The organism is Streptomyces sp. NPDC005963 (genome assembly GCF_040638655.1).
In the GTDB taxonomy this organism is placed as follows: domain Bacteria; phylum Actinomycetota; class Actinomycetes; order Streptomycetales; family Streptomycetaceae; genus Streptomyces.
The window spans coordinates 1-113,804 of record NZ_JBEXVD010000010.1 but is presented as its reverse complement, the minus strand read 5'-3'; the positions used below and the strand labels follow the sequence as shown (position 1 = coordinate 113,804).

Annotated in this window: 102 protein-coding genes, 1 rRNA gene, 3 pseudogenes and 1 riboswitch (1 of these 107 running past the window's edge); of the genes and pseudogenes, 49 read left to right on the top strand and 57 right to left on the bottom strand. The window is 69.2% G+C overall.

From position 1 onward, the window contains the following. The 5 genes in view from ABZ348_RS16480 to ABZ348_RS16460 are tightly spaced (at most 56 nt apart) and all read left to right on the top strand, a layout consistent with a single transcriptional unit that may run on beyond the window. A protein-coding gene (locus ABZ348_RS16480) for an activator-dependent family glycosyltransferase (RefSeq protein ID WP_358933527.1) crosses the window boundary here: on the top strand, positions 1-871 show its 3' portion. It extends 446 nt beyond the left edge of the window; only the last 871 of its 1,317 coding nucleotides appear in the window; the start codon falls outside the window, past its left edge; it ends in the stop codon at positions 869-871. After that, the gene (gene rfbC / locus ABZ348_RS16475) at positions 871-1,488 is read left to right on the top strand and encodes a dTDP-4-dehydrorhamnose 3,5-epimerase (RefSeq protein ID WP_358933703.1); all 618 of its coding nucleotides are present in this window, start codon (positions 871-873) and stop codon (positions 1,486-1,488) included. Before ABZ348_RS16480 ends, rfbC begins: the two co-directional genes overlap by 1 nt. Further along, positions 1,485-2,954 (top strand): NDP-hexose 2,3-dehydratase family protein, encoded by a 1,470-nt coding sequence (locus ABZ348_RS16470; protein WP_358933525.1) that lies wholly within the window; start codon positions 1,485-1,487, stop codon positions 2,952-2,954. The genes rfbC and ABZ348_RS16470 overlap by 4 nt, the downstream gene beginning before the upstream one ends. Before the next feature lie 56 nt (positions 2,955-3,010). Then, entirely contained in the window at positions 3,011-4,225 is a 1,215-nt protein-coding gene (locus tag ABZ348_RS16465; protein WP_358933523.1) for a P450-derived glycosyltransferase activator, read from the top strand. Positions 4,226-4,236: 11 nt separating this feature from the next. Next, positions 4,237-5,520: an activator-dependent family glycosyltransferase gene (locus tag ABZ348_RS16460; protein ID WP_358933521.1), complete on the top strand. Its 1,284-nt coding sequence runs from the start codon at positions 4,237-4,239 to the stop codon at positions 5,518-5,520. A 186-nt stretch (positions 5,521-5,706) separates the two neighbouring features. Here ABZ348_RS16460 and ABZ348_RS16455 read toward each other — a convergent pair whose 3' ends face one another. Beyond that, on the bottom strand, positions 5,707-6,111 hold the full coding sequence (locus ABZ348_RS16455; RefSeq protein ID WP_358933519.1) for a type II toxin-antitoxin system PemK/MazF family toxin: 405 nt from the start codon (positions 6,109-6,111) through the stop codon (positions 5,707-5,709). 800 nt (positions 6,112-6,911) lie between these two features. On the opposite strand from ABZ348_RS16455, the gene ABZ348_RS16450 reads away from it, so the two are divergent. The 6 genes from ABZ348_RS16450 (at position 6,912) to ABZ348_RS16425 (ending at position 14,088) form a co-directional block, all read left to right on the top strand. Further along, positions 6,912-7,652: a methyltransferase domain-containing protein gene (locus ABZ348_RS16450; RefSeq protein WP_358933517.1), complete on the top strand. Its 741-nt coding sequence runs from the start codon at positions 6,912-6,914 to the stop codon at positions 7,650-7,652. Then, the gene (locus ABZ348_RS16445) at positions 7,649-9,436 is read left to right on the top strand and encodes a thiamine pyrophosphate-binding protein (RefSeq protein ID WP_358933515.1); all 1,788 of its coding nucleotides are present in this window, start codon (positions 7,649-7,651) and stop codon (positions 9,434-9,436) included. Before ABZ348_RS16450 ends, ABZ348_RS16445 begins: the two co-directional genes overlap by 4 nt. 63 nt (positions 9,437-9,499) lie before the next feature. Next, positions 9,500-10,546, top strand: a complete 1,047-nt coding sequence (locus ABZ348_RS16440; RefSeq protein ID WP_358933513.1) for a saccharopine dehydrogenase — start codon at positions 9,500-9,502, stop codon at positions 10,544-10,546. An 8-nt stretch (positions 10,547-10,554) separates the two neighbouring features. Next, positions 10,555-11,709 (top strand): saccharopine dehydrogenase C-terminal domain-containing protein, encoded by a 1,155-nt coding sequence (locus ABZ348_RS16435; RefSeq protein ID WP_358933511.1) that lies wholly within the window; start codon positions 10,555-10,557, stop codon positions 11,707-11,709. 130 nt (positions 11,710-11,839) lie between these two features. Next, positions 11,840-12,868 (top strand): DMT family transporter, encoded by a 1,029-nt coding sequence (locus tag ABZ348_RS16430; RefSeq protein WP_358933509.1) that lies wholly within the window; start codon positions 11,840-11,842, stop codon positions 12,866-12,868. After that, complete coding sequence (locus ABZ348_RS16425; protein WP_358933507.1) at positions 12,865-14,088, top strand: ATP-grasp domain-containing protein; 1,224 nt, start codon at positions 12,865-12,867, stop codon at positions 14,086-14,088. Before ABZ348_RS16430 ends, ABZ348_RS16425 begins: the two co-directional genes overlap by 4 nt. 62 nt (positions 14,089-14,150) lie before the next feature. Here the strand turns inward: ABZ348_RS16425 and ABZ348_RS16420 are convergent, their stop codons facing one another. The 3 genes from ABZ348_RS16420 to ABZ348_RS16410 form a co-directional block, all read right to left on the bottom strand. Further along, positions 14,151-14,456 (bottom strand): DUF1330 domain-containing protein, encoded by a 306-nt coding sequence (locus ABZ348_RS16420; RefSeq protein ID WP_358933506.1) that lies wholly within the window; start codon positions 14,454-14,456, stop codon positions 14,151-14,153. Positions 14,457-14,593: 137 nt separating this feature from the next. Then, a complete protein-coding gene (locus tag ABZ348_RS16415) occupies positions 14,594-15,901 on the bottom strand; it encodes an activator-dependent family glycosyltransferase (RefSeq protein ID WP_358933504.1) in 1,308 nt (435 codons plus the stop codon). Between the two features lie 80 nt (positions 15,902-15,981). Continuing rightward, entirely contained in the window at positions 15,982-16,818 is an 837-nt protein-coding gene (locus tag ABZ348_RS16410; protein ID WP_358933502.1) for an NAD(P)H-binding protein, read from the bottom strand. A 258-nt stretch (positions 16,819-17,076) separates the two neighbouring features. Here ABZ348_RS16410 and ABZ348_RS16405 point away from each other — a divergent pair, with 258 nt between their 5' ends. Next, the gene (locus ABZ348_RS16405; protein ID WP_358933500.1) at positions 17,077-18,210 is read left to right on the top strand and encodes a nucleotide disphospho-sugar-binding domain-containing protein; all 1,134 of its coding nucleotides are present in this window, start codon (positions 17,077-17,079) and stop codon (positions 18,208-18,210) included. A 215-nt stretch (positions 18,211-18,425) separates the two neighbouring features. Here the strand turns inward: ABZ348_RS16405 and ABZ348_RS16400 are convergent, their stop codons facing one another. From ABZ348_RS16400 to ABZ348_RS16390, 3 genes are read right to left on the bottom strand one after another with little or no spacing between them, the layout of a single operon-like run. Then, the gene (locus tag ABZ348_RS16400) at positions 18,426-18,845 is read right to left on the bottom strand and encodes an ester cyclase (RefSeq protein ID WP_358933499.1); all 420 of its coding nucleotides are present in this window, start codon (positions 18,843-18,845) and stop codon (positions 18,426-18,428) included. 53 nt (positions 18,846-18,898) lie between these two features. Continuing rightward, positions 18,899-19,798, bottom strand: coding sequence for an alpha/beta hydrolase (locus tag ABZ348_RS16395; RefSeq protein ID WP_358933497.1), 900 nt, complete (start codon positions 19,796-19,798; stop codon positions 18,899-18,901). A 52-nt stretch (positions 19,799-19,850) separates the two neighbouring features. Beyond that, the gene (locus tag ABZ348_RS16390) at positions 19,851-20,924 is read right to left on the bottom strand and encodes a methyltransferase (protein WP_358933495.1); all 1,074 of its coding nucleotides are present in this window, start codon (positions 20,922-20,924) and stop codon (positions 19,851-19,853) included. Between the two features lie 225 nt (positions 20,925-21,149). On the opposite strand from ABZ348_RS16390, the gene fabG (ABZ348_RS16385) reads away from it, so the two are divergent. The 4 genes from fabG (ABZ348_RS16385) (at position 21,150) to ABZ348_RS16370 (ending at position 26,748) form a co-directional block, all read left to right on the top strand. After that, positions 21,150-21,935, top strand: coding sequence for a 3-oxoacyl-ACP reductase FabG (gene fabG, locus ABZ348_RS16385; RefSeq protein ID WP_358933493.1), 786 nt, complete (start codon positions 21,150-21,152; stop codon positions 21,933-21,935). A gap of 54 nt (positions 21,936-21,989) precedes the next feature. Further along, on the top strand, positions 21,990-22,937 hold the full coding sequence (locus ABZ348_RS16380; protein ID WP_358933491.1) for an aromatase/cyclase: 948 nt from the start codon (positions 21,990-21,992) through the stop codon (positions 22,935-22,937). 51 nt (positions 22,938-22,988) lie between these two features. Further along, positions 22,989-24,311, top strand: coding sequence for an activator-dependent family glycosyltransferase (locus tag ABZ348_RS16375; RefSeq protein ID WP_358933489.1), 1,323 nt, complete (start codon positions 22,989-22,991; stop codon positions 24,309-24,311). 298 nt (positions 24,312-24,609) lie between these two features. Continuing rightward, entirely contained in the window at positions 24,610-26,748 is a 2,139-nt protein-coding gene (locus ABZ348_RS16370; RefSeq protein WP_358933487.1) for a BTAD domain-containing putative transcriptional regulator, read from the top strand. A gap of 154 nt (positions 26,749-26,902) precedes the next feature. Here ABZ348_RS16370 and ABZ348_RS16365 read toward each other — a convergent pair whose 3' ends face one another. Further along, positions 26,903-28,120, bottom strand: coding sequence for a class I SAM-dependent methyltransferase (locus tag ABZ348_RS16365; protein ID WP_358933485.1), 1,218 nt, complete (start codon positions 28,118-28,120; stop codon positions 26,903-26,905). Positions 28,121-28,279: 159 nt separating this feature from the next. On the opposite strand from ABZ348_RS16365, the gene ABZ348_RS16360 reads away from it, so the two are divergent. Together ABZ348_RS16360 and ABZ348_RS16355 are read left to right on the top strand one after the other, a co-directional pair. Then, positions 28,280-29,011 carry a class I SAM-dependent methyltransferase gene (locus tag ABZ348_RS16360; RefSeq protein WP_358933483.1) on the top strand — a complete coding sequence of 244 codons (732 nt, stop codon included), beginning with the start codon at positions 28,280-28,282 and terminating at the stop codon, positions 29,009-29,011. A 44-nt stretch (positions 29,012-29,055) separates the two neighbouring features. Then, complete coding sequence (locus ABZ348_RS16355) at positions 29,056-29,853, top strand: phytanoyl-CoA dioxygenase family protein (protein WP_358933481.1); 798 nt, start codon at positions 29,056-29,058, stop codon at positions 29,851-29,853. A gap of 67 nt (positions 29,854-29,920) precedes the next feature. On the opposite strand, the gene ABZ348_RS16350 is transcribed toward ABZ348_RS16355, so the two are convergent. The 3 genes from ABZ348_RS16350 to ABZ348_RS16340 are packed head-to-tail and all read right to left on the bottom strand — an operon-like array spanning position 29,921 to position 33,502. Then, a complete protein-coding gene (locus tag ABZ348_RS16350) occupies positions 29,921-31,141 on the bottom strand; it encodes an acyl-CoA dehydrogenase family protein (RefSeq protein WP_358933479.1) in 1,221 nt (406 codons plus the stop codon). Positions 31,142-31,160: 19 nt separating this feature from the next. After that, positions 31,161-31,904, bottom strand: a complete 744-nt coding sequence (locus tag ABZ348_RS16345) for an NAD-dependent epimerase/dehydratase family protein (RefSeq protein WP_358933477.1) — start codon at positions 31,902-31,904, stop codon at positions 31,161-31,163. Beyond that, on the bottom strand, positions 31,904-33,502 hold the full coding sequence (locus tag ABZ348_RS16340; protein ID WP_358933475.1) for an FAD-binding protein: 1,599 nt from the start codon (positions 33,500-33,502) through the stop codon (positions 31,904-31,906). Before ABZ348_RS16340 ends, ABZ348_RS16345 begins: the two co-directional genes overlap by 1 nt. A 176-nt stretch (positions 33,503-33,678) precedes the next feature. On the opposite strand from ABZ348_RS16340, the gene ABZ348_RS16335 reads away from it, so the two are divergent. Further along, the gene (locus ABZ348_RS16335; protein ID WP_358933701.1) at positions 33,679-34,539 is read left to right on the top strand and encodes a methyltransferase domain-containing protein; all 861 of its coding nucleotides are present in this window, start codon (positions 33,679-33,681) and stop codon (positions 34,537-34,539) included. Positions 34,540-34,561: 22 nt separating this feature from the next. Here ABZ348_RS16335 and ABZ348_RS16330 read toward each other — a convergent pair whose 3' ends face one another. The 5 genes from ABZ348_RS16330 to ABZ348_RS16310 are packed head-to-tail and all read right to left on the bottom strand — an operon-like array spanning position 34,562 to position 39,388. Next, positions 34,562-35,563, bottom strand: a complete 1,002-nt coding sequence (locus tag ABZ348_RS16330) for an acyltransferase domain-containing protein (RefSeq protein ID WP_358933473.1) — start codon at positions 35,561-35,563, stop codon at positions 34,562-34,564. 7 nt (positions 35,564-35,570) lie between these two features. Continuing rightward, positions 35,571-36,602, bottom strand: coding sequence for a ketoacyl-ACP synthase III family protein (locus ABZ348_RS16325; RefSeq protein ID WP_358933471.1), 1,032 nt, complete (start codon positions 36,600-36,602; stop codon positions 35,571-35,573). Positions 36,603-36,612: 10 nt separating this feature from the next. After that, positions 36,613-36,906: an acyl carrier protein gene (locus tag ABZ348_RS16320; RefSeq protein WP_358933469.1), complete on the bottom strand. Its 294-nt coding sequence runs from the start codon at positions 36,904-36,906 to the stop codon at positions 36,613-36,615. Further along, positions 36,903-38,120 carry a ketosynthase chain-length factor gene (locus tag ABZ348_RS16315; RefSeq protein ID WP_358933468.1) on the bottom strand — a complete coding sequence of 406 codons (1,218 nt, stop codon included), beginning with the start codon at positions 38,118-38,120 and terminating at the stop codon, positions 36,903-36,905. Before ABZ348_RS16315 ends, ABZ348_RS16320 begins: the two co-directional genes overlap by 4 nt. Then, complete coding sequence (locus ABZ348_RS16310) at positions 38,117-39,388, bottom strand: beta-ketoacyl-[acyl-carrier-protein] synthase family protein (protein ID WP_358933466.1); 1,272 nt, start codon at positions 39,386-39,388, stop codon at positions 38,117-38,119. Before ABZ348_RS16310 ends, ABZ348_RS16315 begins: the two co-directional genes overlap by 4 nt. A 47-nt stretch (positions 39,389-39,435) precedes the next feature. On the opposite strand from ABZ348_RS16310, the gene ABZ348_RS16305 reads away from it, so the two are divergent. Continuing rightward, the gene (locus tag ABZ348_RS16305; RefSeq protein ID WP_358933464.1) at positions 39,436-39,615 is read left to right on the top strand and encodes a hypothetical protein; all 180 of its coding nucleotides are present in this window, start codon (positions 39,436-39,438) and stop codon (positions 39,613-39,615) included. A gap of 32 nt (positions 39,616-39,647) precedes the next feature. Here ABZ348_RS16305 and ABZ348_RS16300 read toward each other — a convergent pair whose 3' ends face one another. Further along, complete coding sequence (locus tag ABZ348_RS16300) at positions 39,648-40,361, bottom strand: DNA alkylation repair protein (protein ID WP_358933462.1); 714 nt, start codon at positions 40,359-40,361, stop codon at positions 39,648-39,650. A 49-nt stretch (positions 40,362-40,410) separates the two neighbouring features. On the opposite strand from ABZ348_RS16300, the gene ABZ348_RS16295 reads away from it, so the two are divergent. Further along, the gene (locus tag ABZ348_RS16295) at positions 40,411-41,115 is read left to right on the top strand and encodes a TVP38/TMEM64 family protein (protein ID WP_358933460.1); all 705 of its coding nucleotides are present in this window, start codon (positions 40,411-40,413) and stop codon (positions 41,113-41,115) included. 200 nt (positions 41,116-41,315) lie between these two features. Continuing rightward, entirely contained in the window at positions 41,316-42,203 is an 888-nt protein-coding gene (locus ABZ348_RS16290) for an undecaprenyl-diphosphate phosphatase (RefSeq protein WP_358933458.1), read from the top strand. 205 nt (positions 42,204-42,408) lie between these two features. Here ABZ348_RS16290 and ABZ348_RS16285 read toward each other — a convergent pair whose 3' ends face one another. Together ABZ348_RS16285 and ABZ348_RS16280 are read right to left on the bottom strand one after the other, a co-directional pair. Next, entirely contained in the window at positions 42,409-43,572 is a 1,164-nt protein-coding gene (locus ABZ348_RS16285; RefSeq protein WP_358933457.1) for a DUF6596 domain-containing protein, read from the bottom strand. A gap of 6 nt (positions 43,573-43,578) precedes the next feature. After that, on the bottom strand, positions 43,579-43,986 hold the full coding sequence (locus ABZ348_RS16280) for a YciI family protein (protein WP_358933455.1): 408 nt from the start codon (positions 43,984-43,986) through the stop codon (positions 43,579-43,581). A 348-nt stretch (positions 43,987-44,334) separates the two neighbouring features. Between ABZ348_RS16280 and ABZ348_RS16275 the strand changes: the two are divergent. The 4 genes and pseudogenes from ABZ348_RS16275 to ABZ348_RS16260 all read left to right on the top strand — a co-directional run. Further along, positions 44,335-44,469, top strand: a pseudogene (locus ABZ348_RS16275) (undecaprenyl-diphosphatase); the annotation flags it as partial. A 52-nt stretch (positions 44,470-44,521) separates the two neighbouring features. Further along, complete coding sequence (locus ABZ348_RS16270) at positions 44,522-44,695, top strand: hypothetical protein (RefSeq protein WP_358933453.1); 174 nt, start codon at positions 44,522-44,524, stop codon at positions 44,693-44,695. 148 nt (positions 44,696-44,843) lie between these two features. Further along, positions 44,844-46,007 (top strand): methyltransferase, encoded by a 1,164-nt coding sequence (locus tag ABZ348_RS16265; RefSeq protein ID WP_358933451.1) that lies wholly within the window; start codon positions 44,844-44,846, stop codon positions 46,005-46,007. Positions 46,008-46,105: 98 nt separating this feature from the next. Continuing rightward, positions 46,106-46,564 (top strand): nuclear transport factor 2 family protein, encoded by a 459-nt coding sequence (locus ABZ348_RS16260; RefSeq protein WP_358933449.1) that lies wholly within the window; start codon positions 46,106-46,108, stop codon positions 46,562-46,564. A 116-nt stretch (positions 46,565-46,680) separates the two neighbouring features. Here ABZ348_RS16260 and ABZ348_RS16255 read toward each other — a convergent pair whose 3' ends face one another. Further along, a complete protein-coding gene (locus ABZ348_RS16255) occupies positions 46,681-46,899 on the bottom strand; it encodes a hypothetical protein (protein ID WP_358933447.1) in 219 nt (72 codons plus the stop codon). Positions 46,900-46,950: 51 nt separating this feature from the next. Between ABZ348_RS16255 and lnt the strand changes: the two genes are divergently transcribed. Next, positions 46,951-48,594, top strand: coding sequence for an apolipoprotein N-acyltransferase (gene lnt / locus ABZ348_RS16250; RefSeq protein ID WP_358933445.1), 1,644 nt, complete (start codon positions 46,951-46,953; stop codon positions 48,592-48,594). Here lnt and ABZ348_RS16245 read toward each other — a convergent pair. Then, entirely contained in the window at positions 48,518-49,423 is a 906-nt protein-coding gene (locus ABZ348_RS16245; RefSeq protein ID WP_358933444.1) for a Gfo/Idh/MocA family oxidoreductase, read from the bottom strand. The genes lnt and ABZ348_RS16245 overlap by 77 nt on opposite strands. Positions 49,424-49,569: 146 nt before the next feature. Further along, positions 49,570-50,781, bottom strand: a complete 1,212-nt coding sequence (locus tag ABZ348_RS16240) for an FAD-dependent monooxygenase (protein WP_358933442.1) — start codon at positions 50,779-50,781, stop codon at positions 49,570-49,572. An 80-nt stretch (positions 50,782-50,861) separates the two neighbouring features. Between ABZ348_RS16240 and ABZ348_RS16235 the strand changes: the two genes are divergently transcribed. Beyond that, on the top strand, positions 50,862-51,458 hold the full coding sequence (locus ABZ348_RS16235) for a TetR family transcriptional regulator (RefSeq protein WP_358933441.1): 597 nt from the start codon (positions 50,862-50,864) through the stop codon (positions 51,456-51,458). 839 nt (positions 51,459-52,297) lie between these two features. Here ABZ348_RS16235 and ABZ348_RS16230 read toward each other — a convergent pair. The 8 genes from ABZ348_RS16230 to ABZ348_RS16195 all read right to left on the bottom strand — a co-directional run bounded on the left by ABZ348_RS16230 (position 52,298) and on the right by ABZ348_RS16195 (position 58,852). After that, complete coding sequence (locus ABZ348_RS16230) at positions 52,298-52,765, bottom strand: hypothetical protein (protein WP_358933439.1); 468 nt, start codon at positions 52,763-52,765, stop codon at positions 52,298-52,300. Between the two features lie 208 nt (positions 52,766-52,973). Continuing rightward, positions 52,974-53,657 carry a uracil-DNA glycosylase gene (locus ABZ348_RS16225; RefSeq protein ID WP_358933435.1) on the bottom strand — a complete coding sequence of 228 codons (684 nt, stop codon included), beginning with the start codon at positions 53,655-53,657 and terminating at the stop codon, positions 52,974-52,976. 225 nt (positions 53,658-53,882) lie between these two features. Beyond that, positions 53,883-55,460: an ABC transporter substrate-binding protein gene (locus ABZ348_RS16220; protein ID WP_358933433.1), complete on the bottom strand. Its 1,578-nt coding sequence runs from the start codon at positions 55,458-55,460 to the stop codon at positions 53,883-53,885. A 118-nt stretch (positions 55,461-55,578) separates the two neighbouring features. Then, positions 55,579-56,373 carry an SDR family oxidoreductase gene (locus tag ABZ348_RS16215; RefSeq protein ID WP_358933431.1) on the bottom strand — a complete coding sequence of 265 codons (795 nt, stop codon included), beginning with the start codon at positions 56,371-56,373 and terminating at the stop codon, positions 55,579-55,581. Positions 56,374-56,388: 15 nt separating this feature from the next. Further along, positions 56,389-57,150, bottom strand: coding sequence for a 3-oxoacyl-ACP reductase FabG (fabG, locus tag ABZ348_RS16210; RefSeq protein ID WP_358933430.1), 762 nt, complete (start codon positions 57,148-57,150; stop codon positions 56,389-56,391). 236 nt (positions 57,151-57,386) lie between these two features. Further along, positions 57,387-57,779, bottom strand: a complete 393-nt coding sequence (locus ABZ348_RS16205) for a DUF3037 domain-containing protein (protein ID WP_358933429.1) — start codon at positions 57,777-57,779, stop codon at positions 57,387-57,389. Continuing rightward, a complete protein-coding gene (locus tag ABZ348_RS16200; protein WP_358933427.1) occupies positions 57,776-58,603 on the bottom strand; it encodes a HipA family kinase in 828 nt (275 codons plus the stop codon). Before ABZ348_RS16200 ends, ABZ348_RS16205 begins: the two co-directional genes overlap by 4 nt. A 117-nt stretch (positions 58,604-58,720) precedes the next feature. Further along, positions 58,721-58,852, bottom strand: a complete 132-nt coding sequence (locus ABZ348_RS16195) for a hypothetical protein (protein ID WP_358933425.1) — start codon at positions 58,850-58,852, stop codon at positions 58,721-58,723. Positions 58,853-58,948: 96 nt separating this feature from the next. On the opposite strand from ABZ348_RS16195, the gene ABZ348_RS16190 reads away from it, so the two are divergent. From ABZ348_RS16190 to ABZ348_RS16175, 4 genes are all read left to right on the top strand, one after another. Beyond that, positions 58,949-59,131 (top strand): hypothetical protein, encoded by a 183-nt coding sequence (locus tag ABZ348_RS16190; RefSeq protein ID WP_358933424.1) that lies wholly within the window; start codon positions 58,949-58,951, stop codon positions 59,129-59,131. Continuing rightward, positions 59,128-59,562 carry a GNAT family N-acetyltransferase gene (locus ABZ348_RS16185; RefSeq protein ID WP_358933422.1) on the top strand — a complete coding sequence of 145 codons (435 nt, stop codon included), beginning with the start codon at positions 59,128-59,130 and terminating at the stop codon, positions 59,560-59,562. Before ABZ348_RS16190 ends, ABZ348_RS16185 begins: the two co-directional genes overlap by 4 nt. Before the next feature lie 261 nt (positions 59,563-59,823). Next, the gene (locus ABZ348_RS16180) at positions 59,824-60,942 is read left to right on the top strand and encodes a helix-turn-helix transcriptional regulator (protein WP_358933420.1); all 1,119 of its coding nucleotides are present in this window, start codon (positions 59,824-59,826) and stop codon (positions 60,940-60,942) included. Between the two features lie 435 nt (positions 60,943-61,377). Further along, entirely contained in the window at positions 61,378-62,079 is a 702-nt protein-coding gene (locus tag ABZ348_RS16175; RefSeq protein ID WP_358933418.1) for a transposase, read from the top strand. Positions 62,080-62,525: 446 nt separating this feature from the next. Here the strand turns inward: ABZ348_RS16175 and ABZ348_RS16170 are convergent, their stop codons facing one another. After that, positions 62,526-63,065, bottom strand: a complete 540-nt coding sequence (locus ABZ348_RS16170; protein WP_358933416.1) for a hypothetical protein — start codon at positions 63,063-63,065, stop codon at positions 62,526-62,528. Between the two features lie 158 nt (positions 63,066-63,223). Between ABZ348_RS16170 and ABZ348_RS16165 the strand changes: the two genes are divergently transcribed. Both ABZ348_RS16165 and ABZ348_RS16160 read left to right on the top strand, forming a co-directional pair. After that, positions 63,224-65,410: a BTAD domain-containing putative transcriptional regulator gene (locus ABZ348_RS16165; protein ID WP_358933414.1), complete on the top strand. Its 2,187-nt coding sequence runs from the start codon at positions 63,224-63,226 to the stop codon at positions 65,408-65,410. A 184-nt stretch (positions 65,411-65,594) separates the two neighbouring features. Continuing rightward, positions 65,595-65,853 (top strand): annotated as a pseudogene (locus tag ABZ348_RS16160) (IS701 family transposase); the annotation flags it as partial. A 541-nt stretch (positions 65,854-66,394) separates the two neighbouring features. On the opposite strand, the gene ABZ348_RS16155 reads toward ABZ348_RS16160, so the two are convergent. Continuing rightward, a complete protein-coding gene (locus ABZ348_RS16155; RefSeq protein WP_358933412.1) occupies positions 66,395-68,458 on the bottom strand; it encodes a protein kinase in 2,064 nt (687 codons plus the stop codon). 859 nt (positions 68,459-69,317) lie between these two features. Here ABZ348_RS16155 and ABZ348_RS16150 point away from each other — a divergent pair. From ABZ348_RS16150 to ABZ348_RS16140, 3 genes are read left to right on the top strand one after another with little or no spacing between them, the layout of a single operon-like run. Beyond that, the gene (locus ABZ348_RS16150; RefSeq protein ID WP_358933410.1) at positions 69,318-70,391 is read left to right on the top strand and encodes an iron ABC transporter substrate-binding protein; all 1,074 of its coding nucleotides are present in this window, start codon (positions 69,318-69,320) and stop codon (positions 70,389-70,391) included. Between the two features lie 23 nt (positions 70,392-70,414). Next, entirely contained in the window at positions 70,415-71,977 is a 1,563-nt protein-coding gene (locus ABZ348_RS16145; RefSeq protein ID WP_358933409.1) for an iron ABC transporter permease, read from the top strand. Continuing rightward, a complete protein-coding gene (locus tag ABZ348_RS16140; protein ID WP_358933407.1) occupies positions 71,974-73,047 on the top strand; it encodes an ABC transporter ATP-binding protein in 1,074 nt (357 codons plus the stop codon). The genes ABZ348_RS16145 and ABZ348_RS16140 overlap by 4 nt, the downstream gene beginning before the upstream one ends. A 179-nt stretch (positions 73,048-73,226) precedes the next feature. Here ABZ348_RS16140 and ABZ348_RS16135 read toward each other — a convergent pair whose 3' ends face one another. The 3 genes from ABZ348_RS16135 to ABZ348_RS16125 form a co-directional block, all read right to left on the bottom strand. After that, complete coding sequence (locus ABZ348_RS16135; protein ID WP_358933405.1) at positions 73,227-73,385, bottom strand: hypothetical protein; 159 nt, start codon at positions 73,383-73,385, stop codon at positions 73,227-73,229. A gap of 111 nt (positions 73,386-73,496) precedes the next feature. Beyond that, positions 73,497-73,727: a hypothetical protein gene (locus ABZ348_RS16130; protein ID WP_358933403.1), complete on the bottom strand. Its 231-nt coding sequence runs from the start codon at positions 73,725-73,727 to the stop codon at positions 73,497-73,499. Between the two features lie 1,193 nt (positions 73,728-74,920). Beyond that, complete coding sequence (locus ABZ348_RS16125; RefSeq protein ID WP_358933401.1) at positions 74,921-75,349, bottom strand: MarR family transcriptional regulator; 429 nt, start codon at positions 75,347-75,349, stop codon at positions 74,921-74,923. A gap of 130 nt (positions 75,350-75,479) precedes the next feature. On the opposite strand from ABZ348_RS16125, the gene ABZ348_RS16120 reads away from it, so the two are divergent. Together ABZ348_RS16120 and ABZ348_RS16115 are read left to right on the top strand one after the other, a co-directional pair. Continuing rightward, entirely contained in the window at positions 75,480-76,355 is an 876-nt protein-coding gene (locus ABZ348_RS16120; protein ID WP_358933399.1) for an MBL fold metallo-hydrolase, read from the top strand. A gap of 288 nt (positions 76,356-76,643) precedes the next feature. Further along, on the top strand, positions 76,644-77,909 hold the full coding sequence (locus ABZ348_RS16115; RefSeq protein WP_358933398.1) for a cytochrome P450: 1,266 nt from the start codon (positions 76,644-76,646) through the stop codon (positions 77,907-77,909). 225 nt (positions 77,910-78,134) lie between these two features. Here ABZ348_RS16115 and ABZ348_RS16110 read toward each other — a convergent pair whose 3' ends face one another. Together ABZ348_RS16110 and ABZ348_RS16105 are read right to left on the bottom strand one after the other, a co-directional pair. Beyond that, positions 78,135-79,349: a cytochrome P450 gene (locus tag ABZ348_RS16110; RefSeq protein WP_358933396.1), complete on the bottom strand. Its 1,215-nt coding sequence runs from the start codon at positions 79,347-79,349 to the stop codon at positions 78,135-78,137. Positions 79,350-79,877: 528 nt separating this feature from the next. Further along, the gene (locus ABZ348_RS16105; RefSeq protein WP_358933394.1) at positions 79,878-80,771 is read right to left on the bottom strand and encodes a hypothetical protein; all 894 of its coding nucleotides are present in this window, start codon (positions 80,769-80,771) and stop codon (positions 79,878-79,880) included. A gap of 106 nt (positions 80,772-80,877) precedes the next feature. On the opposite strand from ABZ348_RS16105, the gene ABZ348_RS16100 reads away from it, so the two are divergent. Both ABZ348_RS16100 and ABZ348_RS16095 read left to right on the top strand, forming a co-directional pair. Continuing rightward, a complete protein-coding gene (locus ABZ348_RS16100; RefSeq protein WP_358933392.1) occupies positions 80,878-83,091 on the top strand; it encodes a prolyl oligopeptidase family serine peptidase in 2,214 nt (737 codons plus the stop codon). Positions 83,092-83,176: 85 nt separating this feature from the next. Further along, positions 83,177-83,620 carry a Rieske (2Fe-2S) protein gene (locus ABZ348_RS16095; protein ID WP_358933390.1) on the top strand — a complete coding sequence of 148 codons (444 nt, stop codon included), beginning with the start codon at positions 83,177-83,179 and terminating at the stop codon, positions 83,618-83,620. 20 nt (positions 83,621-83,640) lie between these two features. Here the strand turns inward: ABZ348_RS16095 and ABZ348_RS16090 are convergent, their stop codons facing one another. Further along, positions 83,641-84,540, bottom strand: a complete 900-nt coding sequence (locus tag ABZ348_RS16090) for a LysR family transcriptional regulator (protein WP_358933388.1) — start codon at positions 84,538-84,540, stop codon at positions 83,641-83,643. A 74-nt stretch (positions 84,541-84,614) separates the two neighbouring features. Between ABZ348_RS16090 and ABZ348_RS16085 the strand changes: the two genes are divergently transcribed. Then, a complete protein-coding gene (locus tag ABZ348_RS16085) occupies positions 84,615-85,718 on the top strand; it encodes a DMT family transporter (protein WP_358933387.1) in 1,104 nt (367 codons plus the stop codon). 114 nt (positions 85,719-85,832) lie between these two features. On the opposite strand, the gene ABZ348_RS16080 is transcribed toward ABZ348_RS16085, so the two are convergent. Continuing rightward, positions 85,833-87,164 (bottom strand): aminotransferase class I/II-fold pyridoxal phosphate-dependent enzyme, encoded by a 1,332-nt coding sequence (locus ABZ348_RS16080; RefSeq protein ID WP_358933386.1) that lies wholly within the window; start codon positions 87,162-87,164, stop codon positions 85,833-85,835. Positions 87,165-87,224: 60 nt separating this feature from the next. Here ABZ348_RS16080 and ABZ348_RS16075 point away from each other — a divergent pair, with 60 nt between their 5' ends. Continuing rightward, a complete protein-coding gene (locus ABZ348_RS16075) occupies positions 87,225-87,881 on the top strand; it encodes a pyridoxamine 5'-phosphate oxidase family protein (RefSeq protein ID WP_358933385.1) in 657 nt (218 codons plus the stop codon). Positions 87,882-87,992: 111 nt separating this feature from the next. On the opposite strand, the gene ABZ348_RS16070 is transcribed toward ABZ348_RS16075, so the two are convergent. The 3 genes from ABZ348_RS16070 to ABZ348_RS16060 all read right to left on the bottom strand — a co-directional run bounded on the left by ABZ348_RS16070 (position 87,993) and on the right by ABZ348_RS16060 (position 90,775). Continuing rightward, positions 87,993-88,928 carry an EamA family transporter gene (locus tag ABZ348_RS16070; protein WP_358933699.1) on the bottom strand — a complete coding sequence of 312 codons (936 nt, stop codon included), beginning with the start codon at positions 88,926-88,928 and terminating at the stop codon, positions 87,993-87,995. A 207-nt stretch (positions 88,929-89,135) separates the two neighbouring features. Further along, positions 89,136-90,158: an EamA family transporter gene (locus tag ABZ348_RS16065; RefSeq protein ID WP_358933384.1), complete on the bottom strand. Its 1,023-nt coding sequence runs from the start codon at positions 90,156-90,158 to the stop codon at positions 89,136-89,138. 74 nt (positions 90,159-90,232) lie between these two features. Next, a complete protein-coding gene (locus ABZ348_RS16060) occupies positions 90,233-90,775 on the bottom strand; it encodes a Clp protease N-terminal domain-containing protein (RefSeq protein ID WP_358933382.1) in 543 nt (180 codons plus the stop codon). A 235-nt stretch (positions 90,776-91,010) separates the two neighbouring features. Here ABZ348_RS16060 and ABZ348_RS16055 point away from each other — a divergent pair, with 235 nt between their 5' ends. Beyond that, positions 91,011-91,205 (top strand): hypothetical protein, encoded by a 195-nt coding sequence (locus ABZ348_RS16055; protein WP_358933380.1) that lies wholly within the window; start codon positions 91,011-91,013, stop codon positions 91,203-91,205. Between the two features lie 181 nt (positions 91,206-91,386). Here ABZ348_RS16055 and ABZ348_RS16050 read toward each other — a convergent pair whose 3' ends face one another. Continuing rightward, entirely contained in the window at positions 91,387-91,992 is a 606-nt protein-coding gene (locus tag ABZ348_RS16050) for a PadR family transcriptional regulator (protein ID WP_358933378.1), read from the bottom strand. 266 nt (positions 91,993-92,258) lie between these two features. Between ABZ348_RS16050 and ABZ348_RS16045 the strand changes: the two genes are divergently transcribed. Beyond that, positions 92,259-93,122: a PhzF family phenazine biosynthesis protein gene (locus ABZ348_RS16045; protein WP_358933376.1), complete on the top strand. Its 864-nt coding sequence runs from the start codon at positions 92,259-92,261 to the stop codon at positions 93,120-93,122. 20 nt (positions 93,123-93,142) lie between these two features. Here the strand turns inward: ABZ348_RS16045 and ABZ348_RS16040 are convergent, their stop codons facing one another. Continuing rightward, positions 93,143-93,895, bottom strand: a complete 753-nt coding sequence (locus ABZ348_RS16040) for a CPBP family intramembrane glutamic endopeptidase (protein ID WP_358933374.1) — start codon at positions 93,893-93,895, stop codon at positions 93,143-93,145. Positions 93,896-94,097: 202 nt separating this feature from the next. Between ABZ348_RS16040 and ABZ348_RS16035 the strand changes: the two genes are divergently transcribed. After that, positions 94,098-96,116: a VWA domain-containing protein gene (locus ABZ348_RS16035; RefSeq protein ID WP_358933372.1), complete on the top strand. Its 2,019-nt coding sequence runs from the start codon at positions 94,098-94,100 to the stop codon at positions 96,114-96,116. Positions 96,117-96,143: 27 nt separating this feature from the next. On the opposite strand, the gene ABZ348_RS16030 is transcribed toward ABZ348_RS16035, so the two are convergent. Then, complete coding sequence (locus ABZ348_RS16030; protein ID WP_358933370.1) at positions 96,144-97,658, bottom strand: glutamate-cysteine ligase family protein; 1,515 nt, start codon at positions 97,656-97,658, stop codon at positions 96,144-96,146. Between the two features lie 513 nt (positions 97,659-98,171). On the opposite strand from ABZ348_RS16030, the gene ABZ348_RS16025 reads away from it, so the two are divergent. Together ABZ348_RS16025 and ABZ348_RS16020 are read left to right on the top strand one after the other, a co-directional pair. Then, entirely contained in the window at positions 98,172-98,759 is a 588-nt protein-coding gene (locus ABZ348_RS16025) for a hypothetical protein (RefSeq protein ID WP_358933368.1), read from the top strand. A 316-nt stretch (positions 98,760-99,075) separates the two neighbouring features. Continuing rightward, the gene (locus ABZ348_RS16020; RefSeq protein ID WP_358933367.1) at positions 99,076-99,267 is read left to right on the top strand and encodes a DUF5999 family protein; all 192 of its coding nucleotides are present in this window, start codon (positions 99,076-99,078) and stop codon (positions 99,265-99,267) included. A gap of 172 nt (positions 99,268-99,439) precedes the next feature. Here the strand turns inward: ABZ348_RS16020 and gcvP are convergent, their stop codons facing one another. Further along, on the bottom strand, positions 99,440-102,325 hold the full coding sequence (gcvP, locus tag ABZ348_RS16015; protein ID WP_358933365.1) for an aminomethyl-transferring glycine dehydrogenase: 2,886 nt from the start codon (positions 102,323-102,325) through the stop codon (positions 99,440-99,442). Positions 102,326-102,504: 179 nt separating this feature from the next. Further along, positions 102,505-102,601, bottom strand: a riboswitch (glycine riboswitch). 123 nt (positions 102,602-102,724) lie between these two features. Between gcvP and ABZ348_RS16010 the strand changes: the two genes are divergently transcribed. Further along, entirely contained in the window at positions 102,725-103,141 is a 417-nt protein-coding gene (locus ABZ348_RS16010) for a PRC-barrel domain-containing protein (protein WP_358933363.1), read from the top strand. Positions 103,142-103,185: 44 nt separating this feature from the next. Here ABZ348_RS16010 and ABZ348_RS16005 read toward each other — a convergent pair. The 11 genes and pseudogenes from ABZ348_RS16005 to rrf all read right to left on the bottom strand — a co-directional run. After that, positions 103,186-104,685: pseudogene (locus ABZ348_RS16005) on the bottom strand (DNA polymerase IV); the annotation flags it as partial. Between the two features lie 73 nt (positions 104,686-104,758). Continuing rightward, complete coding sequence (locus ABZ348_RS16000) at positions 104,759-105,355, bottom strand: MerR family transcriptional regulator (protein WP_358933361.1); 597 nt, start codon at positions 105,353-105,355, stop codon at positions 104,759-104,761. 247 nt (positions 105,356-105,602) lie between these two features. Further along, positions 105,603-106,076: a bifunctional nuclease family protein gene (locus ABZ348_RS15995; RefSeq protein WP_005475662.1), complete on the bottom strand. Its 474-nt coding sequence runs from the start codon at positions 106,074-106,076 to the stop codon at positions 105,603-105,605. A 53-nt stretch (positions 106,077-106,129) separates the two neighbouring features. Continuing rightward, complete coding sequence (locus tag ABZ348_RS15990) at positions 106,130-106,870, bottom strand: MerR family transcriptional regulator (RefSeq protein WP_358933359.1); 741 nt, start codon at positions 106,868-106,870, stop codon at positions 106,130-106,132. A 17-nt stretch (positions 106,871-106,887) separates the two neighbouring features. Next, positions 106,888-107,769: an FHA domain-containing protein gene (locus tag ABZ348_RS15985; RefSeq protein ID WP_358933697.1), complete on the bottom strand. Its 882-nt coding sequence runs from the start codon at positions 107,767-107,769 to the stop codon at positions 106,888-106,890. 148 nt (positions 107,770-107,917) lie between these two features. Continuing rightward, a complete protein-coding gene (locus ABZ348_RS15980) occupies positions 107,918-108,730 on the bottom strand; it encodes a DUF881 domain-containing protein (RefSeq protein ID WP_358933357.1) in 813 nt (270 codons plus the stop codon). Positions 108,731-108,745: 15 nt separating this feature from the next. After that, entirely contained in the window at positions 108,746-109,078 is a 333-nt protein-coding gene (locus ABZ348_RS15975) for a small basic family protein (protein WP_006376801.1), read from the bottom strand. Further along, the gene (locus tag ABZ348_RS15970) at positions 109,075-110,007 is read right to left on the bottom strand and encodes a DUF881 domain-containing protein (protein WP_358933356.1); all 933 of its coding nucleotides are present in this window, start codon (positions 110,005-110,007) and stop codon (positions 109,075-109,077) included. Before ABZ348_RS15970 ends, ABZ348_RS15975 begins: the two co-directional genes overlap by 4 nt. Positions 110,008-110,105: 98 nt before the next feature. Then, positions 110,106-112,601 carry a mannose-1-phosphate guanyltransferase gene (locus ABZ348_RS15965; RefSeq protein WP_358933354.1) on the bottom strand — a complete coding sequence of 832 codons (2,496 nt, stop codon included), beginning with the start codon at positions 112,599-112,601 and terminating at the stop codon, positions 110,106-110,108. A 111-nt stretch (positions 112,602-112,712) separates the two neighbouring features. After that, positions 112,713-113,321 (bottom strand): CDP-alcohol phosphatidyltransferase family protein, encoded by a 609-nt coding sequence (locus ABZ348_RS15960; RefSeq protein ID WP_329015658.1) that lies wholly within the window; start codon positions 113,319-113,321, stop codon positions 112,713-112,715. A 224-nt stretch (positions 113,322-113,545) separates the two neighbouring features. Beyond that, positions 113,546-113,662, bottom strand: a 5S ribosomal RNA gene (gene rrf, locus ABZ348_RS15955). Positions 113,663-113,804: the final 142 nt, after the last annotated feature.

Below are 113,804 nucleotides of genomic sequence, written 5' to 3'. Positions count from 1 at the left end.
GGTCGCCGCCATGGCCACGGGCGCGGCGCACGCCCGGCTGCTGTTCAGCCTCGACCTCATCGGGCGCAGCCACGCGACGTATCGGAGGACGCTCCTGGACCGGCCGGTCCAGGAGCGTCACGACCCGCTGGAGCACTGGCTCAGCCGAACCCTGGAGCGCCACTCCGTGGCGTACTCCGACGAGGCCGTGACGGGGCAGTGGACCATCGACCCCATCCCGGCCTCGATGCGCGGGCCGGTCGGCGGCAACCATGTGCCCGTCCGCTACGTACCGTACGGCGGGGCTTCCTCGATCCCCTCCTGGCTGTACGGGCCGGTGAAACGACCGCGCGTCTGTGTGACGCTCGGACACACCGGACGGGACGTGCTGGGCGATGAACCCGCGCCGGTCGCCGAACTGCTGGAGGCGGTGGCCGACCTCGACATCGAGGTGATCGCCACCCTGAGCGCCTCCCAGCTCCCGCCGGGGGCGCGCGTTCCGGACAACGTCCGGGTGGTGGACCACGTCCCGTTGGACGCCTTGCTGCCGACCTGTGCGGCGGTCGTGCACCACGGTGGCGCGGGCACCTTGCAGACCGCGCAGCTCCATGGTGTACCGCAGATCATCTTTCCGGCCGCCCTGTGGGACGGCGCCGCCAAGCGGAGCCATCTGGAGACCAGCGGCTCGGGACTCGCGGTCCCCGACGACGTACCGCAGACCGCCGACTCTCTGCGCGCGCTGCTGACCCGGGTGCTGGACGATCCGTCGTTCGCCCGTGCCGCGGCCGGGGTGCGCAGGGAGATGCTCGCCATGCCCGTGCCCCGGGACATCGTGCCCACCCTCGAACGTCTGACGGACGAACACCGTTCACAGCCTCATCGGAGCGAATGATGACGATCACCATGCAGTCGCGCGCCCTCAGCGTCGAGGGGGGATTCGAGTTCCAGGCCCGGGTCTTCGGCGATGACCGCGGCATCTTCGTGTCGCCCTATCAGGAGGCTGCTTTCGTCGCGGCCACCGGACACAAGTTGTTCCCGGTCGCCCAGACCAATCACAGCAGGTCGCGCCGTGGTGTGGTGCGCGGACTGCACTACACCGTCACTCCGCCGGGCATGGCCAAGTACGTCTACTGCGCCCGGGGCAGGACCCTCGACATCATCCTGGACATCAGGGTGGGTTCCCCCACGTTCGGCCGCTGGGACAGTGCGCTGCTCGACCAGGAGGACTTCCGGGCGGTGTACCTCCCGGTCGGGATGGCCCACGGCTTCATCGCCCTGGAGGACGACACGGTGGTGTCGTACATGCTCTCCGGCGAGTACGTGCCGGAGAACGAGGCGGCGCTGTCGGTGCTCGATCCGACCCTCGGACTGCCCCTTCCGACGGACGTGGCCCCGATCCTCTCCGAACGCGACCGGGTCGCCCCCACCTTGGAGGAGGCCCGGGCCGCGGGTCTGCTGCCCGACTACCAGACCTGTCTGAAGATCGACCGGGCGCTGAGGTCAGCATGACGGCGCTCACCGCTGCGGGTCGACTGACGGCGGCGGACGGCGGCTTCGAAGACCTGGAAGACCTCGGGGACCTCACCCTGCGGCTCGGCGAGTCGGTACGGGAACGCGGCCGAGGCGGCGGGCCGCTGACCGGATTCCGGCAGTGGTTCGAGGAGTTCGGAGCACGCGCCTACACCCAAGTGCGCCCCGCGCCGCTGGCGGAGTTGGAGGGCTGGCGCCAGGATGCCGACACGGGCAACCTCCACCACCACAGCGGAGGGTTCTTCAGTGTGGAGGGGCTCTCGATCCATCGCCCCCAGGGGCCGGTGCCGTACTGGACGCAGCCGGTCATCCATCAGCCGGAGATCGGTGTGCTGGGCCTGCTGGTGAAGGAGTACGACGGAGTGCTCCGCGCCCTGGTGCAGGCCAAGGTCGAGCCGGGCAATCGCAACGGGCTACAACTCGCCCCCACCGTCCAGGCGACCCGGAGCAACTACCTCCGGGTCCACCAGGGCCGGGCCGTACCGTACTTGGAGTTCTTCCGCGAGCCGTGGCGGCACCGGCAGATAGCCGATGTGCGCCAGTCCGAACAAGGTTCCTGGTTCTACCGCAAGCGGAACCGCAACATGGTGGTGGAGGCGGTCGGGGAGGTTCCACTCCTGGACGGCTTCGTCTGGCTCACCATCGGAGAGATCCAGGAACTGCTGGCCGTCGAGGACACCGTGAACATGGATCTGCGTTCGGTGCTCTCCAGTCTGCCGTTGGCAGGGCCCGGGCTCGACACCGTGCTGCGGTCCGACGGCAGCGGCTTCCGGGGTGCGCTGGTCCGTTCCTGTGCGGCGGCATCGGGCAGTCGGCACTCGACCGGCGAGCTGCTGCACTGGATGACCGAGGTGCGCACCCGGACCGAGGTGACCGCCCGGCTCCAACCACTGGACCGGCTGACGGGCTGGCAGCGCACGTCCGAGCGGATCTCCCACGAGAGCGGTGAGTTCTTCTCGGTCATCGGCGTGGACGTGACCGCGGGCGGCCGGGAAGTGGCGCACTGGTCCCAGCCCATGATCCAGCAGCACGGCCTGGGCGTGATCGCCCTGCTCGTCGCCGACATCGGCGGTGTGCTGCACGCCCTGATGCACGCCCGGGTGGAGCCCGGGTTCCTGGACGTCGTCGAACTCGCACCGACCGTCCAGTGCATCCCCGACAGTCTCGCGGCACTGCCCGCAGCGGCCCGCCCGGAGTTCCTGGACACCGTCCTGTCCGCAGCCCCAGAACAGATCCGGTACGACACGGTGCTGTCGGAGGAGGGCGGACGCTTCTACCACGCACTCAACCGGTACCAGATCGTGGAGGTGGCTCCGACCAAAATCGAGCACCCCGACTATCGCTGGACCGCCGTCCACCAACTCACCGAGCTCCTGCGGCACAGCCACTACCTCAACATCCAGGCGCGCAGTCTGGTGGCGTGTCTGCACAGCCTGCTGGCCTGAGGAAAGGACAGCGAGAGTCGAGAGAAGCTAGAGGGCCCCGGCTTAATTTCGACCGCATGATTTCCACCAAGACCGACAGTGAGCTGGGCTCCCTGCTGATGTCGCTCCGGGGCATGCAGTGGATCTACGGCATCAAGGACGACCCGTACGCCCTGCTGCTGAGGGCCGAGAGCGATGACCCGCACGATCTCGGTCGGCACGCCCGCGCACACGGCGAGGTGATGTGGAGCATGGCCGACGCATGGGTGACCGCGAGCTACGGAACCGCCGCCGCACTGCTGCGGGACCCCCGGTTCGGCGTCCGCTACCCGGTGCCGGCCGACGGATCGGACGGCGAACCGACCTACGAGTGGCAACTCCCGGCCCTGCACAAGGTCCTGCCGCTCGACGAGGTGTACCTGGCACAGGAGCGGGACGAGTACCGGAAGCTAAGCGCACTGGCCCGGACCGCGGTCGGCACCGACTTCGCGGCCGGGGTCGCCGAACGGTGCAAGGAGGTGCTGGGCCGGCAGGACGGTGCGTTCGACTTCATGACCGAGGTCGCGCACCCGGTCGCGGCGACCGCCGTGGCGGCGCTGCTCGGTGTCCCGTCCGCCGAACGGGAGCACTTCGTACAGCTGTGCGTGGACACCGCACCCGCGTTGGACGCGACGGTCTGTCCGCCGCGGACCCCCACGGCCCGGGCGTTGATCACCGCGGTCGAACACGTCGGCGCCCTGCTCGACGCCGCGGGCGAGGGGTCCGGCGCGGACGACCGGGCGGTCGCTGGGCTGTTCGCCGTCGCCGGGGTGCAGATGGCCGCCAACACCGCGGCCCGGACCGTGGCCCTCCTTCTGGACCACCCCGAGTCCTGGGCCCGGGTCCAGCAGGAACCGGGCCGCGCTTCGGACGCCGTCCAGGAGGCGCTGCGCCATTCCCCGCCGGTGCGGATGCTGAAGCTGTTCGCCTACGAGGACGTGGAGCTGGGCGGGCAGCCCATCGAGGCGGGCCACGATGTAGTGGTACTGGTGGAGGCGGCGCAACGCGACCCGGAAGCCTTCCCCGACCCGGATCGCTTCGACCTCGACCGCCCCGCCGGAACTCCGCTGCTGGCCTTCACCGACGAACTCTTCACGGGCCCGCTGGAGCCGTTGGTGAGGCCGCTGGCGACGGCCGTCGTGGCGACCACCGTCGCCCAACTGCCCGCGCTGCGCCGGACGGGCCCCGAACTGCGCCGACTGCGCTCCCCCATGACCGGCGGAGTGCTGCACCTTCCCGTTTCCCCCTGCTGAAGGGTCGAGCCATGCGCGTACTGATGACCTCCTTCGCGGAGCAGAGCCACTTCAGCGGTTCGGTGCCACTGGCCTGGGCGCTGCGGACCGCAGGACACGAGGTGCGGGTCGCCTCACAGCCCGCACTCACTCCCGCCATCACCGGCGCGGGATTGACCGCGGTTCCGGTGGGCGAGGACCCGGCGCTGCACACGGTGCTCGGTGCGGTGGGCGGCCCCATGATGGCCCTGCACGACCGCCCCGACTATCTGGAGAAACGTCACGAGCAGCTCAGTCGGGACTTCCTGATGAGCCATGAGACCGTGATGACCTCGCTCTTCTACTCCTGGATCAACAACGAGTCGATGGTGGACGAGTTGGTGGCCTTCGCCCGCGAGTGGCGGCCCGACCTCGTGATCTGGGAGCCGTTCACCTTCGCCGGGGCGGTGGCGGCACGCGCCAGCGGCGCGGCCCACGCCCGGCTGCTCTCCTTCCCGGACATGTTCATGAGCACGCGTCGACTGCTGCGGGAGCACTGGGAGCAGGGGCCCGGGACGGAACACGACGACGCCCTGGGCGAGTGGTTGACCCTGACGCTGGAGCGCCACGGCTGCTCGTTCGACGAGGAGATCGTCACGGGCCAGTGGTCGATCGACCAGATGCCGCCGAGCGTACGTCTGTCACTGGGGCAACCCCTGGTGCCCATGCGGTACGTCCCGCACAACGGGCAGGTGCCGACCGTGGTTCCGCCGTGGCTGCGGTCGGCTCCCACCCGGCCCCGGATCTGTGTGACGGCGGGCATGACCACCCGCAACACCGGAGCGCCCAGCACCATCCTGGTGGACGACGTCTTCGAGGCGGTCTCCGGACTGGACGCCGAGGTGGTCGCCACGGTGGATCCCGCCGAGCGGGAGCTGATCTCCTCGGTGCCGGACAACGTCCGACTGGTCGACCATGTGCCGCTGGACGTTCTGCTGCCGACCTGCGCGGCGATCGTGCACCACGGCGGCGCCGGTACCTGGGCGACCGCAGCGGCCTGCGGGGTGCCGCAGATCTCGCTGGGTCGGGTGTGGGACGCGGTGTACCGGTCGCAGCGGCTCGCCGAGTTGGGGGCCGGACTGTTCCTGCCGGCGGGCGGGGTGTCGGCGGAGAGCCTGCGTTCCGGCCTGCTGCGGCTGCTGAAGGAGCCGGAGTTCCGGCTTCGCGCACAGGAGTTGCAGGCGGAGGTGAATGCCGCGCCGCACCCCAACGAGGTGGTCGGCGTACTGGAACGACTCACCGCACGGCACCGCAGCCGTACCGCCGCGCCCGCGTGACACGGCACCGGCCGCCGCCCCTCGAGGAGGCGGCGGTCACCGTACGGCTCGTGGCAGATGGTGGCGTTCTTCTACTCGAGCCGTAGATCGTGATCTTGCGGGTAGTGCCCCGGAGGGGTGGATGGGCCACCGTTGACCATCTCGACGAGATCGGCCGGACTGTCAGGGAGGCCCTTCTTTCCGCGGCTACGTGAGCTCGCTGGGACGGAGGGCGTCCCTGATGTCGTTGAGCCTCTCAGCCGTGGCTGGGGTCCACTCCTCCTCCTGTTCACTGAGACGGAGCGCATCCTCAATCGCACTGAGCTTCGCGGAGGACAGGACGCCCGCTTGCCCGATCAGGTCATCCCGGGACAGTGTGGTCAACCAGGTGCACGGGGTGAAGCCCGGATGCGAGAAGCCGAACCGCAGCACGCCTTCGAAGGGCAGTCCTTCCGCAGCTCCCACTGCCACCTCGACTGCCAACCCGCTGATGTCGACGCCAGCCGGCGTGACGACCTGCATCGCCCGAAACCCGTGCGCCTCGTCTCCCGACAGGAGTACGACCGGCCGCCGCTCGTCGAACTCGACCCACCAGACTTCGCCGCGTTGCACATGTCCTCCTGGCCCGGGACTGCGGGCGGACCCCGCACGCTCGCGACCGAAGCACGGAAGTAGTGGAGCCCCGTCTCCGGACGCCTTGGCTGTTTGAGGGACTCTAATCTGCGTCGCCAGGCCGGCCGCCACCACTCTGGCCAACGACGGTCCCGTCCCACCCCCGCCGGCGGGGCGGGGGGTGGGCCGCCTGACGCTTCCGCAGCGTCCTACGTGTGCGTCGTTCGAACCCGCCCGCATATCGACCCGCGCGTCAGCGTCATTGTCGAGGGTGCTCACCCGGGCTTCGAGCCTCCGCCGCGACCCATGTGCCTCTGGATGACGAACTCGCCGAGCTTTACGTTTCCGTGAGAGATCCTTTGGCGGACAATGAACAAGTCTCGGCCCGCTTCTGGCCACATGAGGTCTCTTCTGGCCAGGCGGATTCTCTTCCCTTGACCATGCCGTGAAGGCAATGGCACGCTGATTCCCGCGCTGCTGGATTTCGATCATGATCCAAATTGCGCACAGTTAAGGATTCACGGGGGATCCACGGAACGGCGTCTCGATCACATAATCGATTGAGCGCGCCGAGACTTGTTCTGACCGAAACAAGCGCGCCGCCCCGCCGTTCGAATGGTCAGGGGTTGGGCAGCCCGACGCAGCACGCCGGATATCCGGTGAGGCGCGATTCAGGGGACCCGGTCGCTATCCACAGACAGACATGAAGCGGCTGCGGTGTGCCCCGGCGTGGCCATCCTCTGAGTCCGGGAATTTTTCAGGATCGCACAGTCAGCGTTGCTGCGCACGGAATCTCTTCCGTGCCCGTCAAGCGTGCACATCCATGGGGGAATACAGTGTCAGGTGTCACGGCGAAAAACCACGAGGACCTGGTCGATTTCTATAGGCCGCGCGGTGCGGGCGAGGCGAGCATCTTCGAGATCTGGGAGGACGGCGGCAGCCGTGAGGACTCCGTCACCCCGTCCACCTACTGCCCCGAGTACCGCGACTGGATGAGCGACCGACTGATCGCCGAGCTGGAACGTAACGACGGCGGTCTGCTGAGCCTGGGCTGCGGCAATGCCGCCGTCGAGTTACAGGTGGCACAGAAGGGATTCCGCGTCCTGGCCATCGACGCCATGGAGGACGCCGTCGCGCTGGCCGTCCGGAAGGGGCTCGACGCCCACTGCGCCGACATCTATCAATGGGAGCCGGACGAGCCGTGGTCGGTGATCTATATCGACGGGGTCCTGGGGCACCTCCACGATGAACAGGAGGGTCTGACTCCTGTGCTGCGACGAATACGTTCCTGGCTCAAACCAAGGAAAGGCTCTCGCTCCGGTTGCGCCACTCTCCTCGCATCGAACGACGCGCCGAACGACGGTTCCGCGTACCAGAAGGCACCGAAGGTGAACGGATTCCACTGGCTTTCGGCTGAATACATGCGCCATCAGGCACTGGCCTCGGGGTTCGACCGTGCAGAAACCGACACATTCCGCTATCAGCGGCCGATCTCCGGTGAGCGGATCAGGGCGATCATGAACGGATACGTGGAACATTGAGCACAGCTGTCAGCAGTGAACAGGACGGCACGGCGAAGACCGGCGCAGAGCTCCTGGTCGATGCTCTGGTCCAACACGGTGTGGATACGGTGTTCGGATTTCCGGGAGACACCAGCATCGCGCTCTACGACGTTCTGCTGCGTCGGACGGACGAAATTCGTCATATTTTAGCGCGGGACGAACGACACACGGGATTCATGGCCGATGCCTACACCCGCACCACGCGGAGGATCGGCGTCTGCGAGGCGTCCAGCGGCGCGGGAGCGGTGTATTTGGCAAGCGGAATGGCCGAGGCATTCGCTTCCAGCATTCCCCTGTTGGCCATCACCACGGACAACAGCCGCCGCAGCCACGGGACCGCGGCCATCAGCGAGATCGACCAGCAACAGCTGTTCGCGGCCTGTACGAAGTGGTGCCGCAGCGCGGATCGGGTGGCGGATGTCCCCGCGCTGGTCGCCGAAGCCATCGCTGCCGCCACCCGCGGCCGGCCCGGCCCGGTCGCGCTGATCCTGCCCGAGGACATTCTGGAGGGAACCGGCGAGATATCGGGCGCCCCGACCTCCGGGCCCGCGGCGTCCTCGGTGTCCTCGGCGGGATTCGGCACCATCGCCGTACCGGGCCACCGCCCCCAGGCGTCGACCGATTCGGTGAACCGGGCCGTGGCATGGCTCGGGGCGGCCGAGCGGCCCGTCATCGTGGCGGGAGGCGGAGCCCAGCTGTCCGGGGCCGGCGCGGAACTGGCCCGGCTCGCCGAGCATTCGGCCGTTCCCGTCGCCACATCCATCCACGGCAAGGGTGTCATCGACGAGGCACACCCGTTCGCCCTGGGGGTGGTGGGAGGCAATGGTGCCAGGGACTACACGAACGCCTGGGTGGCGGAGAGCGACCTGGTGCTGTTCGTGGGCACACGGGCTAACGCCACGGACACGCTGAGCTTCACCACACCCGCCCGGAACCATGCGCGCATCCTGCACATCGAAACCGACGACGGCCGCGCCGGGCGCAACTACCCGCACAGCATCGCCCTCGTCGGTGATGCCAGAACCGTCCTCGAACAGCTCCGACAGCAGGTCCCGGCGGCCCCTGAGTCCCTGCGCGCCGAGCGGGCCGCCGAGCTGGCGGCAGCGCGCCGGGAATGGGCCGGGGCCGAGCGGCCCACGGCGTCCCTGCCACCCGGGGTCCTTCCACCACGCGAGATCGTAGGGGCGCTGAGTGACGCCTTCGGACGGGACACGTGGGTCGTGGGGGACGCCGGGACTCCGACCCCCTACCTGTCGTGCTACTGGCAGGCTCCGGGGGACGGGTGGCGGGTGGTCATCCCCCGGGGGCACGGCCCGATGGGCTTCGCCGTCCCCGCCTCGGTCGGCATCGCCGTCGCCCATCCCGGTGAGCGGGTCCTGTGCCTGACGACGGAGAACAGCGTCGCCATGGCGGTGGGTGAGTGGGAGACCGCGAAGCGGCTCAATCTGCCTGTCACCTATGTGGTGCTGGACAACACGTCGATGGCGTGGATCAAGATGATCCAGCACCTGTACGCGGGCGGCCGGTACTTCGCCGTGGACCCCGGGCCGATCGACCCCGTCCAACTCGGTCGCGGTATGGGGCTGGAAGGCGCGCGCGCCCACACCCTGGACGAGTTCGCCGAACTGGCAGCCAAGGCCGCCAGCCGTACAGGCCCCTCGCTCATCCACGCCGCTGTACCCGAGCACATGGACGCGCCGCCGCCCGTTCCGGTCTGGCAGGCCGCCCTCGCCGACGGATCGACGGTCCGGCCCATCCACTGACCCCACTTGCGTCCGACGACAGACACCGACAGCAGAACGACAACTCAGGAGAGGTGCGCTGACATGGCGACCAGCACGGGTATCTGGCTGCGCCGCGAGACCGCCCCGAACGAGCAGCGAACCCCACTCGTCCCCGGGGACGCGGCCGAACTCGTCGCGGGGGGTGTCCGGGTGACCGTGGAGGAGTCCGCCCACCGAGCCTTCCCGGCCGTCGAGTACGAGAGGGCGGGCTGCCGTGTTGTTCCGGGAGACACCTGGCCGGACGCACCGCCGAACGATGTCGTCCTCGGGCTGAAGGAGCCTTCCTTCGCGTCCTCGGCACTGTCCCACCGCCATGTCTTCTTCGGCCATGCCTACAAGGGACAGGACGGCGGACCTGGGCTGCTGGGTCGTTTCACCGCGGGCAAGGGCACACTTCTCGACCTGGAGTACCTGACGGACGATGCGGGCCACAGGGTGGTCGCCTTCGGCTACTGGGCCGGCTATGTGGGCGCGGCGCTCGCTGTGCTTCAGCACCGCGGACAGCTCAAGGCCCCGCTAACCGAGTTGACGCGCCCAGAACTCGACGGACAGCTGCGCGACTCCGCCAACGGGGCGAGGGCCCTGGTCGTCGGGGCGCTCGGCAGATCCGGCCAAGGGGCCCGCGAGGCACTGGCGGTCGCCGGTGTCCCGGCCACCGCGTGGGACATCGCCGAGACCCGCGATCTCGACCGGGACGCCCTGCTGGACCATGACATCCTTATCAACGCCGTCTTCGCCACGGAACCGGGGACGCCGTTTCTGACCGCGGCCGACGTCGCGCGTCCCGGGCGCAGGCTCACGGTCGTCTCCGACGTCACCTGCGATGTGACCTCCGCATGTAACCGACTGCCCATCTATCAGCAGGTGACCGACTGGGCCGAGCCGGTCCGCCGGCTGCATGACGAACCGCCGCTGGACCTGATCTCCATCGACAACCTCCCCTCCTTGCTGCCCAGGGAGTCGAGCGTGGCGTTCTCCCACGGCCTGCTTCCACAGCTGACCGCACTGGTGTCCCGGCGGGCCGCGGTGTGGAGCCGCTGCGAGGAGCACTTCCACCACGCCCTCCGCACGATGACGAGCAACAAGTGAGGACCCCCATGCCCGAGTTGACCACCTCGACGGGACGCGTTCACTGGATCGGCACCGGGATGTCCACCGGCAGCGGCCTGGGCATCGTGTGCGAGGGTGCGGACACCCTCCTGTGGGGCCGTACCACCGCGAAGGCCGAGGGCTGCCTGGCGCGCCTCGGACTCACCGGCAAGGCCACCGGGCGTACGTACAGCCTCCCCGCACTGGCCGGTGAACTCACCGCCGGTGACGTCGTGGTGTCGATGCTTCCGGCGACCGAGCACCCCGCCCTGGCGCAGCTCGCCCTGGAGCGCCGAGCGCATTTCGTGTGTTCCAGCTACACCAGCGAGGCGATCGCGGCGCTCGCCCCGGCCGCCCGGGCGGCCGGGGTGGTCCTGCTCACGGAGATCGGGCTCGACCCGGGGATCGACCACCTCTTCGCCCACGAGTTGGTGCGCAAGGCGCGGCAGCTGACCGGCGACCAGCCCGCCACCGTGCACTTCACTTCGTACTGCGGCAGCAACCCCGCGGTACCCAACGACTTCCGCTACCGGTTCAGCTGGGCGCCCCGAGGGGTGCTCACCGCGCTCCTGACGCCCGCCCGGCTGATCGACGGCGGCACCGAGAGAAGCGTCGCCCGCCCCTGGGAAGCGGTCAGATCGCAGCAGGTCGGCGGCGAGACCTTCGAGGTCTATCCCAACCGGGACAGCGTTCCTTTCGTCGATGCGTACGGCTTTCCTCCGTCATGGAATGTGCAGACCTTCGTCCGGGGAACCTTGCGCCTCGATGGTTGGAGCGAGGCGTGGAAGCCGGTCTTCGACCGGCTGGCCGCCGCCACCGATACGCAGATCACCGAACTCGCCGAAGAGTTGGCGGCGGACCATCCCACCACGGCGGCCGATCACGACCGGGTGGTGATGTCCGTCAAGCTCCAGGTTCGCAGGAACACGGGCGAGACCTGGTCCGGGGAGTACGTGCTCGACGTGACCGGGGACGCGACGGAGAGCGCCACCTCCCGCTTGGTCTCCACTCCGCTGGCCTGCGGCATCCTCGACGTGGCCGCCGGACGTCTGGAGCCGGGCCTGCACCAGGCGACCGCCGATCCACAACGGGTCGCACGATGGCTGGAACTTCTCCAGAGGCACGCGATCACCGCCGTCTACCACGAGAGCCCATCCGCATGACGCCGCCCGATATCCGTGAGATCGCCGCGCGGCGGCACCGGCTGTACGCACCGTCCGGTGCTCCGGACGTCCGGTCCAGCGGCACAGACGCGTCCCCCGGCCGTGCCGCGCATCCCCTGGGAACAGCATCGTGAGCACCAAGGCGGCGCCTGCCGCGGTCGTGACCGATCTCCGCCGGGGCATCCTCCCGCTGGCCGGCTACGCGGTGCTCACCGCGGCCATGGACGTGTACGCGGGCAATCGCTTTGAAGTGATCAACCCGGCCAGTATCGCGGCGGTCTCCTTCACCCTCACCATGGTCTTCTTCGCGGGAGTGGAGTGGCGGCGGCACGGCCCCCCACCGCGCACCACCTTGCTGGCACACCGCAACGACCTCGTGGCCATCAACATCACCACGGCGTTGACCTGGCTGTCGACGTTCTACGCCCTGTGGTACCTGGAGCCCGCCATCGTCAATGTCGTCGGCCTTGCACTCGGCCCGATGATCATGACGCTCACGGGTCCCCTGCTCCGTCGCCACAGTACGGTCATGACCACCGAGGTCGTGGTGTCGGTGGCCATCGGCGTCCTGCTCGCAGCCCTGATGTGGACCTCGTTCAGCGGGCGCAGCGGACTGGGCGACGTACCCACCGCCGACGCCGTCCTCGGCCTGGTCTTCTCCCTCACCTGCGCCGTCGGCTCGGCTGTCAACATCATCTACATGAAGCGGCTGAACGATGCCGGCTGTGAAGCCGGCACCGTGTTGGCCACCAGGTTCGTCCTGATGAGTGCCGTGGCCTGGATCCTCGTGGCACTGGAGGACCAGCCCGAGCTGATGGCCGCACTGCTGCCCGGGGCCGTTGTCGCGGTCATCGGAGTGGGCCTGCCGATCTACGTCCTCCAGGTCGGCATCCGGTACACCGAGCCCATCACCACCTCGCTGCTGATCTCCCTCTCGCCGCTCTTCGCCTTCGCGATGCAACTCGCCGACGGCCGACTGCGCTTCTCCCTGTACACCCTCGCCGGCGTCGTGGGCGTGGTCGTCCTCGTCGCGGTGGGTGTGGTGGCCCGACGGAGCACGGTCGCCGCACCCGTTCCTTCCGGCGCCGACGGCACCACAGGCGTGCCATCGGCCCGCGATCACCAGGCAAGCGCCGAGCGTGGAGGCTCATCACCATGACCACAGCCATCGTGGATGCCTACGGCGCCGGCAGGCTTCTGCCGGATGCCCTGAGGCGTCGCGGCGTGGACGTCGTCCATGTCCGGTCACCGTTCCCCGACACCCGTCTCGCCTACCGTCCCGAAGACTTCGCGGTGGACCTCCGGCACACCGGCGATCTGGCCCGCACCTTGCGGGAGCTGCGCGCCCTCGGCGTGGACTCGGTGGTCGCCGCCGCCGAGTCCGGCGTACTGCTCGCGGACGAACTAGCCGCCGCGCTCGCCGTCCCCGGAAACGATCCACGACACACCATCGCCCGGCGGGACAAATACGCCATGCAGCAGGCCGTCGGCGCTGCGGGCCTACCGTCGGCGGAGAGCTGCCTCTCCGCATCGCTGGACGAGTTGATCGCGTGGGTCGCCGGGCGAGGGCGATGGCCCGTCGTGCTCAAGCCGGTGCTCAGCGCGGGTGCCGACAATGTGTTCATCTGCCGTACGGTCGCGGAGGTGACCGCCGCCTACACAGCGATCATGACCTCGGCCGACCGGTACGGCCAGCACAACACCGTTGCGCTGGCCCAGCAGTTCCTGTCCGGGAAGGAGCACTATGTCAACACGGTCAGCCGTGACGGCCGACACCGTATCGTCGAGGTGTGGTGCTACCACAAGCGGTCGGTTGACGGACGCTCCGTGTATGACTACGAGGATCTCCTCGGCCCCGATGAACCAGGCTTTCACGAGATCGTGCGCTATGTCCGGTCGGTGCTCGACGCCCTGGGGATCCGCAACGGCGCTGCGCACACCGAGGTCATGCTCACCGGGGACGGCCCGGTTCTGATCGAATGCGGGGCTCGGCTGGGCGGCGGCCAGATGCCGGAACTGCTGACCCGGTGCGTGGGGGCGGACCAGGTGACCTGCCTGGCCCACTCGATCGCCGCCCCGGAGGACTTCATCGCCGAAGCCGATGCGCCCTACCAGCTCAAGGATCGGTTGCGGTGTGTGAATCTCATCCTGCCGCGGGCGGGCACCGTGCCGGATGACGACGGCTGGGATCAGATCAGAGGGCTGCCGTCCTTCGAGCACCTGGTGGTGAACCACCCCGCTGGCAGTTCTCTTTCACGGACCGTCGACATGGCGACCTGTCCGGGCACCGTCTATCTCACGGCCACGGACCCCGCGATGCTGGAGTCCGACTACGGCAGACTGCGCGAGCTGGAGCTCGATGGCCTCTACGGCGGCTGAGGGAGCGGCGGTGGCGGCGAGGAACCTGCCGCCACCGGGTCTCTCGCCCCGTCACCGGCACATCAGCCAGGCAGACCGGTCGTCCCCTCGACGAACAGCATGCGACGACCACTGATGCCGGGGCGGGTGGCACGCGCCTGGGCGTACTCCGGCGAGGTGTACCAGCTCTTCGCCTGTTCCAGGCTGGGGAATTCGATGATCACCATGCGGTTCGCAGCGGGCCAGTCCCCCTCAAGGGCCTCCGGTAGAGCGCCGCGCACGACGTATCGGCCGCCGTACTGGGCAATGGAGCCCTGGGCCAGCTCTCGGTATCTGCGCACCTCCGGAGTGTCGAGATGTGGAGACTCGGCAATCACATATGCAGTCACGCGGTCATGATGACACGGCGTCAGGCGGCGATGGACGGGACCAGCGCGCAGAGCAAGTCCTGGCCCCACCGAGTGACCTGAGTCGGAGATGCGATGGCATCGTCCCCTGGCCCGCACGGCGGGCCAGACCAAACCGCCTAGCTACGGCCGAGTGCGGTGAGCCGTTCCAGCGCGGGCACGATGTCACGGGGTGCGGGGGCGGCGAGCATCTCACGGCGCAGCGCTGCCGCGTTCGCCGCGAAGGACGGCTCGTCCAGCACCCTCAGCAGGAGTGCACGCAGTGAGTCCGCCGTCAGTGCCGCGGTGTCCCGGACGTGCAGCCCGGCTCCTGCGGCTTCCACCTGCTGGGCCTTGAGGACGTTGTCCATCATGTTCGCGGGCACGATGACCTGTGGCACCCCGTGGGCGAGTGCAGTCTGGGTGGTGCCGGAACCGCTGTGGTGGATGATCGCCGAACAGCTCGGCAGCAGCGCGTCCAGGGGGACGAAGTCCACCGCGCGGACGTTGTCCGGCAGCGGAGGCAGCGAACTGAGCTGATCGGTGTTCAGGGTGGCGATCACCTCGATGTCCAAATCGGCGACGCCGCGGAGCAGTTCGCCGACGTCGGCACGGTCGCCTCCCATCAGTTCCCTGAAGGAGCGTCCGAGGGTCAGACAGACCCGCCGGCGCTCGGGTGGACTCCACAGCCAGGGCTCGACGGTGGAGCGACCGTTGTACGGCGTGTACCGCATCGGAACGTACGGGTGGTCGACCTCAAGCCGCATCGAGGAGGGGACCGTGTCGATGGTCCACTGTCCGAGCACGGCCTGTTCGTCGAACTCGACCCCGTACCGGGCCAGCGCGGTGCCTAGCCATTCCTCGAACGGATCGTCACGCAGGGCGTCGGGACGGTCCTCCAACACTGCCCGGTGGCTCTGGCGCATACGGCCGATGACGTCGAATCCGAACATCATGCGGGCGTGCGCGGCCCCGACGGCGAGGGCTGCGACCGGGGCTGCGAAGGTCAGCGGATCCCAGATCACCAGGTCGGGACGCCACTGCCGGGCGAACCCCACCAGGTCGTCCATGACGCGGGGCGAGGAGATCTCCTGGAAGCTGGCCCCTACCCAGGCGCTGAACACCGCCTGCATATAGGAGTATGTGAGCTTCTCGGGTCGCAGCTCGCACAGGTCGAACAGTTCCCAGTTGACGCCACCGCGCGCGTCCCAGATGTTGGCCTCGTCCTGGAACTCCTCCGCGGTCAGCGGTGAGACGTCCGCCCACTGGCCGATGTCCATGGGCTCGCCGATGGGCACGGGGGTGAGACCGCTGCGGACGATGTCGTCCACCACATCGGGGTGACTCGCCACGCAGACGTCGTGACCCGCAGCCCGTAGGGCCCAGGCCACCGGTACTTGGGCGTGCAGATGCGTCGAGGCGGCGAGGGTCACGAACAGTACGCGCATCGATGGGCTCCGCTCGGTCACTGACGCTCAGGGATGGCGATGACGGGATGACCGGCGGCCGGGGGCGCCGGGGGCAGTGCTCACTGGAAGTCGGTCAGATGGTCGGCGGCCCAGCGGGCGAGGTCGCGGGCGGGCCGGCCGGTGATCTGTTCCACCGTTCGGTGCACGGCCGCGGGTTGGTCGGCCCAGGTCGCCTGGTGGGCGAGGATGTAGTCGGCGATGTCGGCGGGGAAGCCCTGGGCGATCATGTCCGCGCGGGCCTCGGCGGGCGACACCTCCTCGAAGGCGATCGCCCGCCCGAGCCCCCGTGCCATGGCCAGCACCTGATCGCGCTGGCTGAGCGCACGGGGCCCGGAGATCCGATGGATCACGCCCTGGTGGCCGTCCTCCAGGAGGGAGGCGACCGCGACGGCTGCGACGTCGTCCTCGTGGACGGGCGCGCCCATCGCCCCCGGGTACGCGGACCGGACCACGGACCCGGTGCGGATCGAGTGCTCCCAGAGGCTGAGCTTGTTGACCGCGAACTCCCCGGGCCGGAGGTGGGTCCACTCCACCCCTGACTCCGCCACGGCCTCCACCGCCTCTTCGACGTCCCGGTGCCCGCTCGGGTCGCTGCCGTCGGTGACGGCGTCCGAGGAGAGGACCACGATCCTCCGCACCCCCAGCGAGGCGGCCAGCCGCGCCACCTCCGGCGCGGTCTCGGCCACGGGGAACAGATACAGCCGCTCCACCCCGGTGAGCGCCGCGCGCAAGCCGGCGGGTTGAAGCAGATCGCCCTCGAAGGCGGTCACTCCGTTCGGGAACTTGGCCGCGCCGACATCGCGCGTCAGCGCCCGGACGGAGTGGCCTGCGGCAACGAGCCGACGCACCACATGGCGGCCGACGTGTCCGGTCGCGCCGGTGACGAGCATGGTCATGAGTCTCCTCCACGTTGTGCCGCAGCCGTGACGGCCCGCGCCCCGGGGGACGTAGCGCGGGCCGACGGCCGGGCGGCCGTCCGCTGTCCTGGTGACGGTCCGCCGGACGATCACGATGCCGGGTGCCCCACGAGGTTCTCCGGTGTGCTGCTGGAGTCGCACGTGCAGGTGCGGGCGCCGCCTCCACCGTTCTTCGGCCGGACCGCGAGAGGGGGCTGCGACGCTCACCGGACCCAGCAGTCCGTCGACAGGGGAACCATGCGCGCGTTGTTCGTCACCTCTCCCGTACTCAGTCATGCCTTTCCGACGATTCCGGTGGCCCACGCGCTGCTCGCCGCCGGGCACGAGGTCCGCTATGCACTCGGGGCGGCGCTGGACGCCGTCACCGACGCGGGCCTGCCCGCCGTCGACATCACCCCGGGGCTCGACTACGACAAGATCTGGGTGCCCGAGGGCGCCGAGGACCCGATGTACGTCAAGGACGCGGGCGTCGAGTTCCTCGCGGAGCTCTTCGGCCGGGTGTCGGGCGCCGAGGTGGACGGCGTGCTGGAGGCGGCACGCGCCTGGGCCCCCGATCTGATCGTGCACTCGGCGGCGCAGGGCGCGGGGGCGCTCGCCGCCAGTGCGCTCGGCATTCCGTGCGTGGAGTTGCCGTTGGGCCCGGCGGACAGCGATCCCCGGCTGGCCGGGTTGCTGCGCGCGGCGATGAAGGGGGACTACGAGCGCCACGGCGTCACCGGGACGCCGAAGGCGACCGCACGGATCAGCTCGGTCCCGGCCCGTCTCGCGCATCTCCTGCCGGGTGACCGGCGCCCCGAGGACGAGTGGTTGATGCGCTATGTCCCCTACAACGGTGGCGGAACGCTTCCCGCCTGGTTGCTCACACCCCCCGAGCGGCCCCGGATCGCGGTCACACTGGGGTCGATCGGCGCTCAGTGGGGCGGTATCGCGATGCTCGCCCCGCTGATGGCCGAGGCGGCACGGATCGACGCCGAGTTCGTGTTGACGTTGGGCGGCGGGGACGTGGAGCTCCTCGGTGAACTGCCCGAGAACGTACGGACCGTGGAGTGGGTGCCGTTGGCGCCGCTGTTGGAGACCTGCGCGGGGATCGTCCACCACGCGGGTTCGGGCACCCTGCTGACGGCGATGAGGCTCGGGGTTCCGCAGTGCGTCCTCCCGGACGGGGCGTACCAGCAGGCCAACAGTGCGGTGTTGGTCGGCAGCGGGGCCGGGTTCGCGGCCGATGCGACCACGATCGGCGGCGAGGAGTGCCGTCGGCTGCTGGAGGATGGGGCGCTGCGCAGCGCCGCCGCCGAACTGCGTCGGGAGATGGTCGACACGATGCCGACCCCGGCCGAGTTGGTGCCGCGACTGGTGGATCTCGCGGGCTGAGCGGAGTGTCATACCGGTGACGTATGGATCGCACACGAAGCGCAGTCGGACGGCACGCGAAGCGTAGGGAGCCCGGGCCCACCGTGAGGGGGCCCGGGCTCCGTGCTGCCCGTGGTTCGCGAACTCCCGTACGGCAACCCGTCCGGCATCGAGCCCGTCCGGTGTCAGGGCCGATCGGGTCTCAGGGCCCGTCGGGTCTCAGAGCGAATCGTGTCTCAGAGCCCGTCGGGAATCTGCCCCAGCACCCGGTACAGCGGGCCGAAGTTCATCACGTCCCAGTGTGCGGTGACCCGGCCCTGCTCGTCGAAGAGGAGCTCTTCGAGGTAGTGCCAGGACACCGGGGCACCCGTCGCGGGCACGCCCATGAAGTCGCCCCGGTGGGTGGCGGTGGCCGTGATCCGCAGCATGACCGTGTCGCCCTCGGCGACGACGCTCTTGGCCTCCAGGCGCAGATCGGGAAACGAGTCCAGGGTGCCCCGCATGATGTCGGCGATCTGGTCGGCGGGCATTCGGCCGCCGTCCTCGTCGTAGTGCACGGCGTCCGGGGCCCAGTACGCGATGACGGCGTCCGGGTCGCCGCGGTTCCAGGCGTCGACCATGCGCAGGGCGTGTGCCTTGTTCTCCTGTGGGGACATCGGGTCTCCTCGTACGGGCGCCGGGCTCGGGGCCCGGGGATCAGGTCGATGGATCAGGGCCGGGCTGCGGCGCGGGTGTGTGCGGTGATCGCCTCGGCGAGCGGGGCGTGGACGGAGCGGGGCAGCGCGTGTCCCATGCCGGGGATCTCCACCAGGCGTGCTTCGGGGAAGAGTCCGGCGAGGTGGCTGCCGTGCGGCGGCGGGGAGATGGGGTCCTCCAGCGCCTGGATCACCTGGGTCGGCACCCGTACCGCGGCGAGTTCGGCGGCGCGCTCGCGGGGGTGGGAGGCGAGTCCGTGGTGGGCGACGGGTTCGTCGAGGGTGCCGGCGTGGTCGGCGGCCCGTTCCTCCCAGCGACGGAAGTCGTCCGCGCCGAAGGGCACCTTGTCGCCGGAGAAGATCTTCGACCGGCGCACCCGTAGGTCGAGCACGGCGTCGCGGCCCTCGGCGGGTTCGGACATCAGGGCGAGGGCGTCCAGCAGCGGCTGCTGGGGCAGGGGCAGCCCGTCGACGGAGGGCTGCCCGCTGAAGGCCCGTTCGATGTTGCCGTCGAAGTCGATGTCAAGTCCGCCGCCGAGCATCAGGGTCAGGCTGAGGAGTCGTTCGGGGTGGTCGAGGGCGAGGAGTTGTCCCATCACCGTGCCCATCGACATGGCGACGACGTGCGCTGCGGCGATGCCGTGGGCGTCGAGGACGGCCACCGGGTCCCGGGAGAGCTCCGCGTAGCCGTAGGGGTGTGCGGCGAAGTCACGGGTGGTGGAGCGCCCGGTGTCGCGGTGGTCGTAGCGGATGACCCGCAGTCCTTCGGCGGTCAGCAGGTCGACGAACTCCCGCGGCCACGCCTGCGAGGACTGGTTGCCCCCGGCGATCAGGAGCAGCGGAGGTCCTGCCGGGTCCCCGAGGTCCTCACTCCACAGTCGTACGTCGTCGGTGGTCACGATCCGTTCGGGCATACCGGGTTCCCTCTCGCGGGTTCGCTCTGGTTTCGCTCTGGTTCCGTCCCCGTCAGTCGGCGGGGGTCATCTCGATCAGGCAGAAGTCGAACGGCACGACGGGCGAGGTGATCGGGCTGACGAGGGAGGTGATGGCGAGCCCGGCGGACGCCGCCAATTCCCTCCACTCGGCCGTCGTCCGCACCCGACCGCCGAGGAACACCAGCATCCGCATGTCGAGGAGGCTGAAGTGGAGATCGGCGGTGCTCGTCGTTTCGTCCTGCGAGGGCTCGGCGCGCTCGCGCAGGATCAGGGTGCCGCCCGGCTCCAGGGCGTCCCGGCAGCGCTTGAGGATCCGGCGGGCCTCGTCGTCCTGCCAGTTCAGCAGCACCATGGAGAGCAGCACCAGGTCCGCGGTCACCGGCAGTTCGTCGAAGAAGTCCCCGCCGATGACGTCGATGCGGTCGGAGAGCCCCCGTTCGGCGATCTTGGCGCGGGCCCGGTCGGCCGGGGACGGCAGGTCGAGCAGGGTGCCGCGCACCCCGGGCAGGGTTCGTACGATCGACTGGATCAGACCGCCGGGGGCCCCGCCGACGTCGAGGACGTGTCGTGCGCCGCTCCAGTCGCGGGTGGCGATGAAGCCCTCGTCGACGGCTTCCTCCTCGGTCGCCATCAGTGCGTCGAAGGACTCGCCCAGCTCGGGTTCGGCCGAAAGGTCGTCCCAGAACGGGCGTCCGTACAGGGCCTCGTAGCTGGGGCGTCCGGTCCTGACCGCCTCCAGCAGTTGGGTGAAGGCGAGGTCGGCCCGGCCGATGATCTGGTCGAGCGCCAGCCAGGAGCGCTGTTGCAGGGGGTGGTCGTCGGCGAGTAGCAGTCCGAGGTCGGTGGGGCCGAACCTGCGGGGCGCGGTCTCCTCGAACACGCCCACGGCGGTGAGGTGGCGCACCAGCCGGTGCAGTGCCCCGGCGTCGGCGCCGGTGACCCGTGCGAGGTCTTCGGGGGTGTGTGCGCCGGCGGCCATATGGTCCACCAGCCGCAGGGTGGCGGCGACCCGCAGGGACATCGGTGTGACGAGGTCGACCAGGCGCAGGAAGCGGTCGATCGGTGTGCCGTCGTGCTGACTGCTCGTACTGCTCGTACTGCTCACGTGGGCGTCTCCCCTGAGTCGCTCGGACGTCCGTGACCCGGCGAGTGTGGTCCGCGCCTCTCGCAACCGTCTCGACGATCGCTGGGCAGCCGGCGGAGCGGGAGTGGCGGAGGGGTCAAGTGGGCCACGAGCTTCTGCTGGCAGCGTGAGCAGCTGATGTTCCGCTTCAGTGCACGCCCAGGGGACATCCAGGGAACACCGAGGGCTTGAGGGAACGGGGAACGCATGACGAGCAAGGAACAGAAGGTCGCCGTCGTGACCGGTGCGACCAGCGGCATCGGCGCCTCGGTCGCCGCCCTGTTGGCCGAGCGGGGACACCGGGTCTTCCTGTGCGCCCGGGACCCGGAGAACGTCACCGCGACCGTCGAGCGGTTCCGCAAGGAGGGGTACGAGGTCGACGGCCGGGCCTGTGATGTGCGTTCCACCGAGGAGGTGCAGACGTTTGTCACGGCCGCCGTCGAGCGGTACGGGCCGATCGACGTCCTGGTCAACAACGCCGGCCGCAGCGGTGGCGGCACGACGTCGGCCATCACCGACGAGTTGTGGCGCGATGTGATGGCGACCAACCTCGACGGCGTGTTCCGCATGACACGTGAAGTCCTCACCACCGGTCGGATGCTGGAGAGCGGGAGCGGCCGGATCGTCAACATCGCCTCGACCGGAGGCAAGCAGGGGGTGATGTTCGGCGCCCCCTACTCCGCGTCGAAGCACGGTGTCGTCGGCTTCACCAAGGCGTTGGGGCAGGAGTTGGCGAAGTCCGGTGTGACGGTCAACGCGGTCTGCCCCGGCTATGTGGAGACCCCGATGGCCCAGCGGGTGCGGCAGGGGTACGCCGACTTCTGGGAGACCAGCGAGGACGAGGTGCTGACCAAGTTTGAGGCGAAGATCCCGCTCGGCCGCTACTCGACGCCGGATGAGGTCGCCGGTCTGGTCGGCTATCTCGTCACCGACACGGCCGCTTCGATCACCGCGCAGGCGCTCAACGTCTGTGGCGGGCTGGGCAACTACTGAGCCGACCGGGAGACGACCACCGTGGCAGCGACGGGTGAGACAGAGGACCGCGAGATGACTGAGCCCCAGACCCACCGCACCGAGCACCGGATCACCGTGGACGCCCCCGCCGATGTGGTGTTCGCGCTGATCGAGGACGTCACCGGCTGGCCGGAGACGTTCCCGCCGTGCGTCCACGTCGATGCCGAGCGCGACGGCGACCGGGAGCGCATCCGGATCTGGGCCACCGCCGGCGGGGAGGTGAAGGGCTGGACCTCACTGCGGGAGCTGGATCGGGAGCAGTTGCGGGTCCGGTTCCGGCAGGAGGTTTCGGCACCCCCCGTGGCCGCGATGGGTGGCGAGTGGGTGATCGAGACCGATCCGGCCGGCGGAACCCTGGTCCGGCTGCTGCACGACTTCCGCGCGATCGGGGACGATCCGGCGAAGGTGGAGTGGATCCAGCAGGCGGTGGACCGCAACAGCGGACAGGAGTTGGCCGCGCTCCGCGCCGCGGCAGAACTGCGGACGCAGCGCAGCGAGCTGACGCTGACGTTCTCCGACTCGCTGCGGGTGGCCGGTGCCGCCAAGGACGTCTACGACTTCATCGACCGGGCGGACGCCTGGGAGCAGCGGCTGCCGCACGTGGCCCGCGTGGCCCTCACCGAGGACACCCCGCGGCAGCAGGTCCTGGAGATGGACACCCGCACCGCGGACGGCTCGACGCACACCACCCGGTCCGTGCGGATCTGCTTTCCCCACGACCGGATCGTCTACAAGCAGCTCCAGACGCCCGTGTTGATGTCGGCCCACACCGGTGAGTGGCTGATCCGCGAGGTCGGCGAGGAGACGGAGATCACCAGTACGCACACCGTGGTCGTGAATCCGGAGGCGATCGCCGGCGTCCTGGGTGCGGAGGCGGGTGTCGCCGAGGCGCGCACCTTCATCCGGGAGGCGCTGGGCCGCAACAGCACGGCGACGATGGGGTACGCGAAGGCGTACGCGGAGGAGATCGCCGGCCGCTGAGCGGACCGCCGAACGGACCGGTCGACGTCGGGGAGAGGTCGGGAGAAGGCCATGCGCGTCCTGTTCACCACGTTCGCCGCGCGTACGCACGTGCACAGCCAGGTGCCCCTGGCGTGGGCGTTGCGCGCCGCGGGGCACGATGTGCGCGTGGCCACCCACCCCGACGCCGTGGAACACGTCCTGCGGGCCGGGCTGCACGCGGTGCCGGTGGGTGCTCCGCTGAACCAGGACGAGTTCGTGCAGGAGTTGGACGAGCGCCGCAGCGATGCCCTGGAGGCGGGCCGGGAGGTTCCGGAGGCGCTGGACTACCTGGAGCTGACCGACATCAGCGAGGTGCGGCCGGAGCGGCTGACCTACGAGTTGATGCACCGCAGGCAACTGGCCCTCGCGGCGGGGGCGTTCCCGACCCAGTGCGACCCGGAGATGATCGACGACCTGGTGCGGTACGCCCGGTGGTGGCGGCCGGACCTCGTGGTGTGGGACACGATGACCTTCGCGGGTCCCGTCGCCGCCATGGCCTCGGGTGCGGCGCACGCCCGCTTGCTCTTCGGTCTCGACCTCATCGGCTTTCTGCGCCACCACTACAACCGGGTCCTGGAGCGCCGGTTACCCGCCCTGCGGGACGACCCGATGGCGGAGTGGCTGGGCTGGACCCTTGAGGAGTACGGCTGCGGCTTCGCCGAGGAGGCCGTGGTGGGGCAGTGGACCATCGATCCGGTGCTGACCTCGCTGGCCCTGCCGACCGATCTGGTGCGGGTGCCGATGCGTTACGTCCCGTACAACGGGCCCGCCGTACTGCCCGATTGGGTGCTGGAAGAGCCCCGGCGGCCCCGGGTGTGCGTGACCCTCGGGTTGTCGCTGCTGGAGACCCTAGGCCGGGACCGGGTGTCGGTGGCCGAGGTGCTCGAAGCCGTCGCATCGCTGGACGTCGAGGTCGTCGCGACCGTCGGCGCGGCGCGTCGCGATGTGCTCGGGGCCCTGCCCGAGCGGGTGCGCGTGGTGGACTTCGTGCCGTTGGACGCCCTGTTGCCGAGTTGCGCCGCGGTGGTGCACCACGGCGGGGCGGGCACTTTCCAGTCCGCGCTGGCCCACGGCGTCCCGCAGATCGTCCTGCCGGACGTGCTGTGGGACAGCGCGCGCCGGGCCGAGGGTCTGGAGCGCGCCGGAGCCGGGTTCCAGGTCGCCGATCCCGCACGGCTCGGCGCGGCCGGCTTGCGCGACCTCGTCAGCCGGGTCCTCGACGATCCGGCTCCGACGCGCCATGCGCGCCGGCTGCGTGCGGAGTTGCGCGCGGCCCCCGCCCCCGCCGATGTGGTGCCCGTTCTCGAACAGCTCGCCTCACACCATCGGTCGGCCGCCCGTAGCGGCGCCTGACGTCCGCGCGTCCCGTCCGTTCCTCCCCCGTGTCCGGCGCCCCGGAAAATGTCCGTTGCACATGCCCCGGGTCCGAAGCTCCCGGCACGCGGCTCGGCGTGTCGTCAATCGAATTACCAAACCTTGACGTTCCCATTGGCTGAACATTGACAAGCCTCTCGACCAAATCTAGAGTCAAGTTGCAGCGAGTCGCGATGTATCGCTTCCTTGAGGCCACCGACCTCGATGAGTGGTTGAATTTCAACGCATCTCGCTTCGACAGCGGATAGAGCCACCGTTGTGTGCAACTGGGGGAACAATGGATTTCCAAGTTCTCGGGCCCTTAGGAATGCTGGAGAAAGGCAAGAACGTTGCGCCTACAGCACCCAAGCCTCGTCAAGTAATCGCGCTATTGATTATGCGGCGAAACGCAGTCGTCCAGACATCCGAATTGATCGATGAGTTGTGGGAGGGTGGCCCTCCCACCAGCGCGCTAACAACTCTCCAGACCTACATTTACAAACTCCGTAAGATCCTGGTTCGTCACGGGGGCGAAGAGGTTCTCCACACCCGGCCGGGTGGATATGTCCTTGACATACCCAACTCGTCGGTCGACCTCTACCGGGCCGAAAAGGCGGCGGGTGAAGGGAAGTCGACTCTCAGGAACGGTGATCCGGTACGGGCGCGTGAATCCCTGGCCGAAGCACTGGCGATTTGGCGGGCACCCGCACTCGTCGATGTGGACAGGGGCGCGCTTCTTTCCTCCTATGCGACACGCCTTGAGGAATTCCGCTCCAGGACGCTGGAAATGCGGATCGAGGCGGATCTCCAACTCGGCCATCACAGGGAGTTGGTGAGCGAACTCAAGTCGCTCATCCTCACCCATCCACTGCACGAGCATCTCCATGCCTCATTGATGATCGCTCTGCACCGGTCGGGGCGGCGCCACGAGGCCCTTGAGGTCTTCCGGGTGCTGCGACAGAACATGGTTGAGGACCTGGGGCTCGAACCGGGTGAAGAACTGCGCCAACTGCACCAGGCGCTACTGGCCGACGCACCCGTCGGACCGCCCTTCGAAGCCCGGCAGTCCATCCGTACCGTGTCACAGGACGCCGCCGCATCCGGGGCGAACGGGTCACGAGGCGTGCGGGGAACCGCCGTCGACGTGGTGGACCGCTCCGCCGCCCCCCAGGCGGCGGAGCACGAACACCTACTCGCGTCGGTACCCGCCCAACGCGAAGCCACCGGCGTGTCGTCCGAAGGACGTGTCAGAGATGTGGCGCCGGTGCCGCCGTCGACGGCCCTGCCGTCGCGGTCCGCCCCGGACGGGCACGGCACGGTCGGGCACGGCACGGTCGGGCACGGCACGGTCGGGCACGGCACGGTCGGGGGTTCGACCGCCCCCGCACCGGCGGAACTTCCGGCGGACGTCGGCGACTTCACCGGCCGGGCCCCGGTCATCGAAGACATCATGCTCCAGTTCCTCCCCCCGAAGGACGGGACCGTGCGGCACGCGGCGACCCGTGTCGTCGTCATCGCGGGGATGCCGGGTGTGGGTAAGTCGGCACTGGCGGTCCATCTCGCCCACCGGGTGCGCCATCTCTTCCCGGACGGGCAACTCCACGTCGAACTCCACGGCTCGACCGACGGCCCCCGGGACGTCCGGGAGGTGCTCCATGGGCTACTGCGGTCCCTGGGCATCCCCGACACGCTGATCCCGGCGAACCTGGAGGAGCGTTCCAAGCTCTTCCGTTCGACGACCGCGGCGCGTCGGGTCCTCCTCGTGCTGGACGACACGGCGGCGCTGGCGGACGTCCGTCCGCTGCTACCGGGCGGTCCCAAGTGTGCGGTGATCATCACCAGTCGTCGCAGACTGCACGGACTGGCCGGAGCGCAGAGCGTGGACCTCGATGTGTTGGACAGCACCGAGGGCATCGATCTCCTCGCCAGTCTGATCGGTCGTGAACGGCTCGACGAAGAGCCGCAGGCAGCCGACAAGCTGGTGGAGTTGGGCGGGTGGCTACCGCTCGCGCTGCGATGTATCGGCGGGAGGGTGGCCACCATGCCGGGGCTGCCGCTCACCCGGGTCGCCGACCAGTTGGCCCGGTCCAACGACATCCTGAGCGAACTCCGCCTGGGCGACCTCGATGTGAGGTCCGGCTACGACGCCGCGTATGACCGGCTCACCCGCAGCGAGCAGGCGGTCTTCCGGCTGCTGAGCATGTTGCCTGCCGACGAGTTCACCGCCTCCACGGTGGCGGACCTGCTCGGCTGGGAGATCCCCTCGGTGGAACGCATCCTCGACCGGTTCGTCAACAGCTACCTCCTCAAGATCGTCCACTATGGCAACGACGAGCTGCACTACGCTCTTCCCCCGTTGACCTGGACGTACGCGAGGGGGCGGCTGGACTCGACGCTGAAGCAGGACGCCTGCCAGGGGCCCTCTCACTCCGGGTGACCTCCGGGGATTGCAGAGGGGAACGAGCACGGAGGAGAACGGGTGTGCAGGGGAACGGTGGCTCCCCTGCACACCCCTCACTCGCCGCGAGGGCGCGCACGGGCGACCGGGCGGGCCCTCGGGCACATCACACGACCTGTACGTGCGACACGTATCACACCACCTGTACGTGCGGTACGTAGAGGATCCACTTACCGCCCGACTCCCGGAACTGGGTCTCCTTGGCGATGATCTCCTCGGCGTGGTTCCAGGCGAAGAGCAGCGCGTAGTCGGGATAGGGGTCCTCGAACGCCGCCCGGGGCCGCACCGGAATGTGCGCACCGGGGGTGAGCCGTCCCTGCTTGTTCGGCGTGGTGTCCGAGATGAATGACACCGTGTCGGGGCCGATCCCGCAGTAGTTGGTCACGGTCGCGCTCTTCGCGGTCGCGCCGTACCCGACCACCGTGCACCCTTCTGCCTTCAGTTTCCGCAGCAGACTCACCAACTCGTCGCGGGACCGCTCGACGTTGCGGAAGAAGCCCTGGAGGGTGTCGAGCTCGGCCAGCCTGCGGGTCTTCTCCTCCGCCAGCAGCTGCGCCACCGCGGGATCCGGGGTGCGCCGCCCCCTGCGGGCGAGGGTGTAGCGCACCTCGCCTCCGTGGACGGGCAACCGCTCCGCCCCCACCAGCTCGAAGCCGAACCGCTCCGCCATGGCGGCCACCGAGGTGACGCTGAAGAAGTAGTAGTGCTCGTCGTAGATCTGGTCGTACGAGGTCTTCTCGACGATGTCCGCCAGATAGGGATCTTCGAAGACGAACACGCCGTCGGGCGCCAACAGCGCGTCGATGCCCTGGAAGATCGAGTCCATATACGGGATGTGGCAGAGCGTGTTGGCCGCGTAGATCAGCTGGGCGGGGCCCTCGGCCTCCTTGATCTCCTGCGCGGTCGACGCCTGGAAGAACTCGGTCGTGACCCGGATGCCGAGCCTGCGGGCGATGTCGGCCACGCTCTCGGAGGGCTCCACGCCCAGGTGCCTGACGCCTGCGTCCGCGAGCGCCCGGAGCATGATTCCGTCGTTGCAGCCCAGTTCGACCGCGAACGCGCCGGGCTCGGTCAGCTCGGTCCGCAGGAAGTCCTGCGCCGTCTGCTCGAAGTGCTTCCTCATCACCGACGACCCGGACGACAGGTACGGGTAGTGGCCGTTGAACATCAGGTGCCGGGGGACTTCCTCCATGAGCTGGACCATGGTGCACGAGTCGCACACTCCCAGCGCGAGCCGGAAGAGGTACTCGTCCCCGATGTAGTCGGGTTCCAGGAACCCGCTGGAAAGCGGCTGCGTACCGAAATCACCGAACTCGTGAAGTCGGCCGCCGCAAATACGGCAGCTCGTCATGGTGTAGACGGTCTCCCCGGGCTCTCGCAGCCGTCTCAACGATGACTGGACCGAATCGGGCTCCAGCGGGCTTCTGCGAGGCTTCGAGCCGCTCGCCCCAGCCTGAATGCGGCGGCCCACGTCCGTGAGCGCGCGGACCCGCCGGCAGAGGGGGTCGCGTTGTACGGGGCAGAGGCCAGCGAAATCTACGAGCTGCTGCACCAGGGCAGGGGCAAGGACTACCGGGCGGAGGCCGAGGAGATCTCCCGCCAGGTGCGGGCCAGGATGCCGGACGCCGTGTCACTGCTCGACGTCGCGTGCGGCACCGGGGCCCATCTGGAGCACTTCCGACCGCAGTTCGAGCGGGTCGAGGGTCTTGAGCTGTCGGCGTCCATGGCGCAGGCCGCACGGCGCAGGCTGCCGGGGGTCACCGTGCACACCGGTGATATGCGCGACTTCTCCTTGCGCGCCCCCTTCTCGGCCATCACCTGCATGTTCGGGTCGATCGGCTATCTGGCCGACCCGGGGGAGCTGGCGGCGGCACTGCGCCGCTTCGCACGGCACCTCCAGCCGGGCGGTGTCGTCGCGATCGACCCCTGGTGGTTCCCGGAGACCTTCTTGGACGGCCATGTGGCCACGGGGACGACCACCGCCGGGGGGCGCACGCTCGCCCGGGTGTCGCACTCGGTCCGGGTGGGCGACGCCTCCCGGGTGGAGGTGCACTATCTGGTCGCCGACGCCGCTGCGGGGGTACGGCACTTCAGCGAGACGCATCTGATCTCGCTGTTCACCCGTCGCCAGTACGAGGGGGCCTTCGCCGCGGCCGGCCTGAGCGTGGAGTACCTCGACGGCCTGCACAACGGCCGAGGGCTGTTCCTTGGGGTGCTGGACGCCCCGACCCCCGTCGCCTGAGCGTGCGGGCCCCACTCCCCCATCGATGCGAAGGAGAGCCGCCCATGGCGTCCCCCCGTGAACTGACCACCCCGGCGACGCTCCCCGAGGAGAGCGTGCGTCGCTATCGCGAGGACGGCTTCGTCCATGTGCCCCGGCTGCTCTCCCCGGAGGAGGTCGCCGTCTACCGGACGGCCGCCGAGAACATCCTGGCGCGAGACATGGAGGTATGGGAGGGCGGTGAGGACGGAGCAGCCGTCGAGGTCAACTACACCACCCAGGTCTGGCGCAAGGACGAGACCCTGCGGGGGCTCGCCCTCCATCCCGCCCTGACCGGCATCGCGGGCCGGTTGGCCGGCGTCCCGCTGCGGCTCTACAGCAGTGAAGTCCTGGTCAAGGAGCCCGAGGTGGCCCCGCCGACCCTGCTCCACGACGACGAGGCCGGACTGCCGATGGACGGGCTTGAGCACACCCTCACCGCGTGGGTGGCGCTGGTGGACGTACCGGTCGAGCGCGGCTGTCTGAGTTACATCCCCGGCTCGCACCTGCGCGCGGACTCCGAGCGGCTACGACACATGACCAGCTTTGAGCAGTTCCGCGAGCCCGACGAGGTCTGGCCCGACTTCCCCTGGCGGCCCCGGGTCACCGTGCCGCTGCGCGCGGGCGACGTCGCGTTCCACCACTGCCGGACACTGCACTGGGCCGGGGGCAATGTGACCGATACCCGCCGGGTCGGCCACGGCGTCATCTATATGGACGCGGGGACGGCCTATCTGCCGGGGGTGATGGACCAGTACCTCGCCCATATGAAACCCGGTCAGCCGCTGGACGATCCGGAGTTCTTCCCGCTCGTCACCGGCTGACCCGGAACGTGCGAAGGCCCCGGGAGCGGTCCTCCCGGGGCCTTCGCACGTCGTGGGTGCCCGGGTGCTACCGGTGCTCGTCGAGTTCCAGCGCCCAGGCGCTGAGGTGGTCGATCGCGTCGGCGTAGGTGAACGGCTGCATGAACCATCCCGCGCGGACGTCCCGGTGCCGGCGGGAGAGCGGGTGCCCGGCGGTGAACGACACGCCTCCGGCCAGTGTCATGCAGTCCTCGACGATGCTCGAAGCACAGCGGTTCACCACCAGTTTGGCCTGCTGGAAGGGGGCCATCATCCGGCGTCCGCGCTCGGCGGGATCGCCTTCGGTGCGCTCTGCGTGGTACTCGGTGTGGATGAGGGCCGCCGCCAGCGCGGACCGCAGGGTGTAGAGCTTGACGTCCAGTTCGGCGACGAGGGTGCGCACGGCACTCGCCGGGGTGCCGCCCCGACGGCGCACCCCGGCGACCGTGATGTCCCGGGCCGACTGGGCGATCCCCGCGTACACGCCGAGCAGTCCGATGGAGCTGACCGTCTGGCCGGCGAAGGCCGCGTGGTTGACCTCGCCGACCGGGCCGCGCAGGAAGAGGTCCTCGTCGGGGACGGGACAGTCGTCGAAGACGACCGAGGAGCTGGCCGAGGCCCGCATCCCCATGCCGTCCCAGTCGTCCGGCACGCTCAGTCCCGCGGTGTCTGCGGAGAGGAAGGCGGCGGCGAGTCGATCCGGTCCGGTATCGGGGCGGGTGGGGGCCGCGACCACGAAGTGCGTGGCCACGGGCGCCATGCTGACGAGGATCTTGGCACCGGTGAGCAGCCAGCCGCCCTGGGCGGAGGGGCGCAGTTCGGTGGTCCGGCGACCGTCCTTCAGGGCGCCGCTGACCACCGCGTCACCGGTGCCCATCAGGGTGAGGATCCGCTCCGCGAGCGCCTGCCCGGACGGGGTGGAGTGCTCGCGCTCGTAGGACATGGTGATGCCCCGGCAGAGCTGCATGTGCAGGGAGAGCGCGGTGGAGGCGTCGGCCTCGGCGATCCGCATGATGGCCAGACAGACGTCGTGGACACTGCTGACGCCGAGCCCGCCGAACTTGACGGGCACGGTCGCGGCGAGGACTCCGTCGTCCCGCAGCGCACGGAACGTGTCCTTGGGGAAGGTCCCGGCACGGTCGTGCTCGGCGGCCCCGTCGGCGATGCGCGGCAGATGGCGTCCGATGATCTCCAGCAGTCGGGCGCCCTCGGATGTGATCGGCGCGCCGAGGTCACAGAGGGGCGGACGGCTGACGACGTGAGGGGGCATGGTGTCGTTCTCCTCGGTGTCATGGATCCGCGCGGTCGGCCGTCGCGAGATACCGGTCGATGGCGGTACGGAAGTAGCCCGGCCCGAAGCCCAGTGCGGCCACTTCGGGCACGATCCGGTGGAGCTTGTCCACCGAGGGGCAGTGCGAGACGGTGTGGCCGGCGAGTCCGCGTTCGGCGCCCAGTCCCAGGCGCAGTTCCAGATGGTCGATGACATCGCTGATGTCGGCGCAGTCCCCGGAGGCCAGGTTGATCACCTCGTCGAACGCGCCCGCGGTGAGCAGCAGGTCCAATGCGGCGACGAACTCGTCCACGTGCAGCATGTCGCGGCGGGCGCCGCGCTGGACGGTGATGCGGCCTGCGCGGAGTTGGCGGATGAGTACGGGCAGCAGCCGGTACTCGGGCTCGCCCGGCCCCATCACATAGCCGAGTCGGAGCACGAGATGGCGTACTCCCGAGTCCCGGACCAGCTTCTCCAGGTCGAGTTTGTGCTGTCCGTAGGGCAGGGCGGGGACGACGGGTTCGTCCTCCCGGCCCCGGCAGCCGGGCGATCCGTACATGCTGACGGTGGAGAAGAAGACCAGGGTCCGGTCTCGGGTGCGGCAGTGTTCCAGGGTGTCGCGGACCAGTTGTTCCTCGCGGCGGTGTTCGGAGTCCGGCAGGGGGTGGCGCGGCACCCCGGCCGCGAGGACGGTCACCCGTGGGTGCGCGTCGGCGAGCGGCCGGAGGTGCCGGGCGAGGAATCCGGTGCCGATGATCTCCATCAGCGGGACGGCGGGCGGACGGAGAGCGCGTGTCCGAAGACGCCGCGCGGGTCCCAGCGGGCCTTGGCCTGCTGGAGCCTCGGGTAGTTGTCCCGGTAGTAGAGCGTGGACCAGGGGACGTTGGAGGTGTTCCAGCGGGGGTCGGCGAGGTCGGCGTCCGGATAGTTGATGTAGCAGCCGCTGTTGTTGGCGTTCGGTGCAGGGACGCCACCGGTGTCGGCGAACACCTCCTGGTAGAAGCGGCGCATCCACTCCAACTCGCCGGTGTTGGCGGGGTCGTCGTAGTAGAGGTCGTAGGAGACGCTGAAGAGGGCGTCCCGGTGGGGGAAGGCGGTCGCCGAGGGGGCGACGGAGTTGATCTTCCCTCCGAAGGAGTTGAGGTAGACGGACGCGCCCCAGCGGTGGCCGTCGCTCAGGTACTGGTGGATGGTGGCGATCTGGCGGTCGGTCCACCGTCTGCGCAGGAAGCTCGCCTTGGACTTGAAGGGCGTGCCGCCCGGGTGGGTCGGGGAGTTCAGGGTCTCCGGCAGCCACGCCTGTTCCGACTGTTCGACTGTGGGCGCGACGCCGACGTTCGCGGTGACGACCCTGATGAAGTCGTCCATCAGCCGGTCCGCCTGGGCTCGTTCGGCATCGGCTCCGACGAGGAGTTGGAACTCTCCGGCGGTGCGGTGGGGCAGCGAGAGCGAGCTGCCCACCTTGGTCTGCGGATACCGCTCGTGCCATTGGCCGTGGTCGCGCACGAGCGTGGTGAACGCCTGCTCGGTGATGCCCTCCCACTGCCAAGTGAGCGTCCGGCCCATGGAGGTCTCGGGCGGCCGGGGCAGCAGCATCGCGGGGTTGCGGCTGCGTACGTTCGGGGAGCGCAGCAGATAGCGCAGGACCACTCCGAAGTTGCCGCCGCCTCCGCCGGTGTGGGCCCACCACAGGTCGCGGTTGGGGTCGTCGGGTCGGCGGGTGGCCACGACCCTGCGCGCCCTGCCCGATCGGTCCACGACCACGACCTCGACGCCGTAGAGGTGGTCCACGACCATGCCGTGTTCACGGGAGAGCGAGCCGTAGCCGCCGCCGGCGATGTGTCCGCCGACGCCGACGCTGGGGCAACTCCCACCGGGAATGGTGACTCCCCAGCCGTAGTAGAGCGCCTTGTAGACCTCACCGAGGGTGGCGCCGGACTCCACCGAGAACGCCTGGTGTTCGGTGTCGAACGAGACCCGGTTCATCGGTGAGATGTCCAGTACGACGGCGATGTCGCCGCTGGTGACGAAGTTCTCGTAGCAGTGGCCGCCGCTGCGGACGGCGATCCGCTTGCCGGTGCGTACGGCCTCGTCGACCGCCGCCACCACCTGGTCGCCCGACCAGACCAGCCAGAAGGACTCCGGGTTGGGAGCGAAGCGGCTGTTGTAGCTGGTGTTGAGGTTGATGAATCTGGGATCCGCGCGACCCACGGTCACCGGCCCCGTGACCGGTGCACAGGCCCTCGCGGACGGTGTGGCCCGTGCGCTCTGCGTTCCCAGACCGGTCAGAGCAGCGGCACCACCGGTAGCGGCCGTGCCCCTCAGTACGCCGCGCCGTGTCAACTCGCCCAACGTGAACACCGTTCCTTCCCCCGTCGTCCGTCCGGTACGGGCGTCACGCTAGGCAGGGTCCCTGTCCAACTCTTGGGGTCCGGCTGTAAGGGTCGTCGAGGCGTGCTCAAGGCGGGCGCGACATCGGTACGAGACGGCGACTGCATGCTGCCCCCATGGGAGTAACAACGGACAACGCGGAAAATCTGGACGATTCTGCTTACAAGGCGGCGGTCACCCGGGCCTTCGACCACGCGGCGGCGCAGTACGACCGGCTGGGGGTCGAGTTCTTCACCCCGATGGGGCGCCGACTGATCGAGCGGGCGAAGCCTGCGCCCGGCGAGCGGGTCCTGGACATCGGCTGCGGACGCGGCGCCGCGCTCTTCCCCGCGGCCGAACAGGTGGGGCCCTCAGGATCGGTGCTGGGCATCGACATCGCGCCGGCGATGGTCGAGGAGGCCCGCCGGGAAGCCACACGTCAGGGCACGAGCCAGGTGGAGGCGCGGGTGATGGACGGGGAGCGCCCTGACCTGCCCGCCCGCTCCTTCGACCTGATCACGGGCAGCTACAGCGTGATCTTCCTGCCAGATGCCCCCGCGGCGCTCGCCCGCTATGCCGAACTGCTGCGGGACGGCGGGCGCATCGCCTTCACCAGTCCCGTCTTCACCGACGACACCTTCCCCTTCCTGCCACCGGTGTTCACCGACCTCATCCCGCGCTCCCTGCTGACCAATCTGCCGCCGGAGTGGCAACCGGAGGCACTACAGCGCCGCTTCAACAGTTGGCTCTCCAGGCCCGCCGACCTGCGACGGACGATGGAGACCGCGGGCTTCACCGAGGTCGAGGTCATCGATGAGCCGGTGGAGCTGACGGCGACCTCGGGCGAGGCATGGGTGGACTGGTCCCACACCCAGGGCATGAGACTGCTGTGGACGCATCTGCCCGAGGACGAGAGCCGACGACTGCGCGAACGGCTGATCACCGCCCTCGACACGATGCGGGACGGCGAAGGGCCCCTGACCATCGATACCCCGGTGCGCTACGTCACGGCGACGGTACGCAGGTAACGCGCGGCCCCGGGGCCGGGCCCTAGCCGGACCCCGGGGCGGCTCCCAGCCCGATCAGGGCCTCCCGGGCGGCGGCCACCGACGCACGGTCCCGCTCGGGCGGCCCGGGACGGGCCGGCAGCAGGGGCACGACCGCGCTGCGCCCCGACCGTACGGCCGGATGACGCCGGGCGAGTTGGGCGAGCCCCTGTCCCGGACCGGTCTCCACCAGCACGGCGTCACCATCGGCGAGCAACGCGTCCAACGCGGGCCAGAACCGTACGGGGGCGACGGGCTGGGCGGCCCAGTACTCGGGGTCCGCTGCCTCTTCGGGGCGCAGCGGAAGGGCCGTGTAACAGGAGTGGAGGGGGATCCGGGGAGCGCGGACCGGGAGGGCGGCGATCAGTGCAGCCGAGCCCTCGACGGCGGGGGCGAGCGCGGGGCTGTGGAAGGGGCTCAGCGATGGAATGCGCCGGCAGGTGAAGTCGGCTTCCAGCAGTGCCGCCCCGGTCTTCTCCAACGCCGGGTCCGACCCGGCCAGTACGGTCTGCCGGGGAGCGTTGTAGGCGCCGATGACGACATCGCCCCCGAGGAAGGGCGCCACTTCCTGTGGGGACGCCGCCACGGCGAGCATCCCGCCCGGCGGCCCGTCGCGCAGCAACCGGATGCGATCGCGCATCAGGGCGACGGCGTCGGACAGGGCGAACACCCCCGCCAGCACCGCCCCCGCCAACTCGCCGATGCTGTGCCCGAGCACCGCACCGGGCCGCACGCCCCAACTCAGCACGAGTCGGCCCAGCGCATGGTCAACGGCGAACAGCAGGGGTTGGGAGCGGGTCACGTGGTCGAGTTCGACGGCCGGCCGTTCGGCGAGCCAGTCCGCCCTGAGCCGGTCCCCTTCCGCCCCCAGTTCGGTGAAGACCTCGTCCATGGCTGTCGTGAACACGGGCTCGGTCCCGAACAGGCCGGCGGCCATCCGGAGGTGTTGTGACCCCTGGCCCGGCAGGAGAAGCACAGTCGATCGCTTGGCTGCCAACGTCCCCATTCCCCTCTCATGCGCGACCCGCCCAATCGGGGCGCCGCAGTAGTTCGATCACGGCACAGGACCAGCTGAATCCGGCGCCGACGCTGACGAGCAGACAGGTGTCCCCGGCGTCGAGGGCACCGCTGGCGACGAGGTGGTCCAGTCCTGCGATCGGGTCCCCCGCGCCGAGGTGGCCCACCCGGCGGCTCCACGGCCAGGTGGTGCGCTCGGGATCGAGGTCGAACCGACCGAAGTAGCCGGCCTGGAGCCGCCTTCGGCCGAGGTGGGGCAGGGCGATGCGGTCGATGTCGCCGAGTTCGAGTTCGGCAGCGGCAAGGGCGCCCTTGACCGCGGCGTCCTGGGCGGACCCCACCCGGGCGACCGCGTAGGAGGAGCCCGCTTCGGCGAGGAAGGCGCGTTTGCAGGCATCGAGGTCGACCTGGGGGCGGTGGCTGAACGGCACCGGCCCGAACGGGTCGTCGCCGCGGTGCATCCCCTCCAATTCGGGTGCGGAGACGGTGACCAGGCTGCGCAGCCGGGCGAAGCCGTCCCGGCGGGAGAGCACCAGGGCGGTGCCCCCGTCGGCGTACACCGTGCCGGGATCGCTGCGCCAGCGGTCGAAGCCGGGCGGGCAGAACTTGTCGCCCGTGGTGATGAGGGCGGCCGTCCGCGCGGGGTCGACGGCGAGGTAGGCGGAGGCCAGTTCGAGTGCGGCCATGCCGCCGTTGGAGACCTGTTTGACCTCCATCGCGGGGCAGTGGTTGCCGACCGTCTCCCGCTGGACGTACGAGGCCGGCGCCCAGAGGTCGTGGCCCTGGTAGAAGAAGCTGGCGTGCAGCACCAGGTCGATGTCGGCGGGCCCCGCGCCGGAGCGCTCCAGGGCTTGCCGCGCCGCGCGGACGGCCATCTCGGGCGCGGACTCCTCGCCCGCCACGGCCACCGACACCATGCCGGTGGTGCGGGCGAGGGGCGCGGGGCACCGGCCGTCGGCCACCGCTTCCTCGATCGGCACGCGCGGGGGCAGCCAACTGCCGGTCGCCGCGAGAAAGAGTTCGTCCATCGCCGTACCGTCAGCCGGCCCGACCCGCCGCGGCGGAGGCGAGTCGCTCGTTGACGGCGGTCACGAACTGGTTGAGCGTACGGATCTGTGCGAGGCCGTCGTCGGAGAGTTCGACCCCGTACTGTCGCTTGACGCGGCTCGCGGCCTCCATCAGTGCCAGGGAGTCGTATCCCAGGAATTCGAGTTCCACCTCCCCGATGTCCCCCTCGTGGGAGGTCAGCGCCTCGTCCTCGCCGGCGCACTCGCGCATGATGTCGGTCAGCTCGGGCAGGGTCAGCTCGCTCGGCACGCGAAGCTCGCTCATGGGGAGTCCTTTCGTCGCCCTGTGACGATCAGGGCGCTGTTGAATCCGTTGTGTCCACGGGCCAGCACCAGGGCGGTGGCCCCGGTGAACGGCCGGGGTTCGTCGCGGACGATGTCGATGTCGTGGTCGGTGGTGACCTTGGTGGTCGGAGGGATGACGCCGTCGCGGACCGCGAGCAGCGCAAGGACCACGTCGAGCGGGGCGCCGCCGGAACACAGTCGGCCGATCATGGTCTTGGGTGCGGTGACCGGTACGCCCCGGGGGCCGAAGACCTCGGTCAGCGCAGCCGCCTCGGCGCGGTCCCGCTGGGGGGAGCCGTCGGCGTCGGCGAAGACCACGTCGATGTCGGCCGGGGTGAGCTCCGCGTCATGGAGTGCGGTACGGATGGCACGGCCGAGGTTGTCGGGGCGCCCGGAGCCTGGCGGCGGGTCGAAGGCGGTCCCGTAGCCCACGATCTCGCCGTGGACCGCGGCACCACGCTCACGGGCGAGGTCCGCGTCCTCCAGCACGAGGATCGCGCCCCCCTCCCCCGGCACCTGCCCACTGGCGTCCGGGTCGAAGGGGAGATAGGCGCGGCCCGGATCGTCACGGGTGGAGAGCCGCCCCCCGGCATTGCGGGCGGCCATGCCGTACGGACAGAGCGAGGACTCCATGCCGCCGGTGAGCATCATGGCGGAGCCGTTGCGGATCGCCCGGCGCGCCCCGGCGATGGCGTCGATGCCACCCGCCTGTTCGGCGACGAGCACGCCGGCCGGGCCGCGCAGATCGTGGCGGATGGAGATCTGGCCGGTGTTGACCGCGTAGAACCAGGCGAACGACATGTAGGCGCTGACGTGGTCCGGTCCCTCGCCCCAGAGGTTCTGCAACTCCCGCTGGCCGAAGTCAAAGCCGCCGGCTCCGGCCGCGGTGACCACACCGAGGTCGAGGCGTGACATACCCTCGGTGTCGATCGCGCTGTCGGCGATCGCCCAGTCGGCTGCGGTGAGTGCGAACTGGGTCATGCGGTCGGTCTGCGGTATCAGTCTGCTGGGCAGGTGCTGGGTGGCGTCGAAGTCCTTCACCTGCCCGGCGAGTCGGCAGTCGAAGGCGGTGGAGTCGTACCCCGCGATGGGCTCGATGGTGTCCCGACCGCTCAGGGTCGCCGCCCAGAACGCCTCGGTTCCTAGCCCGTTGGGGGCGATGACTCCCGTCCCGGTCACTACGGCCGTGGTCACGCGGCCCTCCTGTCGGCGTCGGTGAGCACCATGGCGCTCTGGAATCCGCCGAACCCGCTGGCGACGGTCAGGACCGTCTCCAGCGGCTGTTCGCGGGCGGTCAGCGGTACGTAGTCCAGATCCAACTGGGGGTCGGGTCGGTGCAGGTTCGCCGTCGGCGGTACGACTCCGTGCTCCAGGGCGAGCGCGCAGGCGGCGACCTCGATGGCACCGATCGCTCCGAGCGAATGTCCGACGACGGCCTTGATCGAGCTGATGGGCACGGCGCGGGCGTGTTCCCCGAGGCTCCGTTTGAACGCCGCGGTCTCGTGCCGGTCGTTCTGCTGGGTGGCGGTGCCGTGGGCGTTGACGTAGTCGACGGCCGTGGGGTCGAGACGGGCGCGGTGGAGTGCGGAGGTGATGGCGCCGGCCATCTCCAGCCCGTCGGGGCGCAGTCCCGTCATGTGATGGGCGTTGCCGTGCGAGGCGTGTCCCGCGATCTCGGCGTAGATGTGCGCACCACGGCGGCGCGCGTGCTCCAGCGACTCCAGGACCAGGACGGCCGCGCCCTCCCCGAGGACGAAGCCGTTGCGGGTCCGGTCGAACGGGCGGGATGCGCTGGACGGTTCGTCGTTGCGGGGCGAGGTCGCCTTGATCGCGTCGAAGCAGGCGACGGTGATGGGTGCGATGGGTGCATCGGTGCCGCCCGCGACCATGACGTCGGCAGCACCTTCGCGGATCAGATCGCAGGCGTGTCCGATGGCGTCGATGCCGGAGGTGCACCCGGCGGAGACGACGGAGTTGGGGCCTTCGGCCCCGATCTCCCAGGCGACCTCCGCCGACAGCGAGCTTGGGACGAAGTAGTCGTAGAGATGGGGTGAGGCCAGGGCCGGATCCACGACCCACTGCTGTCCGTCGCCGCTGAGGCGGCGGTACTCGTGCTCCAACTGCTGTGTCAGCCCGACCGCGTTGCCGATGCTGACACCGACCCGGTGGGCCGCGTCGGGGCCGATGAGCAGTGCGCTCTCGGCCATCGCCTCCCGCGTGGCGATCATCAGCATCTGTGCGGCCCGGTCGAACCGTTCGGTCTCCGGCCCGGTCAACCCGGCCTGATGCGGGTCGAAGTCGCATTCGGCGGCGATCCGCGAGCGGAAGGGCCCCGGATCGAAGGCCGTGATGCCCCGGGTGGCGGGCACCCCGGAGACGATGCGCTCCCAGAACGCCTTGGCACCGGTGCCTCCCGGTGCGACCACACCGATTCCGGTAATGGCGACGCGACGTTCCCCCATGAGGACCCCCAGACTCTCACCACCAGCGGCAAATGAACGGTTCGACGATGCGACGGCGCTCTCGCAGGGGCGTCGAGGGCTACTGGATCAGGGGGGCGGAAGCGATGCGCAGCGCTCGGGGCAGAGCACAGGCCACTGCATTGTCGGTCGATCCCGGCTGGTTGGTGGACGCTCCGACCGCGCACGGGCCCGTGGTGTGCGAGCAAGGAGGTGTGAAGGAGTCCTGATGTCAGTGGTCAGCGGTGGAGGAACGCAAGGCTCACAGGTTTTTCAGGGCTTCCCGCACGGACAGGGGGGACAACCGGTCGCGCGCCGATGCGACGAACGCGCCGACCGCCTCGGGGTCGGTCTTGGCGTACTCCCGCAGACACCAGCCGATCGCCTTGCGGATGAAGAAGTCCGGATGGTCGGCCCGTCGGAGGCAGTAGCGGAAGAGCTGCTCGCTGTCGGTGGCCTCCTTGTAGCGCAGTTGGTGGAGCAGGGCCGTGCGCGCCACCCACAGGTCGTCGTCCTCGATCCACTCGTCCATGGTCGTCTTCAGCTCGGAGTCGGCCGCGACCAGGGGTCCCACGGTGTGGGCCGCGAGCGCATCGACGGTGTCCCACCAGGGGACGGTGGTCACCAGCCAACGGACGGTGGGGAGGAAGCCGGACGAGCAGCGGCCCACGTGCCGGCGCAGGTAGTCGACCGCGAAGTAGTGGTACTCGCGCTCGGGAAGCCGCCAGCACCGGACGGCGATCGCCGTGCAGTCCCGCTCGTCGGGCGGGGCGAGCCCTGCCAACGCCTGCCGGGACAGCACCCGGCGAGCGGGCGTGGGGATGCCGAGGAAGGGAGCGACGCCCTTCATATAGGCACTGGCTCCGGCCGCCCGGTCCGGCTGCGCCGCCGGGGGATAGAGGGAGGTGATTCGCCCCAGTACCTCGTCGGCGAGCCGGCTCGCGGGGACGGCTGGGGTGGCTGGGCCGCGCGTCATGAGGCACACGTTACGGCGATCTCATCACGATGTCGGTTAGTCTCCCCGGATGTTCGAGCCCGTCCCCCACCCGTCGTCAGGACTCGCGATCCGCTGTGCGCGAGTGCTCTTCTCCCCATGGTCGCGGCTGTCGCTGCTGCTGGTCATGCTGGCCTCCGCCGGTGCGCTGGTGGTGCTGTACGAGCCGCAGAGACTGCTGTCCGACGGTTGGCCGGCACAGTTGGGCGGCGCGGCGGCGGTCGTGCTGTACGCGGTTGCCTACGGGGTGTGCACCGCGGCCTTCGTGCCCCGTCCGCTGCTCAATCTGGCGGCGGGTGCGCTGTTCGGATCCCAGTTGGGTCTGGTGTCGGCACTGACGGGAACCGTGCTGGGTGCGGGGATCGCCTTCACCCTGGGCCGGCTCCTGGGGCAGGAGGCGCTGAGGCCGCTGCTCCGCGGGCGGGTGCTCCAGGCCGCGGACTCCCAGCTGAGCAGACACGGATTTAGGTCGATGCTGGCGATACGGCTCTTCCCCGGTATCCCGTTCGCCGCGGCCAACTACTGCGCCGCCGTCTCCCGCATGGGTTACACACCGTTTCTGCTGGCCACCGCCCTCGGGTCCATCCCCAATACGGCGGCGTACGTGGTCGCGGGAAGCCGGGCCTCTTCTCCGACGTCACCGGCCTTCCTGGTGGCCATGGGGTTCATCGTGGTGACCGGGCTGATCGCCGGGGCGGTCGCCTGGCGCAAACGCCACGGTCTGCGCCGCGGTTGAGCTCGGTCGTCAGCCGAGCCGCGCGGACGGGTGAGCTGGAACGGACGGGTGCTCCGACGCCTCACCCGGACCGATGGTCACCCGTACAAGAGATCCCATCGAACGTTCCCGTTCACTTCACTGTTCGTTCGTCTCCGAGGGCTACTCTTCCCCCGTCCGACGCATGATCGGGATCATTTTCTTGGGTGGCTCTGTTTTCCATGTCGTGGTTTGAATCCCTCATCCTCGGACTCGTCCAGGGACTGACCGAATTCCTCCCCATCTCGTCCAGTGCGCATTTGCGGTTGACGGCGGCTTTCGCCGGCTGGAAGGACCCGGGAGCCGCTTTCACCGCGATCACCCAGATCGGTACCGAAACCGCCGTCCTGATCTATTTCAGGGAAGACATCGCCAGAATCGTGACGGCGTGGTTCGCCTCGCTCAGGAACAAGGAAATGCGCGCGGACCACGATGCTCAAATGGGCTGGCTGGTGATCATCGGATCGATTCCGATCGGCGTGCTGGGAATCACCCTGAAGGATCAGATCGAGGGCCCCTTCCGCGATCTACGGCTCATCGCCACCACGCTGATCGTGATGGGCCTCGTGCTCGGCTTCGCCGATCGGCTCGCCGCCCGCGACGAACGACCCCATGACGAGGCCGGCGGCCGGCACCGGGCCGTCAAACAGCGCAAGACCCTGCGGGAACTCAATGTCAGGGACGGTCTGATCTACGGGTTCTGCCAGGCGATGGCCCTGATCCCCGGTGTCTCCCGCTCGGGCGCCACGATCAGCGGCGGCCTCCTCATGGGGTACACCCGCGAGGCCGCGGCCCGGTACTCCTTCCTGCTCGCGATCCCCGCCGTCCTGGCCTCGGGTGCGTACGAACTCAAGGACGCGGGCGAGGGCCATGTGTCGTGGGGCCCCACCCTCTTCGCAACGGTCGTCGCCTTCGGGGTGGGCTATGCGGTGATCGCATGGTTCATGCGGTTCATCACCACGAAGAGCTTCATGCCCTTTGTGATCTATCGCGTCCTGCTGGGAATCACCCTGTTCATCCTGGTGGGAACGGGTGCGTTGAGCCCGCACGCGGGCGAGTCCGGCGGCTGAAAGCCCCTCGTGGAGAGGAGATCCAAAACACCGGGTCGCTCTCTGCAGGATGGCTTCCCAGCCACCGCGACTTGATCGTCACCCATTTCCCTCCCATCGGGTCGCCAGGAGTCCCGCCTACGCTCCCGCCGATTCGCAGCGGATTGCGTGAACTCCCGTCGAGTCCCATGGAGTCCTGTGGAGAGAAAAGGGCCGTACCGGGGTGTCACACGGCTTCCCCCTGGGTATAAGGGCGCAGCGCGTTGAGCCGGGCGGCCTGCCGCGTCAGATGGTCGCGCTCGGCGAGGTTGGGCGCCTTGCGGGCCGCCTCGGCGTACAGCCGTGCCGCCGTCACCGGATCGCCGTCGCGCTCGTGGAGGTACGCGGCCACTGCGGCGTGGCGGGGCAGCGAGTCGTCCAGCACCGCAAGTGCCGCCAGTCCGGCGCGCGGCCCCTCGGCCTCACCGACGGCGACCGCACGGTTGAGCCGGACGACCGGGCTGTCGGTCAGGCGCACGAGTTCGTCGTACCACTCGACGATCTGCACCCAGTCGGTCTCCCCGGCGGTGGGCGCATCGGCGTGGAGTGCTGCGACGGCAGCCTGTGCCTGGAACTCGCCCAATCGGTCACGGGCGAGTGCCGCCGTCAGGATCCCGATGCCTTCGGCGATCATCCCGGTGTCCCATCGACCGCGGTCCTGCTCGGCGAGCGGCACCAGACTGCCGTCGGGCGCTGACCGGGCCGCGCGCCGGGCGTGGTGGAGCAGCATCAGGGCGAGCAGCCCGGCCACCTCGGGGTGGTCGATCGAGGCCGCGAGCTGCCGGGTGAGCCGGATGGCCTCGGCGGCGAGGTCGACGTCTCCCGAGTAGCCCTCGTTGAAGACCAAGTAGAGGACGCGCAGCACGGTGGCGACGTCGCCGGGCCGGTCGAAGCGCACGCCGGAGACGGTGCGCTTGGCCCGACTGATGCGCTGGGCCATCGTCGCCTCGGGCACCAGGTACGCCCGCGCGATCTGGCGGGTGGTCAGCCCTCCGACGGCGCGCAGGGTGAGCGCCACCGCGGAGGAGGGGGTCAGCGCCGGGTGTGCGCACAGGAAGTAGAGATGGAGCGTGTCGTCCACCGCGGGTGCGGGGAGGGGTGCCGGTTCCTCCTCGACTCGTTCCTCCCGCCGGCGCCGGGCCGTGTCCGCCCGGGTGGCGTCGAGGAACTTGCGCCAGGCGACGGTGACCAGCCAGCCCTTCGGCTCTTGCGGAGGTCCGTCCGGCCAGACGCGCATCGCCTCGACCAGGGCGTCCTGTACGGCATCCTCGGCCGCCGCGAAGTCGGCTCCGCGGCGGACGAGGATGGCGAGCACGCTCGGGGTGAGGCTTCTCAGCAGGGCCTCGTCCATCCGAGGTCAGTCCGTGATGGTGGGCGGCGCGGCCAGGAACGGGCGCACCTCAAGCCACTCGTGGATCGGCTTCCCGCCCGCCCCGGGGGCCGCGGACAGTTCCCCGGCCAGTTCGACGGCGCGTTCGTAGCTGTCGACGTCGATCACCATCCAGCCGGCGATGAGGTCCTTGGTCTCGGCGAACGGGCCGTCGGTGATCGGAGGGCGGCCCTCACCGTCGTACCGGACGAACGTCCCCTCGGGGGCGAGCGCCTGGCCGTCGACGAACTCGCCGGACCGCTCCAGCCGGGCCGCGAAGTCGTTCATGTACTGCACGTGGGCCGAGATCTCCTGGGGCGTCCACCGGTCCATGGGTACGTCGTTCACCGGAGCCGGGGCGCCGCGGTAGTGCTTGAGCAGCAGGTACTTGGCCATGATGTTCTCCTCGGTGCTGAGGCGACCCATTCTGATCGCGTTCACAGCGGGGACGGAGCCCGCCACGTGTTCTCGACATCACCGTCCAAGGTTTTTTGGACTCCTCGGGGTCGGGCGCTGCGCTCGGACGGGTCGGCCCTCGGTGTCACGGCTTGAGGTGTCACGGTCCACGGCGGGCACGGTCCACGGCGGGCACGGCCGTGGAAGTGCGCTTCAGGAAATGGCTACGGAGCGTCGGAAAGGGCGGATGTGCACTCCCGCGGATAATTCCCGCTCCGATTTACCCACTGTTTATCCAATGGACCGGATCACGGCGAAGGAGCAGACCACAGTGAGCAAGGCCACAGGGCCCTGTTCATGAGGTTCGTCACTACGAAAAGCTTCATGCCGTTCGTGATCTCCCGCGTGTTTCCGGCAATCGCCCTGTTCATCCTGGTGGGGACGGGTGGCCCAAGCCCACATGCGGGCGATTCGGGCGGCTGAAAGCAGCCGCAACGTGGGAGCCGTTCGGCTGCGGAGGCCGTAATCTGTTCCCATGTCCCCCCTTCCACACGAGCCAGAGACTGCTTTGTCCGCCGCCGAACTCAACTCGCGCATTCGCGAGCTGTGGGCCGATGGGCAGCTGCCCGACGCCAGGCGTCCGGAGTACGAGGCACTGGTACTGAAGTGGGCGGCTGCTGCGCTGGAGCGCGTCGAGCACGCGGCCTGAGCATCACAGCCCACCGCACGATCACTACGGCACAGTGAGTCGGGAGCCCGACCCCCGTCGGGCTCCTCACCACGGAGGCGCCGTCCTCCGACCGACCGGATCGCGGGACGCATCCGTCGCCGTCGCCCTGGGCTAGCCTGGCTGCACGATGAACCGTCTGACCACGTCATGGGGCGATGTTTCCCTCGCCCGTTTCCCCGAGGACCCCCGCGACACCCTCCGCGCCTGGGACGCCGCCGACGAGTACCTGCTGCGACATCTCCAGGAGGGCGGGTCGATCCCCAGCGAACCGTCCCGACCGGTGGTGGTCGGTGATCGCTGGGGCGCCCTGGCCGTGGCCCTCGCCGCAGGGCCCGCCCCGACCGCCCCGGTGCAGATCAGCGATTCCTTCCTCGGTCGGCAGGCCACCCTGGCCAATCTGGTCCGCAACGGCATCGACTCCTCGGCGGTGGAACTGCTGTCCAGTCGGGACACCGTGCCGGAGCGCATCGACGTGCTGTTGGTGCGCGTTCCCAAGAGCCTGGCGCTGCTGGAGGACCAGTTGCACCGCTTGGCACCGGCCGTGCACGCCGGAACCGTCGTCATCGGTACGGGAATGGTCAGCGAGATCCACACGTCGACGCTGCGGCTGTTCGAGCGGATCATCGGCCCGACGAAGACCTCGCTCGCGGTCAAGAAGGCCCGCTTGATCTTCTGCACACCCGATCCGGAACTGCGTCCCGCTGCCAACCCCTGGCCACTGCGCCATGCGCTGCCGGCCGATGCAGGGGTGTTGGCCGGCCGGACCGTGACCAATCACGCGGGCGTCTTCTGCGCCGATCGCCTCGACATCGGCACCCGGTTCTTCCTGCGCCATCTGCCCCGGCACCGCGGAGCCGAGCACGTGGTGGACCTCGGCTGCGGCAACGGGGTGGTCGGCACCGCCGTGGCCTTGGCGAACCCCGAGGCCGAGGTCACCTTCGTCGACGAGTCGTACGCGGCCGTCGCCTCGGCCGAGGCCACCTTCCACGAGAACGTGCCCGCCGACAGAACAGCGGAGTTCCTGGTCGGCGACTCCCTGTCCCGACTGGCGACCGGGAGCATCGACCTCGTACTGAACAATCCGCCCTTCCACTCCCACCGGGCGACCACGGACACCACGGCCCGTCGGATGTTCGGCGATGCCCGCAGGGCCCTGCGCCCGGGCGGTGAACTGTGGGTGGTCGGCAATCGACACCTCGGATATCACGTACGACTGGGGCGCCTCTTCGGCAATTGCGAGGTCATGGCGAGCGACCCCAAGTTCGTGGTCCTGCGCGCCATCAAGCGGTAGCTCCAGGTGCCTGCGCAGCGGCCCGGCGTCCGGGTGTCGGCGTAGGACGTACCCGCACGGCCCTTGGCGTCGGGCCGCGACTGCCCGACACTGAGCCGATGACGCAGCGCGTGGATCTCGCAACGGTAATGGACCGGCTGGCCATCGACGAGCTGGTGACTCGCTACGCGGTGGCCGTGGACGATGCGGACTGGAGCGCGTTCCGAGAACTGTTCGCCCCCGGGGGGCGGGCCGACTACCGCAGTGCCGGGGGGATCGAGGGATCGGCGGCCGAGGTCGCCGACTGGATGGCCGGGACCCTGGGGACCCTGCCCGTACGACAGCACCTCGTCGTCAACCGTCTGCTACGGCTCCAGGACCTCGGCGGCTACTTCGGCGACGACGGCGAGGTGCAGGCCGACTACGTCCATCCGGTACGCGGGGACGGCGGCGGGGGCTATGTCTCCGGTGGTCGCTACAGCTTCGGGGTCATCCGTACCGACGGCGGATGGCGACTCACCCGGGTGGTGATGCGGGAGAAGTGGCGCAGCGATGCGGGGGTCCCCTCCGGGACCTGAGCCCTCAGACCTTCGGACGGGGGACGCTGCCCTCCGGAGGTGTTCGCCGTGCCCGGCCGGTCCGGTTCGGGCCGTGCCGAGCACGGTTGATCGCAGCGTCGTCCGCGGTCGGATGATCAGCCGACGAGTTCCGCCTTGTTCATGGCAACGACGGAGTGCGCGGGGCCGCCGTCGATCATCTTGGCGAGTTGTGCGGCGGCGCCGATGAGGAAGGCGGTGGCGACGCTGAGATGCCGGGACCGTGCTCCACGGTCGGCGCGATGGACCGAAAACGCTCGGGCGGGGACAGGCGGCAGCGGGGACGCCGTGTTGATCCGGTTCCCGATGGCGCACACACTGGAAGGGGCGCTGCTCAGGCCCTGGGCGGTAGGACGAGGAGGCGCGCCATGCGGATTGCGGCCGACCGTCCTGATGCGGGACGGCCCGGGGGGACGGTTTCCGGATGGTTCACCGCAGTGCGCCACCGCAAGGGGCTGGCGCTCGTGGCCGGTGCCCTGCCCGCGCTGGCCTTCCCGGAGCCCGCCTGGTGGTGGTTCGCGTATCTGGCGCTCGTGCCATGGCTGCTGTTGTTGCGGTCGGCGCCCACCGGTCGGCAGGCGGCGGTCGAGGGCTGGCTCGGTGGCGTGGGTTTGGTGATTGCCGTCCATCACTGGCTGGTGCCAAGCCTCCATGTGTTCATGGTGGTGCTCGGGGCGCTGCTGGGTCTGTTGTGGGCTCCCTGGGGCTGGCTGGTCCGCTCCTGGTTGCGCGGCAGCCCCTCGCCGGGCAGGGCCGTCGCTGCGCTGGTGGTCGTGCCCTCCGGCTGGCTGATGATCGAACTCGTCCGGTCCTGGGAGGGGCTCGGCGGCCCGTGGGGACTGCTCGGCGCAAGCCAGTTCGAGGTCGCCCCCGCACTGCGGATCGCGTCCGTCGGCGGGGTGTGGTTGGTGACCCTGCTCGTCGTGGCGGTGAACACGACGATCGCCCTGTTGATCGCGGTACCCGCCACCCGAGCCGCCGTGCTCACCGGTGCCCTGGTCGGTGCGCTCATGATCACCGCCGTCGGATTCGCTGCGCCCCGGCCCGCGGCGTCGGGGCTGATACGGGTGGCGATCGTGCAGCCGGGGGTGTTCGACGGGACGGGCGACGAGGGTGCGGAGCGGCGCTTCGCCCGGGGTGAGGAACTGACCCGTGAGCTGGTGGGACAGCGGCTCGACCTGGTGGTCTGGGGCGAGAGCAGTGTGGGTGCCGATCTTCGCGAACGACCGGACCTCACGGCCCGGCTGGCGGCGCTCTCCCGGGCCGTCGGGGCGGAGGTGCTGGTCAATGTGGATGCCCGGCGCACCGACGGTGGAGGCGGGGGTGGCATCTACAAGAGTTCCGTGCTGGTGGGGCCCGCGGGACTGACCGGGGACCGCTACGACAAGATGCGGCTCGTCCCGTTCGGGGAGTACGTTCCGGCCCGGGAGCTGCTGGGCTGGGCGACGTCCGTGGGCAGGGCGGCCGGGGAGGATCGCGTGCGCGGCACCCGTGCCGTGGTGATGGAGGTGGCCGGAGGCGGCACACCGGCCCGCTCCGGTACTCGTATCGGCCCGCTCGTCTGCTTCGAGTCGGCCTTCCCCGACATGAGCAGACGCTTGACCCGGGACGGTGCTCGGCTCTTGGTCGCCCAGTCGTCGACCTCGTCGTTCCAGGGCAGTTGGGCTCCCGAGCAACATGCGTCGTTGGCGGCGTTGAGGGCGGCGGAGAACGGTCGACCGATGGTGCACGCCACGCTGACCGGTGTCAGCGCGGTCTTCGGTGCCGATGGCGCCCGTGTGGGCCGTCAGTTGCCCACCGGCACCAGCGCCGCCGCCGTCTACGAAGTCCCCCTGGCCCGAGGAACGACCGGATTCGTCCGGTTCGGCGACTGGGCCGTCCAGGGTGCCGGCGCCGTACTGTTGGTCCTCGGCGCACGGGAAGGGGTGCGCCGGATCAGACGGCCTGCCCCGTCGCCCGCAACACGATCTGCTCGCACAACTCATGGGTCAGCAGGGCGTCCCGGGCACTGAGGACCTTCCCGGCGCGTACCACTTCGAGGAAGACGAGTACCGACTGTTCGATGCCCCGTTGTCTGGCGACCGGCACCCAGTCGCCCCGACGCCGGACGCTGGGCTGGCCCTTGTGGTCGACGACCTCGGCCAGGTTGCGGACTTCACGCTTGCTGTCCTGGCCGGCGATCTCCAAGACCTCCTCGGTGGAGCCGCTGCGGTGGTTCATCGTGCCGATCGCGGTGAAGCCGTCACCGGACAGTTGGAGCACGACGTGGTGGAGGTGATCGCCGATCAGACGGGCGCGTACGTCCGTGTGCTCGATCGGCCCCGGGGCGAGGAAGCGCAGGGTGTCGACGACGTGGATGAAGTCGTCGTAGACGAAGGTGCGCGGGACTTCGGCGAGCCCGATGCGGTTCTTCTGGAGCAGGATCAGATCGCGGGGGTGTTCCAGGCATTGCGCGTAGGAGGGTGCGAAGCGGCGGTTGAAGCCGACGGCAAGGCTGACCCGGCGCTCTTCGGCGCGCTCCACCAGTCGACGCGCCTCGGCCAGTTCATTGGCGAGCGGCTTGTCGACGAACGTCGGCACGCCCGCCTCGATCAGGGCGTCGGCGATCTGCGCGTGCGCTGCGGTGGGTGCGTGGACGAAGGCGGCGTCCAGGTCCTGGGCGAGCAGGGATTCCAACGTGGTGTGCTGTTGCGCGGCGGGGATGCGGTACGCATCGGCCGTTCGGGCGAGGGTGGCGGGGGTGCGCGTCTGGAGGTGCAGTTCGATCCCGGGCAGTGCTCCGAACACGGGCAGGTACGCCTTCTGCGCAATGTCTCCGAGGCCGATGCAACCGATCTTCACAGATTCCTCCCTAGGGCCTGTCCTGGTGCCCGCCCGTGCGGCGCCCGTGTCGTGAGCGCTCCGGGACCACGGGTCGGCTCCGGCGCCATGGCGCGCTCGTCGGGCCGGACCGGTTCGCTCGGGCGACTGGTGCACCACCGGGTCCGTCAGCCGTGCGATGCCCGGTCAGCATACGTGCGCTGCGGTGGCCGCCAGTCGATGATCCCGTCGCCCGCCCGCAGGGCGACCCGTGGGCCGAGGCGAGCGACCAGACCCAACAGCGTCTCGCGCAGGGCGACGGCCGGGGCACTGGACAGGGACTGCCATCGGGCGACCCGGGCAGCCGCGCGGACGACGGCATGGGTGCGGGGTTGGCGATCGGCGCTGTACGCGGCGAGTCCGGCACCGAGGTCATGGCCGGGCGTCAGGTGGTGGGCGAGGACCACGGCGTCCTCGACGGCCTGGTTGCCGCCTTGGCCCAGCATCGGTGTCATGGCGTGGGCTGCGTCTCCGAGCAGCGCGGTTCGGCCGCGGTGGAAGGTGGGCAACGGGTCGATGAGGTGGTGGACGTCGTTGCGCAGCACCCCGTCCGGTGCGGCGGCGTCGATGATCTGGGGTACGGGCTCGTGCCAACTGCCGAAGCGGCGCAGCAGTTCGGCGCGTTCGTCATCGGCGCGTTCTCCGCGCGGCGCCAGGGCTGCCGCGTAGGCGTAGAGGGACCCGTTCCTGAGCGGCTGGGTGCCCCAGAGCATCCCGGGTCCCCAGGTCTCGTGCGGTTCTTGGGGCCGTTCCAGGGGTGGGACGAGCATCCGCCAGGTGGTGAAGCCGGAGTAGGTCGGGCCGGGGTGAGTGGGGAAGAGCGTGCGACGCGCAGCCGAGTGGATGCCGTCGGAGGCGACGACGAGGTCGGCTTCGAGTTGGTCGTCGCCGACGCGGACGACGGCCGGCCGACCGCCGGGGACGCCCGGGTCGATCAACTCGCCGGGACTCGCGGTCCGTACGGTGTCCGCGGGCAGCCGGGCCGCGATGAGGTCGACCAGTGTGGCGCGGTGCAGTACGACGAGCGGGCCGCCGAAGCGTTCGGCGAACGCCGTGCTGTCCACGCGGTTGAGCCATCGGCCCGTCGGGTTGCGCAGTCCGCCACCGCCCTGCCAGGCGGCGAGTTCGCGGATCTCGTCGCCCAGACCGATGACGTCGAGCGCCCGCTGGCCGTTGGGGGCGAGGCTGATGCCCGCACCCACGGGTTCCAGGCTGTCGGCGCGTTCGAGGACCGTGGTGTGCCAACCGCTCTGGTGCAGGGCGACGGCGGCGGTGAGTCCGCCGATGCCGCTGCCGATGACGATGACGCGGGGTGTTGCGGGCCGAGCCGGAACGGACATGCCTTCCCCTCACCTAACTACATCTGTAGTGACTCCTGGAGCGTACTACACCCGTAGTTCGGGAGGGGTAGGTTGGGTCCATGGCAGAACGCACCGTCCCCCAGGGCTCCCGAGCCGAGCTGATCACCGATACGGCCCTGGACGTCCTGGCCGAGCGTGGGATGCGCGGGCTGACGCACCGCGCCGTGGACGAAGCGGCCGGACTGCCCCAGGGCTCCACGTCGAACCTCTTCCGCACCCGGCAGACGCTGTTGAAAGCCGTGGTCACCAGGCTGATGCACCGCGAGGCATCGATCCTCGCCATCGAGGAGATGCCGGGGCCGCACGACGGCACGGCAGCCCTCGCGGACGCCCTGGCCCTCGCCGTGCACCGCTCGCTGAGCGAGCACCCCGGGCTCGTGATCGCACGGTACGAACTCGCCCTGGAGGCCACGCGCAGACCGGAGCTGCGCACGGCCTACGACACGGCGGGCCGGAGCTTTCGAGAACCGCTGCACGCCCTGATGGCGGCAGCCGGGTCCGCACACCCCGAATGGCACACCCGATCCCTGATCGCCTGGTGCGAAGGGCTCCTGTTCACCTGCGCGGCCGGGGCCGACCATGTCGCGCCCCCGGACCACGAGACCGTACGCAGAGGTCTGACGGAGTTGCTGCACGGAATGCTCGGCCGCTCCTGACCGCGGGGGCGCGATGACGACGTCCGCACCCCATCAGTCAACGGATCCGAGCGGAGCGAGTCCGTTCACGGATGGGGTACGGACCCGGGGCCGGGCCGTCGTGACTTCCTTGACGACCCCGCGATGGGAAACACCGCCACGACCCGCGACTCCCACGCGCTCCCCCACGGGACGGGCGATGCGTGTCCAAACCTGCCCGAGCACCGCGGACGATTGCGACGGCTGGTCGAGCGGTGTCATCCGTGCGGGCCATAGTGTGCGCATCCTGCCTCTGAACGCATCTGCTGCCAGCCAGAGTTGACCGGGTGACCGCTCCTGCCAAGAATCGGCTGACCGCAATGGCCTGGGCCCTGTCCGGCCTGGTCCTCTCCGGCTGTGTGACCGTACCGTCCGAGCCCCGCCCCCAGCGCCCGCTCCCCGTCGAGCGACACACTCCGGTGGTGACGCCGCACATCGTGCAGGGGCCGGCCCGTGAGGCGCTGGAACGAGTGCCTGCCGACCCCGTATCCCGCCCCTCTCCGCCTCCTCCCACACGCAGCCGTGTCCCACGAACCGACGACACACCTCCCCGACACGGCCGCCCACCCGCTCCACGGCGGACCGTGCCACCGCGCCCGACGCCCCCGCCCGTCCGCCACTCGCCGACTCCGCGGCCCACCACCATCGGTGATCTGTGTGCCATGAGCGCGCAGTACGGCGGTCTGGGACCGGACGGCGCCATCGGACGGATCTGCCGCGAGTGGCACCGCAACGGCTTGCCTGGTTCATGAGCCAGCACACCGGTCACCCATCCCGTGCCGTCGCCCGAGGCCGTCGCAGCCCGGGACCGTCCGCAACGGTCACACCTCGCGCAGCGAGCGTTCCAACCGTGCAACGGCGGTGCGCATCCGATGGCCGTAGCCGTCGTCCTGAAGATGACGAGCCGACTCACGCGCCCGATCGAGATGGGTCCGGGCGGCCTCCAGGTGCTGGAGCTTCAGATAGTCCGATGCGAGATTGAGGTGGAGCGACGGGAACAGCGCCCGCAGGGCCCGGAGCGACTTCTGTCGGTCCCCGTGCCCGTCTTCGCCCTCGGCAGCCGCCAGTGCCCTGAGATCCCACGCCAACTCGTCACCGGGGTCGTCCTGGGTGTCGGCCATGTAGTGGGCGAGGGTGCAGCGGTGCAGTGCCTCGCCGCGCTCCCCGATCTCGGACCACAACGCACCGAACCGATTGCGGGCCTCCTCGCGGTCACCGCCGTGGAGCAACATGACCGCCTGCCCGATCCGGGTCAGTACGGGATCCCAACCCGCTTCCTGCTGCTCCATCACTGCGGCCTCCCACATTCTCCACGCCAGGGCACAACGCACAGCAGCGTGCGCTCGGAGGCTGTCCCGGGCGTGCACCCGTTCCCTTCGCCCCACGACCACACGCTGCCGACGTTAATCCCCCCTGTGGGCAAACCCCCACAGGCTCGTCACGAGAGCGCGTTCCATCAGCCGGCTGCCACAGGGCCCGCCGAACCGATGGCCCCGCTCAGCCCAGGTTCGGAATGCGCCAGTCGATCGGCTCGTGCCCCTGCGCGGCGACAGCCTCGTTGATCTGGGTGAAGGGCTGCGAGCCGAAGAACTTCTTCGCGGAGAGCGGGGAAGGGTGGGCGCCCTTGACCACGACATGGCGGGATTCGTCGATCAGGGGGAGCTTCTTCTGTGCGTAGTTGCCCCAGAGCACGAAGACGGCCGGGTCGGGACGCGAGGCGACCGCGCGGATCACGGCGTCCGTCACCTTCTCCCACCCCTTGCCCTTGTGGGAGTTCGCCTCGCCCGACCGGACCGTCAGCACCGCGTTCAACAGCAGGACGCCCTGCTGGGCCCACGGCATCAGATAGCCGTTGTCCGGAATCGGCAGACCCAACTCGGACTGCATCTCCTTGTAGATGTTCCGGAGGGAGGGAGGGGTCTTCACACCGGGCCGCACCGAGAAGCAGAGCCCGTGCCCCTGACCTTCACCGTGGTACGGGTCCTGGCCGAGGATGAGCACCTTGACCCGGTCGTAGGGAGTGGCGTCGAGGGCCGCGAAGACCTCCTCCCGCGGCGGATAGACGGGACCCTTCGCCCGCTCTTCCTCGACGAACTCGGTCAGCTCCTTGAAGTACGGCTGGGCCAGTTCTTCGCCGAGGACGCCGCGCCAGGACTCGGGCAGCATGTCGGTGTCGGTCACGTCAAGAACCTCCGGAGAGTGATCAGTTACTGACCACAGAACCTACCGGGCGCCACTGACAACGGCCGCCCCGAGACAGGGCACCCACGACCGATACGGGTCCCGCTACGGTCCCGATGGCCGCCCGGTTTCGCCGTCGCCCGCTCACGGACTCGACGAGAAACCGCTCACGGGCGCGGCGAACCCCCCGGTCGCCACTCCCGTGAGCGGAGCTTGCACCCCGTACTACCAGCTCGCCTTGCGGTAGAGCTCCCACATCTGCATGATCGCCTGCGGGTCGACCGCGCGCTCGCCCCCGCCGACCTCCTTGTTGGCGGCGATGTAGACCTTGCCCTGCCACAGCGGCAGCAGCCGCACATCGTTGGCGAGGATCTTCTGGATGTCCTCGAAGTACGCGGTCACGGCACCGCGATCGGTCTCGCTGCGGGACTGCGGCAGCAGTTCCTTGGTGATCTCGTCGTTGGAGTAGGGGGTCGACAGGACGTTCTGCTCCCCAACGAACGGCGCGATGAAGTTGTCCGGGTCCGGGAAGTCGGGGAACCAGCCGCGCCCGAACACCGGGTACGCGCCGCTCTGGTAGCCCTTCTGGAACTCGGCCTCCGGCTTGCCCTTGACCGTGATCTCGAACAGTCCCGAGGCTTCCAACTGCTCCTTGATCGCGTTGAACTCGATGCCCGTGCCGGCGCCGTAGCGGTCGGTGGTGTACCAGAGGGTCAGCTTCACCGGCTCGGTGATTCCGTCCTTCTCCAGGATCCGCTTGGCCTTGGCGGGGTTCGGCTCGCCGTAGACGTCGAAGAACTGGGTGGAGTGACCGGTGATGCCTCGGGGAATCATCGAGTACAGGGGCTCGGCCGTGCCCTTGTAGACCTTGGAGATGAGGGCCCCGCGATCGATGATCTGAGCGATCGCCTTGCGCACCGACGCCTTGCCGGCCATCGGGTCCCTGGGGTTGAAGACGAGGTAGCGGATGTCCGCACCGACCGTCTCGATGACCTGGAGGTTCTTGTTCTGCGGCAGCTTCGTCTGCTGGAGGTCGGCCACGTCCGTCGCGGTGAGCCCCCGGAAGGTGGCGTCGATCTTCTTCCGCTTGAGCGCTCCGATCATGATGCCGGAGTCACGGAAGTAGCGGATCGTGACGGCGTCGTTCTTCATCCGGGCGAAACCCCGGTAGCTGCCGTTCTTGACGAGCTCGGCCTTGTCGCCCTTGGTGTAGGAGCTCAACTTGTAGGGCCCGGAGCCCGTCACGCGACCGTCGTTGCGCAGTCGGGTGGCCGGGTACTCGTTGGGCGCCACCAAGGCAGTGGCCGGAGTGGCGAGGACGAAGGGGAAGGTGGCGTCGGGCGCCTTGAGGAAGAATTTGACCTTGAGTTCCCCGTCGGTCTGCACACTCCCCAGCGACGTGAGCAGTTTACTGGGGCCGTTCGTGGCAGAGATGTGCTGCACTCGCGTGATGGAGTGCTTCACCGCTTCCGCGTTGAGCTTCTCGCCATTGGAGAACAAGAGCCCCGGCTTCAACGTGCATTCGTAAACCTTGGTGTCCGCGAACTCGCAACGCTGTGCCGCGTCGGGTTGCGGCAGCGTGCTACCCGTCGGGAAACTCAGCAGGGTTTGAAAGACATTGCGATACAACTCCCATGAACCATCCCAGGCGGCTGCCGGATCGAGGGTGGTGGGCTCGCTCGTCGTGCCGACCGTGATCTTCTGATCGCCGCCGCCTTCAGCATCGGAGAACAGGCCGCATCCCGCGAGCAGGGATATGGACGCTAGGGCTGCAGTGGACTGCAGACAGGTCCGGTAGAACACGTGCACGCTCCTCGTTCGGCCGTGGGTCGGCCGACCATACCGCAGTGCCCTGTCGGTTCGACCCGGGGGCGCAGGGGCAGGGCACTTGACTCAACGCGTAACAAAAGGCGCAGCTAGCTCAATGCAAACCTGCTTTGAGGAAGATACCCCCGTCGACGACCAATGTCTGTCCCGTGACCCAGTCGGATTGCTCCGAAGTGAGAAAGGCAGCCGCCGCGCCGATGTCCGCGGGCGCACCGAGGCGCCCCAGCGGGTAGGCGGCCGCCGCCTCGTCCTCACGGCCCTCGAATAGCGCCCGCGCGAATTGGGTCTTGACCACCGCGGGGGCAATCGCGTTGACCCGCACGCCAGGGGCGAACTCATGGGCCAGCTGAAGGGTGAGGTTGACCATCGCCGCCTTGCTCATGCCATAGGCGCCGAGGAATGGGGAAGGGGCGAGTCCGGCTACGGATGCGATGTTCACGATCGCGCCGCCGTTCTCCTTCTGCCATGCGCGGTACGTCTGTTGGGCGAAGCCGAGTGCGGAGATCACATTCGTCTCATACACCTTGCGCACCACGGAGAGATCGAGTTCGGCGAGCGGACCGTAGACCGGATTGGTGCCGGCGTTGTTCACCAGGAAGTCGATCCGCCCGAAGACGTCCAGAACGTGCCGTACGGCAGCGGCCTGATGGGCCTCGTCATGGGCTTTGCCCGCGATGGCGGTGGCACGGTCGACCCCGAGGCGGTCCACCGCCTGCCGTAGCGCGTCCTCGTTGCGTCCGGTGATGCACACCCGATCGCCACGGGCGATCAGGGCCTCGGCGATGCCGTAGCCGATGCCCCGGCTTCCCCCCGTGATCAATGCGGTTCGACCGCTGTCGGGTACCGGGAGACGGTCGGCCCGCGGTGGGGACGGTGCGTCGGGGTGCATCTCTCTCCTCCGTACTCAGTCGAGCGGTCCGCCGGCCACGTACAGCACCTGCCCGGACACGAAGCCCGCTTCTTCGCCGGCGAAGTACGCGATCGCCGCCGCCACGTCCTCGGGGCGTCCCACTCGCTGGACCGGGATCTGGGTGGCGGCGGCGGCCTGGAACTCCTCGAAGCCCATGCCGACGCGGGTCGCGGTCGCTGCCGTCATCTCCGTGGCGATGAAGCCGGGGGCGACGGCGTTGGCGGTGATCCCGAACTTGCCGAGCTCCTTGGCGAGCGTCTTGGTGAATCCCTGGAGCCCGGCCTTGACCGCCGAGTAGTTGGCCTGGCCACGGTTGCCGAGCGCCGAGGAGGAGGACAGCGAGACGATCCGCCCGAAACCCGCGTCCACCATGTGCTTCTGACATGCCTTGGCCATCAGGAACGCGCCCTTGAGGTGCACGTTCACCACGGTGTCCCAGTCGGACTCGGACATCTTGAACAACAGGTTGTCGCGCAGCACTCCGGCGTTGTTCACGAGGATGGTCGGTGCGCCCAACTCGGCTGCGACCCGGGCGACCGCGGCGTCCACCTGCGGGCCGTCGGACACGTCACAACTGACGGCGAGCGCGCGGCCCCCCGCGGCGGTGATCGTGTCGACGGTGTCCTTGCAGGCCGCCTCGTCCAGGTCGAGTACCGCGACGGCGCGACCGTCCGCGGCGAGCCGCACGGCCGTGGCGGCTCCGATGCCCCTGGCCGCCCCGGTGACGACAGCTACCCGCTGCTCGGTGGTCGACATGCTGTTCTCTCCTCGCCGTTGACTGCGCCACGTCGGCGGGTGCCCGCGGCGGTGATCGTGCACGGTGCACCGGCACCCGTGGCGAACGGATGCCGGAGAGCCCCTTGCCGGACGCTTCTCCGTAGGGGCCATGACACCCCGAGAGTGAGCGACCGCTTAGTATTCTCGGCTGGACGAGACGCTAGAAGCCCTGGCACCCGGTGTCAACGGCCACCACGGGCGCGCCGGACGGGAGCTCAGCGCACGAGCAGTGTGAGGAGACGTTCGACCTCCACCGCGGGATCTGCGGTCAGCCCGGTGTGCACAGGCCCGGGTTGGACGACGGTCGATCGCGGGGCGATCAGCCATCGAAAGCGACGGCCCACGTCGTCGACGGCCGCCTGCCCTGCGATGTCCCCACCGCAGCAGACGTACTCGACGGCGCGCAGGGCCGCCCGAACTCCGGTCACATCGGCGGCGGGATCCAGGGCCCGGAGCTTGGTCTCGTCCAGATGCGTCCGGGCGGAGACGAAGGACCGCGCACGGCAGTAGACCACCACGCCCGCGTTGAAGCACTCGCCCCGCTCGACCCGTGGCACCACCCGCAGCAGGGCGTACTCGAACACCTCGCGGCCACCGTGCCCGCTCATGATCGCGCACCCTTCTGCTCGGTACGGCCGGTCAGCCAACCGGGCGCCTGGGAGGGGCGGCTCTTGGACGGCTCGCCCAAGGTGATCCGCTCGTGGATCGTCGCCGCCCGTGGCAGCAGGGCATCCACATAGGCCCTGCGCAACGCGTCCGTGGTGTCGAACCCCGGCTCGTCCACCAGCCATTCGTCGGGTAGGTCGGCGGCTGCCGCGGTGATCAGCTCCTCGGTCACCCGGGGCGCGAGTTCGGCAGCCGCCGTGGTGATGTCGGGCGAGAAACGGGCGAGCGCATGGTCGGACGCGTCGTACGGCTTCTGCGCCCAGGAGGCGACCCCCGGCCAGTTGTGGTGCCAGATCATCGTCGCGCCGTGGTCGATCAGCCAGAGGTCTCCGTGCCAGACCAGCATGTTGGGGTTGCGCCAGGAGCGGTCGACGTTGTTGATGAGGGCGTCGAACCAGATGACCCGGCCGGCCTCAGCCGGGTCCACCTCATAGGCGAGCGGGTCGAAGCCGATGGTCCCCGGCAGGAAGTCCATGCCGAGGTTGAGCCCGCCGCTCGCCTTCAGCAGCTCCTGCACCTCCTGGTCGGGCTCACCGAGACCGATCACCGGATCGAGCTGGATGGCCACCAGATCGGGCACCCTCAACCCCAGTGCGCGGCCGATCTGCCCGCAGATGACTTCGGCGACCAGGGTCTTGCGGCCCTGTCCGGCACCGGTGAACTTCATCACGTACGTACCGAGATCGTCCGCTTCGACGATGCCGGGGAGCGAGCCGCCCTCACGCAACGGCGTGACATAACGGGTCGCGGTGACTTCTGTCAGCATTTCCCCAGGCTATAGGGCACGACCCCCTGAGAATCCACAGACCGCGTCGCACCGTACAACCGGGCGGGCCCCGCCCCGGTCGCCCCGGGGAGAATCTGGGGAGTTTCCACCGGGACGTCACTCCCTCCGGCTCCCCAGGATTCCGTCGATGACGGTCCGCCCCTTCGCCCCGGCTTCCGGCATGAAGTGAGCGTAGTAGCTCAGCGTGACCGTCGGCGAGGAGTGCCCGAGCCACCGCGCCAACGTCACCACGGACTCCCCCGCCTCCAGGATAAAGGCGTTGGGGGCGTCGGCCGATGTCGGCGACTGGAAGCAGTGCGGAAAACGCCGGGCGGGGTGTGTCCTGTGTCCGCGGACCGGGCTGCGGTGGTGGTGTTCGACGGATCGGTCAGCAGCCTGGGGCGGGTGCACTGCGGCAGCGGTCGGGCCGACAGCAGCATAGAGATCGAGGCGGCAGAGCTCATGGCAGCCATCCCGGGGGCCGCTACGGCGTCGATCGCCGATCTCTCGGCAGACGAGCCGGCATGACGACCATCCGTGACGCCACGCCCTCGGACGCCGATGACATCTACCGTCTGCTGAGCGGGTTCGTAACGAGCTATCGGCCCGACCGAGTGGTCTTCGACGGCGACACGTTCCCCCAGATCATCGAGGCCGCCTCGGATGGCAACGCTGAGTTCCTGGTCGCCGAGCAGGACTCGTGCGTGGTCGGGTACCTGCTCGCGGTGCGCATGCCCACCCTGTTCGCCGGCGGAACGATCCTCGAACTGCTCGAACTCACCGTGGCCCAGCCGATGCGGCGCCGTGGTACGGGTTCCGCGCTGATCCGGGCCGCACAGGCAAAGGCCCGGAAGGCGAAGGACGTCGAGGTGACCGTGCCGACCCGCAGAGCGGCCGACCTCTATCGTGCTCTTGGGTTCCACGAGACCGCTGTTCATCTCAGATGGTCCACTACATGATCGGGAATCTGTCGACCAATCGGCCAGGCGATCGCCGAGCGGGCTTTCGCCGCAGCCCCTCAGAGTGGAGGAGGCCGACGACCGGACGATCGGCCATGAGGTGGAGCCCGTCAGCAACTCCCTTGCGTGTAGTCAAGGGTGATGACCGATCAAGCGACTTGTTTGCCAGCCAGCGTCAGGACCGACCTTCTCAGCCGGTGGCGACCGGCGACATCCCAGGACTACGGGGGGGCACGCCAACCTCAGCCCTATGGTTAGGAGATGACCTCATTCCGTGACAGGGGTCGCCGGATGCTGGGAGAGATCGACGATCTGGCGGCAGCGAAGTTACCTCTGGAACAGTTCTTCCGGCAGCTCCTCACCGTCCTCAGGCCCGCTCTCGGGTGTGAAGCGGGCTGCCTGCACGGGGCCGATCCGGTCACCGGCTTCCTGACCTCCACCGTTGCCGAGGGCCTGCAGCCGACCCCCTTCGAGCACGCCATCTGGTTGGAGATGTGGTCCGAAGACACCACTCGGTTCGTCGACATCCGGGCCGCCGGCCGCATCGTGGAGACCGTCCACCGCGCCACCGGTGGCCGCCCTGAACACAGCGTGCGCTACCGGGAGTTGCTCGCCGAATACGGGCTCGGCGACGAGCTGCGGATGAACTTCGATGTCGGCGGCGGGTTATGGGGAGCCGCCGCAATGATGCGCGAGGCCGGATCGGCGCCCTTCGGCGTGAGCGAGCAGAGACTGGCCGAACGGGCCGCCCGGGCTGTGGCCGTCGCCCTGCGCGACTATGCGCGGCCCACCGCAGGCATCCCTGACGGGCAGAACCTCCGAGCGGACCCGCAGCACGGACCGTACTGGATGGGGGTCGCCGTCATCGGCCCCACCGGTCGGCTCACCTCCGCGGACTCCGGGGCCCGGCAACTGTTCGAGGAGCTCTCCGAGACGCAGTACCGCCCCGCCGGAGTACCGACCGCACTGGTCTACCTCTCCGAGCGAGCCCGCGCCCACGCGACCTCCGCGAAGGCGGGCTCCCATGCCTGGACCCGGCTGCGCCGCCCCAACGGTCAGTGGCTCTCCGTCCACGCCTCGCTGCTCGACGAGTGCCCGCGGGGCAGCGTCGCCCTGGTCGCCCAGCCCGCGAGCCCGGTCGAGGTCATCCCGCTGTCCCTGCTGGCACACCGGTTCTCCCCCCGAGAGCAGGAGGTGGTCCTTCAGGCAGTACGGGGTTTGAGCACCAGGGACATAGCACAGCGGCTCTTCCTGAGCCCGGCCACCGTCCAGGACCACCTGAAGTCGGCCTTCACCAAGACCGGCGTACGCAGTCGCCGCGAACTCGTCGCACTCCTCGCGGCCCCGTACAACGCCGGACTCGGCCGCCCCCCGGCCTGACGCCCCGCCCGACCATCCCGCCCCAGCTCTACCCACCCCACCCCGAAACCCGGCACGAGCCCGGACAGCACGAAAGCCCCAGGCCGTTGAACTGGGGCTGTGCCGAGGAACGGTCCGCAACAGGTTGTCTCCGTACCACAGGGAAGAGGTCGTGAGCCCTCCCCCGTTACCTTTTCGTGGCCCGGCAACGGGGCGCCTGGCTTCCGGGCCCGGTATGGCTGTGTGCCCCCTGTCGAAGTGGATGACCTCGGGGGTGTTGCCACCGGGCTTCGGGGCACCGCTTGACTGCTGATGAGGGGCCTGACGACCGCCTGGCCCGACGCAATGCCGGACCTGTTCAACGGGTGGGGGTGTCTGCTTAGCGTGGTTGCCGGCGTGTGGTGCCGCGGGGACGGCCAGGAGTTGAGCAGAGCGAGAGGCGAGAGGCACGCGCACATGGTCGACACCACCGCGATAGATCTCTTCCTCGGCCTGGACCTGGGCAAGGAGTTCCACCACGCCCATGGCCGCACCGGGGACGGCAGAACCGTGCACGATAAACGGCTGCCGAAAGTCGAGCGGAAACTGCTGGAACTGTTCAACAAGCCGGTGGAGATGTTCGGCACTGTGCTGGTGGTCGTGGACCAGGTCGCCAACATCGGCGCTCTGCCGCTGACGGTGGTCCGTGCGGCGGGCTGCCGGGTTGCCTGCCTGCCTGGACTGTCGATGCGGCGGGCCTCTCCTGGAAAACCTCCCTCTCTTCCGCCTCCTGACGTCGCCGCCCGGTATGGGCGTCAGGACTTCCGCCGCCGTGATCGTGGCGATCGGAGACGGCACCACCTTCCCCACCGCCGGACACCGGCCTCCTACTCCGGGCTGGCTCCGGCCATCAAGTCCACGGGCACCTCGATCCGCGGTGAGCACGCACCCCACCGGCGCAACCGGCTGCTCAAACGGGCCCTGTTCCAAGCCGCGTTCGCCGCGATCGGCTGCAAGAGCGACCCGTCTTCCCGGATCTACTACGACCGCCAGCGCGCCCGCGGCAAGACCCACACCCAGGCCGTGCTCCGCCTCGCCCGACAACGGGTCAACGTCATCCACGCGATGATCCGCACCGGCAGTTACTACGAACCCCGCACCCTCGCCCTCGCGGCCTGACAACCCGCCCACCCTGCCTGCTCCAGCGCACCGCACCCAACCCGCCGCGAACCCCAACGAATCCACCCCACCAGGGTTGACGAAACAGATAGGGGCACCCCCCGCAAACCTGGGATGTCACCGGTCGCCACCGAATGGGAAAGTCTGACCCGGTGCCACCACCCCTGCAACGAGGTCCGCCGCCCCGCACCCATGACATCTCCCCGGCAGAGGAGTTCCCGCCCCATGCCACGTGCCCCTCACCCCGGAGTCCCCGCCGACCGGCCAGACCCCCGCCCGGCCTCCCGCACCGCCGAGTGGCCCGGCCACCCGAGGGTGACCGGGCCACTCGTACGGGAGCCCTCGCGCCGTGCCCCAAGGGCTCCGGACCGAAACCGGAATCGACGGCGGTACGGCCGGGCGGACTACTCACTGCCAGCCCGGCCGGTCACACTACTGTGCCGCCGTCAGTTCCAGGGGTTGGCCTGCTGGTCGTTGATGGCGGTCCAGAAGCGGGCATTGGGGGCGATGTTGCCGTATGCCCAGAAGCTCCACCCGCCGACGTTCTCCAGGTCCGCACCGTAGCGGCCGTCGTGGAACTCGGCCTGGCGCCAGCCGATGCCGAAGGCCGCCGAGCAGACGCTGTTGGCCGCGGCCTGGCTGTTCAGCCGGGAGCCCTTCACCGACGGGCTGAGCGCGACGGTGCCGCCGGCCCAACCGTTGTAGAAGCCCAGGCTGATGCCCTCCGGCGCCGGGCTGCCGTCCACGTTGATGCAGAGGACCGGCAGCGAGACGGACGGAAGGGTGTCGCCGTTGTACGGGTCGCTCGGTGTCAGGTGCGCCGGACCGCCGACCCGGACGGTCCCGTCGGGGCCTGTGCCCAGCGTCTGCCAGGTCATCCCCTTGTGGGTCGCCGGCCCGGCGGCCTGCGCGGGGCTCACCGAGAGGGGAACCAGGGCCAGGCCGAGGGCGACGGCCAGGGCTGCGGCCCGCTTCATACGCTTCATCCAACTGCTCCTTGAGTGTGAGGGAGCCGGCCCTTGCGGGGCCAGCGGAAGAAGACTCCCAAGCACCTGCACGAAGTTGACACGATTCCTTCATCGAGTGGTCACGGCGTTCGAAAGCACTGAGTCGGCTCGGTGTCGGCCAACCACGAGGGGAATACATGGAGTTCAGGATTCTGGGACCACTGGAAGTGTGGACGGACGACGGAAGGCGGGCCCGGACAGAAGGGGCCAAGCAGGAGCGGATGCTCGCCGTCCTGCTGCTGAACGCCGGTGCTGTCGTCCCTGTGGCCCGACTGGTCGACGCGGTCTGGGACGACGAACCGCCGGCCACGGCGCACCGCCAGGTACGGAACCTGGCAGGGCTGCTGCGGCGCAAGCTCGCCACAGCCCAGGACGGGCCGCCGGCGCTGCTCACCGACGGACCCGGCTACCGGATCGCACCGGACGGTCACCAGGTGGACGCCCGGACCTTCGCCCACCGGGTGTCGGTGGCGCGCCAACTGGCCGAGCACGGTGAACCCGTCGCCGCCGTGCAGGAGTTCCGCTCTGCGCTGGGCCTGTGGCGCGGCCCGGTGCTGGACGGGCTGTCCGGCAGCCTGCTGACCGCCGGTTCGGTGGCACTGAACGAGCTTCGACTCACCGCCTGGGAGAACTGCCTCGACCTGGAGGCCGAACTGGGCCGGCACCGCCAGATCATCCCGGAACTGACCGCACTGGTCGCCGAACACCCGCTCCGGGACCGCTTCGTGTCACAGCTCGTCCGGGCCCTGCACCGGGCGGGCAGACAGGCCGACGGGCTCGCCGCATACGGCCGGTTCGCCCGACGGCTGGCCGACGAACTGGGCCTCGACCCCGGCCCTGAACTCCAGCTCCTGCAAAGAGAGTTACTGAAGGGCGGCCCCGTCCCGGCCGCCCCCTCGACCCGCCCCCGGCAGCAGGCCCCCAGGCCCGCCCAACTGCCGCCCGCACTGGCCACCTTCGTCGGACGGAGAGCGGAACTCGGCGCCCTCGACGGCGGCCTCGCCGGCCCGTCCGTCGCCGCCGGCATCGACGTGGTGACCGGCGGCGCCGGGACGGGCAAGACCGCCCTCGCCGTTCACTGGGCCCACCAGGTCCGCGAGCACTTCCCTGACGGCCAGCTCTACGTCAACCTGCGCGGGTACGCCTTCGGCCCGCCGCTGGCCCCGTACGAGGCGCTGGCCCGCTTCCTGCGGGCCCTCGACACCGACCCCGAGCGGATACCTGGCACCATCGACGAGAGCGCCGCCCTGTACCGGTCGCTGCTCGCCGACCGCAGGGTTCTGGTACTGCTCGACAATGCCCACAACGCCGAGCAGGTCCGGCCACTACTGCCCGGCTCCGCGGGCTCGCTGGCCCTGGTGACCAGTCGGGACGGGTTGGCCGGGCTCACCGCCTGCGACGGCGCCCGGCGGCTGGTGCTCGATGTACTCCCCCAAACCGAGGCCGTCGAACTGCTCGCCCGGATCACCGGAGCCGACCGCACCCGCGCCGAACCCCGCGCCGCCGCCGAACTCGCCGCCGCCTGCGGCCACCTGCCGCTCGCCCTCGGCATCGCGGCGGGCCGCCTCGCGGAACGACCCCACCGCACCCTGGCGGAACACGCAGCCGAACTGCAGGACTCAGAAAACCGCCTGACGGCTTTTCAGATCGACGGCGACGCCACCTCCGCCCTCCGGGTGGCCTTCGACCTCTCCTACCGCGCCCTGCAACCCGCCCCCCAGCAGCTCTTCCGACTACTCGGCCTGGCCCCCGACAGCTGCATCAGCACGGCCGCGGCCGCCGCGCTCTCCGGCTCGCCCATCGCCGGGACCAGGCCGGTACTCGAACATCTCGCCGCCGCCCACCTGGTCAACCCCGCCGGACCGGACCGCTACCGCCTGCACGACCTGCTGCGCTGCTACGCCGCCGAACGCGCCACCGCCGAAACCGGCCCCGCCGAACGCGCCGCCGCCCGGGAACGCCTCTGTTCCTGGTACCTGCACCACGCGGAGGCGGCGGCACGCCTGCTCACCCCGCAGCGCCAGCCCCTGCCGCTCACCGCCGTGGGCCCCTGGTACGAGCCGGCGAATTTCACCACTCCGGCCGAGGCGCGGCGGTGGTGCGAGATCGAGCACTCCCACCTGCTGGAGATCGTCCGGTACGCCGCCGAGCACGGCCTCGACGGCCACGCCGGGCAGCTGCCCTTGGTGCCCTGGAGCCACTTCCAGGCTGGCCCGTACCTGGCGGACCGAGTGGAGGCGGACCGGTCGGCGTCGCGACGGCACGCCGGACCGGCGACCGCAGCGGCGAGGGCCACACCCGCAACAACCTGGCCACCACCCTGAGCGTGCAGGGCCGGTACGAACCCGCCCCAGTACTCCAGCAGGATTTCGCTGTCTGACCTGTGGTTTCGCTCGGCGGGCGGATTGTAGCGGCCTGCGGGTGGTCGGGGGCGGTCTCACGGAGGCCGCCCCTCGAACGTGTGCAGCCGCCGTTGGTAGTGACAGCGTCCAGGGAAGGCAGCCCCGTGTGATGAGCGAGCGGGCTGCCGCGCAATGGGACCTGGAACTGAACGACCTCTTCGTGGCCATTGGGCATCGCTTCGGCCGTGTGGAACTTCGCCGCCGGATGCGTGACTACGTACGGGGACTGCTCGCTCTGGTCGCCCGCAAGAACAGCTGGCAGCTGGCAGCTGGCCGAGCAGGCGGGTCACGCCACTCCCGACGGCCTGCAGCACCTGCTGGCCGGCGCGAAGTGGGAAGCCGACGACATCCGCGACGACCTGCAAGATTGCCGCCGGACCTTCAGACGTCCATCCTTGGCGGGCGGCCGTACGACCTGCGGGATCCTCGGCCGCCCCGAAGGGTGACCGCCCGCTGCACCTCTTTGCCGCACAGCATCAATGGAGCAGGACGATCGCCCATGGCGTTGCGGGGACGACGACGACGGCGTTCACCTTCACGCACGTTAAGCACCCCGGCTCGACCGACGACCGGCACCGATCCCGGCACCCGCCTCAGCCCTCATTCGCTTGACGCTCATATGACGCCAGGTCAGCCATGTACAACGCCGTCTTGCCGCAGGTCAGGACCCTCAGCACGTCAACTCCATCACGTACGTACCGAGATCGTCCGCCTCGACGATGCCGGGGAGCGAGCCGCCCTCACGCAACGGCGTGACATAACGGGTCGCGGTGACTTCTGTCAGCATTTCCCCAGGCTATACGGCGGGGCTCCTTCGGGATCATCTGATGTTCGGGGATGTGCCCGGCGGTCACCACTACCGCTATCGAGTGAGGAACTCATGGACCGGGCTTCACCGCTGCCGCCTTATCGCTCAGGTCCTGCTATCTGTGGGTTGCAGGTGCCCGAGCCGATGAACTGTCGTTCGCCCATGTACGGGTCATAGGCGGCGACGGTCCAGCGGGTGTAACTCCATTTCTTGTTGGCAGTGAACTCGGCCGTGAGCGAGCGGCAGACGGCCTCCTCCACGGCGCCCTGGAGGTTGGATTGGGAAGCACGACTGCCAAAACGATTGTTGGGGTCGTCAGTCCATACGTAGGCAGCGTTCTCGGCGGGGTCGAAACCCAGGTCGATGCCCTCGCCCGCGCTGAGCGGCTCCTCGTTCGTCTGCGCGGTGTTGCGGTTCCACGTGGCGATGATGTCTTTGACCGTTGCGTTGGCGACGCGGATCTCCGCTGTGGCACTGCTGGGAATCTCTGCGGTCGTCATACCGGACGCATCACCGCGCCACTGGCCGGCGATCTCGTTGAAGCAGCCGTCGGTCGCCTTTCCGTATCCGAGCACGGCTGCCTCGGTGTCCGCTGCGGACGTTTTCCAGTGGATGGAGAAGCGACCGTAGGGCCAGCTGGTCGGGTTGTCCCTGAGCTGGTGGGCGAGGGCCGTACAGGCGGCCATATGACTGGCTCGGAGAAACATCTGCTGGTAGTCCTCCGAGAGTTGGGGGACCGGTCCTCCGGTGACGACCAGGGTCTGCGCGCGCAGGTTGAAGGTGATCTCGGGCTTGATGAACTCCAAGCCCTTGGTGGTCAGCATGGTGGTGATGTGGTTGCGGATCGCCTGCTGGGTCTTCTCTTCTCGGGGGTTCGCGAAGCCCGTGCTGGTCCGCCATTCGTCGGGGTGAGGTTCGGCCCTGTCACTGCCCCGGGTGAAGGCGGGGTGGGCTTCTCCTTCCAGGGGGTCCACGGGAACCTTCACGGTTCGTGGATCGATGGGAGATGCGGTGCTGGTGGAGCCCGGACTGGCGGAAGCTGCGGTGCCGGCGGGTCTCTGAGCGGGTGCCGCAGGACTGGCCACGCTCTTCGACGTGGTGTGCTGCTGATCCTGGCCCTTGGAGTCCAGGGCCCCGACGGCGCCCGCGACGGCCGCGCTGACAGTGGCCACGGCGATGAGGGCGATGAGAGTTCGTCTACGAGCCGACCTGGTCGGGACCTGCCAGGCGGGGTCCTCGACGTCGGGCACGTGCCATTCGGTGGTGATGAGGTCGCGGGCGTCGGTGGGTTGTGGCCCACGGTCGGCGGCGAGCACCTGGGTCGCCTGGGCGGAGAGGAGACCGGCGCACTCCTGCGCCGCGGATTCGGATGTGGTGCGCTCGTCGGGGTCCTTCGTCAGTGCCTTCTCCACCGTTTCCCGCAGCCCGTCGGGGAGGCCGTCGAGGTCCGGCTCGACGGCCATGATGCGGTAGGCGACTACATCAGGAGAGCCCGTGCCGAACGGGAGCCGGCCGGTGGCCGCGTAGGCGACGAGAGCCCCCCAGGCGAACACATCGCCCTCAGGCCCGGCAGTTCCGGTGCGGTAGTGCTCGGGGCTGATCCACCCAGGGGTACCGGTCATCACACCGGTACGGGTCACGGACGTGCCGTCCACGGCGTGGGCAATGCCGAAGTCCAGCACGAGGGGTCCGGCAGGGTTGATGATGACGTTCTGTGGTTTGACGTCCCGGTGGATGACCCCGGCGGCGTGGATGACTGCCAGGGCCCGGGCGGTGCCGGTGGCAAAGGCGTAGAGGGTTCCGCCGGCGAGAGGGCCGTGGGCGGCCAGATGCTGGTCGAGGGTGAGGCCCGGGGCGTACGCGGTGGCCAGCCAGGGAGTTTCGGCATCGGGATCGGCTGCGAGGAGGGGTATCAGACAGGGTCCCTGGACACGTGTGGAAAGCTGCACTTCGCGGCGGAAACGGGCACGGAACTCGGGGTCCTCGGCGTGCGAGGCATGGACGAGTTTGACCGCGACGCGCAATCCGGTCGGATCGAGGCCGGCATGAACGGTGCCCATGCCACCGGAGCCGAGACGACCGACAATCCGGTACGGGCCGACCCGGGTGGGGTCACCGGCGCGGGCAGGCTGCAACCGGTCGTCAGACCGAGCGGTGCTCACAGGGCATCCATTCCTCTTCAGCGATGGAGCAAAGGGGAGGTCCGGGTGGCGATCGGGATGAGTCCGCCCGAGCCTGGCGGCTGGATGGTATCCATGGGAGATCAACTTGCGCGGCGACTCCCATGCATCGGGCAGGGTGCCGTCCCGGTGCCCACGCCCCCGCTGGCCTACCGGGACCGCCGACACCTCGCCCGCAGTCTCCGACGGGTCCATGGCATGGCGTACCAACGCGTACGCGTGCTTGCCATTTCGCCGGACACCGGTTGCCCCGGGAAGGAGCGGGCTGGGCTGGAGCCCCGGAACCAGTCGCTACGCGCCCCTGCTTCCCTCGCCGATCCCCCGGAGGCACGACCTCGTTCGATGGCAGACGGGGACGTCCTCCATCACGACGCAGAGCGCCGGTAGTGGAGTGGCCCACCAGCCGTTCAGCCGTCGGGCGTCAGCCGAGCTCCCAGAGGTTGCGCGGTTGTCGTACAGCCGATGGGCCTCCGTAGGGCCCCCATCCGCTCCGCAGTCGACAACGCCCCCGACCGCCCGGCAAACCCCATACGGTGCAGACAGGGACATCCTGCTGAAGCACCAGCGTGATCGGACCGGCTCACCGGGCCGGGTGGGCGATACAGACAGATGGACCATCCGCCTCGACGGATTCTCGCCAGAGAGTGGACAGTGGCTGCCACAACGCCATAGATAAGGGCGAAACATCATCAATCACCATGAGCAGGATCGGTTTTCCTTCATTCATTGGCTGAAAATTGACAGTTAGGTAAGCCTGGCCATATCTATAGGGATTCCGGATTCATTCCCGCCCTCGGTCGGCCTCCCCCAATGGCCTCAGCGGGCTATACAGGAGGCCCTCATGCGTCGCCCGCTCCCCCGCCGCGGCACGGCTGCTCTCGCCGTGTCCGCACTGCTCCTCCCCGTGCTCGCCGCGTGCGGGAGCTCGGATGACAAGAGCAGCGAGAGCCCGGCGAAGACCGGAGAATCGGCCAAGAAGGGCTCTGGGGACGAGTTGGTCATCTACTCCGGCCGCAACGAGGAGCTGATCTCTCCGATCATCGCGAAGCTGGAGAAGGCGACGGGGACCAAGGTCCAGGTCCGCTACGGAGACAGCGCCGAACTCGCTGCCCAGATCCTGGAGGAGGGCGACAGGACCAAGGCCGGTCTGTTCTTCTCCCAGGATGCGGGCGCCCTCGGCGCACTCTCCCAGGCCAAGATGCTCGCGAAGCTCCCCGAGGGGTCCCTGAACAAGGTCGACGCCGCCTACCGCGGCGGGGAGGGTGACTGGGTCGGCGTCTCCGGTCGTTCCAGGGTCATCGCCTACAACCCGAAGAAGACCGAGAAGGCCCCGGACAGCATCCATGAGCTGACGAAGCCCGCTTGGAAGGACAAGGTCGGCTACGCCCCCACCAACGCCTCCTTCCAGGCGTTCGTCACCGGAATGCGCGTCCTAGAGGGCGACGAAGCCACCCTGAAGTGGCTCAAGGGCCTGAAGGCCAACGGCGCCAAGACCTACGCCAAGAACGGCGTCGTTCTCGACGCCGTTGACAAGGGCGAGGTCACCCTCGGTTTGATCAACCACTACTACTGGTACGAGAAGGTCGCCGAAGTGGGCGCCGACAAGGTGACCGCGAAGATCCACTTCCTTCCTGGTGGAGATCCCGGCGCACTGATCAACGCCGCGGGTGTGGGCGTCCTCAAGGACGGCGGCCAGCAGGCGGCGGCCGAGAAGGCCGTCGACTACCTCCTGTCGAACGAGGCACAGACCTACTTCGCCGAGGGAACCAAGGAGTACCCGCTCGCCGCCGGTGTCACCAGCACCGTGCAGGGGCTCCCCGCACTCGACTCGCTCGACGCACCGAAGATCGACCTCGGCAAGCTGGAGTCACTCCAGAAGACCCTGGAGCTCCTCAAGGAAGCCGGGATGGTCTGACCGCCCCAGGCCCGTCCTCGCACATGAAAGCCAACCGCCCCCTGCTCGTGCGCCGTCCTGTCACCGCCCAGTTCGCGGCGGCAGGACGGCGTCGGCCTCCCCTGGTCCTGCTGCTCCCTGCCATCGCGGCGGCACTGCTCGCCCTGCTGCCGCTCGGCTACCTCGGCGTGCGGGCGATGGAACACGGTTGGGGCTACGCCTGGGACATCGTCACCGAGCGCCGCACGCTCGAACTCCTCGTTCGCAGCCTCCAGTTGACCGCGATCGTCGTCTTCGCCTGTCTGGTGCTCGGTGTCTCCCTCGCCTGGCTGACGGTCCGCACCCGTCTGCCGGGCCGGCGGCTCTGGGCAGTGCTTGCCACCTTGCCACTGGCGGTGCCCAGCTATGTGGCGGCCTTCACCTGGATATCCGCAGCGCCCTCACTGGCCGGTCTGCCCAGCGCGGCGATCACCCTGACCTTCGCCTGCTCCCCCTATGTGTTCCTTCCGGTCGCAGCGGCGCTGCGCGGCATCGACCCCGCGCAGGAAGACGCGGCACGGTCGCTGGGCAGCGGGTCGTTCCGCGTCTTCTGGCGGATCACGCTTCCGCAGCTACGGCCCGCCGCGGCAGGCGGAGCGATCCTCGTCGCCCTGTACGTACTCTCCGACTTCGGCTCGGTGTCGATCACGCGCTACGACACCTTCACCCGGGCCGTGCACTCCTCCTACCAGGCAAGCTTTGACCGGACCCCGGCCGCGGTCCTCGGCTGTGTCCTGGTCGCCATGACCGTGCTGCTCGTGATGGCGGAGAACCGCACGCGCGGTCGCGCCGGTCACTCCCGTACCGGACGGGGCAGCGCCCGCCCACCGGTCCCCCTCAGCCTCGGCTGGTGGAGGGTTCCCGCGCTCGTCTGGTGCACCGCCGTCTCCGCGGCGGCTGTCGGCTTCCCCCTCGCGACCCTCGGATACTGGCTCACGATCGGCAATTCAGGCTGGGACCCGGAACGCCTGTGGTCCGCCACCCTCGCCACACTCACCGTCGCCGCGGTCGGGGCAGCCGTCACCACCCTGCTCGCACTGCCCGTGGGTGTGCTCTCAGCCCGCCACCGGGGACGGGCGGCCCGGTTCCTGGAGCAATCCGTGTACGCCGGGCACGCCGTGCCGGGAATCACCGTGGGCCTCGCCCTGGTCTTCTTCTCGGTCCGCTACGCCTATCCGCTCTACCAAGAGCTCCCCCTCCTGATCGCCGCCTATGTCGTGCTGTTCCTGCCGGTCGCGGTGGCATCCGCCCGCGCCGCGGTTCTCCAATCCCCGCCCGTGCTGGAGGACGTGGCACGTTCCCTGGGACGCTCACCCTTGAGGGTCCTGCGCGAGATCACCGTCCCCCTGGCGGCCCCGGGCATCGGAGCCGGTGCGGCCCTCACCTTCGTCGTCATCATGAAGGAACTCCCGGCGACCCTGCTGCTCCGCCCCACCGGCACCGACACCCTCGCCACCCGGTTGTGGACGGAGACCGGGGCCGGAGCCTTCGCAGGTGCGGCGCCCTACGCCGCGGCCATCGTCCTGCTCGCCGCCATACCCTCGTACCTGCTCGGAAGGCGCACATGACCGGACTGCGCATATCTGCGGTGACCACGTCGTACGGGCGGGGCGCACGAGTCCTCGACCGCCTTGACCTCACGGTCCCCGACGGTGAACTGACCGCCGTGCTCGGCCCGTCCGGCTGCGGAAAGACCACCCTCCTGCGGGTCGTGGCGGGGTTCCTCACACCGGACACGGGTGAGATCTCCCTCGGCGAGCGCATGGTCAGCGGCCCCGGCGTCCACGTCCCGCCGGAGCGCCGCGGCGTCGGCATCGTCGCCCAGGAGGGAGCCCTCTTCCCCCATATGGACGTCGCGCGGAACGTGGCCTTCGGACTCCGGGGGGTCGACCGGGCCGAACGCCGGGCCCGGGCCGCCGAGATGCTGGAACTCGTCGGTCTCGGCAGCTACGGCACCCGAATGCCGCACGAGTTGTCCGGCGGGCAGCAACAGCGCGTCGCCCTCGCCCGTGCGCTGGCACCCCGCCCGGCACTGGTGCTGCTCGACGAACCTTTCAACGCGCTCGACAGCGCCCTGCGCGCCGGGCTGCGGTCCGATGTCCGCACCGCGCTGCGGGCAGCCGGCACCACCGCCCTCCTCGTCACCCACGATCAGGAAGAGGCCCTTTCGTCCGCGGACCGGATAGCGGTGATCCGCGACGGCAGGGTCGTCCAGACCGGCACGCCCCAGGAGGTGTACGCACGGCCCGCGGACGCCTGGGTCGCCTCCTTCATCGGAGCGGCCGTCCTGCTGCCCGCCGAAGTGGAAGCGGGTCACGCGATCACCGCCCTCGGCCGGATTCCCCTGTCCGAACCCACGCCGGGGGAAACGCGGACAGGCACCGTCGTCCTGCGTCCGGAACAGCTACGACTCGTCCCCGCCTCCGAGGCATCCGTCACCCGCGGCCATGTGACCGAGGTGCGCTACCACGGCCACGACGCCCTGGTCCTCCTCGACACCGACGGTTCGAGCACCCCCATCACGGTCCGGACCACGGGGCCGATCACCGTTCGCGCAGGCGACGAGGCCGGAGTACGCGTCACGGGGACAGCGATCCTCCACCCGCACCGGAATCCTCTCCCAGACAGGGCCGGCTGAGCCGAGCCGCGGGAACGCCGACGACGGACATGGAGCGTGCTCGCTCTCCGTATACCTGACCGGCGCTGACGTCGGGCGCCGGTTGCCCGCCTTGCCCCGTGGCGGGTGGCTGGTTCGCCGGTTCGCCGGTTCGCCGGTTCGCCGGAGATGGTGGGCGGGCCGAGCGACGGAGGGCGCGGTTACGCCTGCGGGTTCCGTCTCTGGAAGCTGAACCGCACCAGCACGGCCCCGATGACGACCAAGAGCGCGCCAAGCGCAGCGATCCATCCGGCTCCGGTCGTCAGGCCCCCGATCGCCAGGGCGGTGGTGCCGGCGTGCGCGAGGTGCCCTCCGTACATGCGTGTCCCTGACCTTCCCCTGAGGGTGCGCCCTCAATTGCATGGCTGATACGGCATGTCACCATGCGCACCCGGCAGATCCAGCGCCTCGATGCGCGCTCTTCATATGAATCACTCCAACGGTGCACCGTGTTGGCCATGGTGAGGCCGACACGGTGCACGCAGATCGCTGTCGCCGATGGCGGGCAGGAGTGCGTCGATGTCGTCCCGGAGCACGCCGTGTGCACTGGGGAATCCGGTGCTGATGCCGTCGGCGAACGACGTCGGCGGGAGTCCACCGGGGGTCGCGGGCACGAAGACCTTGATGCCGCCGCTCGGCTGCGGGCCCTGAATCTGGGGCATGGTGATCGCCTGTCCGATGCCCGTCAGTCGGTCCCTGGAACGTTGGATCGGTAGGGATGCCGCCTCAACCGAGGCGCTTCCCGCATGGATCACGGATTCGCGCGGGATCTCGCACGCGGGAGTAACTTGGTGAGTGTCTGCTGAACGGACCGGACGGGCGCGCCGAGGTGTTTGCTCGGGTCCATCGCCGCCATCTCGCGGTCCACCGCGGCGCGTGCCGGCGGCCGGTCCCGGCACCGGTTTCTGTTCGGGGAGCCCCGACCGTCGCCCGGACCGGGGCCTGCGGCGGCCGACGGTCGGAGCGGGCCGCGGTGCACCGTCGGAAGGAGGTGGGGTCGATGGACTCGGAACGGTGGGCGGCGTCAGCGGCGGGTCTCCTCGGCCGGTTGGCACACGGTGGAGGGCGTCGCCTGTTGTTTGTCGGAGCGTGTTTCGATGCCCCCTGCCGACGTTCCCAGAAGCACGAAGATCAGTGACCCGACAACGCCCCCGACGGTGACAGCTTGGACGAGATCACCCCGTTGTGGTGACATCCCGGGTCGCGCCGGGCGTTGGCTCCAGCGAAAGATCACCAGCCCAGCAAGAATTGCCGCTCCGAGGGCTGAAAGCGCTGTTGCGCTCATGTGTAGTGTCATTGAAGGGCCTTTCGTGGGCTCCAGGGCCTGCCCACTCCGCATCCGGCCAGAGAGCATGAGTGGGCAGGCCCTACCTGGGACTTTTCCGATAGCCGATACGGCACTGTGCCTTCGATCCTTTCGTAGGCACGTCGGATTTCCTACGGGACATGGGCAGTCGCAAGGCGCACAGGGGGCGCCTTGCTTCGGTTCTGACCTGTGGCGGGGGCACAGAGGGGCATGGAGGGGCGCATGCCCTGCACAGTTCCGATGACGATGCCTCAACCGTTGGACTTGTCCGGCAGTGCCCATGTGCACCGAATATCTGGGCACCCGTTCCGGTTGGCAGGGCCTTGCGACTGTCTCAGGGGTGACTTGCTTCGCTTGTTGAGGCGGATGCGACCGGCACACCACGGCGAGTGCGCCCCGTCGTTCGGTCCGGTGGGTGGCTGCTGCCCGGACGGTACTCAGCTCAGAGCCGTGTGATCTGGGTGGGGTGGTTTGCACTGGTCTCGGACTCGCCCCTCCGGTCAGGAGTTGGGCATCGGGGCCGATCCCGTCCCCCGCGACCGACGTCGGCTAGGAACGCGTGATCGCTTGCTCAAGAAGGCTCCGGAGCACACGTTGCTGTTCCTGGCTGAGACCGGCCAACGGCGAGTCCTGGACGAGGAGTTCGAGGAGCCGCTCGCGCGAGGCGCTGCCCGCCGCAGTGAGGACAAGGCGCTTGGCACGGCGGTCAGTGGGATGCGCGCGGCGCTCGACCAGGCCCTGTTTCTCCAGCTTATCGATGACGAAGGTGGCGTTGGAGGGCTCGCATCTCATGCGTTCGGCGAGCTCTCCCATGGTCATCGGCTCGGTCATCTCCCGCAGCGCGGTCGCCTGTGCCGCGGTGAGGCCCAGTGTGACGGCGCGTTCGCGTGCATGGTCGGCGATCTGATGGGCCAACCCGTTCACCAAGCAGCACAGCTCTCGCTCAGCGATGGCGTGCGGCTCCGATGGCGTCGTCATGAGCTCACTCTAACAAGTCCATCAAGCAACAATATTTCTAGCTTGCATGGTTCTAGCTTGACGCTTATGGTCGTCACCGTCGCCCGCGACGGGCGCGACGACGACCCAACAGAGCCCAAGGGAGAGGGATATGACACATTCCACGATGGACCGGGACGAGCGACCTCCGCGGTCGTCTGGGGTCCGTTCGGTACAGCTCGGCGACACGAGGGTGTCCTATGTGCCGGATGGAGCGGTGGAGTTGCGGCCACGCGACTTAATCCCCGACATGACCGACGAGATGTGGGCCGCCCACTCGGAGCACCTGGACGAGTCCGGCAACCTGGTGGCGAGCATCGGCGGCCTGCTGGTGGAGAACGGCGACCGCGCGCTGTTGATCGACGCGGGGTTCGGACCCCAGTCGTGGCCGCCCGCGCCGGACGGCCCGCGCGGCGCGATCCACGGAGGTGCGCTCCTGGAGAGCCTGGCCCAACTCGGCCGCACGCCCGAGCAGATCGAAGCCGTGGCCATCACTCATCTGCATCCCGATCACACCGGTTGGGCCTGGCATCCCGCGCCCGGCACCGACCGGCCCGCATTCGCCCATGCCGACTACCTGGTGTCCGAACCGGAATGGGCCCGGCGCGACCTCCTCCAGGCAGAGGAGGTCGCGATCCTGGCCCCGCACGTCCGCACCGTTGTCGACGGGCAGGAGGTCTTCCCGGGCGTACGGATGCGGATCACAGCCGGTCACTCGCCCGGCCACGCCGAGTACGTCATCACCTCGGGCGGGCAACGGCTGATCGCTTTCGGTGACGCCCTGCACTCACCGATCCAAGTCGCCCACCCCGAATGGTCCACCACCTTCGACCACGATCCCGTCCGTGCCGCCGACCACCGCCGCCAACTCGTCGCAGAGCTGGCAGAACCCCACACGATCGGCTTCGGCATCCACTTCGCCGACGTGGTGTTCGGCCGTGTCGGACGGGACGACAACGGTCTCGTTTGGCACCCTCTGGACGTCTGACGGTGAAGAGGTGAATGGTCGCCCTACTGATGCGCCCGACCGACGCCTTCCACCGACTTGTCGGGCGTACCACTGGCCACCGTGACACTCGGGACCACGAGGCACTGCCGCAACTCCCGTTCACAACACCACCGTTCTCGGGGCATCCGGACGTTCATCCAGCAGCACCGGGGCGAGCACCCCCGGTGCCCTGCCTCCTTCCGTGCTCGCCACCGTGCACCGCAGGTCCACCAACTACCTGCACCGGACACGGGAAGCGAGATGCTCCTCTGGTGCTAGCGTGCGGCAGTGCCCACTTCCACAACACCCACAACGCTGCTCTCCGTACTGAGGCCCCGGAACCAGGACCGTCTCTACGACTTCTACCGGGACCTGCGGAGCGTCGACGACCTCTACTGGGACCGTCGTCTACACGCCTGGGTTGCCACCAGTCATGCCGTGGTCAGCAGCACCGCAAGTGATCCGCGCTTCTCCTCCGTACGCTATCCGGACATCGAGGCGGTCTCCGAGGAACTGCGGCCACTGGCCCGGGTCCTGAGCCAGCAGATGCTCTACAGCGACGCCCCTGACCACGCCCGCTTACGCTCACTGCTCAGCAGGGCCTTCACCTCACGGGCCGTGGCGGGGCTACGCGACCGGATATCCGTTGCAGTCGACGAGATCTTCACCCGCGCGGCGCCGACCGGTCGGCTGGACATCGTCGCCGACCTCGCCCGGCCTCTGCCCCTGGCTGTCATCTGTGACCTCCTGGGCGTACCGGAGGAGGACCGAAGCACTCTTTCCGCCTGGTCCGACCCCATCGCCGCGGCCATCGGCAGTTCCCGGCTCGGCGCCGACGACAGTCGAGCCGCCTCGCAGAGCATGGCGCAGATGCTCACCTATCTCCGCGGGCTGCTCACCCGCAAGGACGGACCTCCAGCACCCCACACCCTGCGCGCGCTGCTGGCCACGGGGACCGACAACCCCGACCAGGACTTCGATGAACTCCTCGCCAACTGCGCCCTGCTCCTGATCGCCGGCCACGAGACCACCACGCACTTCATCGGCAACGCCGCCCTCGCCCTCCTGGACCACCCACAGGCCGCGGACCAACTGCGCAACCGGATGGATCTGCTCCCCGCTGCCGTCGAGGAACTCCTGCGCTACGACAGCCCGGTGCAGCTGATGCTGCGCAGGGCTCGACACGATCTGGAGCTGGCAGGTCGTTCCATCGCCGCAGGACAGGCGGTGCTCCTCGTGTGCGGCGCCGCCAACCGTGATCCGGCGGCCTTCCCGGATCCCGACGTGCTGGACTTCCAGCGCCCCAGCGGACGGCACGTGGCCTTCGGGTACGGACCGCACTTCTGCCTCGGCGCCGCGCTGGCCAGACTGGAAGGCGTCGTCGTCCTGGAGGCACTGCTCACCCGCCTGCCCGACTGGAAGCTCCACGGCGCCCCGCCGAGTTGGCAGTCCAGTCTCAACTTCCGAGGACTGACCAGCCTGGACATCGCCTTCACTCCGTCCCCGGAGCATCTGGGCAGCTGTACGCCGGCCCAGCAGACAGCGTCCGGGTGAGCGGGAGGGGACCGTATCCGGCCAATCAAAAGCAAGCGCAGGGCGGGCAGCCGTCGTGCCCCCGGCGCCCTACGAGGGGGCGGCTGGCGGATACCGGCCTTGCGTTCGCCGGGTCCGTACGGCTGCCCTCATCCGGGAACGCGTCGACGCTCTGGGCGGGCTGTGAACGGCGGAAGAGTGGCACCGACACGGCAACGCCCCGTATCGACCCGACCCGGCGAACTCTCAGACACGAGGATGGATGACGGCGGTCATCGGCCCGTCCGGCGAGACGCTGATGCCGAAGATCGCCCCCGTAGGGAGGGTCGCGAACCGGGGCGTGCAGGTGGGGAGCAGATGATCGAGGAGTGCAACGATCTCGCGCAGTGTGAACTGCATCCCGAGACAGGCTCGCGGTCCGAGACCGAAGGGGTAGTACGCGCCGGGCTGGGCGGCGTGGCCACCCGTGGTGAGGAAGCGCTGGGGGCGGAACGACTCGGGGTCCGGCCACAGCACAGGGTCGCGGTGGGTGAGGTAGGGGCAGCCCAGGACGCTGCTGCCCGCTTCGACCCGATAGCCGTTCACGACGTCGTCTTGGAGGGCGTGGCGGGGCAGCAGCCAGACGGCCGGGTAGAGCCGCAGCGTTTCGCTGATCAGCGCCCGGATCGCCGCCGCACGGGCCGGAGATCCGGGCGACCCGGCCGCGAGCACCCACGCGTGCTGCTCGGGATGCCGGGCCAGCAGGAGGAACAGCCACGTCAGGGTGGTCGCCGTCGTTTCGTGACCGGCGACCAGCAGGGTGACCAGTTCGTCGCGGATCAACTTCGGGGTGTATTCGGGATGTTCCACCGACGCGTCCAGCAGGACGTGCAGCAGGCCCGGTCCGGCAGGTCCCGCCGCACCGGTGCGCGCGGTTTCGATGGCCCGTTCGGCGACGGCATCGATTCTCGCGAGGTTGGCCAGCAGCAAGGGCGTGAGGTCGACGGTGTCCGACGGGGATGCCGGGAGGGAGGCGAAGACCTCCTGGGCGGCGAGGAGTTCATGGTAGGTCTCCTCGTCGAGTGCGTGGCCGGTGAGCGTGCGCCAGATGGTGTCGAGGGCGAAGAACCGCATGTCCTCGGCGACGTCACGCGGTTCGGCGGTCGAGGCGCTGTGTTCCCAACGGCCGGCCGTTCGCCGTGCGGCGTCGCGGATGCGTTCCTCGTATCGCCGGATGCCCCGGCCGGTGAACTGGGACTGGAGGATGCGGCGTTGCTTCTTCCACCGATCTCCGCTGGTGGACACCACTCCGTCGCCGACGAGGACGCGTGCGCGGTGGGAACGTTTCACATAGCGGTCCGGGTGCTGGGCGAAGACGTGCCGTACGGCTTGTGGATCCGTGACCAGCACGGACGTCCGTGATCCCGAGCGGAACGTACTGACCCCTCCCAGGGCGTGGGCCTGGGTCAGCAGGTCGATCAACGGGGCTCCAGTGGCACGCCATCGCCGCACCAGGGAGGGGGCCAGTTCGGGCGGAGCCGAAGCGACCGGCGCACCGTTTCGATCCAAGACTGCCGGGACGCTGTCCGTGGGCTCGGGCGTCGTCAACGCGATCCTCCTGCTCCAGCGGAGTCGGCGGAGTCCGGCCGACCCCCACTGCACCGAGCCGCACACCACCACGGTAGCTCACCGAAGGTGTTCGATCACGTTCCGTTCCGTCCGTTCGTACGGTGAACGGACGGACACCCCATGAAGCCCGACGCCCCCCCGGAACCTACCAGCCCGTGGGCCCCTGTCACTTCGCGGTTCACCTCGCCCGGCTCGACGGTCCCGTACGGCCCCCGACGGCGGCCGGGCCACACCCCTTCCTCTACAACGCGCCGGCCCTCGCAGATGTCTGCCGGCCCTCCGCTGACCCCGCCCACTTCCCACTGTCGGACCCCTGGCGCGCTCCAGCACCCCCGGCCCGCTCCGCAGTGCGGGCCGCGCGGTCGCCCTGCTCGGACATGGTCAACCGATGGGGAGCCAGAAACCGATCAGGTCGATCAGCTCGACGAGTTCGACCAGACCGAGGTAGCCGACCACCACCGGAGAGACGATCACCGGCGCGGCCAACACCAGGAACACCAGCATCCGGCGAACGAGACTCCACAGGGTGGCGGTCCCCACTCGGGAAAGGTCGCTGCGGTCCGGATCGTAGGTGATCTCTGCCACGGAGGGTCCGCCCCCCAGGCTGTCGCAGGTGCGTTCCCTGCCGTGGGTGTCGGTGAAGTTGTAGACGTACCTGGTCCCCCCGGAGTTGAAAGTACGGGTCAGCCGTCCCAGCACGGTGATCCCGTGCATCCGCAGCCGCCACCACTCCTCGATCAGCCCCCACAGCACCGGCGTGACCATGCAAGCGATGCCCGCCAGCCCTGGCGAGATGATCCAGTAGGTCAGGGCGAGTCCAGCGGTCAAACCGCTCCCGTCCCCGGGTTCGTAGAGAAGAACGGTCACCAGCCACGCCAGGAACAGCAGATATGCGCCGATGACGATCGTCCGGGGCCGAGGCGGCTGGCGCTGTTTGCGACGTTCCAACCGCTCCACGGTCACCGGGGCGGAGTCCTCCGCCTGCCGCTCTCCCGCATCCCGTGCGGTCAACTCCGCGCGCAGCGAGGCCGCGAAGGCATCCACGGCCGGAACACTGCGGCACTTCACAAGTTGGAGAGCCGTGGGCTCCCGGGTGGTCAGTACCACGGCGAGGACCCGTCCCCGCCGCCCCCGGACCTCCACCCGCTCGATCAGGGCGACCGGTATCCGACGCCGCTCCCTGCGGCCCTGCACCACCAACGCCCCGGAGTCCAGCCGGGCGCTGACGCCTCTGCGACCGTGAAGTACCAGCTGGGATGCGGTTTCGGGATCCATCGGTGCACCGTAGGCCACATCCACGATCCGGAGGAATAGTCCGGAAGCGGAGAGGCCGAAGGATATCCGGTTGCCAACCGCCAGACCGCAGTGCCAACGATTCCCCATGACCGAGACGCAGAGCAACACCCCACCGCATGACGATGAACCCCTCGTGCCCACCGCCGACGACACCGGTCGGACGGTCGACGAAGTGCGCGTCGCCGTAGCGGACTTCCCCCGCCAGTTCGCCCGTACCCATCGGTTCGGCCTGGGTGTGCCCCGGCACTTCACCGTCTCACCGGACGGCCGCCGGGTGCTGTTCGTCCGCAGCACCGGCGGTGACGATCCGCTCGGTCGGCTGTGGCTCTATGAGAACGGCGCCGAGCGGCTGCTCGTCGATCCGGCCGCGTTGCCGCGGCAGGGCGGCGACCTTCCCGCGGCGGAGCGGACCCGTCGTGAAAGGGCACGCGAGAGTGGGTCCGGAGTGGTGTCGTACACGACCGATGCGGCGGTCCGGATCGCCGTCCTCAGTTTGGGCGGTGAGCTGTGGACGGTGGGAACCGATGGCGGTGCACCGTGTCGGGTACTCACTGCGGGGCCGGTGGTGGACCCCCGTCCGTCACCCGACGGAAGTCTGATCGCATACGTGACCGGGGGTGCCCTCCATGTGGTGGGCGTCGACGGAAGCGACGACCGCGCGTTGGCGGTGCCGGAGACCTCCGAGGTGACCCATGGGCTGAGCGATCACGCCTCCGCGGAATCCATGGGGCGCTCACGCGGCTACTGGTGGTCGCCCGACGGGACGGACCTGCTGGTGGCACGGGTCGACAACTCCCCCGTACAGCGTTGGTACATCGCCGATCCGGCCGAACCGGGGAAGCCGCCGACCGAGGTCGCCTATCCCCTGGCCGGAACCGCGAACGCCGTGGTCTCCCTGCATCTGGTGCCCGTCTCCGGGGGCGTGTCGCGGGCCGTGCGATTGCCGGGATCCGCACCCCGGGAACTCCACCCGGCGGGCGAGTGGACGGATATGACGTTCGAGTACGTGCCGGTCGCCGGTTGGGACGGGCTCGGCCCCTTCGCCCAGGTGCAGACCCGGGACCAACGGACCGTACAACTGCTCGCCATCGACCGACGCACCGGTGCGACCCGAGTGCTCGACCAGTGGCACGACCCCGCCTGGGTGGAGTTGGTGCCCGGGGCGCCGATCCGGATGCCCTCCGGAGACATGGCCCGCACCTTCATCGCGGAGGACGAACTGACGGGACTGCGCGTGGGAGGGGTGTCCAGCCCGCCGGGGGTGAACGTACGGGAGGTGGTGGACGCGGCCGGAGAGCAGCTCCACTTCCTTGCCAACGAGGATCCGACGGAGGTCCACGTCTGGCGCTACGACCCGGTCGACGGCTTCACCCGCATCAGCCGGGGTCCAGGCGTGCATCACGCACACATCGGCGGTGACACGGTGGTGTTGGACAGTTGGACGCCATCGGGACGGACGGTTTCGGTGACCAGCGGGGGCGTGGAGGTCGGCCGGATCGCCGTCCTGGCTGCCAAGCCGCTGGTCACGCCCCGGCCGATGTTCCTCCGTCTCGGCGAGCGCGAACTCCGCAGTCAGCTGTATCTCCCCTCCTGGTACGAGCGGGGTTCCGGCCGGCTTCCCGTACTGCTCAACCCCTACGCGGGGGCGGGGTTCCAACTGGTGGTGCGGGCGAAGGCGTGGTGGACGTGCGTATCGCAGTGGTTCGCCGAACAGGGGTTCGCGGTGTTGGTGACCGACGGCAGGGGCACTCCGGGCCGGGGCCGCGCGTGGGAGAAGGCCATCCGGGGCGACCGGCTGACGCCCGCCCTCCAGGACCAGATGGACGCCCTGCACGCGGCTGCGGAACGGTTCCCGGATCTCGATCTCGGGTCGGTGGCCATCCGGGGGTGGTCGTACGGCGGCTATCTGGCGGCGGGGGCGGTGTTGCGGCACCCGGAGGTGTTCCATGCGGCGGTGGCCGGTGGCGCGCCCACGGATCGCCGTCTGTACGACACCCATTGGGAGGAGCGTTTCCTCGGGCATCCGGAGGTGTTCCCGGATGCCTACCGGCGCAGTTCGCTCGTCCCGGACGCACATCGGCTGTCCCGTCCGCTGCTGCTGGTCCACGGTGTGGCCGACGACAACGTGCACATCGCCCACACCCTGCGGCTCTCCGCCGCACTGGTCGCCGCCGGCCGTCCGCACGCTGTGCTGCCCCTGTCGGGGGCGACCCATCTGGTGACCGGTACGGACCAGGCGAGCGGGCTGCTGGTGTCGGAGGCGGAGTTCCTGAAGCGGTCCCTGGGTCACCCGGGCTGAACGCTGCGGCTCACGGACCCGTACAGCTTCGAGAGATCGGCCATCCTCTCGGCCGCAGCGGAACGTGAGCAGAAGGAGCCAGCGCATGACCGCATCGCAGGATTCGTCCCCGGCCGTCTCCCGTCGCGTCGTCGTCACCGCGGCGGGCGGTGTCGGCCTCGCCGCCGCACTGACCGCCTGTGGCGGCGGCGAGGCCGCCGACCCCGTGGCGACCAAGCCGGCGGGCACACCCGGCGGGGGCGGCGCGGGAACGGAACTCGCCAAGGTGGCCGACATTCCGGAGGGCGGTGGCAAGGTCGTGGGCGATGTGGTGATCACCCAACCGACGGCCGGGGACTTCAAGGCGTTCTCGTCCAAGTGCACCCATCAGGGCTGCCTGGTCAAGGACGTGACGGACAACCTCATCCACTGCCCCTGCCATGACAGCAGGTTCGACGCGAGTGACGGCAGCGTGCGCTCGGGCCCGGCGACCGCGCCCCTGCCGCCGGCTTCGATCACCGTCGAGGGCGGTCTGATCAGGCTGGCGTGACCCGCCATCGGCCGTGCCGGTCAGCGGCGGGCTGCGACGCCCCGCAGCGCTTCGACCGCTGCCCGGATGGAGGGTCTGCGATCGGCGTCCGTCCGCCACACCGCGTACACGTGCCGACGCATCTGGCTGCGGACGGGGACCAGTGCCACCCCTTCGGGCACGGGCCCCCGTCCGAGCCGCGGGGTGACGCAGACGCCGAGGCCCGCGGCGATCAAAGCCAGTTGGGTGTGGTGCTCGCCGGCCAGATGGGCAATGCGGGGCTCGATCCCCCGCGACCGGAGGGTGAACACCAGCCACTCATAGCAGAACTCGCCCTCCGGCCAGGAGACCCATTCGTCGTCGGCGAAGTCTTCGAGGTCGACTTCGGTACGCCCCACGAGGGGATGGTCAGCGGGCATCGCCACGTCGGCGGCGTCATCGAGCAGATGGACCTGGGCGAGGCCGCCGGGCACGGGCAGGCGCTTGTTGCTCCAGTCCAGCACGATCGCAAGGTCGAGATCGCCCCGGATGACCCGGTTGACACTGCGCTCCGGCTCCAGTTCGCAGGAGCGGACGCGCAGTTCGGGATGGTCGGCGCGCAGGGCGGTGATCGCCGCGGGGAACAGCCCCCGGGCGGCCGACGGGAAGGCGCCGATCCGAACCTCGCCGACCACTCGCCCGCGCTGCGCCTCGATGTCGGACTGGGCCAGTTCCACTTGGGAGAGGATGCGGGCGGCGTGGTCCGCGAGGAGCCGGCCGGCATCGGTGAGCCGCACCCCCCGCCCGTTCCTGGTCAGCAGCGGCTGTCCGACCTCCCGTTCCAGCTTCGCCATCTGCTGGGACACCGCGGACGTCGTGACGTGCAGCCCGCCGGCCGCACCGCTGACCGACCCGTAGCGGGCGAGGGCATCGAGCGTGCGGAGGCGCTCCAGATTCAACATATAAGCAACTCTAAATTAACGACTCCAACAATTCTCGCTTGTACTACGAGATGCTTGCAGTGACCCTTGGGGGCATGACCGCCTCTGCTGCCGCCGCGACTCCCCCTCACCCGACCGCCGGAAGACCGCGCGTGGACTGGCGCATCCGCTTCGGGGTGCTGTCCCTGGTATGGGGCTTCAGCTTTCTGCTGATCAAGGTGGGCAACGAGGGCTTCGCGCCCTTCCAGGTCACGCTCGGCAGGCTCTTCTTCGGTACCGCGGTGCTGGCCGTTGCGATGGCGGTACGACGGGAGCGACTGCCGCGGGGGGCGCGGACCTGGCTGCATCTGACGGTCGCCGCCTTCCTGCTGAACTCGCTCCCCTTCTCGCTCTTCGCCTTCGCCGGCCAGAGCATCCCGTCGACCCTCTCGGGCATCTGCAACGCGACCTCACCCCTGTGGGGCATGGCGTTGTCCCTGGTCGCGCTCTCCGAAGACCGCCCCACCCGCCGCAGGGTCGCCGGGCTCGGCATCGGCTTCCTGGGCGTGCTGACGGTCCTCGGCGCCTGGCAGGGCTTCTCGGGGCTCGATGCCCGCGGCACGACCATGGCGCTCCTGGCCGCGCTGAGCTATCCGATCGGTTGGATCTACGTCCGCCGCACCCTGGCCGGGCGTGGCCACTCCCACCTCTCGCTCACGGGCAGCCAGTTGCTCCTGGCCACCGTCCAGTTGGCCGTTGTCACACCGCTGTTCACCAGCGTTCCGGACGCGGTGGCGCTGATGCCCCTGCTCGCGGTGATCGCCTTGGGCGCGCTCGGGACCGGGTTCGCGTTGCTGCTCCAGTACGAACTGGTCGACGAGGTAGGCCCGACGACGGCACAGATGGTCACCTACTTCATTCCCGTCATCGCCACGGCGGCGGGCGTGACGATCCTCGGGGAGCAGTTGGACTGGAACACCCCGGTGGGTGCGGCGATCGTGCTGGCCGGTGCGGCACTGACCCAGAGCCGGGCCAAGGCGCATGCGGTTCCCACGGGTGCGGTGGCGGCGCAGGGCGGACCCGTGCCCGAACTCCCCACTGAACCCCCCGCCGGACCCACGGCCGGAAGCGCTGCGGCGCCGGCCCGTTCGGGTGGCGACGTCACCGCTGCGGCATCCGGCAACACCCTCGCCCCGGCCGGCGGCGCACCGGCTCCATGAGTACACCGACTCCATGAGTGCACCGGCTCCGAAAGGGCATTGGTCGTGCCTTTCCGGTCCTGCCCTTCCGGTCCCACCCCTCCGGTCTGATCCGACGTCGAGCAAGACGGTCGCTCAGCCGTAGCTACGGGCCGGAGCCGGGCCCACGGCCGCTGCCAGCGCCTCGGCCACCCGTGGCACGTCGTCCATCGAGAGACCAGAGACCGTGATCCGCACCCCGGGCGGCGCGACCAACCGGAAGCGAGCGCCCGGAGCGACCGCCCAACCGGATTGGAGCAGTTGGGTCACCGCCCTGGTCTCGTCTGGCACCGGCACCCAGACGTTCATCCCGCTGCGCCCGAACGCATCGACGCCGTGTTCGGCGAGGGCCTGGATCAGTGCCTCGCGCCGCCGTCCGTAGGAGTCGGCGACCGTGAGCGGATCGACCGCGTCCGACGTCCACAGCTGGACGACCGCGCGTTGCAGCAGCCTGCTCACCCAGCCGGGGCCCAGTTGCTGCCGTCCGCCCACGCGATCGACCGTGAGGGCGTCCCCGGTGAAGAACGCGACCCTCAGGTCGGGGCCGTACGCCTTGGCCGTGGAGCGGACGAGAACCCAGTGCTCGGTCGCGCCCGCCAGACAGTTGAGCGGCTGGTCGACAATGGCGTGACCGTGGTCGTCCTCGATGAGGAGCGTGCGGGGGAAGCGGGCGAGGAGGGTCCGCAACTCCCGTGCGCGCAGGGCGCCGATAGCCGCTCCGGTGGGGTTCTGGGCGCGGTCGGTGACGATGAGCGCTCGGGCACCCGCTACGAGGGCCCGTTCGACCTCGGCGGTAAGCGGACCGTTGTCGTCCAGGGCCACGGGTACGGGCGTGAGACCCAGCGCCGGCAGCAGGTCGAGCAGGCTGCCCCAGCCGGGGTCCTCCACGGCCACCGCGTCCCCCGGGCGCAGATGTGCGGCCAGGACGCGTTCGATGGTGTCGAGAGAGCCCGAAGTGACGGCCACGGGTCCGGCAGGCACACCGTCGGCGTCCAGCGAGGCCCTGGCGAGTCGGGCGAACTCCGCGTCCACGGGTGCTTGCCCGTACAACCCGGGTTCCCGCTGGTGGTGTCGGGTCGCGGCGGCGAACGCATCGCCCAGCGACGGCAGAAGTGCGACATCCGGGTTTCCCGCGCTCACATCGCACACCCCGGGCGGGACCTCGACCCGCAGTGAACCGCGCGATGTGCTCGCGGGTCGCGGTCGGATGCGACTGCCCCGGCGTCCCGCGGTCTCGATCACCCCGCGTTCGCGCAGGGTGCGGTAGGCGGCGGCGACGGTGTTGGGGTTCACCCCGAGGCCGGTCGCCAGTTCGCGCATGGGCGGCAGCAGTTCCCCCGGCTCCAGGGCACCGCTGCCCACACCGCTCTCGATGCTCGCGGCAATGTCCGATGCGCGACGCCCAGTGATCCGATACTCTCCTAGCACAAAAGATATTATGCACTAGTGCAATTCAGAGTGCAACTGGAACTGCAAATGGAGACTGCAATGGTGGATTCCTATGAGCCGACCGCCCGGACCATACCCACCCGCTCCCGCGAGCGCGCCTCGTACGACCCGACCGTGGTCCACTCCATCCTCGACGACGGATACCTCTGCCACCTCGGCTTCCTCCGCGACGGTGCACCCGTGGTCCTGCCCACGCTGTACGCACGTATCGGCGACCAGGTGTACGTCCACGGATCGACGGGCTCCCGGCCCCTGCGGATGGCGGGAGCACCGGACCCGGGGTTGGAGGTCTGTGTGACGGTGACCCACGTGGACGGGCTGGTGCTGGCCCGGTCCGCCTTCCACCACTCCATCAACTACCGATCGGTGATGATCCACGGGACCGCCCACCAGGTGACCGACCCGACGGAGAAGGCCAGGGTGCTGGACGCCCTCGTCGACCACGTCCTGCCGGGCCGGGCGCAGGATTCCCGTCCGGCCGACGCCAAGGAGCTGGCGGCGACCGCCGTCCTGCGGCTGACGCTCGCCGAGGTCTCCGCCAAGGTCCGCACGGGCCCGCCGAACGACGATCCGGAAGACGTCGGACTGCCGCACTGGACCGGAGTGCTACCCGTGCGGACCACGTACGGAGAGCCCGAACCTGCACCCGACCTGGCACCGTCGGTACCCCTGCCCGACTATCTGCGGACCCGCTGAGACGGCGAGTGGCACCCATGGGCCGCTGCCGAGCACGGCGACCGCAAAGGGATCGACCGTGCCCCTCCCTTCGGTGACCGGGTGACCTTCCCGGCCACCGAGGAGCAGGACTCAGGCGCGTCGCCCCCGCCGCAACTCCGACAGCGCCAAAGCCGCAACCGAACCGAGCAGCAAGGTGGTCCCCCACACGGTGGCGGCGGTCAACCGCTCCCCCAGGACCAGTACGGCGATCACGGCCGCGCTCACCGGCTCCAGCAGCATCATCACGGACACCGTGGCCGCTCGCACGACCGCGGCCCCCGCGAAATAGAGGACGTACGCCAACGCCGTGGGCACCGCGGCCACATAGGCAAGCAACCACACCACGCGCACCAGGGACTCGGTGTGGGGGACCAACCCCTCGGCGAGCGCCAGCGGAAGCAGTCCGACCGCACCGATCGCGAACGCCCACGCGGTCGTGCCGAGGGAGTCCCCACCCCCGTCCCGGCCCAACCAGCGTGCCAGGAGAGTGATCGCCGCGTAACCTGCGGCGGACAGCAGGGCCAGGACGATGCCCGACGGGCGTACGGTCGCTCCGTCGCCGCCCGTCACCAGCACCAGCAACCCGCCCACGGCACCCAAGACCGCCAGCAGCCCGCCCCCGCCGAGCCGTTCCCCCATCGTGACGCGTGCCCCCACCGCGATCAGCACGGGACCAGCCCCGAGGGTGACGACCGTGGCGACGGCCAGACCCGTCTGCTGAACGGCGGCGAAGTAGGCGCTCTGAAAGACCGTGAGACCGGTTCCCGTGCCCAGGATCCGGATCGTCCTGCGCCGCTTGGACTCGACCGGTCGGACGGCCGGAGCGCGACGGCTGCGCAGGGCGAGCGCACCGAGCAGCAGGAGCAGCCCCGACGCGCACCGCCAGAAGGACAGGGAGAGCGGCCCGAAGTCGCTCACCTCGTAGATCAGTGACGCGGCGGCACCCGCGGTGCCCCAGGCGACGCCGGCGACGGTCAGATAGAGGAGGCTTCGCCCGACGCGCCCGGACGCGGGGGCTCCGGACACAGGGGGCAGCACGACGGCAGGGGTGGAAGACGCATTCGACACGTGGACTCCGTACGACGAACGGAAGGGCTGATCGCTCTGCTCCGTCACACGGGCAGCGACGAGCCACCCGGGACGGGCCCGGGCCGGTCTTCGTCAGGAACCTGCCGCCCGCGCTAGGCGGCAGGAGGCGGCAGTACGGTCGAATGCATGATCGGAACCCTACGGTCAGTTTCGGTCGGCCGACAACCCGGTATCGGTGGTGGTGTTGTCCACGGGCGGCAGGGGGTCGGGCAGGACGACCAGCGGTTTGCCCCCACCGGATGCGACCGGCCCGGAAGGCGGCTTCGGCGCCTGCGACTGTGCGATGAGCGCCCCGAGCAGTACGAGCGAGCCGCCCAGGATCTGCGGCAGGGCCAGGTGTTCTCCCAGCATCACCCAGGCGAGGGCGGTCGCCACGACCGCTTCCAGACACGCGACCACACCGGCGACCTGCGGGGAGAGCCTCCGTACCGAGATCACTCCGGTGACATAGGCGAAGACCGTCGCGATCAACACCACCCAGGCGAGCAGCAACCCGGCCGCCACCTCGGTGTCGCCCATCGACACGTCCCGGCCCAGCAGGGAGAAGTCCATGCCCCAGGGCCGCGCGATCACGGTCAGCACCAGCGCGCCGATCAGCAGTCCGTACGCGATCACGCCGAGGGGGTCGGCACGGTCCTCGGTGTCGCTCCCGTGGTCGGAGAGGATGAAGTAGCAGGCCTGACAGCCTGCGGCGCCGAGAGCGAGCAGCAACCCCAGTACGTCGAAGCTCAGTCCGGCCCACACCTCGACCACACAGGCCAGTCCCGTGACGGCGAGGACCACGCCGAGTGCGGCGGCGCGGGTGACCGGACGGCGTTGGACGAAGCGGATGTAGCCGAGGACCAGGGCGGGGCCGAGGTATTCGACGAGCAGTGCGACCCCGACGGGCAGTCGGGAGATCGAGGCGAAGTAGAACGCCTGGACACCGGCGACGGCGAGCAGACCGAAGCCGAGGAGCAGCGCCGGCTTGCGGCGCAGCAGCGCGCGGTGTCGCCAGGCGAGCGGCAGCATGATCAGGGCCGAGCCGGCCACGCGCAGCCACACGACGTGCAGCGGGTCGAGGCCCGCTTCGATGAGCGGCTTGGCCGCTACCCCTGATCCACCGAAGGCGAACGCCGATGCCAGGGCGATGCCGAGCCCGGCGCTTTTGTGTTGGGACACGTGCATCGGCACATCATGTCAGCGGGAGTCAGGACCGTCGACCCCATGACACATGTCGAGAGTTGGGGCGTGTCCGGGCTTCAGCAGGCTCCCGCGTGCCCGTTGAGCTGCTGGGTGTCCACTCCTGCACGGTTCAGCACCTCCACCGCACGGCAGTCGGGGTCGGACGTGAGCGCCATGAGCAGATCCATGCCGCAGGCCCGGTCCCTCCCCCGGAGCACAGCCCTGCGGCGGGCGGCTTCCATCGCGGAGTGCGCCGACGGGGACCAACCGATGGGGCGGGGCGCCCGCGCGGACGGGGGCGGCGGCGCGCCGGAAACGGGGAGTGCGCCGGAGTCTTCAACCGACCCTTGCCAGCGCAGCCCGTAGCCGATGCTGCGTTGGACGAGATAGCCGAGCACCCGGGCGACGCGGGGTGCGGAGCCGAGTGCGCCGCGCACCTCCGGGTCGGCCTCGATCAGGGAGTGCAGCAGATGAGCGGTGTCGAGTTGGCGGTCACCGTCCCGCACGGCCCTGCGGCGCGCGCCCGCGACCGCCGACACCAACTCTGCGGTGAGCGGCGCGTCCCGTTCGGCGCGGCGGGCGGTGGACTGTCGGGGCAGCCGGGAAGGAGGGCTCTGCACATCTCCCACCCCATCAGCCGGAGCGGCCCGAATCGTCGCCATCGGGGCCCATGTCGACCTCCGACGGAGGTCGGGGACCGACGACCGGGTTGTCCTCCTTGTGGATGAGATCGGGTCACTTCCTCGGGACGCCGGGTGCGCCGTCTTGCCCGGCGTGCTCCTCTTCGTCGCTCATCGCGACGACCGCCCCCGCACACAGGCAACCGGACGCCGGGTCGCCCGCGTCCCTTCCGACATGTTCTGGATGGTCGCGCTGCTGGCGATCGATGGGCGGCAGTACGTGTACCGGGTGTACGCACCGGCCACCGCGCTCCTGGCCGATGTGTTCTGGGCGGCCTTCCACTGTCACGACGAGGGTCCGCACCCACGGGCGTGCGACCGGTTCGACTCGGCGGAGGTGTGGCACCGCGGGACCTCCCCCGGGCTCTGACGGCACGCCCTCGACACCCTCGATCAGCATCGCGTGGTCACGTCGGCACGGGCTCGCCACCGACCTCGGTGCCGGTCAAACCGGTGGTGCACCGCGCAAGCAGCGAAGAGGGCCCCTTGCAGGGGCCCTCCCGGTCGAATGCGGTGCGAAGCTGCCGTCCGGTCTTCGTCTCCGTCTTCTCTCAGTCTTCGTCGGCGAGGATCAGATAGAGCTTCTTGCGCGACTCGTTGATGACCTCGACGGCCTTCTGTCGCTGCTCGGGGCTCCCCGTCTTCCACACCTGACCGAAGGCTTCCATCAGCCCCCAGCCGGCCTGCCGGATCTCGTTGACCGTCTCCCAGTCGACACCCCGGCCGGCCTCCTCCCACGGAGCGTCCGGGCCACTCTCGGCTTCGGCCCGACCGGATTCGGTCAGCGTGAACAGCTTCTTGCCGCCCTCGCTCGCACTCGTGATCAGCCCCTCGTCCTCCAGCAGTTGGAGCGTGGGGTAGACCGAGCCGGGGCTGGGCTTCCAGGCGCCCCCGCTGCGCTCTCCGATCTCCTGGATCATCTCGTATCCGTGCATCGAGCGGTCCTTCAGCAGCGCCAGGATGGAGGCGCGCACATCGCCGCGCCGAGCCCTTCCCCTGCCGCCGCCGCGGCCACGCCCGCCACCGCCGAAGGGGGCACCGAACGGCGGACCGAACGAGCCGAACGCCCCGCGCCGCCCCTCGAACCCACCGCGCCCCTGATGTCCGGGCCCGCACTGACCACGACCGTGCTCATGTTCCTGTCCATGTGAACGCATCGTTACGCTCCTTCCATCGTTAACCTGTCGCGATGCATCAACGATATATCGGAATAGCTCACCCAGCAAGACTCCGACCGGAGTCGCGCCTGACCTCGGTCGACGGAGGATCCCGATCGGAAGCCGCCCCCGCGGGGCGCTGTTCGTCGAGGCAAGGGCGGACGTCGGCGCTCGTTACCGGGAGACACCCCGAGGCCCGTCGGGCAGGTCCAGTGCTATGGGATTGGCCTTGGCCGGGCGCTCCGCCCAACGGCTACGGTCACCCCATGCGCATCCGAGTCGTCGACGCCTTCGCCCACCGTCCCTTCACCGGAAACCCCGCCGGAGTGGTCATCCTCGACCCCGAGGACGGTGCCGGAGCTGCGGGCTTCCCCGAGGAGTCCTGGCTCCAGCACGTCGCCGCCGAGGTCAACCTGTCGGAGACGGCCTTCGCGCATCCGCTCCCGCCCGGTGGCGAGGCGGACTGGGCGCTGCGCTGGTTCACCCCGACCACCGAGGTGGACATGTGCGGGCACGCCACGCTCGCCACCGCCCATGTACTGCACTCCACGGGGGCCATCTCGGGCACGGTTCGATTCGCCGCCCGCTGCGGGGTCCTCTCCGCCACCGCGCACGACGACGGCACCATCACCCTCGACTTCCCCACGTCCCCGCTGACCCCCGTGCCCGTACCCGACGGCGTGGCGAAGGCCCTGGGCGCGCGGGTGCTCGCCGGGTACGACACCGCCGCGCACATCGGCGATCTGGTGGTCGAGTTGGCGGACGAGGACACCGTGCGCGGCCTCACCCCGGACATCCCCGCGCTCGTCGGCTTCGCGGAGCGGGGCATCATCGCCACGGCGGTGGCCGGGCGGCCGAACACCGGACGGGCCCAGGAGGCCGAAGGCGACTACGACTTCGTCTCCCGCTGCTTCTTCCCCCGGGTGGGGATCGACGAGGACCCGGTGACCGGCAGCGCCCATACGGCTCTCGCCCCGCTGTGGTCCGAGCGCCTCGGCCGGACCGAGTTGACCGGTCTCCAGGCGTCCGCCCGCTCGGGACTGGTCCGCACCTCACTGCGCGGCGAGCGGACCCTGTTGACCGGCCGTTCGTTCACGGTCATCGACGGTGAACTGCTCACCGCTCCCTGACCGGGCCTGCGTACGGGTCGTCACGGGGTGGGCAGCCAGCCCACCCGTCCGGCCAGCAGGGCGTATCCGACGAAGGCGACGATGTCGAGCAGCGCATGGGCGACGACCAGCGGCCCGACCCGACCCCAGCGCCGGTAGAGCAGCACGAAGACCACCCCCATGACCAGGTTGCCGATGAACCCGCCGATGCCCTGATAGAGGTGGTATGCCCCGCGAAGCACCGAACTGGCGGTGAGCGAGGCCATCGGTGTCCAGCCCAATTGGTCGAGCCTGCGCAGCAGATACCCGACGACGATCACCTCTTCCACGACCGAGTTCTGGATCGCCGACAGAATCAGTACGGGGAACTTCCACCACACCTCGGGCAAGGACTCGGGCACCACGGTGAGGTTGAATCCCACGGCCCGCGCCACCAGGTAGAACGCCAGCCCGGCACTGCCGATCCCGGCGGCGACGAGGGTTCCCCGCCCGAGGTCGAACCACGGTCTGCGGCGGTCGAAGCCGATGACGGTCAGCCCCGCGCGTTCGCGCAGCAGGAAGTGCGCCACGAGGAGGACGGGCACCAGGGCGGTGGCGATGCCGAAGAGTTGCCAGGAGAGGTCGAGCCAGGGGCGCCCGGGCGCGTACGACCCGTTCAACGTGGCGGCCTGGTCCTTGAGGTCGCCCGGTTTCGTGACCGAGCCGACAAAGCTGATCAGGGCCGACACGGCACTGGCCCCGAGCGACACCGCGAGCACCAGAAGCGTCTCGGACTTCAGGATCTTGGGTGACATGACCTCCTGGGGCAATGTCTCAGCCACTCGTCCCGCCTCCGTGTGCACCCGTGCCTCCAGTTGTCCATTCCAGCCTCATGCGCATCCTCACCCCGCTATGGTCTCGAATGCGAGTACGAAGATCGCGACAGGCCGGGGGGTCTGCGTCACCATGTGACGCCGCGCCGTTTCCTTGTTCATCTTTCAAGGAGGGCACCATCGCATGGAACGTCACACCCTGCCCGATTCCGGGGCCGGTGGCACGGGCGGCACGGGACCTCGCTCCCGACGCCGTCGGGTGGTGATGGCCACCGCACTCGTCCTCACGCTCGCGGCGGGTACGGGCATCGCCGCCTACACCGGACTGCCGCCGTTCGGCCGTTCCTGCGAAGACTCCGCCGTACAACTGGACGTCGCCGTCTCCCCCGACATCGCCCCGGTCGTCCGCGCGGCAGCCGCCCGCGTTCACAAGGAGGAGATCACCTCCGACGGCCAGTGCATGGACGTGAGGGTCCACGCGCGCGAGAACTACGAGGTGGCGAAGGAACTCTCCCACCACGACAGCGAACCCGTGTACGAGGTCTGGCTGCCCGACTCCGACGTGTGGGCCCGGCAGGCCACCTCCTCGGGACGGGGCGTATCACTGACGCAAGCGGGCGAAGTCGCCGTCTCCCCCATCGGCGTGGCCACGGACCGTTCCGCGGGCAGTTGGCTCGGCTGGCCCGGCAAGACCTACACCTGGGCGCAGTTGGCGACGGCCACCACGGCCTCCGAATCGGTGCACCTGGGCACCGCAGATCCCACCCACAGCGCCACCGGCCTCTTGGCGCTCGCGGGGGTCGCGTCCTCGTACGCCCGGGAAAGCGGCGACCTCGCCTGGGAGGAACGAAACGGCACCGACCGGCCGGCCCGAACCGCGAATCCCAGCGCGGCGGCCAAGTCCAAGGACCCGGTTCGATCTCCCTCGCCCCGCCGCTCGGTGCGGCCGACACCGAATCCGAGCACCACGGATCGGGCGAAGCAGCCCCGGCCGAGCGGATCCGCGACACGTGACGAAGAGCCGGCCCCCAGCCGCCCGGCCACACAGGTCCGACCGCCGGGGCCGGACCTCCCGGACGCCGACGCCAGGATCGCCGCCACCGCCCGGCTGCTCGCGCAACGGCTGGCGCCCGCGGACTCCCAGATCCTGCGCACGCTCTCCGCGCCCGGAAGCTCGCGCAACGAGGCGGTGTTCCTGTCCGAGCAGGCCGCGTTCACCCACAACTTCTCCGCCGGAGACAAGGACGACCTCGACCTCTTCTATCCGACGGACCGCATGCTCCGCCTCGACTATCCCTACCACCTGGTCGACGTGACGGACCTGAGCGTGAACGAAGGACGGGCCGCCACCCGGTTCCTGGCGCTGCTGGGCGACGACGTCTCCCTGCGTGACCTCACCGCCCACGGCTTCCGCCCGCCCACGGGCAGGGCACCCGAGGTCCTCGTGCACACGGCGGGCGGCCGGCCACCCCAGCCGTACGCCCGCCCGGCAACCAGCGCCGACTCGGTGTCGCTGGACCTGCTCCAGGAGATGTTGGGCATGTGGACCATCACCGTCCGCAGCGCCCGACTGACGACGGTCGTCGACGTCTCGGGATCGATGCTGTCCGCGGTCCCTGACCGCGTCGAGTCCCGACTCGAAGCCACCAAGGCCGCGCTCTCACAGGTGATCGACCAGTTCAGCCAGGAGGACGAGATCGGGCTCTGGGAGTTCGCCACCGGGCTCAACGGCCCCCACGACTACCGCGAACTGGTGCCCACCGCCCGGCTCGGCGCGACCGTGCGGGGCGAGCGCACCCAGCGGACCCGACTCTCGGAGGCGTTCCAGGCGCTGAAGGCCGTCCCGAACGGTGCGACCGGGTTGTACGACTCCACGCTCGCCGCTTACAAGTCGGCGCAGGCGGGCTATGTGCCGGGGAAGTTCAACGCCCTGATCATCCTGACCGACGGAGCCAACCAGGATCGGTTCAGCATCTCCCGGAGTTCGCTGATCTCCCAGCTCAAGGAGGTCACAGACGCCAAACGGCCGGTGCCGCTGATCGCCATCGCCATCGGGCCGTCAGCCGACGAGGAGGAACTGGACACGATCGCCCGGGTGACCGGTGGCAACGGCTACCAGGTCAGCGATCCGGGCGAGATCCAAGGAGTGATCCTGAAGGCGATCACGGCCGTGGGGCGATCCGTCGACGCCGACGGAGGCTGACCGGGAGGGCTCCGCAGGGTACGGAACTCAGCGGCCCTGCCCCGGAAATCCGACGGGCCAGGTGTGGACGGGCTCGCCCTCGTGCATCAACTCGCTGTAGCGACGGGTGGTCGCCGCGAGCGCTGCGTCCCGGCCGAGCCCGGCGTCCAGCGCCCGGTGAAAGGTGTCGGCCTGCCAGGACGCGCCGTTCACCCGCCGCCGGCACCGCTCCTCGATCACCCCGAGGTAGTGGTCCCGATCCGCGGGCTCGATGCCCCAGGCGTCGAGCCCCGCGGCGGCCAGCGGCAGCAGTTCATCGCGGACGAGCGTGACGACGGGCACCTCTGCCATGCCGCCGGTACGACCCGACCGCGGCCACTGCACCGTGGCTTCGATGCCCTGGCGGCACGCGGTGTCGAAGTTCGCCGCAGCGGTGGCGAACGGCAGACGGGTCCACACCGGGCGGGAATCCTCGGACAGCGCCCGCACCAGCCCGTAGTAGAAGGCGGCATTGGCGATCACATCGGTGACCGTGGGGCCGGCGGGCAGCACGCGGTTCTCCACCCGCAGATGGGGAACTCCGTCCGCTACCGAATAGACCGGGCGATTCCAGCGATAGACCGTGCCGTTGTGGAGGACGAGTTCCTGTAGACCAGGAACACCTCCGTCATCGATGACCCGCAGGGGGTCCTCTTCTTCGTCGCAGATGGGCAGGAGCGCCGGAAAGTAGCGCAGGTTCTCCTCGAAGAGCTCATAGGCCGAACTCACCCAGCGCTCACCGAACCAGGTACGGGGCCGCACTCCCTGGGCCTGTAGTTCGGGCGGCCGGGTATCGGTGGCCTGTTGGAAGAGGGGCGGCCTCGATTCCCGCCACAGCTCCTTGCCGAAGAGAAAGGGAGAATTGGCGCCGACCGCGATCTGCACGGCCGCCACCGCCTGTGCCGCGTTCCACACATCGGCGAATCGGCCCGGGGTCACCTGGAGGTGCAACTGCACCGACGTACACGCCGCTTCGGGCGCGATGGAGGCAGAAGTACAGGTCAGATGCTCCACTCCAGCGATATCGAGCTCGAACGCCTCACCGCGTGCGGTGACGATCTGCTCGTTGAGCATCGTGTAGCGCCGGACGTCCGAGAGATTGGCGGAGACCAGATCGTCCTGTTCGAGGGTGGGCAGGATGCCGATCATCACGATCCCGGCGCCGACCTCGTCGGCCTTGCGGTGCGCATACGCGAGTCCCGTCCGCAGTTCCTCGGCGAGCTGGTCGAGGACGCGGCCTCCGAGGCGGTGGGGCACGATGTTGACTTCCAGGTTGAACATTCCCAGCTCGGTCTGGAAGTCCTGGCTGGCGATGCGCTCCAGCACCTCTGCATTCATCATCCGGGGCAGACCGTCGGAGCCGACGAGGTTCAGCTCTATCTCCAGACCCATCAGATTCTTGGGCCGGTCGAACCGTTGCTCATCGAGTAGTCGCCCGAGCGCCGTCAGGCACTGTTGGAGCTTTCGTCGGTACTCATGACGATCGGAGAGCTCAAAACCGCCGGCCACGACCTTCTCCCCCATCGAAGCGTCCCTCCTCGACTGGGCATCGCGCGGCATCCGTCGCTCGCGTCTCGGACGATAATGCCCAGACTGACTGATCTATAACGCGGCGATGACACCCAGGGACCGGTAGTGTGACGCGGGTGGCCTCTTGGGCCGGGGGCTCGGGATGGTGGCGTATGCACCTATTCGTTACTCGATACGGGACGCAGCCCTTCACGATCCCTGCCGATTTTCGGCCTACCGGCGCCCCGAAGAATGCCCAGGCCCGGCGGATTTCCCCGCGAAAATCCTGCTGATTCATACGGATAAATAGTCCGGGAAGCGCCTTGCAGGCCCTATGCACAGCCGCTAGCGGAATCACCGTGTGAACACGTGTCGTATAAACTCCGTAATCGAGGCAGAGAGTTGGCACCGGGTGCCGTACGGCCCCTGTTCCCCCTCTGACCCCTAGCCCCTCTGGCTCCGCACGCCGACAGCGCTGTCCGCACCTCCCATGCTCCGCCGTGTCTCCCAAGTGAGAGGCGACCCACCATGCCGCTGCATGCCCTCCCGGCCCCCGCGCCTGTCCTGCGCAGCGTCCTCGCGGCACTCGGCTCCCCCGCCGCCGTCAGCGAGAATCGCACCCCGGCCCTCCGGTCCGTCCAGGGACCGGTGAGCCCCGAGTCACCACTTCCCGTCCATGTCCTCGACCGGATCGACCCGAACTCCCCCACCCCCGGCACCCGTCTCACCGGATGGCGGGTGTTGATCCGTGCCGACGAGCGGTACGTCGCCGCCGCCGAAACGCGACTCACCCCGGACGGCTGGGCGTTCTCGCACTTCTTCGAAGGCCCCTACATCAGCTCGACCGAACGGGCGCTCCAACAGGCGGAGTCGCTCCTCCTGCCCTTCCAGCCCCGACTGCTCTCCATCCCCGCGCTCTACATGCTCACGCTGTGGCTGCACGGGGACACCGATGCGGACGCCTCGTCAGGCGCACTCCGCCCCACGGACGTCCTGGTTCCCCTTGCTCCGGCACCGCCGGGGATCACGGCCCACCGAGCACACCAGGTCTGCGATCTGCTTCCGGTGATGACCCTGCGGCTCACCGCTCCGCCACTGCTGGGATCACCGGCATGACCCGAAGGAGCGGCTCCTGAGGAGGATGGCCGGAACAACCGTGAGCGCCCCGTGACCGTATGGTCGCGGGGCGCTTTCTGCTCCGTCCGGACTAGCCCGTACCGGCCACCCTGAACCACCCAGAAGGACAATGGAGTTGGGCTGAACCGTCCGGCTGGGTGATACGTCCTTAACCAGTAAGACGAGCTGCCGCGAAATCCCTGCGGATTCTCGTCCGTGGGGCAACACTGGGAACGGACCGACAGATACGGGGGCGGCCATGAACACCTCATCGAGCCGCAGGACAGTCACCACAACAAAGCGAAAGATCCCGCCCATGTGCCAGCATCAGCCACCCTGCCCAACACCCGACTCAGCCGACAGGGACGCGGCGCGCCTCGTCGCGCACCATCCCGAACAGGGCTGGAGCCTGCTGTGCAATGGCGTGCTCCTCTTCGAGGACACCGGTGAGCTGCTGCCCGACGGCCAGATCATCGCGCCGAAGCGCCAGTCGAGGACGGCCGCCTGAGCCGCCGCACGTCCGACGGCGTTCGCCGCGGGGCCCACCGCCCCACGGTAGGAGCGACGCAACGTAACCTCACCATCGCGTACGTGCACAGGCTGCCCGTACCCGCCGAACGACCGGGGCCGGCCGGAGGACATCTCCTCCGAACCGGCCCCGACCTCTGTCCTCACGGGACTCAGGCGTCGTACTCGTCCAGCGGCGGGCAGGAGCAGACCAGGTTGCGGTCACCGAACGCACCGTCGATCCGTCGGACCGGCGGCCAGTACTTGTCAGCCGCGCTCACGCCGGCGGGGAAGACCGCTTCGTCACGGCTGTAGGCGTGCTCCCACGCGCCGCCGAGCGCAGCCGCCGTGTGCGGGGCGTTGCACAGCGGGTTGTCATCGGCCGGCCACTCACCCGCCGCGACCTTTTCGATCTCGCCACGAATGGCGATCATCGCAGCGCAGAAACGGTCGATCTCGCTCAGGTCTTCGCTCTCGGTGGGCTCGATCATCAGGGTGCCGGCGACCGGGAAGGACATCGTCGGGGCGTGGAAGCCGTAGTCGATCAGCCGCTTGGCGATGTCGTCGACGCTGACCCCGGTCGCCTTCGACAGCGGACGGAGGTCCACGATGCACTCGTGGGCCACGAGTCCGGCCGGCCCGGTGTAGAGCACGGGGTAGTGCGGCTCCAGCCGCTTGGCGATGTAGTTGGCCGCGAGCACGGCGACCTGCGTCGCGCGCTTGAGACCCTCGCCACCCATCAGCCGCACGTACGCCCAGGAGATCGGCAGGATTCCGGCCGAACCCCACGGCGCAGCGGAGATCGGGCCCACTCCCGTCTCGGGGCCGGCGGTCGGCTGGAGCGGGTGGTTCGGCAGGTAGGGGGCCAGGTGCGAGCGGACGGCGACCGGTCCCACGCCGGGGCCGCCGCCGCCGTGCGGGATGCAGAAGGTCTTGTGCAGGTTCAGGTGCGACACGTCGCCGCCGAACTCTCCGGGCTTGGCGAGCCCCACCAACGCATTGAGGTTGGCGCCGTCGACGTACACCTGACCGCCGGCCGCGTGGACCTGCGCGCAGATGTCGGCGACGTGCTCCTCGAACACCCCGTGGGTGGACGGGTAGGTGATCATCAGTACGGACAGTTCGTCGCGGTACTGCTCGATCTTCGCGCGGAGGTCCGCAACGTCGATCTCACCGTCGTCCGCGGTCTTGACCACGACGACCTTCATGCCCGCCATCACGGCGCTCGCCGCGTTGGTGCCATGGGCGGACGAGGGGATCAGACAGACCGTGCGCTGCTCGTCGCCGTTCGCCCGGTGGTAGGCGCGGACCGCGAGCAGCCCGGCCAGTTCGCCCTGAGAACCCGCGTTGGGCTGGATGGACACCTTGTCGTAGCCGGTGACCTCGGCCAGGCGCTCTTCCAACTCGCGGATCAGCGTGAGGTAGCCCGCGGCCTGCTCGACGGGGGCGAAGGGGTGGATCTGCCCGAACTCGGGCCAGGTGACCGGCTCCATCTCGGTGGTGGCGTTGAGCTTCATGGTGCAGGAGCCGAGCGGGATCATGCCCCGGTCCAGGGCGTAGTCGCGGTCGGCGAGCCGACGCAGATAGCGCAGCATCGCGGTCTCGGAACGGTGCTGGTGGAAGACCGGGTGGGTGAGGAAGTCACTGCCGCGCAGCAGCGCCTGGGGCAGGGCTTCCGCGGTGACCGCGTCGAGGGCGTCGATGTCCGCCTCGACGCCGAAGGCGGCCCAGACGGCGACGATATTGCTGCGGGTGGTGGTCTCGTCGCAGGCGATGGAGACGTGGGAGTCGTCGACGAGGTGGAGGTTGACCCCGTCTTCGCGCGCCGCGGAGACGACCGCTCCGGCGCGACCCGGCACCCGTACGGTCAGGGTGTCGAAATAGCTGCCGTGGACGATCTCGACGCCGCCGGCCGTCAGCCCTTCGGCGAGGAGCGTGGCGTAGCGGTGGGTCCTGCGGGCGATCGCCCGCAGTCCGTCCGGGCCGTGGTACACCGCGTACATGCCGGCCATGACGGCCAGCAGCACCTGGGCGGTACAGATGTTGCTGGTGGCCTTCTCGCGGCGAATGTGCTGCTCACGGGTCTGGAGTGCGAGTCGGTACGCCTTGTTGCCGTCCGCGTCGACGGAGACTCCCACGAGGCGCCCGGGCAGGCTGCGCGCGAACTTCTCGCGTACGGCCATGTAGCCGGCGTGCGGTCCGCCGAAGCCCATGGGGACGCCGAAGCGCTGGGTGGTGCCGACGGCGATGTCGGCGCCGAGTTCGCCGGGCGGGGTGAGCAGCGTGAGGGCGAGGAGGTCGGCGGCGACGGTGACGATCGCGCCGAGGCCGTGGGCCTGCTCGATGACCGGCGCGAGGTCGCGCACGGCTCCGGACGCGCCCGGGTACTGGAGGAGTACGCCGAAGACGCCGCGCTCGGCGATGGCGGCGGGGATCCCGTCGCCGAGGTCTGCGGTGACGACCTCGACGCCGGTCGGCTCGGCACGGGTCTGGATCACCGCGAGGGTCTGGGGCAGGACATCGGTGTCGACCAGGAAGACACCGCCCTTGACCCTGCCGACCCGGCGGGCGAGGGACATGGCCTCGGCGGCTGCCGTGCCCTCGTCAAGGAGGGAGGCGCCGGAGGTGGGCAGACCCGTCAGATCGGCGACGGTGGTCTGGAAGTTCAGCAGGGCTTCGAGCCGCCCCTGGGAGATCTCGGGCTGGTACGGCGTGTACGCGGTGTACCAGGAGGGGTTCTCCATGACGTTACGGAGGATGACCGGCGGAGTGAAGGTGCCGTAGTAGCCGAGGCCGATCATCGGCGCCAGCACCTTGTTGCGCTCGGCGAGGGTGCGCAACTCGCTCAGCACCTCGGCCTCGGACCGCCCGTCGGGCAGGGCGAGCGCCTCCGTGCTCTTGATCACCTCGGGGACGGCTGCGGCGGTCAACTCGTCCAGCGAGCCGTATCCCACCTGCGCCAACATCTTGGCCTGGGCCTCTGAGTCCGGTCCGATGTGGCGCTGCTCGAAGGGGGTGCCTCGCTCCAGCTGGGCGAGCGGCGTGCGGTTGGCGGTCATGTAGGAGGCCTCCTGGTCTGACGCGACCTGCGAGGGGCATCACGAAGATGCCCTGGACGGCCTCCCCCTCTGTCATCTCAACCTGAGAGTTTCACCGGATCGCCGAACAGCAGCGTTCCGGCTTTCACCGTCGGTGAGAGCGGATGCCGTCCGACGCCCGCCCTGCTTTCCAGAGTGACCTCGTCCGTGCGGTACAGGTGCCTGAGAGATTCCGGGGAGGATTTGCTCCTTCGGCGCCACCGTCGTCCTTCCGGTGGACTCTCCCGCACGGGGTCAGCAGCCGCTAGTCAGCCTACCAGCGCGCCTTCTCGGCAATCGCTCAAGTGGCCGACACCGACTTTGTGCACTTTCGTATTTTTTAGCGGCTCATGCAGCAGTTTGCCAACATATGGAGGACTCGTGCAGACCGATATCGATCCGCGCAGCCTGATCGGCCGCAAGGCGTTTGACCGCAACGGTGCCAAGATCGGGACGGTGGACGAGGTGTACCTCGACGACGCCACCGGTGCACCCGAATGGGCGGCCGTACGCACCGGGCTCTTCAGCAGGGACGCCTTTGTCCCGCTGGAGCCGAGCACCTTCGCCGACGACGTCCTCCAGGTGCCCTACGAGCGGTCCCTGATCAAGGACGCACCGGATTTTGGTGTGGGCCGGCACCTCTCGCCCGAACAGGAGCTCCAGCTCTACCACCACTACGGGCTCGAACTCTCCTCGGCACCGGAGACACCCGCCGCCCCGTCCGATCCGGCCGGAGAGAAGCCCCCGCCCGATCGCTCATTCGGCCGTATCGCGGGCCGTGAGGACGAGGGGACCTGATCGGTTCGACCGGAGCCGCCCCGCTCGCCCGCCCGCCCGATGGCGACCAGGGGCAGGGGCTCGGCCTGCACCAGGTCCGGATCGTCCACCCGGAACGTACGGACGCGCCCCGGAGGCGAGCCCGGTTGCTCGAACCGCACGGTGACCCGGCCCAGACCACTCCCCTGCACCCATCCCGGCCCGTGCTCGGAGTGGTGCACATCGTGACCGGCCTGCCAGCGACGGTCGGCGAGCTCCTGCGTCGCCCGCACAGCCACCCCGGACTCTTCGGTCCCCCGAGGACCCGCGCCCTCGGCAGCTCCGCTCCCGGACGTCCCGCTCGCCGAACCACCAGAAGCCGACGACCCATCCGGCGGTACGGACGTGGCCGAACCCCCGCCCGACTGCTCGAAGGGCACCCGCCCCGTGCTGCTGGGGACCGTCGGCACCGGCGGCGCGTCGCTCTCCTCCCGTTCCCGCTCCTCCCGAGCGGTGGCCGCCTGGGCGAACAGATCCTCCTGGGTGTAGTCGGCGAGTCCGCTCACCCCCACCCCCAGCAGCCGCACCCCACCCGTCGTGTCCACCGCTTCCAGCAGACGGCCGGCCGCCTCCCGCACCACGGCCGGATCGTCGGTCGGTCCCCGTAGCGTCTCCGACCTGGTCAACGTGGAGAAGTCGTAGCGCCGGACCTTCAACACGATGGTGCGCCCTGAGTGCCCGGACGCTCTCAACCGCACCACACAGCGTTCGGCGAGCCTCTCCACCTCGGCCCTGATCCTGGTCCGGTCGTGCAGGTCCACGTCGAAGGTGTCCTCCACCGACACCGATTTGGCGTCCCTCTCGGCGACCACGGGTCGATCGTCGTGCCCCAGGGCCATCCGATGGAGTGCCGAACCGTGCGCCTTGCCCAGCAGCCGTACCAGTTCGTCCTCACCCGCCGCGGCGAGTTCGGAACAGATCGTGATCCCCGCCCGGCGCAGATGCTCACCGGTCGCCGGCCCGACCCCGGGCAGTGTCCGCACCGGCAGGGGGCCCAACAGCTCCCGCTCGGTGCCCGGCTCTATCAGGACCAGGCCGTTCGGTTTGGCCTGCTCCGAACCGATCTTCGCCAGCATCTTGGAGCCCGCGAGCCCCACCGATGAGGTCAGGCCCGTCGCCGCGAGGATGTCCGCGCGCAGTGACTCACCCGCCGCCCGTGCGGATCGAGAGTCGTCGGCGGTGCCCCCGGCCTCCAGATCGACGAACGCCTCGTCCAGGCTCAGCGGCTCCACCAGCGGGGACAGCCTCCCCAAGAGCTCCATGACCTGCTCGCTGACCGCACGGTAGAGGGAGAACCGGGGCACCAGATACGCGGCGTTCGGAGCGAGCCGCCGGGCGTACGCCATGGGCATCGCCGAGTGCACGCCGAAGCGGCGTGCTTCGTACGAAGCGGTGGCCACGACCCCGCGCGGCCCGAGCCCGCCGACGATCACGGGCTTTCCGCGCAGACTGGGCTTGGACGCCTGCTCCACTGCCGCATAGAAGGCGTCCATGTCGAGGTGGAGGATCGTCGGAACGGATCTCACATCTCCGATGCTGCCTCACGCCTGTGACAAAGGCGTCGGGCAGCACCGCAGCTCGCCGTCAGGGCGGGGCGATCTATACCGCCCGGTCCCGTCTGCGTCGGGCCAACTCGTCCATCGGATGGTTGCCGACGAGGGTCTCGCCCGTGTCGATCCGCTCACCGTGCAACTGTGACAGGGCCGTCTCGACGTCACGCCACACGACGCCCACGGCGATGCCGAAGATCCCCTGACCGCCCTGGAGGAGGTCGACGACCTCGTCCGGCGAAGAGCATTCGTAGACCGTCGCACCGTCGCTCATCAACGTCATGCGCTCCAGGTCGCCCACCCCGCGGGTACGCAGGTGGCGAACGGCGGCGCGGATGTTCTGGAGGGCCAAGCCCGTGTCCAGGAAACGCTTGACGATCTTGAGGGTGACCACGTCACGGAAGCTGTAGAGCCGCTGGGTGCCCGACCCGTGCGACGCCCGGACGCTGGGCTCGACCAGGCCGGTGCGCGCCCAGTAGTCGAGTTGTCGATAGGTGATGCCGGCCGCCGCGCACGCGGTCGGTCCCCGGTAGCCGATGGTCTCCGCCGATGACTCCGACGCGCTCTCCTGGAGCGGATACGGTCCGCTCTCCCCCAGACGTCGGCCGAGGGCGCCCCCAACCGCACCGTCGCCGCTACTTCTCACGCCGACCTCCTCCTTGACCTGCCCACTCGAAAGGTAGGCAGTCACCAGGGGTGCGTCAACGATCGCCACACTCGGCACGCCGAGTGATAATCACCCTGAGAGTGGTTTCCCATGCCCCAAATCGGGGAAAGGCTACCCGAATGGCCGCAAAACGCCGCGTCGACGTGCCCTCTGGGCCGAGGATCACGCGAGAAGCGCAGCAGACCTTGGCGGCGCCACTCATCGGCACACAGTCACCAACGAACCGTCACTGACTGTTGGTACCGAAGTCCTCCGGAGAGATCTGGTCGAGGAACTCGCGGAACTTCTCCACCTCGTCCTCCTGCTCATCGGGAATGGCGATCCCCGCATCGTCGAGCACACCGTCACTGCCGAAGATCGGCGTGCCGGTACGCAGGGCGAGCGCTATGGCGTCCGAAGGACGCGCGCTCACCTCGACTCCGCTGGCGAACACCAGCTCCGCATAGAAGACCCCTTCCCGCAGGTCGGTGATGCGGACCTCGGTCAGCTCCTGCCCCACCGCCTCCAGCACGTCCTTGAAGAGGTCGTGCGTCAGCGGCCTGGCAGGGGCCATGCCCTGCTGGGCAAAAGCAATGGCGGTCGCCTCCCCGGGACCGATCCAGATGGGGAGGTACCGATCGCCTCCCACTTCACGCAGGAGCACGATCGGTTGGTTGGAGGGCATTTCCACCCGGACACCCACAACGTCGAGCTCGTTCACACAGCAACCCTAGGACGTGCCCGACCCCTTTGGGTAGTCGGGCACGTCCAAGATCAGTCGAGACGCACCCCGAGGGCCGTCCGCATCAGGGCCGCATGCAGCCGTACTGACAGGGTCGCCAGCTCGTTCGCGGTGGCCTCCGCATGTGCTCTGGTCTGCGGATTGCGATGCCGCCGCAAGGGTGCAACCACCTGTTCGACCAAGGACGCCTCCCGGTCAGCCGCGGCCTTCATGGCCCGAAGGTGCCGGGGCTCCAGACCGAATCTGCCCAGCTCGACCACCAGCCGCGCCACCGTGACGGACTCGGCGTCGTACCCTCCGTCGCCATCGCGCGTGAGCAGCCCGTACGACTCCCACTCCGCCAGCTCCTGCTCACTGACCCCCGCGGCGGCCAGCAACTCCGCCCGACCCACCCTGGCGGCCGTACGGGGCTCACTGGGGGCCTCCCAGGGCGCGTCCGACGTGTCGCGCTGCGGACCGGGCGCCGGGAGCGGCTGCTGCTCACCACGGGCGACCGCGTCCAGATGCTCCCGGATGACCTTCAACGGAAGGTAGTGGTCCCGCTGCATCCGCAGGATCTGTGCGAGTCGCTCCACGTCGTCCGGACTGAACTTGCGGTACCCGGATGGGGTACGGCGCGGCTCTACCAGCCCCTCGGCCTCCAAGAAACGAATCTTGGAGATGGTGACCTCGGGAAACTCATCACGCAGCTGACCGAGCACCGTACCGATGCTCATCAGCCGATCCCCCGCGGTGGCGGTGCCGCGACCGGCACCACCCGTCGGTGTTCGCATGGACCTTCCCTGACGGGTTACACGCCCCGCTGGTTCGCGTAGAAGACCAGTCGGTACTTGCCGATCTGGACCTCATCTCCGTTGGCCAGATAGACCGAATCGATCCGCTCGCGGTTCACATAGGTTCCGTTGAGGCTGCCGACGTCGGCGACGCTGAAACTGCCGTCAGGCCCCCTACGGAACTCCACGTGACGGCGGGACACGGTCACGTCGTCCAGGAAGATGTCGCTCTGCGGATGACGGCCCGCGGTGGTCAGCTCGCCGTCGAGCAGGAAGCGGCTTCCCGAGTTCGGCCCCCGACGCACCACCAGGAGCGCCGAACCGAAGGGAAGCGCGTCCACGGCCGCCTGCGCCTCGGGAGAGAGCGACGGGACCTGGGTCTGTCCGGTGACCTCGGAGTCATAGGCTTCCAGCCCCGAGATGGAGATCGTCGACGTCGTCTCCGAAGGCCGCTCCGCCGGAGCCCCACCGCGCAGGGGCGCACCACAGTTGGAGCAGAATCTGCTCGACGCCGCATTGCGGTGCCCACACCTCGTACAAACCGTCACGGCCGACATGGACGTGTCCTCCTGCCGCGGCTGTCCCCCATGGGGATTGGTCGCATACGGGTCGGAGGGGAACCCTCCACCCGAACTTGAGGTCGATGAGTCTCCGAAACCTATGCGGCCGGCACCGGCAGGGTCAACCGACTCGCCCTGACCACCAGGAACGCCACCGCCCGGGCCCGCGACCTGATCACGGAAGAGCGGGCGCTCCGCGCTCTGCTCCTCCTCCTGGCCACGACGCCGCGCGCGATGCCTGGCGTTTCCGCCGTCTTCGCGTCCGCTCTTGCCGAACAACTTCGCAAACAACTTCACGGGCGATTCCCCTTGACCGAAATAGACCCGCCCGTGGGGCAGGACGAACCCTCAATGATCACACCTGCCGACCCGGACATCATCACAACGTCCGTACCCGTCCGACAGTTTCCACCACGCGGCACATATTCCGTACGCCGGCCCCTGCCGACCTCTTGCCCTGGCCGCCAGACCCTTATGCACCCCCGCCTCACTGGGCTGACGACCGAGCGTAGTCAGGCCGCTCTGCGGGCCGCAAGCTATCCACGATGATCTTCTCCGAGCGGGCCACCGTGGCAATGGCCTGCTCCTTCTCCAGGGTCTGGACCACACCGCCCGGGATGTTGAGAGCCGGCTCCAGATCCTGCGGCTTGCCGATGACCTTGAAGATGTACGGCGCGCGGATCCGGTTCCCGTCCACCTCGATGTCACCACCCGCACCGGTGAAATAGGAGCCGGCCACGACCCTGTGCTCATTCACCTGGATCGCCTCCGCCCCCGCAGCACGCAACTCCTGGATCGCGTCGAGCAACATGTCGGGCTCCACCGCACCGGAGGAGTCCTCGATCGTCAGGGTGATCCCCGGCCCCTGTGCCGCAACGGTGCCGGCCAGGATGCCGAGTTGCTGCTCCTTCTGCTGGGTCTGCTTGCGGGCCTCCTCAGCACGGTCGGAGCTGTTCTCCAACTCCGTGCGCTGCGCTTCCAGCCGCTGCTTCTCGTCCTCAAGCCGCTGGTTGCGGTCGTCCAACTCATCGAGGATGCGTACCAGGTCCTCTTGCCGTGCACCCCGCAGCGCGCTGTCGTCATTGGTCGAACGCACCTGGATCGCCAGCCCGAGGCCGAGTACGAACAACAGCACGGCCACGGTCAGTTGCGCGCGGGTCACCCTCGGCGGCCACAGCCCTGCGATCAGACGCTGACGTCCGGTCAACTCGGACGGCTCACGCGGCGGCCGGGGCGCCCCGGTCCCGTCCCCCGACGGCTCGCCCGATTCGTCCGGCAGCGGCATGCGGTTGCTGTTCATTTCGCCCTTCATTCCTCAGGCCCGGAACACGTGCCGTCGGATCGCCGCGGCGTTGGAGAAGATCCGGATGCCGAGGACGACCACCACTCCCGTCGACAGCTGTGCACCCACACCGAGCTTGTCGCCCAGGAACACGATCAGGGCCGCGACGACCACGTTGGACAGGAAGGACACGACGAAGACCTTGTCCACGAAGATCCCGTCAAGCATGGCCCGCAGTCCACCGAACACGGCATCCAGTGCCGCGACGACGGCGATCGGTAGATAGGGCTCGACCACCGCCGGCACTTCGGGCCGGACCAACAGTCCGGCCACGACTCCCACGACGAGGCCCAGTACGGCGATCACGATGTGCCCTTCCCTGTGTCTACCGTCCCCTGCCCACGGCCCTCGGCGTCGGCGGACTTCGGCTCTGCTGTGCGTACGATCAGGCTCGGCGCCGCCGGAAGGCGCACCTCGTCCTTGGTGGAGATGGTGAAGCGGATGTTGAAGTTCTCCCGCAGCGCATGGAGGTACAGGCCGTCCGCGCTGTCTTGGAACGTGGTGTTCAGCCGCTTCCCCTCCCCCACGGCAAGCACCGTGTAGGGCGGCACCAGAGGCTTGTTGTCCACCAGTATGGCGTCGCCCGCCGCCCGGATGGCGGACAGGGCGGTCAGCCGCTGCCCGTTGATGGCCACCGCCTCGGCGCCCGACTGCCACAGGCCGTTGACGATGCGCTGCATGTCCCGGTCGCGGACCCGGCCCGTATCACTGAAGCCGCTGCTCTCACGGGGGCCGCCACCGCCCTGGGCGGTGTCCTTGGCGTCATCGATGACCAGGCTGATTCCGGGGCCCTCGACGTCGGTCGCCCCGGCGAGCAGGCCGACCAGCTGCTCCTGCGCGCCCCCCTTGGTGTTCAGCGCCTTCCGCTGGCGCTCCCCCACCTCGTCGCGGAGTTCGTCGACGCCGCGCTCCAGCGCATCCGCGGCCGCCGTCTCCTCGTCGATGCGGTCGATCAGTTCCTCGCGCTCCTTGGCCACCACGGGCGCCGCTATCCGCGCTTCCGCGGCACCCACGGTCACCACCATGGCGGCGAGTACCAGTCCCGCAGCCAGCCCAAGCTTGGCCCGCAGGGTCCGGGGCAGCCGTCCGTCCGCCTCCCTACGGGCCGCGGCCTCTGCGTAACCGTCGTCGAGGCTGTGCTCCATGACGTTCGTCAGCAGCGACATCGATGCGTCGGGACGCACCGGTCGTACGGGTGGAGAGCCGGTGCTCCGAACCGGGGGCTGCTGCGACATGCCGCACATCGTCGCACGTCATGCGCGCTACCGCCGAATGGCCCTACCCAAGCGTCGGGGGCCGCCCGCCAGCGGCCCCCGACATACCGGTCACACCATCACTGACCTGCGCTATCCACCACCGCTGCCCACTCGTTGAGCAGGGCCTGAGCGGAGGCGTCGTCCGGACCCTCGGCCCACAGATGGGTGACGGCCTCCGACGGATCGGGCAGCACCATCACCCATCGCCCGTCGGTCTCGACCACCCGGACACCGTCCGTCGTGTCCACGTGCCGCTCACCCGCGGCCTCCACGACACGACGCATGACGAGCCCCTTCACCGCCCAGGGGGTGGCGACATCACGCTTGAGGACATGGGCACGGGGGATGCGGTCATCGATCTGGCTCAGTGTGAGCTGGGTGCGGGCGATCAACCCCACCAGCCGTACGAGGGCGGCCGTCCCGTCGAACACACTGCTGAACTCCGGCACGATGAAGCCGCCCCGGCCGTCCCCGCCGAAGATGGTGGTGTCTTCGCGACCCACCCTGGTGAGGTCGTCGGGAGAGGTCGTCGTCCACTCGACCTGGGTGCCGTGGTACGCCGCCACCTGCTCGGCGATCCGTGTGGTGGTCACGGGCAAGGCCACCCGTCCGCTGCGGCGCTCGGCCGCGACGAGGTCGAGGAGGACCAACAGCGCTCGATCATCCTCGATGATCCGACCGCGCTCGTCGACGAGCGACAGCCGTTCACCGACGGGGTCGAACCGCACGCCGAAGGCAGCCCTGGCGGACGCCACGATCTCCCCCAGGCGTACCAGGCCAGCACGGCGTGTCTCCGTCGTCTCGGTCGGCCTGGCCTCGTTGAGCCCGGGATTGATGGTCAGCGCGTCGACTCCCAGCCGGCCCAGGAGACTCGGAAGCACCAACCCGGCACTACCGTTGGAGGCGTCGACGACGACCTTCAACTCCGACTCGGCAACGCCCGTAGTGTCCACGTTGCGCAGCAGCGAGCCGGTGTACGAGTCGAAGACGCTCGCGGGGAAGTGGAGGTCCCCGATCTCACCGGGGAAGGCCCGCCGGTACTCCTGCCGTGCGTACACCCGGTCCAGCTTGCGTTGGCCGGCTTGGGAGAGGTCGGCACCCCGTTCGTCGAAGAACATGATGTCGACCGACTCCGGCACACCCGGCGAGGTACGGATCATGATTCCGCCCGCGCTACCGCGAGCGGTCTGCTGCCGAGCCACGGGAAGGGGCACGTTCTCCAGGTCCCGCACGTCGATGGCGCTGGCCTGGAGTGCCGAGATCATGGCCCGTTTGAGCGCTCGTGCGCCACGGGAGTGGTCACGGGCCGTGGTGACCGTGGACCCCTTCTTGAGCGTCGTGGCATACGCACCGGCCAGTCGGACAGCCAGCTCCGGCGTGATCTCCACGTTGAGGATCCCGGAAACACCCCTGGCTCCGAAGAGATGCGCCTGACCGCGCGACTCCCAGATCACGGATGTGTTGACGAAGGCGCCGGCCTCGATCGTCTTGAACGGGTACACCCGCACATTGCCCTGCACGATCGATTCTTCACCGACGAGACACTCGTCTCCGATGACCGCGCCGTCCTCGATGCGGGCGGCCCGCATGATGTCGGTGTTCTTGCCGATCACACAGCCGCGCAGATTGCAGTGCTCGCCGATGTACACGTTGTCGTGGATGACGGCCCTGTGGAGAAAGGCACCGGTCTTCACGACCACGTTGGATCCGACGACGGTGTGCTCTCTGATCTCCACGCCAGCTTCCACCTTGGCGTAGTCACCGATGTAGAGAGGACCTCGCAGCACGGCGTCCGGATGGACTTCGGCGCCTTCGGCGACCCAGACCCCCGGGGAGATCTCGAAGCCGTCGATCTCCACGTCGACCTTGCCCTCCAGCACATCGGCCTGGGCCTTCACATAGCTTTCGTGGGTACCGACGTCCTCCCAATAGCCCTCGGCGATATAGCCGTAAATCGGCTTGCCTTCCTTCATGAGCTGAGGGAAGACGTCTCCTGACCAGTCCACGGAGACATCGGCTTCGACATAGTCGAAGACTTCGGGCTCCATGACGTAGATGCCGGTGTTCACCGTGTCGGAGAACACCTGTCCCCAGGTCGGCTTCTCCAGGAACCGCTCGACCTTACCGCCCTCATCGACGATGGTGATGCCGAATTCCAGCGGGTTGGGAACCCTGGTCAAGCAAACGGTGACCAATGCACCTTTCTCTTTGTGAAAGGCGATGAGGTCGGTCAGGTCGAAGTCGGTGAGAGCGTCACCTGAGATGACGACGAATGCATCGTCCTTGAGTGCTTCCTCGGCATTCTTCACACTGCCCGCGGTGCCGAGTGGCTTTTCTTCATTGGCGTAGGTGAGCTCCATTCCGAGCTCTTCTCCGTCACCGAAGTAGTTCTTCACCAGCGATGCCAGGAACTGGACGGTGACTACGGTCTCGGTGAGCCCATGCCGCTTCAGCAGCCTCAGCACATGCTCCATGATCGGCCTGTTGGCAACCGGTAGGAGTGGCTTGGGCATGCTCGAAGTCATGGGGCGAAGCCGGGTGCCTTCGCCACCGGCCATCACGACGGCCTTCATGTCGGAAGCGTCCTCCTTGAGAGACGACGGTCAGCCGACTTCACTCGTCCAAAGAGGCCCTCTTGGCGTCATGCGCGGCCGGCCACACTGCACGGCTCCGCATCGACGAGGTCAATCGGCCATTGTGTCCGCCTTGACGAGGCGGCGGACCTGGACCACATACAGCATCCCTGCCCACCAATACAGAGTTGTACCCCATCCGGCGAAGGCCCATCCGAAAATAGCAGCGAGTGACGCCAGCCATCCGGTTCCGTCACTGAGCAGAAGCAGGGGAAACGCGTACATCAGGTTGAAGGTCGCGGCCTTGCCGAGGAAGTTCACCTGCGGTGGTGGATAGCCGTGCCGCCTCAGGATTGCGACCATCACCAGGAGCATCAGTTCACGGGCCAAAAGGGCGGCGGTGAGCCACAGGGGGAGGATCTCACGCCAGGTAAGACCGACAAGAGTGGACAGGATGTACAACCTGTCCGCGGCCGGGTCCAGGAGTCGGCCGAGTTTGCTGACCTGGTTCCAACGTCGGGCCAGTTTTCCGTCGAGATAGTCACTGATCCCGCTCAGCATGAGCACCAGCAGTGCCCAGCCGTCGCTCTTGGGCCCGCCGAACTCGGGGCGGAGAATCAACCACAGGAAGAGCGGTACGCCGGCGAGACGGGCCATACTGAGGATGTTGGGGATGGTGAGTACCCGGTCCGTCTGAACGCGGGTCTCTTGGACCTCCACCCGAGGGCCTCCTGTGGGAACGTGCTGACGTTACTGACTGAGCTTAGCCTCAGCCACAAGGGTGAAGGCCACAGGGGTGTGGCGCGTCCGCGGCTCTCCTGACGAATGGCAAAGCTGCCGGGAATGGCGCCGGCCGGACAGCCGGGGACCGGCTGAAGAGAATGTGGGTGAAACGCAAAATGGGCCCTGTACCGTCACGGTACAGGGCCCATCTCGCAATAATTGTTCGGCGGCGTCCTACTCTCCCACAGGGTCCCCCCTGCAGTACCATCGGCGCTGAAAGGCTTAGCTTCCGGGTTCGGAATGTAACCGGGCGTTTCCCTAACGCAATAACCACCGAAACACTATAAAACCAACCAGACAATGACATGGTTATGGTTTCAGAACCAACACAGTGGACGCGAGCCTCTATGGACAAGCCCTCGGCTTATTAGTACCAGTCACCTCCAGCGGTTACCCGCCTTCCAGATCTGGCCTATCAAC

Excerpts from the sequence above, each read along its gene's own strand:
- ABZ348_RS16035 (WP_358933372.1), top strand. The coding sequence starts at position 94,098 with ATGGAACGTCACACCCTGCCCGATTCCGGGGCCGGTGGCACGGGCGGC.
- lnt (WP_358933445.1), top strand. The coding sequence starts at position 46,951 with ATGCGGATTGCGGCCGACCGTCCTGATGCGGGACGGCCCGGGGGGACG.
- ABZ348_RS16100 (WP_358933392.1), top strand. The coding sequence starts at position 80,878 with ATGACCGAGACGCAGAGCAACACCCCACCGCATGACGATGAACCCCTC.
- ABZ348_RS16120 (WP_358933399.1), top strand. The coding sequence starts at position 75,480 with ATGACACATTCCACGATGGACCGGGACGAGCGACCTCCGCGGTCGTCT.
- ABZ348_RS16105 (WP_358933394.1), bottom strand. The coding sequence starts at position 80,771 with ATGGATCCCGAAACCGCATCCCAGCTGGTACTTCACGGTCGCAGAGGC.
- ABZ348_RS16330 (WP_358933473.1), bottom strand. The coding sequence starts at position 35,563 with ATGGGGACGTTGGCAGCCAAGCGATCGACTGTGCTTCTCCTGCCGGGC.
- ABZ348_RS16410 (WP_358933502.1), bottom strand. The coding sequence starts at position 16,818 with ATGACCATGCTCGTCACCGGCGCGACCGGACACGTCGGCCGCCATGTG.
- ABZ348_RS16020 (WP_358933367.1), top strand. The coding sequence starts at position 99,076 with ATGTGCCAGCATCAGCCACCCTGCCCAACACCCGACTCAGCCGACAGG.
- ABZ348_RS16380 (WP_358933491.1), top strand. The coding sequence starts at position 21,990 with ATGACTGAGCCCCAGACCCACCGCACCGAGCACCGGATCACCGTGGAC.
- ABZ348_RS16050 (WP_358933378.1), bottom strand. The coding sequence starts at position 91,992 with ATGCGTTCACATGGACAGGAACATGAGCACGGTCGTGGTCAGTGCGGG.
- ABZ348_RS16085 (WP_358933387.1), top strand. The coding sequence starts at position 84,615 with ATGACCGCCTCTGCTGCCGCCGCGACTCCCCCTCACCCGACCGCCGGA.
- fabG (WP_358933493.1), top strand. The coding sequence starts at position 21,150 with ATGACGAGCAAGGAACAGAAGGTCGCCGTCGTGACCGGTGCGACCAGC.
- fabG (WP_358933430.1), bottom strand. The coding sequence starts at position 57,150 with ATGTCGACCACCGAGCAGCGGGTAGCTGTCGTCACCGGGGCGGCCAGG.
- ABZ348_RS16175 (WP_358933418.1), top strand. The coding sequence starts at position 61,378 with ATGGTCGACACCACCGCGATAGATCTCTTCCTCGGCCTGGACCTGGGC.
- ABZ348_RS16440 (WP_358933513.1), top strand. The coding sequence starts at position 9,500 with ATGGCGACCAGCACGGGTATCTGGCTGCGCCGCGAGACCGCCCCGAAC.
- ABZ348_RS16465 (WP_358933523.1), top strand. The coding sequence starts at position 3,011 with ATGATTTCCACCAAGACCGACAGTGAGCTGGGCTCCCTGCTGATGTCG.
- gcvP (WP_358933365.1), bottom strand. The coding sequence starts at position 102,325 with ATGACCGCCAACCGCACGCCGCTCGCCCAGCTGGAGCGAGGCACCCCC.
- ABZ348_RS16185 (WP_358933422.1), top strand. The coding sequence starts at position 59,128 with ATGACGACCATCCGTGACGCCACGCCCTCGGACGCCGATGACATCTAC.
- ABZ348_RS16425 (WP_358933507.1), top strand. The coding sequence starts at position 12,865 with ATGACCACAGCCATCGTGGATGCCTACGGCGCCGGCAGGCTTCTGCCG.
- ABZ348_RS16065 (WP_358933384.1), bottom strand. The coding sequence starts at position 90,158 with ATGCACGTGTCCCAACACAAAAGCGCCGGGCTCGGCATCGCCCTGGCA.
- ABZ348_RS16300 (WP_358933462.1), bottom strand. The coding sequence starts at position 40,361 with ATGACGCGCGGCCCAGCCACCCCAGCCGTCCCCGCGAGCCGGCTCGCC.
- ABZ348_RS16145 (WP_358933409.1), top strand. The coding sequence starts at position 70,415 with ATGAAAGCCAACCGCCCCCTGCTCGTGCGCCGTCCTGTCACCGCCCAG.
- ABZ348_RS16325 (WP_358933471.1), bottom strand. The coding sequence starts at position 36,602 with ATGGACGAACTCTTTCTCGCGGCGACCGGCAGTTGGCTGCCCCCGCGC.
- ABZ348_RS16130 (WP_358933403.1), bottom strand. The coding sequence starts at position 73,727 with ATGCCCCAGATTCAGGGCCCGCAGCCGAGCGGCGGCATCAAGGTCTTC.
- ABZ348_RS16150 (WP_358933410.1), top strand. The coding sequence starts at position 69,318 with ATGCGTCGCCCGCTCCCCCGCCGCGGCACGGCTGCTCTCGCCGTGTCC.
- ABZ348_RS16355 (WP_358933481.1), top strand. The coding sequence starts at position 29,056 with ATGGCGTCCCCCCGTGAACTGACCACCCCGGCGACGCTCCCCGAGGAG.
- ABZ348_RS16235 (WP_358933441.1), top strand. The coding sequence starts at position 50,862 with ATGGCAGAACGCACCGTCCCCCAGGGCTCCCGAGCCGAGCTGATCACC.
- ABZ348_RS16375 (WP_358933489.1), top strand. The coding sequence starts at position 22,989 with ATGCGCGTCCTGTTCACCACGTTCGCCGCGCGTACGCACGTGCACAGC.
- ABZ348_RS16270 (WP_358933453.1), top strand. The coding sequence starts at position 44,522 with ATGTCCCCCCTTCCACACGAGCCAGAGACTGCTTTGTCCGCCGCCGAA.
- ABZ348_RS16295 (WP_358933460.1), top strand. The coding sequence starts at position 40,411 with ATGTTCGAGCCCGTCCCCCACCCGTCGTCAGGACTCGCGATCCGCTGT.
- ABZ348_RS15970 (WP_358933356.1), bottom strand. The coding sequence starts at position 110,007 with ATGTCGCAGCAGCCCCCGGTTCGGAGCACCGGCTCTCCACCCGTACGA.
- ABZ348_RS16230 (WP_358933439.1), bottom strand. The coding sequence starts at position 52,765 with ATGGAGCAGCAGGAAGCGGGTTGGGATCCCGTACTGACCCGGATCGGG.
- ABZ348_RS16460 (WP_358933521.1), top strand. The coding sequence starts at position 4,237 with ATGCGCGTACTGATGACCTCCTTCGCGGAGCAGAGCCACTTCAGCGGT.
- ABZ348_RS16170 (WP_358933416.1), bottom strand. The coding sequence starts at position 63,065 with ATGAAGCGTATGAAGCGGGCCGCAGCCCTGGCCGTCGCCCTCGGCCTG.
- ABZ348_RS16395 (WP_358933497.1), bottom strand. The coding sequence starts at position 19,798 with ATGCCCGAACGGATCGTGACCACCGACGACGTACGACTGTGGAGTGAG.
- ABZ348_RS16135 (WP_358933405.1), bottom strand. The coding sequence starts at position 73,385 with ATGTACGGAGGGCACCTCGCGCACGCCGGCACCACCGCCCTGGCGATC.
- ABZ348_RS16365 (WP_358933485.1), bottom strand. The coding sequence starts at position 28,120 with ATGACGAGCTGCCGTATTTGCGGCGGCCGACTTCACGAGTTCGGTGAT.
- ABZ348_RS16045 (WP_358933376.1), top strand. The coding sequence starts at position 92,259 with ATGCGCATCCGAGTCGTCGACGCCTTCGCCCACCGTCCCTTCACCGGA.
- ABZ348_RS16320 (WP_358933469.1), bottom strand. The coding sequence starts at position 36,906 with ATGAGCGAGCTTCGCGTGCCGAGCGAGCTGACCCTGCCCGAGCTGACC.
- ABZ348_RS16405 (WP_358933500.1), top strand. The coding sequence starts at position 17,077 with ATGCGCGCGTTGTTCGTCACCTCTCCCGTACTCAGTCATGCCTTTCCG.
- ABZ348_RS15965 (WP_358933354.1), bottom strand. The coding sequence starts at position 112,601 with ATGAAGGCCGTCGTGATGGCCGGTGGCGAAGGCACCCGGCTTCGCCCC.
- ABZ348_RS16310 (WP_358933466.1), bottom strand. The coding sequence starts at position 39,388 with ATGGGGGAACGTCGCGTCGCCATTACCGGAATCGGTGTGGTCGCACCG.
- ABZ348_RS15980 (WP_358933357.1), bottom strand. The coding sequence starts at position 108,730 with ATGAACAGCAACCGCATGCCGCTGCCGGACGAATCGGGCGAGCCGTCG.
- ABZ348_RS16435 (WP_358933511.1), top strand. The coding sequence starts at position 10,555 with ATGCCCGAGTTGACCACCTCGACGGGACGCGTTCACTGGATCGGCACC.
- ABZ348_RS16055 (WP_358933380.1), top strand. The coding sequence starts at position 91,011 with ATGTTCTGGATGGTCGCGCTGCTGGCGATCGATGGGCGGCAGTACGTG.
- ABZ348_RS16140 (WP_358933407.1), top strand. The coding sequence starts at position 71,974 with ATGACCGGACTGCGCATATCTGCGGTGACCACGTCGTACGGGCGGGGC.
- ABZ348_RS16215 (WP_358933431.1), bottom strand. The coding sequence starts at position 56,373 with ATGCACCCCGACGCACCGTCCCCACCGCGGGCCGACCGTCTCCCGGTA.
- ABZ348_RS16040 (WP_358933374.1), bottom strand. The coding sequence starts at position 93,895 with ATGTCACCCAAGATCCTGAAGTCCGAGACGCTTCTGGTGCTCGCGGTG.
- ABZ348_RS16025 (WP_358933368.1), top strand. The coding sequence starts at position 98,172 with ATGCCGCTGCATGCCCTCCCGGCCCCCGCGCCTGTCCTGCGCAGCGTC.
- ABZ348_RS16090 (WP_358933388.1), bottom strand. The coding sequence starts at position 84,540 with ATGTTGAATCTGGAGCGCCTCCGCACGCTCGATGCCCTCGCCCGCTAC.
- ABZ348_RS16075 (WP_358933385.1), top strand. The coding sequence starts at position 87,225 with ATGGTGGATTCCTATGAGCCGACCGCCCGGACCATACCCACCCGCTCC.
- ABZ348_RS16305 (WP_358933464.1), top strand. The coding sequence starts at position 39,436 with ATGCGACGGCGCTCTCGCAGGGGCGTCGAGGGCTACTGGATCAGGGGG.
- ABZ348_RS16285 (WP_358933457.1), bottom strand. The coding sequence starts at position 43,572 with ATGGACGAGGCCCTGCTGAGAAGCCTCACCCCGAGCGTGCTCGCCATC.
- ABZ348_RS16370 (WP_358933487.1), top strand. The coding sequence starts at position 24,610 with ATGGATTTCCAAGTTCTCGGGCCCTTAGGAATGCTGGAGAAAGGCAAG.
- ABZ348_RS15990 (WP_358933359.1), bottom strand. The coding sequence starts at position 106,870 with ATGCGAACACCGACGGGTGGTGCCGGTCGCGGCACCGCCACCGCGGGG.
- ABZ348_RS16400 (WP_358933499.1), bottom strand. The coding sequence starts at position 18,845 with ATGTCCCCACAGGAGAACAAGGCACACGCCCTGCGCATGGTCGACGCC.
- ABZ348_RS16350 (WP_358933479.1), bottom strand. The coding sequence starts at position 31,141 with ATGCCCCCTCACGTCGTCAGCCGTCCGCCCCTCTGTGACCTCGGCGCG.
- ABZ348_RS16470 (WP_358933525.1), top strand. The coding sequence starts at position 1,485 with ATGACGGCGCTCACCGCTGCGGGTCGACTGACGGCGGCGGACGGCGGC.
- ABZ348_RS16205 (WP_358933429.1), bottom strand. The coding sequence starts at position 57,779 with ATGAGCGGGCACGGTGGCCGCGAGGTGTTCGAGTACGCCCTGCTGCGG.
- ABZ348_RS16200 (WP_358933427.1), bottom strand. The coding sequence starts at position 58,603 with ATGCTGACAGAAGTCACCGCGACCCGTTATGTCACGCCGTTGCGTGAG.
- ABZ348_RS16290 (WP_358933458.1), top strand. The coding sequence starts at position 41,316 with ATGTCGTGGTTTGAATCCCTCATCCTCGGACTCGTCCAGGGACTGACC.
- ABZ348_RS16280 (WP_358933455.1), bottom strand. The coding sequence starts at position 43,986 with ATGGCCAAGTACCTGCTGCTCAAGCACTACCGCGGCGCCCCGGCTCCG.
- ABZ348_RS16165 (WP_358933414.1), top strand. The coding sequence starts at position 63,224 with ATGGAGTTCAGGATTCTGGGACCACTGGAAGTGTGGACGGACGACGGA.
- ABZ348_RS16260 (WP_358933449.1), top strand. The coding sequence starts at position 46,106 with ATGACGCAGCGCGTGGATCTCGCAACGGTAATGGACCGGCTGGCCATC.
- ABZ348_RS16345 (WP_358933477.1), bottom strand. The coding sequence starts at position 31,904 with ATGGAGATCATCGGCACCGGATTCCTCGCCCGGCACCTCCGGCCGCTC.
- ABZ348_RS16030 (WP_358933370.1), bottom strand. The coding sequence starts at position 97,658 with ATGGGGGAGAAGGTCGTGGCCGGCGGTTTTGAGCTCTCCGATCGTCAT.
- ABZ348_RS16125 (WP_358933401.1), bottom strand. The coding sequence starts at position 75,349 with ATGACGACGCCATCGGAGCCGCACGCCATCGCTGAGCGAGAGCTGTGC.
- rfbC (WP_358933703.1), top strand. The coding sequence starts at position 871 with ATGACGATCACCATGCAGTCGCGCGCCCTCAGCGTCGAGGGGGGATTC.
- ABZ348_RS16265 (WP_358933451.1), top strand. The coding sequence starts at position 44,844 with ATGAACCGTCTGACCACGTCATGGGGCGATGTTTCCCTCGCCCGTTTC.
- ABZ348_RS16240 (WP_358933442.1), bottom strand. The coding sequence starts at position 50,781 with ATGTCCGTTCCGGCTCGGCCCGCAACACCCCGCGTCATCGTCATCGGC.
- ABZ348_RS16415 (WP_358933504.1), bottom strand. The coding sequence starts at position 15,901 with ATGCGCGTACTGTTCGTGACCCTCGCCGCCTCGACGCATCTGCACGCC.
- ABZ348_RS16095 (WP_358933390.1), top strand. The coding sequence starts at position 83,177 with ATGACCGCATCGCAGGATTCGTCCCCGGCCGTCTCCCGTCGCGTCGTC.
- ABZ348_RS16180 (WP_358933420.1), top strand. The coding sequence starts at position 59,824 with ATGACCTCATTCCGTGACAGGGGTCGCCGGATGCTGGGAGAGATCGAC.